The 109,467-nt window shown below is 69.9% G+C and carries 124 protein-coding genes (2 of these 124 only partly in view); 42 read left to right on the top strand and 82 right to left on the bottom strand.

The features are described from left to right. A protein-coding gene (locus ACIBHY_RS17340) for an FAD-dependent monooxygenase (protein ID WP_397307165.1) crosses the window boundary here: on the top strand, positions 1-1,387 show its 3' portion. Its footprint begins 146 nt before the window's first position; only the last 1,387 of its 1,533 coding nucleotides appear in the window; its start codon lies off the left edge, out of view; it ends in the stop codon at positions 1,385-1,387. 13 nt (positions 1,388-1,400) lie between these two features. Next, the gene (locus ACIBHY_RS17335) at positions 1,401-2,786 is read left to right on the top strand and encodes a trehalose-6-phosphate synthase (protein WP_397242362.1); all 1,386 of its coding nucleotides are present in this window, start codon (positions 1,401-1,403) and stop codon (positions 2,784-2,786) included. Here ACIBHY_RS17335 and ACIBHY_RS17330 read toward each other — a convergent pair. Further along, entirely contained in the window at positions 2,767-3,045 is a 279-nt protein-coding gene (locus ACIBHY_RS17330; RefSeq protein WP_379609721.1) for a DUF4235 domain-containing protein, read from the bottom strand. The two genes, ACIBHY_RS17335 and ACIBHY_RS17330, sit on opposite strands and share 20 nt — an antisense overlap. A 79-nt stretch (positions 3,046-3,124) precedes the next feature. On the opposite strand from ACIBHY_RS17330, the gene valS reads away from it, so the two are divergent. Then, positions 3,125-5,623: a valine--tRNA ligase gene (valS, locus tag ACIBHY_RS17325; protein WP_397307164.1), complete on the top strand. Its 2,499-nt coding sequence runs from the start codon at positions 3,125-3,127 to the stop codon at positions 5,621-5,623. On the opposite strand, the gene ACIBHY_RS17320 is transcribed toward valS, so the two are convergent. Beyond that, on the bottom strand, positions 5,620-7,758 hold the full coding sequence (locus ACIBHY_RS17320; RefSeq protein ID WP_397242366.1) for a DUF6351 family protein: 2,139 nt from the start codon (positions 7,756-7,758) through the stop codon (positions 5,620-5,622). The genes valS and ACIBHY_RS17320 overlap by 4 nt on opposite strands. Before the next feature lie 86 nt (positions 7,759-7,844). Here ACIBHY_RS17320 and ACIBHY_RS17315 point away from each other — a divergent pair, with 86 nt between their 5' ends. The 6 genes from ACIBHY_RS17315 to ACIBHY_RS17290 are packed head-to-tail and all read left to right on the top strand — an operon-like array spanning position 7,845 to position 11,846. Continuing rightward, positions 7,845-9,044, top strand: coding sequence for an AI-2E family transporter (locus ACIBHY_RS17315; protein ID WP_397242368.1), 1,200 nt, complete (start codon positions 7,845-7,847; stop codon positions 9,042-9,044). Between the two features lie 11 nt (positions 9,045-9,055). Continuing rightward, positions 9,056-9,610: a PaaI family thioesterase gene (locus tag ACIBHY_RS17310; protein ID WP_397100609.1), complete on the top strand. Its 555-nt coding sequence runs from the start codon at positions 9,056-9,058 to the stop codon at positions 9,608-9,610. Between the two features lie 20 nt (positions 9,611-9,630). Beyond that, complete coding sequence (gene dut / locus ACIBHY_RS17305) at positions 9,631-10,110, top strand: dUTP diphosphatase (protein ID WP_397101315.1); 480 nt, start codon at positions 9,631-9,633, stop codon at positions 10,108-10,110. 12 nt (positions 10,111-10,122) lie between these two features. Then, positions 10,123-10,761, top strand: coding sequence for a DUF3710 domain-containing protein (locus ACIBHY_RS17300; RefSeq protein ID WP_397242372.1), 639 nt, complete (start codon positions 10,123-10,125; stop codon positions 10,759-10,761). A gap of 28 nt (positions 10,762-10,789) precedes the next feature. After that, positions 10,790-11,179 (top strand): OB-fold nucleic acid binding domain-containing protein, encoded by a 390-nt coding sequence (locus tag ACIBHY_RS17295; protein ID WP_184971835.1) that lies wholly within the window; start codon positions 10,790-10,792, stop codon positions 11,177-11,179. A 4-nt stretch (positions 11,180-11,183) separates the two neighbouring features. After that, positions 11,184-11,846 carry a DUF3159 domain-containing protein gene (locus ACIBHY_RS17290; protein WP_397307163.1) on the top strand — a complete coding sequence of 221 codons (663 nt, stop codon included), beginning with the start codon at positions 11,184-11,186 and terminating at the stop codon, positions 11,844-11,846. Positions 11,847-12,234: 388 nt separating this feature from the next. Here the strand turns inward: ACIBHY_RS17290 and ACIBHY_RS17285 are convergent, their stop codons facing one another. Together ACIBHY_RS17285 and ACIBHY_RS17280 are read right to left on the bottom strand one after the other, a co-directional pair. Next, a complete protein-coding gene (locus ACIBHY_RS17285) occupies positions 12,235-12,894 on the bottom strand; it encodes a TrkA family potassium uptake protein (protein WP_184971832.1) in 660 nt (219 codons plus the stop codon). Beyond that, complete coding sequence (locus ACIBHY_RS17280; RefSeq protein ID WP_397307162.1) at positions 12,894-13,559, bottom strand: potassium channel family protein; 666 nt, start codon at positions 13,557-13,559, stop codon at positions 12,894-12,896. The genes ACIBHY_RS17285 and ACIBHY_RS17280 overlap by 1 nt, the downstream gene beginning before the upstream one ends. A gap of 102 nt (positions 13,560-13,661) precedes the next feature. Between ACIBHY_RS17280 and ACIBHY_RS17275 the strand changes: the two genes are divergently transcribed. Next, positions 13,662-15,704, top strand: a complete 2,043-nt coding sequence (locus tag ACIBHY_RS17275) for an APC family permease (RefSeq protein WP_397307161.1) — start codon at positions 13,662-13,664, stop codon at positions 15,702-15,704. Here the strand turns inward: ACIBHY_RS17275 and ACIBHY_RS17270 are convergent. Next, positions 15,682-17,328, bottom strand: a complete 1,647-nt coding sequence (locus tag ACIBHY_RS17270; protein ID WP_397307160.1) for an alpha/beta hydrolase — start codon at positions 17,326-17,328, stop codon at positions 15,682-15,684. The genes ACIBHY_RS17275 and ACIBHY_RS17270 overlap by 23 nt on opposite strands. 88 nt (positions 17,329-17,416) lie before the next feature. Between ACIBHY_RS17270 and ACIBHY_RS17265 the strand changes: the two genes are divergently transcribed. Further along, a complete protein-coding gene (locus ACIBHY_RS17265) occupies positions 17,417-18,646 on the top strand; it encodes a class I SAM-dependent RNA methyltransferase (protein ID WP_397243775.1) in 1,230 nt (409 codons plus the stop codon). Positions 18,647-18,798: 152 nt separating this feature from the next. Here ACIBHY_RS17265 and ACIBHY_RS17260 read toward each other — a convergent pair whose 3' ends face one another. Next, the gene (locus ACIBHY_RS17260) at positions 18,799-19,038 is read right to left on the bottom strand and encodes a GntR family transcriptional regulator (protein WP_397100597.1); all 240 of its coding nucleotides are present in this window, start codon (positions 19,036-19,038) and stop codon (positions 18,799-18,801) included. A 271-nt stretch (positions 19,039-19,309) separates the two neighbouring features. Between ACIBHY_RS17260 and ACIBHY_RS17255 the strand changes: the two genes are divergently transcribed. The 3 genes from ACIBHY_RS17255 (at position 19,310) to ACIBHY_RS17245 (ending at position 22,829) form a co-directional block, all read left to right on the top strand. After that, a complete protein-coding gene (locus tag ACIBHY_RS17255; protein ID WP_397307159.1) occupies positions 19,310-20,404 on the top strand; it encodes a hypothetical protein in 1,095 nt (364 codons plus the stop codon). Further along, complete coding sequence (locus ACIBHY_RS17250; RefSeq protein WP_397307158.1) at positions 20,401-22,458, top strand: hypothetical protein; 2,058 nt, start codon at positions 20,401-20,403, stop codon at positions 22,456-22,458. Before ACIBHY_RS17255 ends, ACIBHY_RS17250 begins: the two co-directional genes overlap by 4 nt. A 167-nt stretch (positions 22,459-22,625) precedes the next feature. Further along, positions 22,626-22,829: a hypothetical protein gene (locus ACIBHY_RS17245; protein WP_397307157.1), complete on the top strand. Its 204-nt coding sequence runs from the start codon at positions 22,626-22,628 to the stop codon at positions 22,827-22,829. Between the two features lie 180 nt (positions 22,830-23,009). Here the strand turns inward: ACIBHY_RS17245 and ACIBHY_RS17240 are convergent, their stop codons facing one another. From ACIBHY_RS17240 to ACIBHY_RS17210, 7 genes are all read right to left on the bottom strand, one after another. After that, a complete protein-coding gene (locus ACIBHY_RS17240; protein WP_397307156.1) occupies positions 23,010-23,327 on the bottom strand; it encodes a hypothetical protein in 318 nt (105 codons plus the stop codon). Between the two features lie 14 nt (positions 23,328-23,341). Beyond that, positions 23,342-23,593 (bottom strand): hypothetical protein, encoded by a 252-nt coding sequence (locus ACIBHY_RS17235; protein WP_397307155.1) that lies wholly within the window; start codon positions 23,591-23,593, stop codon positions 23,342-23,344. Then, positions 23,590-23,751, bottom strand: a complete 162-nt coding sequence (locus tag ACIBHY_RS17230; RefSeq protein WP_397307154.1) for a hypothetical protein — start codon at positions 23,749-23,751, stop codon at positions 23,590-23,592. The genes ACIBHY_RS17235 and ACIBHY_RS17230 overlap by 4 nt, the downstream gene beginning before the upstream one ends. A gap of 56 nt (positions 23,752-23,807) precedes the next feature. After that, a complete protein-coding gene (locus ACIBHY_RS17225) occupies positions 23,808-24,647 on the bottom strand; it encodes a helix-turn-helix domain-containing protein (RefSeq protein WP_397307153.1) in 840 nt (279 codons plus the stop codon). Between the two features lie 14 nt (positions 24,648-24,661). Then, positions 24,662-25,195 (bottom strand): DUF6879 family protein, encoded by a 534-nt coding sequence (locus tag ACIBHY_RS17220; RefSeq protein ID WP_397307152.1) that lies wholly within the window; start codon positions 25,193-25,195, stop codon positions 24,662-24,664. Then, complete coding sequence (locus tag ACIBHY_RS17215) at positions 25,192-25,398, bottom strand: hypothetical protein (protein ID WP_397307151.1); 207 nt, start codon at positions 25,396-25,398, stop codon at positions 25,192-25,194. The genes ACIBHY_RS17220 and ACIBHY_RS17215 overlap by 4 nt, the downstream gene beginning before the upstream one ends. 102 nt (positions 25,399-25,500) lie before the next feature. Continuing rightward, a complete protein-coding gene (locus ACIBHY_RS17210; RefSeq protein WP_397307150.1) occupies positions 25,501-25,710 on the bottom strand; it encodes a hypothetical protein in 210 nt (69 codons plus the stop codon). A 143-nt stretch (positions 25,711-25,853) separates the two neighbouring features. Between ACIBHY_RS17210 and ACIBHY_RS17205 the strand changes: the two genes are divergently transcribed. Beyond that, positions 25,854-26,537, top strand: a complete 684-nt coding sequence (locus ACIBHY_RS17205) for a DUF4352 domain-containing protein (RefSeq protein ID WP_397307149.1) — start codon at positions 25,854-25,856, stop codon at positions 26,535-26,537. Beyond that, the gene (locus ACIBHY_RS17200; RefSeq protein WP_397307148.1) at positions 26,534-26,968 is read left to right on the top strand and encodes a hypothetical protein; all 435 of its coding nucleotides are present in this window, start codon (positions 26,534-26,536) and stop codon (positions 26,966-26,968) included. Before ACIBHY_RS17205 ends, ACIBHY_RS17200 begins: the two co-directional genes overlap by 4 nt. Before the next feature lie 74 nt (positions 26,969-27,042). On the opposite strand, the gene ACIBHY_RS17195 is transcribed toward ACIBHY_RS17200, so the two are convergent. The 25 genes from ACIBHY_RS17195 to ACIBHY_RS17075 form a co-directional block, all read right to left on the bottom strand. After that, a complete protein-coding gene (locus ACIBHY_RS17195) occupies positions 27,043-27,321 on the bottom strand; it encodes a hypothetical protein (protein WP_397307147.1) in 279 nt (92 codons plus the stop codon). Between the two features lie 68 nt (positions 27,322-27,389). Then, entirely contained in the window at positions 27,390-27,770 is a 381-nt protein-coding gene (locus ACIBHY_RS17190; RefSeq protein WP_397307146.1) for a hypothetical protein, read from the bottom strand. Further along, positions 27,767-28,495 carry an N-acetylmuramoyl-L-alanine amidase gene (locus ACIBHY_RS17185; RefSeq protein WP_397307145.1) on the bottom strand — a complete coding sequence of 243 codons (729 nt, stop codon included), beginning with the start codon at positions 28,493-28,495 and terminating at the stop codon, positions 27,767-27,769. The genes ACIBHY_RS17190 and ACIBHY_RS17185 overlap by 4 nt, the downstream gene beginning before the upstream one ends. A 2-nt stretch (positions 28,496-28,497) precedes the next feature. After that, positions 28,498-28,767: a hypothetical protein gene (locus ACIBHY_RS17180; RefSeq protein ID WP_397307144.1), complete on the bottom strand. Its 270-nt coding sequence runs from the start codon at positions 28,765-28,767 to the stop codon at positions 28,498-28,500. 11 nt (positions 28,768-28,778) lie between these two features. After that, the gene (locus tag ACIBHY_RS17175; RefSeq protein ID WP_397307143.1) at positions 28,779-29,054 is read right to left on the bottom strand and encodes a hypothetical protein; all 276 of its coding nucleotides are present in this window, start codon (positions 29,052-29,054) and stop codon (positions 28,779-28,781) included. 1 nt (position 29,055) lies between these two features. Beyond that, positions 29,056-30,876, bottom strand: a complete 1,821-nt coding sequence (locus tag ACIBHY_RS17170; RefSeq protein WP_397307142.1) for a hypothetical protein — start codon at positions 30,874-30,876, stop codon at positions 29,056-29,058. 11 nt (positions 30,877-30,887) lie between these two features. Further along, positions 30,888-32,744: a hypothetical protein gene (locus ACIBHY_RS17165; RefSeq protein WP_397307141.1), complete on the bottom strand. Its 1,857-nt coding sequence runs from the start codon at positions 32,742-32,744 to the stop codon at positions 30,888-30,890. 57 nt (positions 32,745-32,801) lie between these two features. Beyond that, positions 32,802-33,242: a hypothetical protein gene (locus tag ACIBHY_RS17160; protein ID WP_397307140.1), complete on the bottom strand. Its 441-nt coding sequence runs from the start codon at positions 33,240-33,242 to the stop codon at positions 32,802-32,804. Between the two features lies 1 nt (position 33,243). Continuing rightward, entirely contained in the window at positions 33,244-33,786 is a 543-nt protein-coding gene (locus tag ACIBHY_RS17155; RefSeq protein WP_397307139.1) for a hypothetical protein, read from the bottom strand. Further along, the gene (locus ACIBHY_RS17150) at positions 33,783-34,043 is read right to left on the bottom strand and encodes a hypothetical protein (RefSeq protein ID WP_397307138.1); all 261 of its coding nucleotides are present in this window, start codon (positions 34,041-34,043) and stop codon (positions 33,783-33,785) included. Before ACIBHY_RS17150 ends, ACIBHY_RS17155 begins: the two co-directional genes overlap by 4 nt. 13 nt (positions 34,044-34,056) lie before the next feature. Next, entirely contained in the window at positions 34,057-36,921 is a 2,865-nt protein-coding gene (locus tag ACIBHY_RS17145; protein WP_397307137.1) for a hypothetical protein, read from the bottom strand. 156 nt (positions 36,922-37,077) lie between these two features. Further along, positions 37,078-37,605 (bottom strand): hypothetical protein, encoded by a 528-nt coding sequence (locus tag ACIBHY_RS17140; RefSeq protein WP_397307136.1) that lies wholly within the window; start codon positions 37,603-37,605, stop codon positions 37,078-37,080. A 2-nt stretch (positions 37,606-37,607) separates the two neighbouring features. Next, positions 37,608-38,069: a phage tail tube protein gene (locus tag ACIBHY_RS17135; RefSeq protein WP_397307135.1), complete on the bottom strand. Its 462-nt coding sequence runs from the start codon at positions 38,067-38,069 to the stop codon at positions 37,608-37,610. After that, complete coding sequence (locus ACIBHY_RS17130; RefSeq protein WP_397307134.1) at positions 38,066-38,473, bottom strand: minor capsid protein; 408 nt, start codon at positions 38,471-38,473, stop codon at positions 38,066-38,068. The genes ACIBHY_RS17135 and ACIBHY_RS17130 overlap by 4 nt, the downstream gene beginning before the upstream one ends. Then, positions 38,470-38,817: a hypothetical protein gene (locus ACIBHY_RS17125; RefSeq protein WP_397307133.1), complete on the bottom strand. Its 348-nt coding sequence runs from the start codon at positions 38,815-38,817 to the stop codon at positions 38,470-38,472. Before ACIBHY_RS17125 ends, ACIBHY_RS17130 begins: the two co-directional genes overlap by 4 nt. Then, positions 38,814-39,128, bottom strand: coding sequence for a hypothetical protein (locus ACIBHY_RS17120; protein ID WP_397307132.1), 315 nt, complete (start codon positions 39,126-39,128; stop codon positions 38,814-38,816). Before ACIBHY_RS17120 ends, ACIBHY_RS17125 begins: the two co-directional genes overlap by 4 nt. Next, entirely contained in the window at positions 39,128-39,499 is a 372-nt protein-coding gene (locus tag ACIBHY_RS17115) for a hypothetical protein (protein ID WP_397307131.1), read from the bottom strand. Before ACIBHY_RS17115 ends, ACIBHY_RS17120 begins: the two co-directional genes overlap by 1 nt. A gap of 99 nt (positions 39,500-39,598) precedes the next feature. Further along, positions 39,599-39,952, bottom strand: a complete 354-nt coding sequence (locus tag ACIBHY_RS17110; RefSeq protein ID WP_397100535.1) for a hypothetical protein — start codon at positions 39,950-39,952, stop codon at positions 39,599-39,601. Positions 39,953-39,964: 12 nt separating this feature from the next. Beyond that, positions 39,965-40,549 carry a hypothetical protein gene (locus tag ACIBHY_RS17105; protein ID WP_397307130.1) on the bottom strand — a complete coding sequence of 195 codons (585 nt, stop codon included), beginning with the start codon at positions 40,547-40,549 and terminating at the stop codon, positions 39,965-39,967. Next, positions 40,546-40,917, bottom strand: a complete 372-nt coding sequence (locus ACIBHY_RS17100; protein WP_397307129.1) for a hypothetical protein — start codon at positions 40,915-40,917, stop codon at positions 40,546-40,548. Before ACIBHY_RS17100 ends, ACIBHY_RS17105 begins: the two co-directional genes overlap by 4 nt. Positions 40,918-40,926: 9 nt before the next feature. Beyond that, a complete protein-coding gene (locus ACIBHY_RS17095; RefSeq protein WP_397307128.1) occupies positions 40,927-41,949 on the bottom strand; it encodes a major capsid protein in 1,023 nt (340 codons plus the stop codon). A 21-nt stretch (positions 41,950-41,970) separates the two neighbouring features. Beyond that, positions 41,971-42,516 (bottom strand): hypothetical protein, encoded by a 546-nt coding sequence (locus ACIBHY_RS17090; protein WP_397307127.1) that lies wholly within the window; start codon positions 42,514-42,516, stop codon positions 41,971-41,973. 82 nt (positions 42,517-42,598) lie between these two features. Next, positions 42,599-43,711 carry a phage minor capsid protein gene (locus tag ACIBHY_RS17085; protein WP_397307126.1) on the bottom strand — a complete coding sequence of 371 codons (1,113 nt, stop codon included), beginning with the start codon at positions 43,709-43,711 and terminating at the stop codon, positions 42,599-42,601. A gap of 20 nt (positions 43,712-43,731) precedes the next feature. Next, positions 43,732-43,887, bottom strand: a complete 156-nt coding sequence (locus ACIBHY_RS17080) for a hypothetical protein (protein WP_397307125.1) — start codon at positions 43,885-43,887, stop codon at positions 43,732-43,734. 7 nt (positions 43,888-43,894) lie between these two features. Next, positions 43,895-45,439, bottom strand: a complete 1,545-nt coding sequence (locus ACIBHY_RS17075) for a hypothetical protein (RefSeq protein WP_397307124.1) — start codon at positions 45,437-45,439, stop codon at positions 43,895-43,897. 90 nt (positions 45,440-45,529) lie between these two features. Here ACIBHY_RS17075 and ACIBHY_RS17070 point away from each other — a divergent pair, with 90 nt between their 5' ends. Beyond that, a complete protein-coding gene (locus tag ACIBHY_RS17070; RefSeq protein ID WP_397307123.1) occupies positions 45,530-45,871 on the top strand; it encodes a PadR family transcriptional regulator in 342 nt (113 codons plus the stop codon). A 365-nt stretch (positions 45,872-46,236) separates the two neighbouring features. After that, positions 46,237-46,563 (top strand): hypothetical protein, encoded by a 327-nt coding sequence (locus ACIBHY_RS17065; RefSeq protein WP_397307122.1) that lies wholly within the window; start codon positions 46,237-46,239, stop codon positions 46,561-46,563. A 14-nt stretch (positions 46,564-46,577) separates the two neighbouring features. Here the strand turns inward: ACIBHY_RS17065 and ACIBHY_RS17060 are convergent, their stop codons facing one another. The 24 genes from ACIBHY_RS17060 to ACIBHY_RS16945 all read right to left on the bottom strand — a co-directional run bounded on the left by ACIBHY_RS17060 (position 46,578) and on the right by ACIBHY_RS16945 (position 61,318). Beyond that, positions 46,578-47,837, bottom strand: a complete 1,260-nt coding sequence (locus ACIBHY_RS17060; RefSeq protein WP_397307121.1) for a PBSX family phage terminase large subunit — start codon at positions 47,835-47,837, stop codon at positions 46,578-46,580. Further along, a complete protein-coding gene (locus ACIBHY_RS17055) occupies positions 47,834-48,349 on the bottom strand; it encodes a helix-turn-helix domain-containing protein (RefSeq protein ID WP_397307120.1) in 516 nt (171 codons plus the stop codon). Before ACIBHY_RS17055 ends, ACIBHY_RS17060 begins: the two co-directional genes overlap by 4 nt. A 113-nt stretch (positions 48,350-48,462) precedes the next feature. Next, on the bottom strand, positions 48,463-48,891 hold the full coding sequence (locus tag ACIBHY_RS17050; protein ID WP_397307119.1) for a hypothetical protein: 429 nt from the start codon (positions 48,889-48,891) through the stop codon (positions 48,463-48,465). A 2-nt stretch (positions 48,892-48,893) separates the two neighbouring features. Then, positions 48,894-49,397, bottom strand: coding sequence for a hypothetical protein (locus ACIBHY_RS17045; protein WP_397307118.1), 504 nt, complete (start codon positions 49,395-49,397; stop codon positions 48,894-48,896). 18 nt (positions 49,398-49,415) lie between these two features. Further along, positions 49,416-50,132, bottom strand: coding sequence for a hypothetical protein (locus tag ACIBHY_RS17040; RefSeq protein WP_397307117.1), 717 nt, complete (start codon positions 50,130-50,132; stop codon positions 49,416-49,418). 20 nt (positions 50,133-50,152) lie between these two features. After that, positions 50,153-50,554, bottom strand: a complete 402-nt coding sequence (locus ACIBHY_RS17035; RefSeq protein ID WP_397307116.1) for a DUF6248 family natural product biosynthesis protein — start codon at positions 50,552-50,554, stop codon at positions 50,153-50,155. A 155-nt stretch (positions 50,555-50,709) separates the two neighbouring features. Next, positions 50,710-50,934, bottom strand: coding sequence for a helix-turn-helix transcriptional regulator (locus tag ACIBHY_RS17030; protein WP_397307115.1), 225 nt, complete (start codon positions 50,932-50,934; stop codon positions 50,710-50,712). A gap of 758 nt (positions 50,935-51,692) precedes the next feature. Then, entirely contained in the window at positions 51,693-53,093 is a 1,401-nt protein-coding gene (locus ACIBHY_RS17025; RefSeq protein ID WP_397307114.1) for an AAA family ATPase, read from the bottom strand. 515 nt (positions 53,094-53,608) lie between these two features. Beyond that, on the bottom strand, positions 53,609-54,457 hold the full coding sequence (locus tag ACIBHY_RS17020; RefSeq protein WP_397307113.1) for a DUF2303 family protein: 849 nt from the start codon (positions 54,455-54,457) through the stop codon (positions 53,609-53,611). Further along, positions 54,454-54,825, bottom strand: coding sequence for a hypothetical protein (locus ACIBHY_RS17015; protein ID WP_397307112.1), 372 nt, complete (start codon positions 54,823-54,825; stop codon positions 54,454-54,456). The genes ACIBHY_RS17020 and ACIBHY_RS17015 overlap by 4 nt, the downstream gene beginning before the upstream one ends. After that, a complete protein-coding gene (locus tag ACIBHY_RS17010) occupies positions 54,822-55,241 on the bottom strand; it encodes a WhiB family transcriptional regulator (protein WP_397307111.1) in 420 nt (139 codons plus the stop codon). The genes ACIBHY_RS17015 and ACIBHY_RS17010 overlap by 4 nt, the downstream gene beginning before the upstream one ends. After that, complete coding sequence (locus ACIBHY_RS17005; protein WP_397307110.1) at positions 55,238-55,567, bottom strand: hypothetical protein; 330 nt, start codon at positions 55,565-55,567, stop codon at positions 55,238-55,240. The genes ACIBHY_RS17010 and ACIBHY_RS17005 overlap by 4 nt, the downstream gene beginning before the upstream one ends. Continuing rightward, on the bottom strand, positions 55,567-56,070 hold the full coding sequence (locus tag ACIBHY_RS17000) for an HNH endonuclease signature motif containing protein (RefSeq protein WP_397307109.1): 504 nt from the start codon (positions 56,068-56,070) through the stop codon (positions 55,567-55,569). The genes ACIBHY_RS17005 and ACIBHY_RS17000 overlap by 1 nt, the downstream gene beginning before the upstream one ends. Then, positions 56,052-56,564, bottom strand: a complete 513-nt coding sequence (locus ACIBHY_RS16995; RefSeq protein WP_397307108.1) for a hypothetical protein — start codon at positions 56,562-56,564, stop codon at positions 56,052-56,054. Before ACIBHY_RS16995 ends, ACIBHY_RS17000 begins: the two co-directional genes overlap by 19 nt. After that, positions 56,564-56,695, bottom strand: a complete 132-nt coding sequence (locus ACIBHY_RS16990) for a hypothetical protein (RefSeq protein ID WP_397307107.1) — start codon at positions 56,693-56,695, stop codon at positions 56,564-56,566. Before ACIBHY_RS16990 ends, ACIBHY_RS16995 begins: the two co-directional genes overlap by 1 nt. Beyond that, complete coding sequence (locus ACIBHY_RS16985; RefSeq protein WP_397307106.1) at positions 56,692-57,084, bottom strand: hypothetical protein; 393 nt, start codon at positions 57,082-57,084, stop codon at positions 56,692-56,694. Before ACIBHY_RS16985 ends, ACIBHY_RS16990 begins: the two co-directional genes overlap by 4 nt. After that, entirely contained in the window at positions 57,081-58,226 is a 1,146-nt protein-coding gene (locus tag ACIBHY_RS16980; protein WP_397307105.1) for a hypothetical protein, read from the bottom strand. Before ACIBHY_RS16980 ends, ACIBHY_RS16985 begins: the two co-directional genes overlap by 4 nt. Beyond that, on the bottom strand, positions 58,223-59,113 hold the full coding sequence (locus ACIBHY_RS16975; protein ID WP_397307104.1) for a PD-(D/E)XK nuclease-like domain-containing protein: 891 nt from the start codon (positions 59,111-59,113) through the stop codon (positions 58,223-58,225). Before ACIBHY_RS16975 ends, ACIBHY_RS16980 begins: the two co-directional genes overlap by 4 nt. Continuing rightward, positions 59,110-59,313, bottom strand: coding sequence for a hypothetical protein (locus tag ACIBHY_RS16970; protein WP_397307103.1), 204 nt, complete (start codon positions 59,311-59,313; stop codon positions 59,110-59,112). Before ACIBHY_RS16970 ends, ACIBHY_RS16975 begins: the two co-directional genes overlap by 4 nt. Then, positions 59,310-59,978: a helix-turn-helix domain-containing protein gene (locus tag ACIBHY_RS16965; RefSeq protein WP_397307102.1), complete on the bottom strand. Its 669-nt coding sequence runs from the start codon at positions 59,976-59,978 to the stop codon at positions 59,310-59,312. The genes ACIBHY_RS16970 and ACIBHY_RS16965 overlap by 4 nt, the downstream gene beginning before the upstream one ends. Further along, positions 59,975-60,118, bottom strand: coding sequence for a hypothetical protein (locus tag ACIBHY_RS16960; protein WP_397307101.1), 144 nt, complete (start codon positions 60,116-60,118; stop codon positions 59,975-59,977). The genes ACIBHY_RS16965 and ACIBHY_RS16960 overlap by 4 nt, the downstream gene beginning before the upstream one ends. Next, on the bottom strand, positions 60,115-60,324 hold the full coding sequence (locus ACIBHY_RS16955; RefSeq protein WP_397307100.1) for a hypothetical protein: 210 nt from the start codon (positions 60,322-60,324) through the stop codon (positions 60,115-60,117). Before ACIBHY_RS16955 ends, ACIBHY_RS16960 begins: the two co-directional genes overlap by 4 nt. An 8-nt stretch (positions 60,325-60,332) precedes the next feature. After that, positions 60,333-60,854, bottom strand: a complete 522-nt coding sequence (locus ACIBHY_RS16950) for a hypothetical protein (RefSeq protein WP_397307098.1) — start codon at positions 60,852-60,854, stop codon at positions 60,333-60,335. Positions 60,855-60,931: 77 nt separating this feature from the next. Further along, positions 60,932-61,318: a helix-turn-helix transcriptional regulator gene (locus ACIBHY_RS16945; protein ID WP_397307097.1), complete on the bottom strand. Its 387-nt coding sequence runs from the start codon at positions 61,316-61,318 to the stop codon at positions 60,932-60,934. Positions 61,319-61,615: 297 nt separating this feature from the next. On the opposite strand from ACIBHY_RS16945, the gene ACIBHY_RS16940 reads away from it, so the two are divergent. The 4 genes from ACIBHY_RS16940 to ACIBHY_RS16925 all read left to right on the top strand — a co-directional run bounded on the left by ACIBHY_RS16940 (position 61,616) and on the right by ACIBHY_RS16925 (position 64,067). After that, positions 61,616-62,071 carry a hypothetical protein gene (locus tag ACIBHY_RS16940; RefSeq protein WP_397097653.1) on the top strand — a complete coding sequence of 152 codons (456 nt, stop codon included), beginning with the start codon at positions 61,616-61,618 and terminating at the stop codon, positions 62,069-62,071. Positions 62,072-62,200: 129 nt separating this feature from the next. After that, a complete protein-coding gene (locus ACIBHY_RS16935) occupies positions 62,201-62,599 on the top strand; it encodes a hypothetical protein (RefSeq protein ID WP_397307096.1) in 399 nt (132 codons plus the stop codon). Between the two features lie 14 nt (positions 62,600-62,613). Further along, complete coding sequence (locus ACIBHY_RS16930; RefSeq protein WP_397097651.1) at positions 62,614-62,892, top strand: hypothetical protein; 279 nt, start codon at positions 62,614-62,616, stop codon at positions 62,890-62,892. Further along, positions 62,892-64,067: a tyrosine-type recombinase/integrase gene (locus tag ACIBHY_RS16925; RefSeq protein WP_397307095.1), complete on the top strand. Its 1,176-nt coding sequence runs from the start codon at positions 62,892-62,894 to the stop codon at positions 64,065-64,067. Before ACIBHY_RS16930 ends, ACIBHY_RS16925 begins: the two co-directional genes overlap by 1 nt. Positions 64,068-64,333: 266 nt before the next feature. On the opposite strand, the gene ACIBHY_RS16920 is transcribed toward ACIBHY_RS16925, so the two are convergent. The 4 genes from ACIBHY_RS16920 to ACIBHY_RS16905 are packed head-to-tail and all read right to left on the bottom strand — an operon-like array spanning position 64,334 to position 68,140. After that, positions 64,334-64,933, bottom strand: coding sequence for a response regulator transcription factor (locus ACIBHY_RS16920; RefSeq protein WP_397242382.1), 600 nt, complete (start codon positions 64,931-64,933; stop codon positions 64,334-64,336). Continuing rightward, positions 64,930-66,003: a sensor histidine kinase gene (locus ACIBHY_RS16915; protein ID WP_397242384.1), complete on the bottom strand. Its 1,074-nt coding sequence runs from the start codon at positions 66,001-66,003 to the stop codon at positions 64,930-64,932. Before ACIBHY_RS16915 ends, ACIBHY_RS16920 begins: the two co-directional genes overlap by 4 nt. Next, positions 66,000-67,118 (bottom strand): sensor histidine kinase, encoded by a 1,119-nt coding sequence (locus ACIBHY_RS16910; RefSeq protein WP_397307094.1) that lies wholly within the window; start codon positions 67,116-67,118, stop codon positions 66,000-66,002. Before ACIBHY_RS16910 ends, ACIBHY_RS16915 begins: the two co-directional genes overlap by 4 nt. A 50-nt stretch (positions 67,119-67,168) precedes the next feature. Then, a complete protein-coding gene (locus ACIBHY_RS16905; RefSeq protein ID WP_397307093.1) occupies positions 67,169-68,140 on the bottom strand; it encodes a hypothetical protein in 972 nt (323 codons plus the stop codon). Between the two features lie 144 nt (positions 68,141-68,284). Here ACIBHY_RS16905 and ACIBHY_RS16900 point away from each other — a divergent pair, with 144 nt between their 5' ends. From ACIBHY_RS16900 to ACIBHY_RS16870, 7 genes are all read left to right on the top strand, one after another. Beyond that, complete coding sequence (locus tag ACIBHY_RS16900; RefSeq protein WP_397242390.1) at positions 68,285-69,199, top strand: LLM class F420-dependent oxidoreductase; 915 nt, start codon at positions 68,285-68,287, stop codon at positions 69,197-69,199. A gap of 62 nt (positions 69,200-69,261) precedes the next feature. Continuing rightward, positions 69,262-70,758 carry a 3' terminal RNA ribose 2'-O-methyltransferase Hen1 gene (locus ACIBHY_RS16895; RefSeq protein ID WP_397242392.1) on the top strand — a complete coding sequence of 499 codons (1,497 nt, stop codon included), beginning with the start codon at positions 69,262-69,264 and terminating at the stop codon, positions 70,756-70,758. After that, on the top strand, positions 70,751-73,222 hold the full coding sequence (locus tag ACIBHY_RS16890; protein ID WP_397307092.1) for a polynucleotide kinase-phosphatase: 2,472 nt from the start codon (positions 70,751-70,753) through the stop codon (positions 73,220-73,222). The genes ACIBHY_RS16895 and ACIBHY_RS16890 overlap by 8 nt, the downstream gene beginning before the upstream one ends. Before the next feature lie 97 nt (positions 73,223-73,319). After that, positions 73,320-74,873 (top strand): carboxylesterase/lipase family protein, encoded by a 1,554-nt coding sequence (locus tag ACIBHY_RS16885; protein WP_397307091.1) that lies wholly within the window; start codon positions 73,320-73,322, stop codon positions 74,871-74,873. Further along, entirely contained in the window at positions 74,873-75,538 is a 666-nt protein-coding gene (locus ACIBHY_RS16880; RefSeq protein WP_397242398.1) for a response regulator, read from the top strand. The genes ACIBHY_RS16885 and ACIBHY_RS16880 overlap by 1 nt, the downstream gene beginning before the upstream one ends. Continuing rightward, positions 75,535-76,674: a sensor histidine kinase gene (locus tag ACIBHY_RS16875; protein ID WP_397242400.1), complete on the top strand. Its 1,140-nt coding sequence runs from the start codon at positions 75,535-75,537 to the stop codon at positions 76,672-76,674. The genes ACIBHY_RS16880 and ACIBHY_RS16875 overlap by 4 nt, the downstream gene beginning before the upstream one ends. Positions 76,675-76,706: 32 nt before the next feature. Further along, positions 76,707-77,159 carry a GNAT family N-acetyltransferase gene (locus tag ACIBHY_RS16870; protein ID WP_397242402.1) on the top strand — a complete coding sequence of 151 codons (453 nt, stop codon included), beginning with the start codon at positions 76,707-76,709 and terminating at the stop codon, positions 77,157-77,159. A gap of 156 nt (positions 77,160-77,315) precedes the next feature. Here the strand turns inward: ACIBHY_RS16870 and ACIBHY_RS16865 are convergent, their stop codons facing one another. After that, entirely contained in the window at positions 77,316-78,542 is a 1,227-nt protein-coding gene (locus tag ACIBHY_RS16865) for an MFS transporter (protein ID WP_397307090.1), read from the bottom strand. 184 nt (positions 78,543-78,726) lie between these two features. Between ACIBHY_RS16865 and ACIBHY_RS16860 the strand changes: the two genes are divergently transcribed. Together ACIBHY_RS16860 and mug are read left to right on the top strand one after the other, a co-directional pair. Then, a complete protein-coding gene (locus ACIBHY_RS16860; RefSeq protein WP_397242406.1) occupies positions 78,727-80,127 on the top strand; it encodes a sugar porter family MFS transporter in 1,401 nt (466 codons plus the stop codon). A gap of 10 nt (positions 80,128-80,137) precedes the next feature. Continuing rightward, positions 80,138-80,662 (top strand): G/U mismatch-specific DNA glycosylase, encoded by a 525-nt coding sequence (gene mug, locus ACIBHY_RS16855; protein ID WP_397242408.1) that lies wholly within the window; start codon positions 80,138-80,140, stop codon positions 80,660-80,662. Here the strand turns inward: mug and ACIBHY_RS16850 are convergent. The 3 genes from ACIBHY_RS16850 to ACIBHY_RS16840 all read right to left on the bottom strand — a co-directional run bounded on the left by ACIBHY_RS16850 (position 80,654) and on the right by ACIBHY_RS16840 (position 82,498). Then, positions 80,654-81,178, bottom strand: a complete 525-nt coding sequence (locus ACIBHY_RS16850; RefSeq protein WP_397242410.1) for a DUF1707 domain-containing protein — start codon at positions 81,176-81,178, stop codon at positions 80,654-80,656. The genes mug and ACIBHY_RS16850 overlap by 9 nt on opposite strands. Positions 81,179-81,183: 5 nt before the next feature. Further along, positions 81,184-81,918 (bottom strand): PadR family transcriptional regulator, encoded by a 735-nt coding sequence (locus tag ACIBHY_RS16845; protein WP_397242412.1) that lies wholly within the window; start codon positions 81,916-81,918, stop codon positions 81,184-81,186. A 67-nt stretch (positions 81,919-81,985) separates the two neighbouring features. Continuing rightward, the gene (locus ACIBHY_RS16840; RefSeq protein WP_397242414.1) at positions 81,986-82,498 is read right to left on the bottom strand and encodes a CGNR zinc finger domain-containing protein; all 513 of its coding nucleotides are present in this window, start codon (positions 82,496-82,498) and stop codon (positions 81,986-81,988) included. 61 nt (positions 82,499-82,559) lie between these two features. Here ACIBHY_RS16840 and ACIBHY_RS16835 point away from each other — a divergent pair, with 61 nt between their 5' ends. Further along, positions 82,560-83,813: an MFS transporter gene (locus ACIBHY_RS16835; protein ID WP_397307089.1), complete on the top strand. Its 1,254-nt coding sequence runs from the start codon at positions 82,560-82,562 to the stop codon at positions 83,811-83,813. Positions 83,814-83,907: 94 nt separating this feature from the next. On the opposite strand, the gene ACIBHY_RS16830 is transcribed toward ACIBHY_RS16835, so the two are convergent. Beyond that, a complete protein-coding gene (locus tag ACIBHY_RS16830) occupies positions 83,908-85,845 on the bottom strand; it encodes a ricin-type beta-trefoil lectin domain protein (RefSeq protein ID WP_397307088.1) in 1,938 nt (645 codons plus the stop codon). 197 nt (positions 85,846-86,042) lie between these two features. Here ACIBHY_RS16830 and ACIBHY_RS16825 point away from each other — a divergent pair, with 197 nt between their 5' ends. Both ACIBHY_RS16825 and acnA read left to right on the top strand, forming a co-directional pair. After that, a complete protein-coding gene (locus ACIBHY_RS16825) occupies positions 86,043-86,771 on the top strand; it encodes a metal-dependent hydrolase (protein ID WP_397307087.1) in 729 nt (242 codons plus the stop codon). Positions 86,772-86,925: 154 nt separating this feature from the next. After that, entirely contained in the window at positions 86,926-89,640 is a 2,715-nt protein-coding gene (gene acnA / locus ACIBHY_RS16820) for an aconitate hydratase AcnA (RefSeq protein ID WP_397307086.1), read from the top strand. A gap of 57 nt (positions 89,641-89,697) precedes the next feature. On the opposite strand, the gene ACIBHY_RS16815 is transcribed toward acnA, so the two are convergent. After that, a complete protein-coding gene (locus tag ACIBHY_RS16815) occupies positions 89,698-90,405 on the bottom strand; it encodes a neutral zinc metallopeptidase (protein ID WP_397242424.1) in 708 nt (235 codons plus the stop codon). A gap of 84 nt (positions 90,406-90,489) precedes the next feature. On the opposite strand from ACIBHY_RS16815, the gene ACIBHY_RS16810 reads away from it, so the two are divergent. Beyond that, positions 90,490-91,215: a sulfite exporter TauE/SafE family protein gene (locus ACIBHY_RS16810; protein WP_397307085.1), complete on the top strand. Its 726-nt coding sequence runs from the start codon at positions 90,490-90,492 to the stop codon at positions 91,213-91,215. Between the two features lie 4 nt (positions 91,216-91,219). Here ACIBHY_RS16810 and ACIBHY_RS16805 read toward each other — a convergent pair whose 3' ends face one another. Together ACIBHY_RS16805 and ACIBHY_RS16800 are read right to left on the bottom strand one after the other, a co-directional pair. Then, positions 91,220-92,332: a DUF5685 family protein gene (locus ACIBHY_RS16805; protein ID WP_397307084.1), complete on the bottom strand. Its 1,113-nt coding sequence runs from the start codon at positions 92,330-92,332 to the stop codon at positions 91,220-91,222. Between the two features lie 64 nt (positions 92,333-92,396). Next, positions 92,397-92,807: a nuclear transport factor 2 family protein gene (locus tag ACIBHY_RS16800; protein ID WP_397242430.1), complete on the bottom strand. Its 411-nt coding sequence runs from the start codon at positions 92,805-92,807 to the stop codon at positions 92,397-92,399. A gap of 147 nt (positions 92,808-92,954) precedes the next feature. Here ACIBHY_RS16800 and ACIBHY_RS16795 point away from each other — a divergent pair, with 147 nt between their 5' ends. From ACIBHY_RS16795 to ACIBHY_RS16775, 5 genes are all read left to right on the top strand, one after another. Then, complete coding sequence (locus ACIBHY_RS16795) at positions 92,955-94,055, top strand: sugar ABC transporter substrate-binding protein (protein ID WP_397242432.1); 1,101 nt, start codon at positions 92,955-92,957, stop codon at positions 94,053-94,055. Positions 94,056-94,145: 90 nt separating this feature from the next. Next, positions 94,146-94,901, top strand: a complete 756-nt coding sequence (locus ACIBHY_RS16790; RefSeq protein ID WP_397242434.1) for an ATP-binding cassette domain-containing protein — start codon at positions 94,146-94,148, stop codon at positions 94,899-94,901. Next, a complete protein-coding gene (locus ACIBHY_RS16785) occupies positions 94,898-96,157 on the top strand; it encodes a sugar ABC transporter permease (RefSeq protein ID WP_397307083.1) in 1,260 nt (419 codons plus the stop codon). The genes ACIBHY_RS16790 and ACIBHY_RS16785 overlap by 4 nt, the downstream gene beginning before the upstream one ends. Then, positions 96,157-97,365 (top strand): ROK family protein, encoded by a 1,209-nt coding sequence (locus ACIBHY_RS16780; RefSeq protein ID WP_397307082.1) that lies wholly within the window; start codon positions 96,157-96,159, stop codon positions 97,363-97,365. The genes ACIBHY_RS16785 and ACIBHY_RS16780 overlap by 1 nt, the downstream gene beginning before the upstream one ends. A gap of 158 nt (positions 97,366-97,523) precedes the next feature. After that, positions 97,524-98,651 (top strand): serine hydrolase domain-containing protein, encoded by a 1,128-nt coding sequence (locus ACIBHY_RS16775; protein WP_397242438.1) that lies wholly within the window; start codon positions 97,524-97,526, stop codon positions 98,649-98,651. 4 nt (positions 98,652-98,655) lie between these two features. Here the strand turns inward: ACIBHY_RS16775 and ACIBHY_RS16770 are convergent, their stop codons facing one another. The 4 genes from ACIBHY_RS16770 to ACIBHY_RS16755 all read right to left on the bottom strand — a co-directional run bounded on the left by ACIBHY_RS16770 (position 98,656) and on the right by ACIBHY_RS16755 (position 101,984). Then, entirely contained in the window at positions 98,656-99,444 is a 789-nt protein-coding gene (locus ACIBHY_RS16770; RefSeq protein ID WP_397307081.1) for a neutral zinc metallopeptidase, read from the bottom strand. A gap of 41 nt (positions 99,445-99,485) precedes the next feature. Next, positions 99,486-100,223 carry a neutral zinc metallopeptidase gene (locus ACIBHY_RS16765; RefSeq protein WP_397242442.1) on the bottom strand — a complete coding sequence of 246 codons (738 nt, stop codon included), beginning with the start codon at positions 100,221-100,223 and terminating at the stop codon, positions 99,486-99,488. A 68-nt stretch (positions 100,224-100,291) separates the two neighbouring features. Beyond that, positions 100,292-101,059 carry a neutral zinc metallopeptidase gene (locus ACIBHY_RS16760; protein ID WP_397242444.1) on the bottom strand — a complete coding sequence of 256 codons (768 nt, stop codon included), beginning with the start codon at positions 101,057-101,059 and terminating at the stop codon, positions 100,292-100,294. 103 nt (positions 101,060-101,162) lie between these two features. Next, positions 101,163-101,984, bottom strand: a complete 822-nt coding sequence (locus ACIBHY_RS16755; RefSeq protein WP_397242446.1) for a neutral zinc metallopeptidase — start codon at positions 101,982-101,984, stop codon at positions 101,163-101,165. 138 nt (positions 101,985-102,122) lie between these two features. On the opposite strand from ACIBHY_RS16755, the gene dxs reads away from it, so the two are divergent. Together dxs and ACIBHY_RS16745 are read left to right on the top strand one after the other, a co-directional pair. Beyond that, positions 102,123-104,021 carry a 1-deoxy-D-xylulose-5-phosphate synthase gene (gene dxs / locus ACIBHY_RS16750; RefSeq protein ID WP_397242448.1) on the top strand — a complete coding sequence of 633 codons (1,899 nt, stop codon included), beginning with the start codon at positions 102,123-102,125 and terminating at the stop codon, positions 104,019-104,021. Between the two features lie 131 nt (positions 104,022-104,152). Further along, the gene (locus ACIBHY_RS16745; RefSeq protein WP_397242450.1) at positions 104,153-105,628 is read left to right on the top strand and encodes an amino acid permease; all 1,476 of its coding nucleotides are present in this window, start codon (positions 104,153-104,155) and stop codon (positions 105,626-105,628) included. Positions 105,629-105,669: 41 nt separating this feature from the next. Here the strand turns inward: ACIBHY_RS16745 and ACIBHY_RS16740 are convergent, their stop codons facing one another. From ACIBHY_RS16740 to ACIBHY_RS16725, 4 genes are all read right to left on the bottom strand, one after another. Next, a complete protein-coding gene (locus ACIBHY_RS16740) occupies positions 105,670-106,044 on the bottom strand; it encodes an SSI family serine proteinase inhibitor (protein WP_397242452.1) in 375 nt (124 codons plus the stop codon). 97 nt (positions 106,045-106,141) lie between these two features. After that, positions 106,142-108,214 (bottom strand): 3-hydroxyacyl-CoA dehydrogenase NAD-binding domain-containing protein, encoded by a 2,073-nt coding sequence (locus ACIBHY_RS16735; protein ID WP_397307080.1) that lies wholly within the window; start codon positions 108,212-108,214, stop codon positions 106,142-106,144. Further along, positions 108,211-109,368 (bottom strand): thiolase family protein, encoded by a 1,158-nt coding sequence (locus tag ACIBHY_RS16730; protein WP_397243777.1) that lies wholly within the window; start codon positions 109,366-109,368, stop codon positions 108,211-108,213. Before ACIBHY_RS16730 ends, ACIBHY_RS16735 begins: the two co-directional genes overlap by 4 nt. Before the next feature lie 60 nt (positions 109,369-109,428). Then, positions 109,429-109,467, bottom strand: the 3' portion of a protein-coding gene (locus ACIBHY_RS16725; protein ID WP_397307079.1) for a hypothetical protein. It continues 825 nt past the right edge of the window; only the last 39 of its 864 coding nucleotides appear in the window; the start codon falls outside the window, past its right edge; it ends in the stop codon at positions 109,429-109,431.

Genomic DNA, 109,467 nt, shown 5'->3' with positions numbered 1-109,467 from the left:
GCGCGACGTGCTCGACCTCTGGTCGTGGCTGGGCGTGCCGCAGGTGGCCGAGGAGGGCCTGACGTGGACCACCGCGCGCACCTACTACCGCGACCGCGAGCTGTTCTCGTGGAGCTTCGGCGCGCAGGGCCCGCTGCCGCCGTTCGTCAACATCTCGCAGGCCCGCACGGAGGAACTGCTCGACGCGGCCATCGCCGCCGAGCCGCTCATCGAGGTGCGCTGGGACCACGAGGTGACCGGCCTGGAGCAGGACGGCGAGGGGGTGACGGTCCGCTGCGGCGATCGGGTGACGCGCGCGCCCTACGTGCTGGCCTGCGCGGGCGCCCGCGCCCACGGGGTACGGCAGGCGCTCGGCGTCACCTTCGACGGGCACTCCTTCGACGACCGGTTCCTCATCTGCGACATCCGGGCCGACCTGCCGGGCTGGGAGCAGGAGCGCCGCTTCTACTTCGACCCGGAGTGGAACCCCGGCCGCCAGGTCCTCATCCACCCGTGTCCCGGCTCGACGTATCGGATCGACTGGCAGGTCCCGCCCGGCTACCTCGCAACATCAGATGATATTTCGCGAAAAATCAGGCAAATCATCGGCGACCGGCCGTATGAGCTCGTCTGGCAGTCGGTCTACCGCTTCCACTCCCGGATCGCCTCCCGGATGCGCGTGGGACGGGTCCTGCTGGCCGGGGACTGCGCCCACCTCGTGGCCCCCTTCGGCGCCCGCGGGCTCAACTCCGGCGTGCCCGACGCCGAGAACGCCGCCTGGAAGCTGGCCGCCGTCCTGCGTGGCTGGGCCCCGGAGGAACTGCTGGAGACCTACCACGACGAACGGCACGCCGCCGCCCGGGAGAACCTGGAGGTCACCACGGCCACCATGCGCTTCCTGGTGCCCACGGACGAGGCCGGGCGGGCGCACCGGCGCGACGTGCTGGAGCGGGGCGCGATCGAGGAGGTCGACTCCGGGCGCTTCGCCGAGCCGTACTGGTACGTCGACTCCCCGCTCACCACGCCGGGCCGTCCCTTCGCCGGGCGCCCGCCCAAGGGACAGAGCCCGGCTCCGGCGCCCGGGGTGATCCTTCCGGACTGTCCCGTGCCGGGGGGACGGCTGCGCGAGATGTGCAGGAGCGGTTTCCTGCTACTCCTGGGTGAAATGTGCGATTCGGGTTTGTTTGCCCAGATCCCGGGGAAGGTGACTACGGCGCCGCTCGCCGTTCGCGAGCTCGCGGAGATCGATGGGACCGGAGCCCTGGCCGAGACTCTCGGTGCGGCGCCGGATGAGGTATGGCTCGTCAGGCCCGACGCCCACATCGCCGCGATGATCCCCCATGCGGGGACCGAAGAGGTGGCGGCCGCCGTGAGCCGTGCCTTGCGGCTTGCGTACAGTGAGTCGTAGGAGGGAATCCTTGGTGACCAGCCGTAGCTCGTTCCTGATCGTGGCGAACCGCCTGCCGGTGGACCGCACGGTAGGGCCTGACGGAACGGCATCGTGGCGTCGAAGCCCTGGAGGACTGGTCACCGCCATCGCCCCGGTCATGCAGCGCCGCAAAGGCGCCTGGCTCGGCTGGCACGGCGCCGCCGACGAGCTCCTGGAGCCGTTCGAGAACGACGGCATGGACCTCATCCCGGTCCCGCTGACCTCGGAAGAGGTCGAGCTCTACTACGAGGGCTTCTCCAACTCGACGCTCTGGCCGCTCTACCACGACGTGGTCGCGCCGCCGGTGTTCGAACGCGAGATGTGGGAGTCCTACCGCACCGTCAACGAGCGCTTCGCACAGGCCGCCGCCGAGGTCGCCGATCAGGGCGCGGTGGTGTGGGTGCAGGACTACCAGCTGCAGCTCGTTCCCGCCATGCTCCGCAAGATGCGGCCGGACCTGCGCATCGGGTTCTTCCTGCACATCCCGTTCCCGCCCGTCGAGCTGTTCTGGCGGCTGCCGTGGCGGCGCGAGCTGGTCGAAGGGCTGCTCGGGGCGGACCTGGTCGGCTTCCAGCTGCCCGGCGGGGCGGCCAACTTCCGGATGCTGTGCCGGCGGCTGCTCGGCCTGCCGTACAAGAGCAACGAGATCTTCCTGGAGGACCGGGTCGTCACCACCCAGGCCTTCCCGATCTCCGTCGACTTCTCCGAGCTGGACACGCTCGTGCGCGAGCCGCACATCATGCACCGGGCCAAGGAGATCCGGGTCGAGCTCGGCGACCCCGAGCACGTGCTGCTCGGCGTCGACCGGCTCGACTACACCAAGGGCATCGGGCAGCGGCTCGAAGCCTTCGGGGAACTGCTGCGCGATGAGAGCCTGGCTCCGGGCGAGGCGGTGTTCGTGCAGATCGCGACGCCCAGCAGGGAGCGGGTCGAGGAGTACCGGCGGCTGCGCGACGACATCGAGCTGCAGGTCGGCCGGATCAACGGCGAGTACTCGGTGCTGGGGGCCCAGCCGGTCCAGTACTTCCACCAGTCCTATGACCGGGAGGAGCTGGCGGCGCTCTACCTGGCCGCCGACATCATGGTCGTGACGCCGCTGCGCGACGGGATGAACCTCGTGGCCAAGGAGTACGTCTCCTGCCACCACGATCTGCAGGGCGCGCTGGTGCTGAGCGAGTTCGCCGGGGCCGCCGCCGAGCTGCGCTCGGCGTACCTGGTCAATCCGTACGACGTGGAGGGACTCAAACGGGAGATGATGGCCGCCATGAACGCCTCGCCGCACGAGCTGGCCCGGCGCATGCGCACGATGCGGCGCCGGGTGGCCACCTACGACGTCGACCGCTGGGCCAGCGAGTTTCTCACGGCTTTGGAGTCTTGAGCGCCTTCCAGGCGTCGTAGCGCTTCTTCGCGGTCTTGTTGACCACGATCTGCGCCACCGACATGCCGACGCCCATCACGACCGCGTAGCCGATGGCCTCACCCATGCTGACCTCGGGGGACTCCGAGTCGATCGGGGGCTCCTTGCCCGTCGCCTTGACCCAGACGATCCCGAGCAGCTTCCTGGCCGCCCACGCCGTCACCAGACCCACCAGACCGCCGATCACCCGCCACGCGACATCCGGCTTGTCGTCCGCCATCCTGATCACTCCTTCGCCTATGTAACGAACACTAGTCTCTAGCTTCTGCGAGCCGTGCGAAGCCGTACCATAAGGAGGCATGACTCAACAGCGACTACGCCATGCCGCCATGCCGGAGAAACCGACTCTCGACGGCCTGGAGCAGGTATGGGTAGCCCGCTGGGAGGACGAAGGCGTCTACCGCTTCGACCGTACCCGTGAGCGGCCCGAGATCTTCTCGATCGACACCCCGCCGCCCACCGTCTCCGGCTCGCTGCACGTCGGCCACGTCTTCTCCTACACCCACACCGACATCATGGCCCGCTACAAGCGGATGGCGGGCTACGAGGTCTTCTACCCGATCGGCTGGGACGACAACGGCCTGCCCACCGAGCGCCGGGTGCAGAACGTCTACGGCGTGCGCGGCGACGCCTCCCTGCCCTACGACCCGGAGTTCGCTCCACCGGACAAGCCGGGCAAGCGGGAGATCCCCATCTCGCGGCGCAACTTCGTCGAGCTGTGCCACCAGCTGACCGCCGTCGACGAGCGGGCCTTCGAGGAGGTCTGGCGGCGCGTCGGCCTGTCGGTCGACTGGTCGCTGCTCTACACCACGATCGGCGACGACTCCCGCGCGGTGTCGCAGCGCGCCTTCCTGCGCAACCTCGCGCGCGGCGAGGCCTACCTCGCCGAGGCGCCGACGCTCTGGGACGTCACCTTCCGCACCGCCGTCGCGCAGGCGGAGCTGGAGGACCGCGAGTGGCCGGGCGCCTTCCACCGGATCTCCTTCTACGGCGACCAGGGGCCGGTCTTCATCGAGACCACCCGGCCCGAGCTCATCCCCGCCTGCGTGGCGCTGGTGGCCCATCCCGACGACGAGCGCTACAAGCCGCTGTTCGGCACGAGCGTGCTCACGCCGCTGTTCGGCGTCGAGGTGCCGATCCTGGCCCACCGCCTGGCCGAGATGGACAAGGGCTCCGGCATCGCGATGATCTGCACCTTCGGCGACGTCACCGACGTCACCTGGTGGCGCGAGCTGGGGCTGGCCACGCGTTCGGTCATCGGCTGGGACGGGCGCCTGCTGCCCGAGCCGCCGGAGGGCGTGGACGGCGAGCCGTACAAGGAACTGGCCGGCAAGACCGTCCACAGCGCCCGCGAGCGGATCGTGGAGATGCTGCGCGAGTCCGGCGACCTCGACGGCGAGCCCAAGGCCGTCCAGCGCACGGTGAAGTTCTACGAGCGCGGCGACAAGCCGCTGGAGATCGTCACCACCCGCCAGTGGTACATCCGCAACGGCGGGCGCGACCAGGCGCTGCGCGAGCGGCTGCTGGAGCGCGGGCGGGAGCTGAAGTGGCATCCGCCGCACATGCGGGTGCGCTACGACAACTGGGTCGAAGGGCTCAACGGCGACTGGCTCATCTCCAGGCAGCGCTTCTTCGGTGTGCCCTTCCCCGTCTGGTACAAGCTCGACGGCTCGGGCAACCGGCTGCACGACGAGCCGATCCTGCCGCCGGAGGAGATGCTGCCGGTCGACCCGTCCTCCGACGTGCCCCCCGGCTACAGCGAGGACCAGCGCGGCGTGCCCGGCGGCTTCGCCGGCGACACCGACGTCATGGACACCTGGGCCACGTCCTCGCTGACGCCGCAGATCGCCGGCCGCTGGAAGACCGACGACGACCTCTTCCGCCGGGTCTTCCCCATGGACCTGCGCTCACAGTCGCACGAGATCATCCGCACCTGGCTGTTCGCCTCGGTGACCCGCTCGCACCTGGAGTTCGGCAGCCTGCCGTGGAGCGACGCGGCGGTGTCGGGCTGGATCCTCGACCCCGACCGCAAGAAGATGTCCAAGTCCAAGGGGAACGTCGTCACCCCGATGGCGCTGCTGGAGCAGTACGGCTCCGACGCCGTGCGCTACTGGGCCGCCAACGGCCGCTACGGAGTGGACACCGCCTTCGACCCCGGCCAGCTCAAGGTCGGACGCAGGCTGGCCATCAAGATCCTCAACGCCTCCAAGTTCGTGCTCGGCTTCGGCGACGTCGGCGGCGAGGTGACCCAGGCGCTCGACCTGTCCATGCTGGCCGCGCTGGACGAGGCCGTCGGCGAGGCGGGCCGGGCCTTCGAGTCCTACGACCACACCAGGGCCCTCGAGGTCGCCGAGCGGTTCTTCTGGTCGTTCTGCGACGACTATCTGGAGCTCGTCAAGGCGCGGGCGTACGAGGGGGACGCCTCGGCGATCGTGGCGCTGCGGCGGGCGCTGGAGACGCAGCTGCGGCTGTTCGCGCCGTTCCTGCCCTTCGTCACCGAAGAGGTCTGGTCGTGGTGGCGCGAGGGCTCGGTCCACCGCGCCGCGTGGCCGCAGGCCGCCCCGGGCGCGGGCGACCCCGCCGTGCTGACCGTGGCCTCGGAGATCCTGCGCCGGGTGCGCAAGGCCAAGTCCGAGGCCAAGCAGTCGATGCGGGCCGAGGTGTCCAGGCTGACCGTCACCGGCCCCGAGGTGGCGCTGGTACGGCTGGCCCAGGACGACCTCTGCGGCGCGGGCAACGTCGAGGAGTTCGTCCTGGAACCGGGAGAGTCGCTCACCGTCGAGGTGGAGCTCGGCTAGTAGTCGCACACCCCCGCCGGGAAGACCGCGTCCAGCCGGGCGCGCTCGGCGGGGTCCGGCTGCCACGTGCCGTACAGGCCGCGGGCGATCGCCTTGGCGACCGGCTGCAGCCGGCACTTGAAGACCCCGCCCTCGATCGGGCCGCCCGCCACGATCCGGCTCGTCGAGTACAGCGGGAACGCCTTCGTGCAGGCGCCCGGCTCGCGGCGGTCGAGGATGCCGTTCCACACGCCGCGACCGGCCGCGATCTGCGTGCCGTCGGTGGCGAAGCAGCGGTCCACCGCCAGCGGCGGCTTGTTGCCCGGCACCCCGCGCCACGGGCGCTCGCGGATGTTGGCCATCCACGCGTCGATGACCTCGAGCGCCTGCGGCGTCTGGTCGAAGCGCGGCCCGTCCGGCCGGGCGTCGGTGAACCAGATCACCTGGTTGCCGGCGTCGCCGTCATGGTCGAGCATCCGCTGCCGCGAGGCGAACGACTGGTGGCTGTTGTGCATGTCGAGCTGGTCTTCCAGGTAGTGGCGCCAGTCGATGACCGGGATGTCGATGTCGCCCCTGAAGACCAGGCCGCTGCGCTCGACGTTGCGGATCGCGACCGGATCGCCGGTCCTGCGGCCGGGGGCGATGTTGCGGGCGCTCCACGGGTCCCAGTCGGCCGGGCAGGCGGCCGGGACGAACGGGCAGCCCTCCTGGACCATGTCGCGCGACTCCTTCCACGAGCCCGCCTTCTCGTTGACGTCCAGGAACTCCTCGGGGGTGATGACGCCGTCGCGCAGGGCCTTCAGGCCGTACTGCACGCCGACGTTGTCCCAGGGGGAGCGGGCGTAGCCGTCGGGGCCGACGCCGTAGACGTTCCTGAGGTCTTCCCAGTGGGTCCAGTGGACGGTGTCTTTGACGCCCGGCGGGTCCATCTTGGCCCACTCGGGGTCGTTGTCGTCGGTCCACTTCGGGTTCATGGCCAGCGGGGTCAGTCCGCGCCAGCCGATCACGCACTCGCTGGCGCCCGGCTGCCTCGTGTACGGATTGGCGACGGTGTCGCTGGCGTTCAGGCCGATCAGGGCGGTCCTGGAGTTCCAGTTCGCCCAGCGCGGGGAGGCGTCCATGTAGCGTTCGAGCAGCTCGCAGTCGCCGATGTGGATGGTCTGGGTGACCATGTCGGGATAGGAGTACTGGGGGATGGCGGCGTCGATGATCCGGTCGCCGTGGTTCTGGGCGTAGACGTACTGCTGGATGGCGCCGCCAGAACCGCCCACGCCCACGGTGTAGAGCGGCCTGCCGTACAGCTCGATGAAGCGCTCCTTGACCATCAGCGCGGTCTCGCCGCCGACGATCAGGTTGTAGTGGGTCGAGGTACGCGTGCCGGAGGAGTGCAGGATCGCGTAGCCCAGGCCCAGGCCGTGCGGGTCGAGGGCGCTGCCGCCGAGCGTGCCCTGGTCGCGGCCGATCGCGACGCCGCCGTCGAAGCGGTACATGGCCCGCTGGTTCCAGCCGCCCTCCACGACCGCGATCGAGTAGAGGAAGCGGTTGATGACGCCGCGCTCGCGCTTGACCACGAAGTCGACGGTGCGGCCGTCGAGCAGCTTCGTCGTGGACATGTCGGCCGGGCGCCCGGCGGGCATCGGCTTCCACTGGCCGCCGGTCGAGCGGTAGATCCGGTCGGTGACCGACGGGGCGAAGCAGTCCTTGCTCCAGCCGCCCTCGACCCGGTAGCCCTGCCGGGCCTGGTTGTCGGCCACGGGCGGGCCGAGGCCGGTGCGCTCGGTCTTGCAGACGAACGGGTACTGCTGCGGGCCCGAGAAGATCGGTCCCGAGATCGGGTGGTTGCGCAGCCGCAGCACGTCCCGGTACGGCCGCGCCGTCGCGGTGACCAGGTTCTCGCCCGAGCGCAGGCCGGTCACCAGACCGGTCGCGGTTCTGCCGCCCGGGTCGGGGGCGAAGGCCGGGGTCACGTCCTCGCCGTTGCGCAGCACTTTCAGCCGCGGGGCGAGGCGCACCCTCAGCAGGGCGTCGCCGCCGCTCACCTGGTCAGCGCGGCTGGAGAGCACCTCCAGCGCGAGGCCGCCGTTCGCGTGGGCGGGTAAGGCGGTGATACCGGACAGCGCCATGAGGAGCGCCACTAAGATCGGGACAGCCTTCATGCGTCGAACGTGACATGGGCCGCTGACCTTGCACAGGCCCGAATATGTGCGCGCATCTGTCGGTGGGACGTGCCAGTCTTGAACACGTGTTCTCCGACCGACTGACGAAACTCGTGCCGCCCTTCCTGGCCCGGATGGCGGCGTGGAGTGCCTGCCTGATCCTCGTCGGCGTGGTCGTCTACGTCTTCGCGCAGGTCATCGCCCGGCTGAGCTTCGTGGCGCTGCCGGTGGCGATCGCGCTGCTGCTGGCCGCTCTGCTCTATCCGCTGACGCGCTTCTTCCGTAAGGGCGGGCTGCGCCCGATCTACGCCACCTGGCTGACGATGCTGGTGGCGCTGGCCATCCTGGGCGGCACCGGATGGCTGGTGGGCACGCGGGCCAGCGAGGAGTTCCCGCAGCTCGCCAAGCAGATCACCGCGACGATCAACAACGTGCGCGACTGGATGCTGGTGGGGCCGCTGCACCTCAGTGAAGCCGAGCTCAGCAAGTGGACCGGGCAGATCACGAGCTGGATCACCCAGCAGCAGGCGGCGCTGACCAGCACCGCGCTGGCCGCCGGTCAGGTCTTCGTGGAGATCCTGGCCTCGATCGTGCTGCTGCTGTTCGTCACCTTCTTCCTGCTCAAGGACGGCGACCGGATCTGGGGCTGGTTCCTGAAGGGGTTCGGCAGCATGGCGCCGCGGGTCGACAGGGCCGGCACCGCCGCGTGGGTCACGATCTCCCACTACGTCCAGGGCACGGTCGCGGTCGCCGCGGTGCACGGCGTGATCATGGGCATCGTGCTGGCCGGGCTGGGGGTGCCGCTCTGGGCGGCGCTGGCCGTACTGATCTTCCTGGCCAGCTTCATCCCCATCGTCGGCATCTTCTTCGCCGGCACCGTGGCCACGCTGGTCACGCTCGGGTCGGTCGAGCCGTGGAAGGCGCTGGTCTTCCTCATCGTGCTCATCGTCGAGCAGCAGCTGGAGAACCACGTGCTGCAGCCCTTGATCGTCGGGCGGGCGCTCAACTTCCACCCGCTGGCGATCATCCTGGTGCTGGCGGTCGGCGGCATCATGGGCGGCATCGCGGGCGCCGTGGTGGCGGTCCCTGTGGCCGCCGTCATCTACCGGGCGCTGCCCGAGCTGCGCCACGATCCGCCGCAGGAGCTCCCGCCCGCGGAGCCGTCCACACCACAGGCACCCGCGAAGCCCGCGCCCCAGGGGCCCGGTGAGTCCGCGCCCGCGAAGCCCGGTGCGCCCGCGCCGGAAGCGGCCGCCGAGGACGTGGCGGTCTCCGGCAAGGAGTAACCTCGTCACCCGTGACACGTTCCTCCCTGACCACGCCTCCCGAGGGCGCGGACCAGCCGAAGGCGCACCTCAACGCGCCCCCGCCGGGTTCGGCGCTCGGCTCCCACTACAGCCGGTGCTTCGGCTGCGGCGCCGACCACCCGACCGGCCTCCACCTCGCCGCCCGCACGCCCGACGGGGCCACGGTCGAGGCGGAGTTCACCGTCGGCACGGCCCACCAGGGAGCGCCGGGGCTGGCGCACGGCGGCGTGCTCGCCGCGGCGATGGACGAAGTCATCGGAATGTCCATCTGGCTGTTCCACAAGCCGTATGTCACGGCCCGCCTGGAGACCGACTACCTCCTCCCGGTTCCCGTGGGCACGACACTCCACCTGCGTGCCTGGTGCACCGGTATGGCGGGGCGGAAGGCGTACCTTGAGGCTGAGGGGCGCGTCGGCGCCCCCGACGGCCCGGTCGCCGTCCGCGCCGCGGCGCTGTTCGTAGAAGTGAACATGGAGCACTTCGCGCAGCACGGCGACGCCGAGGCCATGGCGGCCGAACATCACGAGTACGAGGTGAACCCGTGAGCGGGAGTGAGTCCGACGCAGTGGGCGGAGCGGACGGGAGGCGTGCGAGCCTCGCGCGCCCGACGGACACAGAGGTCCTGATCCAGCGGCTCGACCGCGAGCTGCCGCCGCCGTCCTATGCCCATCCGGGCGACGCCGGCGCCGACCTCTACGCCGCCGAGGACGTCGAACTGCTGCCCGGCGAGCGCGCGATGGTCGGCACCGGCCTGGCGATCGCGCTGCCCGACGGCTACGCCGCGTTCGTGCACCCACGGTCGGGCCTGGCCGCCAAGCACGGCGTGACCCTCGTCAACGCCCCCGGCACCGTCGATGCCGGATACCGTGGCGAGATCAAGGTGACGCTGATCAACACCGACACCAAGAACGCCTTCCGCCTGCGCCGCGGCGACCGGGTCGCCCAGCTGGTCATCCAGCGTGTGGAGCGCGCCGCCTTCGCCGAGGTCGAGCGCCTGCCCGGATCGGCACGCGGCAACGGCGGCTTTGGTTCTACCGGACGTTAAGGAGTGAGGAACGTGTTCCGACGCAAGCGTCGCGAGCAGGAGCCGGCCGCCGAGGAATCGGCGGCACGCGAGCCTGGACGCGAGTCGGGTCCCTGGGACGCCGACGAGACGCACCCGGAGTCAGACCGGATCGACCTGGGCGGCCTGCGGGTCCCGCACCACCCGGCGTTCGACATCCGCCTGGCCGCGATGGGCGACCAGCACGTCAGCGTGATCGCCCTCTACGAGGAGAGCACGCTGCAGGTCCAGGCGATGGCCGCGCCCAAGTCCTCCGGCCTGTGGGACGAGGTACGCACCAAGATCACCAGCACCGCGAGCGGCCTGTCCGTGAGCGAGGGCCCGCTGGGTCCCGAGCTGAGGGGCGAGGTCGAGTCCGACGGCGAACGCCGCCAGATCCGCTACCTCGGCGTCGACGGCCCGCGCTGGCTCCTGCTGGCCATCATCAGCGGCCGCGCCGCCCTCGACGAGAAGGTCGCGGAGGAGTTTCTCGACTTCGTCAGGGACATCGTCGTGGTGCGCGGCAGCGACCCGATGGCCAGGGAAGAGGCGATCCCGCTGCGCCGTCCCAACGAGAACACCCCCGAGCAGGACGCGTCCGACCCCGGGCTCAACCCCTTCCAGCGAGGACCCGAAATCAGTGAGATTCGCTGACGCCTCTCATCACATAAGCTGAGTCATCATGACGAGTACGGCAGAGCCCCACAAACGCGGGGGATTGCGCGGCTTCTTCAGCCGGCTTGCCTCCCCGCAGTCCGAGATCGAAGCTCAGGAGCTGCGGGAGGACGCCGACCAGGCCGGCGCCACTCCCATCGTCAGGTGCGGCGGCCGACGCCGCTTCTGCGTAGCCGGTACGCTACGTACCGTGACGCTGCGTCCCCGGGGTGGGGCGCCCGCGCTGGAGGCCGAGCTCTACGACGGGTCCGACGTGATCGACCTCGTCTGGCTCGGCCGCCGCAGGATCGCGGGCATCGAACCCGGTCGCATCGTCAAGGCCGAGGGCCTGGTCAGCATGCAGGACGGGCGCAAGGTGATGTTCAATCCACGATACGAACTGCGTCCAGGGAGCTGATCAGGTGAGCGCCGAGGCCGAGGAAGTCGCCCACGACACCGTCGAGGCGGCGGTGCGCGCCCAGCTCAGCAAGGCACTGGGCGGCGTGCGTGGCATGATCGAGGCCGCGGTGCCCACGATCGCCTTCACCGTCACGTGGATCACCACGGAGCAGCTGAAGACCTCGCTCATCGTCAGCATCGCGCTGGCGGTGCTGCTGCTCCTGGCGCGCCTCGTGCAGCGCTCCACGCCGCAGTTCGTGATCAACAGCCTCATCGGCATCGCCATCGGCGCCTTCTTCGCCAGCCGATCGGGTGACGCGAAGGCGTACTTCCTGCCCGGAATCCTCTGGAACGCCGGCTACTCGGTGGCGATGCTCATCTCGATCATCACCCGCTGGCCGGTCGTGGGCTTCCTCATCGGCTCGGTCACCGGCGACCCGACGGCGTGGCACAAGGACCCGGGGATCGTGCGGTTGTGCACGCGGCTGACGTGGCTGCTGATGCTGCCGTGCGTGGTGCGGGTGGCGGTGCAGCTGCCGGTCTACCTGTACGGAGGCGACGAGGCGGTGGCGGCGCTGGGCATCACGAAGATCCTGATGGGCTGGCCGCTCCAAGTCGCCGCCCTCGGCGCCATGCTCTGGCTCCTGGGCCGCGGCCGCACGCCCATCAAGCCGTCGGTGGCGTGATTCTCTTCTTCTGATGGCTGCGTGCGGCCAGGGGGTTATGTTTCGGTTCTTTCCGGCCCTTTTTCCGTTACGGCCGGCTGCAGCCACCCCCACCCGCCGCACAGGGCCGGGCCCCGTCCAGGGGAACGGCCGTCCAGCGTGCATGGTCGGCCGCCGCCACGACCGCGCCGCCGGCCGTCTGACGCTGCCTTCGGCTACCCCACGTGCCTTTCAGCGGTAGCCGGGTTCGGGGCGGGCGTTATGGTGGCCCGCCCCGAACGCTGGACGGCCGTGTCCCTGGACAGAGGCCGGCCACGTGCGGCGGGTGGGGGTGGCTGCGGCCGGCCGTGACGGATGGGGCTCGTGGAGAGGGCCTGCCGTGACGGATGGGGCTGCTTGGAGCGGAGAGTCAGTGAGAGGACAGGAGATGCGCCAGGTCCTGCTCGACTTCCTGGCTGGCGACGAAGAGGAGCTCGTCGCCGGCCTCCAGCGGGTCGTCGGCGGTGGGGACGAGGACGCGGCCCTCGCGGAGGATGGCGACCAGGGCCGAGTCCGTGGGCCAGGGGACCGAGCCGGCGCGCTGGCCCACCACGGGGGCGTCGTCGGCCAGCGTGAGCTCCACCAGGTTCGCCTGGCCCTGGCGGAACGTCATCAACCTCACCAGATCGCCCACGCTCACCGCCTCTTCCACCAGCGCGGACAGCAGGCGCGGCGTGGAGACGGCGACGTCCACGCCCCAGGATTCGTTGAACAGCCACTCGTTCGACGGGTGGTTGATGCGGGCCACGACGCGCGGCACGCCGTACTCCGTCTTGGCCAGCAGCGAGACCACGAGGTTGACCTTGTCGTCTCCGGAGGAGGCGACGACGACGTGGCAGTTGTTGAGCCCGGCCTCGTCGAGGGAGGAGATCTCGCAGGCGTCGGCGAGCAGCCATTCGGCGCGTGGCACCGTGTCGATCTTGATGGCCTTGGGGTCGATGTCGATGAGCAGGACCTCGTGGCCGTTCTCCAGGAGTTCGGCGGCGATGGAGCGGCCGACGGCTCCGGCGCCGGCGATGGCGACGCGCATCAGTGGTCCTGTTCCGGCGCCGCGGCGAGCACCTTGTTGATCCGGTCCATGTCGTTTTCTGCGGCGATGACGTGCAGGATGTCGCCTTCCTGGACCATGGTCTCGCGCTTGACGACCAGGGCCTCGCCCATGCGGTTGACGAACGCGATCCGGGCCCCCGCCTGCTCTTCGAGGTCGATGACGCGGGTGCCGACCCAGGCGGCGTTCACCGTGACCTCGGCCAGGATGACGGTGCCGGTGGGGTCGCGCCAGAGGGGTTCCGCGCCCTCGGGCAGGACGCGGCGCAGGATCTGGTCGGCGGTCCAGCGCACGGTGGCGACCGTGGGGATGCCGAGCCGCTGGTAGATCTCGGCCCGGCGGGAGTCGTAGATGCGGGCGACGACGTTGTCGACGCCGAACGTCTCGCGGGCGACACGGGCGGAGATGATGTTGGAGTTGTCGCCGCTGGAGACCGCCACGTACGCGGCGGCCGACTCGATGCCGGCCTCGATGAGGACGTCGCGGTCGAAGCCGACGCCGGTGACGCGGCGGCCGCGGAATCCGGCGCGCAGGCGGCGGAACGCCTGCGGGTCCCGGTCGATGATCGCGACCGAGTGGCCGTTGTCCTCAAGGATGTGGGCGATGGTCGATCCCACCCGGCCACAACCCATGATCACTATGTGCATACTCTCCGCCGTCCGCGGTTTGGCAGGTCTCGTGTATCAGTATGGCCTGATAAGGGAGCGCCGTAACTGCCGGGCGGGAGGAGAGGGCTAGCATCGGTTTACGTGGCGAAGGTAACGGATCTCCTGAAACGCGTCCTGGTCGGCCGGGCGCTGCGCAGCGGTCAGCTGCATGAACAGCTGCTTCCCAAACGCATCGCACTCCCCGTGTTCGCGAGTGACGCCCTGTCCTCGGTGGCCTACGCGCCACAGGAGATTCTGGTCATCCTTTCGCTGGCGGGTGTGTCGTTCTACCACTTCAGCCCCTGGGTGGCCATCGCCGTCATCATCGTGATGCTCACGGTGGTCGCCTCGTACCGGCAGAACGTCCACGCCTACCCCAGCGGCGGCGGCGACTACGAGGTCGCCACCACGAACCTCGGCAAGAACGCCGGCCTGACCGTGGCCAGCGCGCTCATGGTGGACTACGTGCTGACGGTGGCCGTCTCGGTCGCCAACGGCGTCGACTACGTGGGCGCGACGGTGCCGTTCGTGGCCGAGCACAAGCCCACGGTCGCCATCGTCATCGTCATTCTGCTCACGGTCGTCAACCTGCGCGGCATCAGGGAGTCGGGCGCCGCCTTCGCCATCCCGACCTACGCGTTCATGGCCGCGGTCATCGGCATGATCTTCTGGGGCGGCATCCGGCTCCTGGTCCTCGACGACGACCTCAAGGCGCCCACCGCCGACTACGGGATCGTGGCCGAGCAGACGAACCTGACCTCCTTCGCCGCCGCCTTCCTGATCCTGCGTGCCTTCTCCTCCGGCTGCGCCGCCCTGACGGGCGTCGAGGCCATCAGCAACGGCGTGCCCGCCTTCCGCAAGCCCAAGAGCAAGAACGCCGCCACCACGCTGCTCATGATGGGCCTGGTCGCGATCACGATGTTCGGCGGCATCATCGCGCTCGGCCTGGTCTCCGGCGTGAAGGTGTCGGAGCACCCGGCGCTGGACATCCTCATCGACGGCAAGCCGGCCGGCGAGAGCTACTACCAGCAGCCGATCATCTCCCAGGTGGCCGACGCCGTCTTCGGCGGCGGCTCGCTGCTGTTCGTGGTGATCTCGGCGGTGACCGCGCTGATCCTGTTCCTGGCGGCCAACACCGCCTTCAACGGCTTCCCGGTGCTCGGCTCGATCCTGGCCCAGGACCGCTACCTGCCGCGCCAGCTGCACACCCGCGGCGACCGGCTGGCCTTCTCCAACGGCATCGTCATCCTGGCGCTGGGCGCCTGCCTGCTGCTGTGGGGGTTCCAGGCCGACGTGAGCCGCCTGCTCAACCTGTACATCGTGGGCGTCTTCGTCTCGTTCACGCTCAGCCAGACCGGCATGGTCATCCACTGGACGCGCCACCTGAAGACCGAGACCGATCCCCGGGTACGCCACCAGATGCACCGCTCGCGGACGATCAACTTCTTCGGCGGCATCATGACCGGCCTGGTGCTGATCGTGGTGCTGCTGACGAAGTTCCTGGTCGGCGCGTGGATCGTGTGCATCGCGATGCCGATCCTGTTCCTGATGATGAAGGCGATCCGCCGCCACTACGACAACGTCGCCGCAGAGCTGGAGATCACCGAGGAGTACGACCCGTCGATGCTCCCGGCCCGCAACCACGCGATCGTGCTCGTCTCCAAGGTGCACAAGCCGACCATGCGCGCCCTGGCCTACGCCCGCGCCACCCGCCCGTCCACGCTGGAGGCCATCACCGTCGGCGTCGAGGGCGACGAGGCCCGCCGCCTGCAGGAGGAGTGGGAACGGTGGGGCATCCCGGTCCCGCTGAAGATGCTCGACTCGCCCTACCGGGAGATCACGCAGCCGGTCCTCGACTACGTCAAGACGCTGCGCCGCCGCTCGCCCCGCGACGTCATCACCGTCTTCATCCCCGAGTACGTCGTCGGCCACTGGTGGGAGCACCTGCTCCACAACCAGAGCGCGCTGCGGCTCAAGGCGCGCCTGCTGTTCAAGCCGGGCGTGATGGTGACCAGCGTCCCGTGGCAGCTGCACTCCTCCGACCGGCTCAAGGGCCGTCCCGAGCCGTTCGCGCCGGGTTCCGTGCGCCGTCCCTGGCACCAGGTCATCAAGGACGAGCAGCTCACGGGGAAGAACGAGCGCTGACCAGCGCGTGGAGGCGGGCGGTGTCGGCGGCGCTCCAGCCGTCCGGCGCGGCGATGGCCGCCCAGCCTTCCACCACGTTCGCGCCGTAGACGTGGCCGTGCCCTGCCGGGACGTTCAGCGCGACCGACATGTCTCCCAGCACCTGCCAGAACGTCACCAGCGGGAACCAGTTCATCCGCGGGTTGACGTCCGGCCCGCGCGGCGCGGTCAGCCACTCCGGCTTGGCGTAGATGAGGTCGGTCGACCACCACACGACCGGGTCGGAGGCGTTCTGCAGATACACCACGCGCGGCCGTTCCCACGGCCCCGGCGGCCAGGACAGGTCATCCGGGTACTGCCCGAAGCGCACCGTCCTGCCCCGCTCGAACACCGGCCGCCACACCGGGCTGTCCGGCTCGCGCCCCGCGGTCACCGCCCGCCAGATCGGGTTGGCGTCCGGCGGCCCCACGAACAACGCCCCGTCGGCCCTGCCCACCAGGTCCGGCAGGTCGCGGAAGGCGCCTTCGAGCTCGAAGCTGCCCAGGCTCTCCCCTGACAGGACCAGCAGCGGCCGTTCGCCCGGCGGCAGCCGTTCCCACCGGGCGCGCACCGCGTCGAACAGCGCCGCGCCCGCCCGCGCCGCCTTGCCGCGGTCCACCAGGAACGACACCCAGCTCGGCAGGTAGGAGTACTGCAGGGCGACCATCGCGCTGTCGCCGTTGTACATGTACTCCAGGCTGTCGGCGATCTGCTCGTCCACCCACCCCGTGCCCGTCGTCCCCAGCACCGCGAGCACAGGGCGCGCGAACGCGCCCGTCCTTTCCAGCTCCCGTACGGCCAGCGCCGCCTGGGCCGCCGGTGTGGGAGCCGCCTGCAGGCCCACGTAGACCCGGATCGGCTCGGCCGGCCGCTTGCCGGAGAAGGCGCGCAGCCGGGGCGTCGCGATCGCGCTCCCGGTGAAGTTGCGGCCCTCGCGCCCCAGGGAGTCCCAGCCCAGCAGCGAACCCGCGCCGCCGGACACCTTCGCGGAACCCGGCCGCCGCACCCCGGGATCGGTGGTGCCGTTCGCGACCGACGAGGCGTCGTTGACCGCGTTGACGAACCCCGAGAACAGCACGTCGTTGGCCAGAACCCCGACGACGGCGGTCACGATGACGATTCCGGTGGCCTGGGCGATGGGCACCGGGACGAAGCGGTCCAGCCAGGTGATCAGTTTGCGGCCGCCGAGCCGTACCGACCGGGCCAGGAGCAGGAAGAGCGCGAACAGCGCGACGCTCAGCGCCAGGATCGCCGGAGGGAACCAGGTGATCTGCCTGGTCATCCCCATGAGCGCGCGCAGGTCGTCCTGCCAGCCGAGGCTGTACCACAGCGTCACGCCCGCCAGCAGGGCGCACACCGCGATCAGCACCCGCCAGGCCAGCACCCGCCCCCGCTCGGGCAGCCGGTAGCCGATCAGCGCCCGCCCCGCCGCGCCCGCGCTCGCGCCCACGGCGTAGCCGATGATGCCGGTGACCCCGCCCATCGCGCCCTGCATGACCCACGGCCTGGGCAGCAGCGTCGGGGTGAGCGAGGCGCAGAAGAACAGCGTGGCGGCCAGCGTGCCCCCGAACCCGAGCCGCCGCCGTACCACCCGCCCCTCGTACATGGCTACATAGCGTAGTTAAGGCGGTGCTCGGTGGAGTCGGCCGGGTGAGGGCCTAGGCTGTATTGCTGTGGAACAGGCAACTCTCGAGCTGACGGTAGGCCCGGTCGCGCATGGCGGCTGGTGCGTGGCACGCCATGAGGGGCGGGTGGTGTTCGTACGCCACGCACTGCCCGGAGAGCGAGTCCGTGCCCGGGTCACCGAGGAGACGACCCGGTTCCTTCGGGCCGACGCCGTCGAGGTCCTCCAGGCCTCGCCTGACCGGGTCGTGCCGCCGTGCCCGTACGCCGGTCCCGGCCGGTGCGGCGGGTGCGACTGGCAGCACGTCACGCTGGAGGCGCAGCGGGCCATGAAGGCCGACGTGGTCGCCGAGCAACTGCGCCGCCTGGCCGGGATCGAGCGCGAGATCGTGGTGGAGGAGGTTCCCGGGGCGAAGGACGGGCTCGGGTGGCGTACCCGCGTCCAGTTCGCCGCCACGCCCGGCGGCGAACTCGGCTTCCGCCACCACCGCTCCCACGACATCGAGGTCGTCGACGCCTGCCTCATCGCCCACCCCGAGGTGGAGGCGGTGGGCGCCGAGGCGCACAACTGGAAGGGCGCCGCCGGGGTGGAGGTCATCGCGTCGTCGAGCGGCGAACGCAACGTCGTCATCGCCCCCCGCCCGCGCCGCACCGTCGCCGTCCCCGACCTGGAGGCGCCCGCCTCCATCCTCGTCAACCAGGGCAAAGGCCGCAGCGACGCCCGCCACGGCTCCGGCAACCTCCACGAGCGGGCGGACGACCGCGAGTTCCGGGTGACGGGCAGCGGCTTCTGGCAGGTACACCCCGGCGCCGCCGAAACCCTCCTGGACGCCGTCCTCACGTACGGCCAGCCCGAGCCCGGCGAATGGGCGCTCGACCTTTACTGCGGAGTGGGCCTGTTCGCCGCCGCGCTGGCCGAGCGGGTGGGCGACGAGGGCGCCGTCTTCGGCCTCGAATCGGAGGCCGCAGCCGTCCGCGACGCCCGCGCCAACCTGCGCGACCTCCCCCAGGCCAGGGTGGAGAGGGGCCGGGTGGAGGAAGCCCTGGACCGCTTCCAGATCGAACGCGCCGACCTGGTGGTCGTCGACCCGCCCCGCTCGGGTTTGGGCCGCGAGGTGGTGGACCGCATCGCCTCGCTGGAGGCCGCCAGGATCGTCTACGTCTCCTGCGATCCGGCGACCCTGGCCCGCGACCTGGCCTGGCTGGACGAACGCGGCTACCCCCTCACCGACCTCCGCGCGTTCGACGCCTTCCCGATGACCCACCACGTGGAGTGCGTGGCCCTCCTGGTCAAGGCTTAGAAACGGGCTCCGACCAGCGGCGGGACAACAGAACATGTCTCTGGAGGTCTCCCGGTGTCTCCCGATATCTCAAGATCATGACGCATGAGCGACGCACGATCATGAAACGCCCCGTTGCCCTAACTGGTGACGGGGCGTAGTCAGCGGCAAGATCAGTCGTCGTCCGGCTCGGGACCGACGAAGCTCCCGAGATTCGGCCTGGTGTACACCAGCCGCCGCTCGCGCAGGCCGGCCATCGCCTTCCGCGCGGTCACCTTGGCGACCGCGAACTCTTCGATAAGGGCCCGCTCGGTGATCAGATAGCCACGACCGTACTCGCCGGTGTCGATCCGCTTCGCGATCACCCGCACGATTTGCTCCCAGCGCGGGAGATCAGCCCGCCAATCGATCATGAACCGCAGCGTAGGGGCACGCCCGACCGCATCCGTACGCAAGAGTACGCACGCGGGGGGATAGGTACCTATAGACCGGGGTGACCTGCGTCATCTACCGTGGAAGACCCCTGGTCGCCGCCTGCGATTAGCCCTCGCCGCGGCGACCAGGGCTCCAGCTCGACAACTCCATAACGAAGAAGGCCCCCACCTGGCGCCAACCAGGTGGGGGTTCTTCCAGCTCAGACGCCAACTAGACCTTGGAGTCCGAACCATGGCACACGATATTGCCATGCCCCCAGCGGCACCAGCCCCGAGCCTCTACGACAAGCGGGCCGAGCGCACTTACGCCGCCGGCCTCGCCGCACAACAGCAGGCCGCCGCAGAAGCCGTCCGCGCCGACGCCGCCATCCGGCTCCGCAGGGCAGAGCGCCAGCAGATGCACGAGGACGCCGTCGAGCGAGAGCGAATCCGGCTTGCCCGTGCTCAGCGGTGGAGGGCCCGCCGCCGCGCAGCCGCCCAGACCGTGCGCGGCTCCGCGGTACGGTTCGCCCCCGCCTTCGCGGGTGGCATCGCGATGGGCGCCCCCATCCTGCTCGCCTGGTCGGGCCAGCTCGCGTTCGGCGCCGAGGTGATGCTGCTCGGCCCGCTCGCCATCATGGTGCCCATCGCCCTGGAGGGTGCGGTCTGGTACGTCGCCCTCCTCGAACACCGCGCCGGCCGGGCCGGGCTGCCCACCGGTATCTACCGCGCGTGGGCCTGGATCCTCGCCGCGGTCGCCGCCAGCATGAACTTCTGGCACGGCGCCACCAGCGCGGGCGGCGCGCAGCGCGGCGCGGTGCTCGCCCTCGCGTCCCTGCTCGGCGTCGGCCTCTGGCAGCTCACCATCTGCCTACGCGCTGGCCGTCAGCGGCGTCGCACCCTCGCCCAGGCGCGCACCTCGTGGGCCCGCCGGATCCGCTACCCGCGCATCTCCTGGACGGCCTGGTCCATCCGGACCGCGCTCGGCCCCGACTGCACGCCTGAGGCGGCGTGGGCGGCGGCGTGGGAGCGCTGGCACCCGGCGGCCGTCGCACCGGAGCGGCCGGTTACGGTCGTGCGGCGCGCATGGACGTACACCGCGGGAGCGGACCGTACAGAACCCGCGGTGGCGCCCGTACGCCGGGCGTACGTCTTCCGCACGGTCCCCGTACCCGCTGGCCAGGGACCCGCCGAACGCGAGCCATTCGTCCGTACGCTGACGGACGAGATCCTGGCCGCGGCCGACCGTGGGGAGAAGTGGGGGCCCGACTACGACGCCCTCATCGCGCGCGCCCGCCGGTCGAAGAGCTGGGTAGAGAAGCGCGTACGGGAAGCCCGTACAGCCGTCTTCCCCGCAGCGTCGTGACCGCGGAACCCTCGGCCGACGTGGTGGACCTTCGCGAGTACGACGCGGAGGTCGTCACCGAGCCCAACGAGATCGTCACCGACCAGCCCGTCGACCTCCCCGACGACGAGGACGAGGATGAGCCCGCCAGCGTCTACGCCACCATCACCGGACGCAGCTTGGACCGGCGCCGGCCGATCCTGCCCGTGTGGGTCCGCTCGCGCCGCGACTTCGAGGCCGCGGCACGCTGGTGGGCCGGGCGTATCGCCTACACCAGCGCCTACCACGCCGTCCGCTCCCCGAAGTACGCGGCCAAGACGCTGTGGTGGGCGCCGCGCGGTCTCTGGCTCGCCGTCCGCGGCTCCTGGCGGTGGGTCTCGGACGCTGAGCAGAAGCCGCTGCGCAAGGAGATGCTCGCGCAGAAGAACGTGGAGGACTACCTCAAGTTAGAGAAGGTCCGCGCCGAGCACGTCCGTGCTCGGCTGCCCGTGACCCTGGGCGGCGCGGCGGCGGTCATCGGCGCGGGCGCCGCCGCGGTGCTCGCGCTGCCGTCGCCCTGGCTCCAGCTTCTCGGGGGCGGGACCACGGCCGCGCTTGGCCTGATCGGCAGACCGGCTGATCGGCCGATCGTCGGCCCGGCCGTAGTCACCTCGCGGTTCCGGCGGTTGACCGCCGTGATGGTGCGGGACGCGCTGTGCTCGATCGGCATCTCCGGACTCAAGGACCCAACGGCGATCACGTTCCCGGTCGAGATTCACCGCGACGGCCCCGGCCAGCTCGCCCGCGTCAACCTCCCGAGGGGGGTGGAGGCGGTCAAGGTGTGCGAGGCACGCCGCGCCCTCTCCAGCGCGCTGCGGCTGCCCCAGGACCAGGTATGGCCCAGCGTCGGCCCCGACCACGAGGGCCAACTGGACCTGTGGGTGGGCTACCTGCCCGCCTCGAAGATGCGTCAGCCGAAGTGGTCGTTGACCGCCGACAACGCGCGCACCAGCGTGTTCGGGCCCGCGGACTTCGGCTCGGACCAGCGGCAGCGGCCGGTCGCCACCGAACTGTTCCAGCGGAACTGGCTGATCGGCGGCGTCCCCGGCAGCGGCAAGAGCTACTTCGCCCGCGCCCTGGCGCTCGCCGCCGCGCTCGATCCCACCGTCGAGTTCAAGATTGCCGAGTTCAAGGGCACCGCGGACTTCGGAGACTTCGACGAGCACGGCCTCTGCTCGGAGTACTACTGCGGTGTCGACGACGAAGCGCTCGACGGCGGCGCCCGGATCATCGCCTGGGGGCTGGCCGAGGCCGAGCGGCGCGGCAAGCGCATCCGCAAGTTCCGCGCTCAGGGCCTGGCCCCCGAGGGCAAGGTCACATCGGAGCTGGCTGCCGCCGGCGTCGGCCTGCACCCCGTGGTGATCCTCATCGACGAGGCGCACGAGCTGCTCGTCAACCCCGAGGTCGCCGCCGCGGCGGAACGGCTCATCAAGCGCGGCCGGGCGCTCGGTCTGATCGTGATCCTGGCGACGCAGATCCCCGACAAGAAGTCGGTGCCGCCGAACATCACCAGGTGCGTCACCATGCGGGCCTGCCTGGCCGTGCAGGACCACATCGCCAACGACATGATCCTCGGCACCGGCGCCTACCGGGCCGGCATCTCCGCCACGTCCTACCGGCCGGGCCTGGACGCCGGGTGGGCGATGGTGACCGGGCTGGCCGCGCCCACTGCGGTCCGCTCCCAGTTCCCCACCCAGCAGGAAGCTGCGAAGATCCTCGCCCGCGCCGCGTACCTGCGCGGCGGTCAGATTATCGGCAGCGACGGCGCCGAAGCCCTCCGCCTCGATGTGCTCGTCGACGTCGTGCGGGTGTGGCCGGCCGGGCGTCCCGGAGTGCAGTGGCAGCGCCTGGCCGAACTTCTCGCCGTACAGCTCCCGGAGCTGTACGAGGGGGTCACCGCGGAGTCCATCTCGGCGCTGTTGCGCGGCCTCGACGTCCCGTCCGAGGACATCAAGGTCGACGGCAAGGTGCTGAAGGGCTGCAAGCTCGCCGAGATTGAGGCGCTGCTGGACAGACGGGAGATCACCCGTGGGTAGCGGCGTCCGCTCACCCTCGACGCCCTCTCACCGGGCCTCCAGGCGGGTTCCGGCATGCCGCCGCTACCCGCGACCTTCCACTATTTGCGCACGTCAGCTAGGTAGCGCCGCTGGTAGCGGCACCGCTACCTCCCGATCATGCCGCTACCCCTGAACGGAGCATCCCTGTGGAGATCCTGATGATCCTCGCGCTCATCGCCGCGGCGTTCGTCGTGGTGGCCGTGAGCAGCGCACGCCACCCGCTGACCAAGTGCCGCCGCTGCCACGGCCGAGGCATACTGCGCTCGTTCCTGCTGCCGTGGCGGTACCGGCCGTGCCCGAGCTGTAGCCGGTCCGGCGAAATCCGCGCCCGCTTCGGCGGCATGCGCTGAGAGTGGGCCCCGTCTCCTGTGGCCCTCCTGAGCGGAGGGGAGACGGGGCCCTGTGCCCCACACCCGCATGGCCCTCCAGCCAGCGGTGTGAGGCGACCCGGCCGCACGGCGAGTACGTGGGAAGCCGGGGGTTGATCACCCGCCCCGTGCGGCTGGTGGCCAGCGCAGGGGGCGGGCTGTCTAGGGGGTGTCGTCGTAGCGCAGTACGGCCAGCACGGTCACGTCGATGTCGTCTATCTGGGCCGTGGCGGCTATGCGCGTCAGCCCGGGTTCGAGAGCGCAGGGGTTGAGCTGGTCGAGCCCCAGCATCTCGGCTGCTGCGACCGCCACCTGCTGGGCGTCGGCGCCGGGAAGGAATGCCTCGACCCGGCCGACGAGCCGTCCAGGGCCGACTTCCCACAGCACGCGCGGGGACAGATCGGGGTGCTCGGTGAAGAGCTTTCCGAGGAGGCGGTAGGCGTTGTCCCGCCAGGTCGCGCGGTCGGCGTCAGTGATCAAGGGGAGCATGCTGGTCACATCTCCCCCCAGGCGGGCGTGTGCTCGCGCACGCCGCCCCGGCACAGCCTTTGCTGCTGCGTGTCCAGCAGGCGTATCCCGTACCCGTCCCGGTAGGTGTCGAGGAAGGCCTGGCATACGGTGCAGAAGTTGCGCTTCGGCCCGCGGTAGCCGTTAGGCCGGATCTCCAGCTCGTACAACTCCATCAGGTACTGCCGGCGGTTGAAGGCCGTGTCGCCGGTCAGCTTCTCGGGCCAGAAGTTCGTCATGCCGCCCGCCTCCACAGGTAGGCCAGCCGCAGGATCGCTGCCTTGATGTGCGCCTGCTCTTCGTTGACAGCGGTCGCCTGGTCGCCGGAGGTCTTGTGCTGGAGGTGGATGACGCCATCGGCGTCCTGGACGTGGCAGTTGGGGATGCGGAGGGCCATGTCTCCGAATGTCCAACGCAGCAGGTCACACGCTCAACGAGGTTTCTCGAAGTTTCTTAAAGATCTTCACTGGCCTTGGCGATCATCTCCTCCGCCCGGCGACCGTAACCGGCCAACCGGACCAGCCCCTTGAAGTGCCGCTCGTACAGCGCGATCTCGTGCGGCTGTGTCAGGCTGATCCCCGCCGTCACCGTCTCCGTCATCACCACCCGCGCATCGAAGATCCAATAGCCAGCGTGCGGGCCCAACTCGTAATCGGCCTCCCGAGGCACCACGCCGACCCTCAGTCGCGGCAGAGCGGCCATCTCGGCCAGCAGGTGACCCAACTGCTCACGCATCACCCCAGCGCCCCCCACACGCGTATACAGGGCCTGCTCGGCGAGCACCACGTGGAAGTGCCGAGTCCCCATGCGCAGGATCGACTGCCGACCGATGCGAGCCGCGACCGCGGCATCCAGGTCGTCAGCCGGCACCTCGTAGAACGCCATCGACCGGGCCATGATGGCGCGGGCATACGCCCGGGTCTGGACGAACCCCGGGATGTGGAACGGCTCCCAGATCCGCCACCGCGTCGTCGACAGGTCCTCAGTACTCAAGGCCCGCTGCACCCGGCGCTGGCCAGCACGCATCTGGCGGCGCCACTCCACATACTGCTGCTCGATCGCCCGCGCGGTCGCGATCAACTCCGGGATCTGATCCTCGGCGCCGCAGATCCGGCACCAGACGCGAATGTCCTCCGCGCTCGGCGCCTGCCACCCGCCCTCCAACTTCGACACCCGTGGAGGACGCCATCCGGCCCGCGTGGCCAGCTCCCGCCCGGTGAGCTCCGCATCGCGGCGGATCTCACGTAGCCGGGAGCCGAGGGCCTCGCGGGCCGGGTCAGTGGGCGCGGGCACGAGCGCAGCAGGGGTCAGACAGGCTGCATGTACTCGGAGCGCACATACTCGGCGTGCGGGATGGCCCGGTCCCAGACGAGATCACGTGCGACACGGTAGCGGCTGATCAGGCCGGGATCCGTCTCGGACGCGAACGCACCCTTGCGTCCGTCACCGGGGAACACGCTGAGGACGAGCTGGTCGTCGTCGAACAGCCAGCAGTCCTCGACCGGGAAGTCCACGTCCACGGCGAGGTGGCGCGGTAGATAGCGGATATCCTCGCCCGCCGCGACGTTGTCGCCGGCGATCGCCAGCAACCAGCGGGTGTAGGTGGAGTGCGGTACGGTCACCACGCGCACGCGCTGGATGACGCATCCGGCGTCCGTCCGCTCGCGCAGGAAGCCCTGCCACGGTCGGCGCCACGCGTGATCGTCGTACTCGCCCGCCTGCCACTTCCGCAGCGGTTCCGCCTCGGAGTCGACGTGGTAGGCGTCCTTGAGCTCCAGGTGGAAGGCGCGTACGCCTGGCTGGAAGTGCTCGCGGAAGGCGTCGCCGCTGATCAGGTTCACCCGTCGCCCTTCGGCAGGTGGTTCATGAGCACTGTCGGGACCCTGAGCACGAGCTCGCCGGCAGGGACGGTGCCGATCGCGGCCAGGCTGTCCGAGTCGGTGACCTCCCAGCCCTGGAGGACGTACTCGTCGCGCTCGTCGTCGAGCCACAGGGTCGGCGAGTTGCCGCCGTCCGTTTCCTTGCCGAGGAAGTGCAGGGCCATCAGATCTCCCTTGAGAGTTTCTCGGAGTTTCCCGACTAGCGGATCGTCTCCGGATGCATCCTGGTCGTCAAGGAGAGAAGAGTGTGGCCGCGGCCGTCCGCACTACGCGTCCGGGTGCCCGCTCAGGCGCTGGACGAGGGTGCGGGCGCGGGCCACCTCCGCGGCCAGGGCATCGAGGGCGCGTTCGGCCTCAGCGAGGTCGGGTGCGAGGGCGTCGCCCTTGGCGATCCAGATCTGTTCGTTGATGGCCTCGGCCGCGTGCCTCACGGGGTGGAGCACGGAGACGAGGGCGACGCGGTCGAGCTCGTTCATGCAGGTCACCCTACACCGCGACTCGAAACTCTGTTCGGGTGAATGTCCACATCTGGCCATGCCGGTCACGTATACAACGCCAACCACATACGTGTCTGGAGCGTCCCAACGCTCACCCCTCGCGCGTCCTCAGGAGGCTCACCATGTCCCAGCCGTACGGGCAGCAGCCCACCCACGCCAGCCCGCAACAGGGGTACCCGCCACACAACGGATACGGCGGCCCGCCACCCCCACCGCGCCGCAAGAAGAGCAGCGCCCCTATCGTGCTGATCGTCCTCGCCGTGGTCGCCCTCGTCCTGTTCGGCGGCTGCGCCGTGCTCGTCGCCGCAGTCGGCGGCAGCGATCAGAAGCCGACGATCGCCAGCCAGGAGAACGCCGGCGCCGGTGAGCAGGCGAGTGCGAAGCCGCCGAAGAAGGAGAAGCCGAAGCCTGAGACCGCGGGCATCGGCGACGTGGTGAAGGACGGCAAGTTCTCGTTCAAGGTCACCCGACTGGAAAGGCGCGGCCAGGTCGGCGGCGAGTTCTTGAACAAGGACGCGCAGGGAGTGTTCCTGCTCGTGCACGTCACGGTGAAGAACGTCAGCGACGAGGCCCAGGCCTTCAGCGGTTCTGCGCAGAAGCTCTTCGACGGCAAGGGCGCGGAGTATGAGGCCAGCTCGGAGGCAGCCATCTACCTCCAGGACTCCAAGTCCCTGTACGAGAAGATCAACCCCGGCAACTCGGTGAAGGGCGTGGTGCTCTTCGACATTCCGAAGACCGTCAAGCCCGCGTCGATCGAGCTGCACGACTCGATGTTCTCCGGTGGGATCAAGGTGAGGCTGTCATGACAAACATCTGGTACGAGCGCGATCTCCCAGTACTTCAGGCGATCGTGTTGCTCAAGGACGAGAGCCCAGGGCAGCCGATCTCCCGTGAGCGCGTCGTCGAAGCAACCGCGATGGATCCTGACACGGTACGGCGCGCGCTCTACTCGCTGATGGACGAGCCCTACCTGGAGACAGACGGCTCGCTCAACGACAATCATGAGTACGTCAAGAAGGTGCTGGGCAACGGAAAGCGTGCGGCCGAGTTCTGGCCCACACCTGACAACGTCGCCGAACTACTCCGTGACGCGCTCCTGCAGGCGGCGGACCGGGAGCCAGACGAAGAGAAGCGGGGCAAGCTACGAGCCCTAGGCGCCTGGCTCGGCGAGGGAGGCCGTGACACGGTGAGCGGCGCCTTCGGCAGCATGCTCGGAACCTTGCTCGGCGGCGGATAGGCATCCCCAATGTTGAAGAAAGCCCCCGCCCCTTCCCGAAGGAAGGAGCGGGGGCGATCGCGTTTCTGGGGACGTCAGGGGCGTTCGACCCAGCCCTGGACAACGAGCTGCCGGCCGCGGTCGTCGCGCGGGTCGGCGACCGGGGTCACCTTGCGCTGCGACGTGAACCAGGCCCAGGCGAACAGGGCCGCGTCGAAGAGCTGCTCGACGCCGGTCTCGGTGAGTTCCCACTCGGGCGGGATCCAGCCGAGTGCGATGCCGAGTCGGGCGAGACCCATGAGGACCAGGGCGAGCGCGCCGCGCACGAGCAGCGGGTAGCGGACGGCGAATGGGGCCTTGGGGGCAGGATGCATGGCCTTCTCCTCCTTGGAGACGACGAAGCCCCGGCCAGCAGGCTCGGGGCAAGGGCGACCGAGAACGGTCAGGAGGTGGGGGTTGGCGACGGCGACGGCGTGACCTTGACGCAGTTGAACCGCGGTGTGCCGGCCGCGTTCGCCCCGTTGGGCTTGCAGGTGGCGGTGGTGCCGTCAAAGGTCAGCTCGAACCCTTTCAGCGGCTTCACCAGCGCGTCCACGCCGGACCTGGAGTAGAAGGTCACCTTCCTCTCCGTGGACTTGCACGAGCCGGACACCGACTTCGTGAGCGCGTTCCGCTCCAGAACCCTGAGGTATCCGGTGGCCTTGGAGATGCAGCCGCCGTACGACTTGGCGGGCTCGGTCCAGGCCGTCGCGGCGACCGCGCCGGCGCCTCCGCCGGCGAGCACCAGCGCGCTGGCGGCGAGGATGGCGAGGGTCTTCTTCACGGGTGCTCCTTGGGTAGGGCAGCCCAGCACGCGGCGGTCCAGTGCAGGCCGGTGCCGAGCTTGTGACGGGACTTGAACTGCTCGACGAGGGCCATCAGGTCCGGGTCCTCGGCCGTGTAGAGCTGGCTGGTCTGGTCGGCGGCGCCCAGGGCGCGCCGGATGGTGACGACGTGCTCGGAGCTATCGCCGGGGCGCAGCTCGGGCAGCTTGGCCGGTGGCCGGGCGGCGAGCAGGTGGGCGACGTCGGTGCGGAAGGCGTTCATGTTGATCGAGTGGGGGTCGGGCTTGCCGCGGTTGACCTCGCGATGCGCCCGTACGCGCGAGGCCGGGAGTTCGTACTCGCGGCAGAGTTCGGCGCACAGCGCCTTGTAGGCGTCCAGTTGGCGCTCGGGCCAGGGTTCGCGGCCGTTGTTCTCCGCCTCGATCCCGAGGCTGCTGGAGTTGTCGTGGTGCGGCGAGGTAGAAGGGGCGTTGTGCCAGCAGCGGCCCGCGGCCACGACGAAGATGGTGCCGTCCCGTCGGAGCCAGAACTGCGACAGCGGCCCGTCCAGGCCCGGCCGGCCGTCACGGACCACGTGCAGATCGTCGCGTCCGGCGGTGTGGTGGCAGACGATCCCCTCCACGCTCGGCTGCGGCCCGTGGCCGCGGCTCTTCCAGCCGGGGCACTCGACGACGGGGTAGCCGGTACGGCGGGCGACGGTGGCGAGCCGGGTGAGCCACGGCATGGTCAGCCTCCTCGGGTGAGGGCGATGAGGGTGAGCACGAGCGAGGCGAGCGCAATGAGGGCGGCCAGCGAGGGGAGTGGCCAGCGCCCGCGCTCCAGCACTCGGATGCGGCCCTCGTGGTCGTTCATGTCCTTGGCGAGCTCGCCGTGGGCCTGGGCGACCTGCTCGACCTTGCCGTCGATCTTGTCGAGCTTGCGGTCGGTCTGCAGGAGCTGGTCGTAGATCTCCCGCGCTCCGATCTGGACGGGGCCGAGGGGGTCGGGCTGCGTCACGAGGGCTCCGTTCAGGTGTCGATGATGTTGCCGCCGCGCAGGCTGATCAGCAGTTCCTTCAGGTCAAAGAAGAGGGCGGCGATGCCGGTGGACTGTGCCTGCGCGTAGGCCTGCGTGTAGGTGGCGGGTGCGTCACTCAGATCGAAGTCCGTCTGCGACACCGCGGCGCCCCTCGGGAAGTCGATGGTCAGGCCGGGCCGCACCCGCTGGGCGGCTTCCAGCTTCTGCAGGCGCCGCTCCATGTCGCGCAGGATGCGTTCCAGGTCGGCCCCGTACTGGTCAGTCACGTCACGGCACCTCCACACTCTCAAGGGTCAAGGTGACCTCTTCGCGGCCGCGGCCCTTGCCGGTGGGCCGCACTTCGATGCCGATGATGCGCTCGGAGATGTCCAACCCGGCGCCGCCGTCTTCGCGCTCATGCCACACGTCCGTGATGAGGAGGCGGGCGTAGTCGCCGAGCGAGTTCATGGTGAGGGTCGATTTGCGGGAGGGCAGGACGGTGACGGTGCGCACCCAGAGGGCTCCGCCCGCGACGGTGGCGTAGTAGGTGGCGAGTGTGTCGAGCTCGTCTTGGTCGAGTGACTGGGTGGGGTGGTCGACGAGGTGGTCGATCCGCGCCCAGCCGGCCGCCCGGTGCGGGGTGGTGACCAGCTCGGACATGAGCGGCACCGCGGTCTCTTGGGCCTCCACCTGCGGTGTGCCGCCGCGGACCTGCCAGTCCGTACCGCCGCGCAACGCGTCCATGTCGAGGCCGTAGGAGTCGATGTCACCACCGTGCGGCGACGTGGAGAACACGTGCTGGATGCTGGTGCTGATCTTGGGCGCTCCCCACACCCACGTCGAAACGACGTCGCCGGACTCGTCGACGGTCTCGGCCAGGAAGTACTCGAAGCCGTTCCCGGTACGGCTGAACTCCTGCACCACCCGGCCGTACGACGTGGCGTCGGCCGCTTTAATCAGCAGCGGCCGAACCTCGCCGGTGCCGCCAGTCTGGAAGACGATGCCGAGATCCCCGCCGAGCTTGGTGAGCCCGTGAGCCAGCACAAACCTTGCGTTGTCGATCTGCTCGTCATCGGAGCCGTCGAGCGTCTCGGTGACGCGCAACGAGAACCAGACCGCGTCCAAGGTGCTGGCGCGCAGCTCGATCGCGATCTTCCCGTCAGTGCCGCGTGAGAGGCGGGCGCCGGTCAGCCAGTACCGGCCGCGCAGCTCGCCGTCCCGCCACACGCGGATCTGGACCCGGCCGGGGCCGGTCGTCAGATCGCTCTTGAGTTTGGGGATGATCCGCCGTAGGGCGGCGGCCACCCTCGTGTTCGGGATGGGGAGCGAGCAGGAGAAGCGGCCGGGTTCGCGGATGCGCTTGGAGTAGACGGGGTCGCGCGGGTAGATGTCGTCGATGTATTCGCCGGTGAGCAGGTCGTGGGCGGTGTAGCGGTAGAGGGCCCGGCCCTTGACCGCGTAAGCGGGCACCGGCGGCGGCTCCGGGGTGTAGTCGCCCGGGGCGACGATGAGCGTCCACGCCTCCCACGCGGCGACGACCGCCAATCCGGGGTCGATGTGGCGGACCGGCAGGGCGGCGCTGGAGAGCGACGTGCGCGCGCCCAGGAACACCGAGGTGCTCGCCCCGTCGTGGGCCTGCGCCTCGACCGTCATGCCCTCGTCGGCGAACGTGATGGGCACGATCGGGTTGCCGCCCACGCAGTAGCGCACCTCGACGCCCGCAGCCACCCCCGGCGAGGCGGCCGGGCACGGGACCCCGGCCTCGGGGGCAAGGCCTCCGGAGTCGACGACGGCCAGGATGCCGGACAGGGTGGCGCCGCGCAGGTGCAGCAGCCCGACGAGGCCACGGTCACCGTCCCCCAGCTCGACGCTGTAGCTGCTCGGGTTGTCCGGGCCGGCGACGGATCCGTAGAGGCGGGTGCCCTCGAACTCGGCCTGCTGCGTCCACGGGGCGCCGCCGGTGATGTCGATGTCGGCCAGGTCGCCGTTGGTGGTGACGAAGGCGTACAGGGTGTCGCCGGCCATCACCCCGCTGGGGGCGTCGACGAGATCGAACGGCCCCGTGATGGGGGTGACGGTCGCGGCGCGCGGCGTGGCGGTTCCCGGCACGATCCACCCCCTCAGCTGATGGCGTGGCGCCAGAAAGTCTCCATACCGGCGCTGCCGCCGGTGTCCGCCGTGTAGAGCAGCTCGTTGGCGCCGGGGTCGAAGACGAAGTCCTGGATGGACGTGCTGCCGTCGACGAGGTCGTTGAGATGGTTCACGTCGCCGATCGAGGCAGTGCCCTCTTTCACGTCGATCACCAGGGTTTGGCCGGAGCCGATGACGGTGTCGAAGGCGATCACCCGGTCGTTGGTCAGGTTCTCGACCTGGACGCCGGTGGCTGGGCCGGGGAAGCGCAGCTCTCCTGGTGTCGCGTCGTTGCCGTCGTTGAGGATGCTGGTCTGCACGTCCTTGGCGATGGTGAGCGAGGAGCGGACCGGGTCATACCGGCGGGGGTCGCTCGCGGTCCATTGGAGGCCGCCGTGCATCAGGCCGAGCCGTGCTCGGCGGTCGATCGGGCCGGGCTTGCGGTCGGAGAGGAAGGCGCGGACGAGCCGGGGTTGGATGTCGTCGAAGTCCCAGATGACCAGCCAGCCCTCGTCTGAGGTTTGGGCCGGCCCGGTGGCCATGATCAGATCGTGCACGACCTGGCCGATCTGGTCGCGCGGGGCCTTGATCAGCATGCCCCAGTTGATGACGCGCTCCCCGCTGTACGGCTGGCCCGGGTAGGAGCCCGAGGAGTCGGGCCGGTCCACGTTGCCGGAGATGAACGGTGCGCTGTCGATCCAGCCTTCGAGCCGCTGCCAGGAGTACGGGGTGAGCGACCCGAGGAGGGTCCCGTTCCATTCGATCTGGCCAGGCCTCGTGATCGCGTCACCTGGCAGGACCGGCACGGTCGCCATGATCGCGGGTACGGCGGCGGCCACCGCGACCGGGGACAAGGTGACGTGCGCGTCCGCCTGGATGGTCGGCGCGTACAACTGGAGGACGGCGGCGATGGTGGCCAGGGTCGCGTCCGAGCTTGCCGCCAGCTGCGGTGCCGGAACGTCTGCGGCCGCGGCGATGGTGGTGGGTTCGACGACCTCGGTGTTCTCGGTCGTGACGCTGGGGTCGGGCACGCCGACCGTGGCGGGGACGGTGTCCGGGTGCAGGTTCGACCCGGCCGACACGGCGGCGGCGGGCACCGTCGTGGTGACCGCCGTGGTGGCTGGCACCGGGGAGGCGGACACCGTGGCGACAACGCCCGGCACCGTGGCGGCGGTCGCGACCGTGGTGGTTTCGATGCTGGCGTCTGTGGATGCGGGTTTGATCTCCAGTGCCGCCCACGTCCAGTCGGCATCGTCGGTCCCGGTCGCGTCCGCACTGAACGACACCGCCGAGCCGCTGGTGGGGGTGTTGGCGGACTTGCGGATCGCGATGCCGAAAAAGTCGCCGAACGCGTGGGTGGCGGTGAACGGGAAACCGGTGTCGCCGCCGGCCACGGTCACCGCGCCGAGGCTGTTGTCCTCGACGGCGACGAAGAACCCGCGCGAGTTCGCGGCCGAGCTGGTGTAGCCGGTGACGTTGAGCGTGTTCGTCGTGGAGGCGTTGTTGCCGGTGTTGCCGATCGGGCTCGCATGCTGACCGGTGACGGCATCGACCTTGATGGCGCCCGCCACGACGCCGAACGACTCGGTGATGGTCAGGGTGACGGTCATCGCGCCGGAGCCGGTGACCGGCGCTGTCCAGATCTCCACCCACGGCCCGTCGGCGCTCCGCTGGACACGCCGGGTCCAGGTGAGGCCGCCGCCGGACACGGCGGGAGCGTTCCCCGACAGGGCGGCCACCATCGCCACCAGCAACCCGCCGGCCGGGCGGGTGAAACTCGCGGTGGTCACCGTGGTGTTGCTGTCGTCGGCCACCGCCGGTGACGCGCCGTCGATCGCGATCGCCACGTGTACCCACCTCCTCGTCTACGGGTGAGTGGGCAAGTGGGCGGGTGGGCGCGCTGGCTACGGCGGGGTGAGGTCGAAGGTGACGAGTCCGTTGGAGTGCGGCGTGACGAGGAGTGTTCCGTCGGCCGTGTTGTAGGCGGTGACGAGGTCGACGCCGAACATGAGTGGGTCGCCGCTGACCGCATCCGCGTAGTGGTCGATGAACCTGACGCCACTGAGGGTGCTGCCGGTCCACTGGTAGGCGTTCGAGCTGAACTTGCTGACTCCGGCGCCGGGACGGGTGAACGCGGTGCCGGTGAAGACCACACCGCCCGGCGTATAGCCGGTGCCGCTGATCTCGTTGGTTGTGCCGTAGGCGGTGTTGGCGTTGAAGTCGGCCGCCCCGGCGCGGGTGGCGTTGTAGAGCGCCGCCTTGTGATCCTCGGCATCCCAGACGAGTCCGAGCGCGGTCGCGTCGAGGATGTCCTCGAACGTCGGCAGGTACACACCGGATGCCATGTCAGCCGTCCTTCCTGGCAGTGGCGCGGGCGCGCGACGTCACGGTGATGCTGGGCACGGTCACGTCCGCGCTGTCCGGCGGGAGATCCGGCGGGACCGGATCACCGACCACGACCCCGCCGAGCGCCTCCAGCTCGCGCCGGAGCGGTACGGCGAGCGCAGTCAGCTCGTCGAGCTCGGCGTGCGCGGCGGCGAGCGTGAGCTCGACCTCGGCGCGGGCCTGCGGATCCTCCTGAGCGTCGTTCTTGCCGGTCTTGACCAACATCGGCGCGGCGAGGATCTCCTCCAGGCGCGGAATCGTGCGGGTCTGGAGTTTGTCGATCTCGGCCTCGCGCCGCAGCCACGTCCGCGTCTCCTCCAGCCGCGTGGCGGCCTCCACCTTGGCCTGCTTCGCCTCCCGGATGGCGTCCGGGTCGCCGCTCTCAACGGCCGACCAGTACGCCTCCTTCGCCTGGTAGAGGGCTTCCTCGATGGGCTCCAGCGCGTCTTCCAGGGCGCGGACCGCCTGGCGCTGCCGTTGCCCGTGGCGCACGATGCGCTTCATCTGTACTCCTTGCTGATCGTGACGCCCGTCCACGGGTTGATGCTGAGGTGGGGCAGGACGACGCGCGCGTCCTGCCCCGTCCAGCGCATGCGCACGTGGTTGCCGTGCTGATCCTTAATGACCTTGATCCAGTGGCCGGTGACGATGTCCCGGTACTCCCGCACCACCGGCCGAATCTGGTGCGACCAGCCGCGCGGCCGGGCCGCCACGGACCGGAGCCGCCGTAGGTCGGATTCGGTGTATCCCTGCACGCTCATGCTGACCTCCGAGTCAGACCAGGCCGGACGCGAGCACGTTGAAGCCCACGTTCCGGCCGATCTTGTCGATATCCGGCTCCTCGCGGACCACGCTGTTGGACATGTCGACGTTCACCGTCACCCCGGACGCGGGCGGCGGACCCTGCGGTACTCCGTCCAGCCCGGTCGAGGCCGACCCGCCGACCCGGCCGCCCGCCGTCGCGACGGACGCGTCCACGGGCCCGCCAGGCTGCATACCGGCCACCATCCGGCCGAGCGAACCCGCGGCCTGGTTGGCGATCTGGTTGGCGACGCCGGTGATGGCGGTGAGCGCCATGGGTCCGCCGGTGGTGATGCCGAGGGCGAGGCCGGCCATGGTGTCGAGGCCGACGTCGGCCATCACCTGACTGGGACTCTTGATCTTGAGCTCGCGCTTGATCGCCGACACGAGAGCTTTTACGATCTTCGTCATCTGCGCGTCGAGCTTCGCCAGGCTGTCCTCAAGGCCCTTCAGATAGCCCTGACCTGCCTTTTTGCCCACGTCGTACAGCGCGTCCGCGCCGCTCTTCCCGAGCTGCTTCGACATGTTGTCGATCTGCTTCTGGGCCTTGTTGATCGCCTTGATCTCGCTGCCGTCAGCCCCGACCAGCATCTCCGCGAGGCTCCCGCCGCCCTCGACACCCGCGTCGATGATCTGCTTCAACGTGGTCTTGTTCAGACCCCGCTCGGCCAGGCGCTTGATGTCATTGGCGAAGTCCTTGATCTGCTGGGCCCTCGATTTCAACGCGCCCGAGAAGTCGCCGCTGTTGAGCTCCTCCTCCGACAGGCCCGTGATGCTGGCCCACTCCTTCGCATCGCCAGCGACCTGCTTGGCGTACTCCTTCGCCTCCGCCAGCCGCTTCACCAACGCCTCGCGCTGATCGGCCAGCTTGGCCAGCGAGTCGTTCCCCTTGGTCACGAACGCGAGCAGGTGGTCCTTTGTCTCCGGCATCGACGCGAAGGCGGCCTTGATCTGATCGACCATCCGCTTGACGGTGTCGACGGCCCGGCCTTCTTCCGAGGTCAGGCCCTGAATCAAGCCCTCTACAGTCCAGCGGCCGATCTCTGCGAAGACCCGGCTCGGGGAGCTGATGCCGAGGAGGTTCTTGGCCCCGTCGACGGCGGACTTGACCACGCCCTTGGCCGCATCCACAGCCTGTGACGCCGTCGCCTTGATGCCGTTGACCAGGCCATTGATGAGATCACGGCCCGCTTGGACGAGCAGAGCGCCCATGTTGCCGAGTCCGGCCTTGATCTGGCCGGGGATCGACTTGACGTAGGTGATCGCAAGCTTGACCGCGTCGGAGATGGTCTTGGTGACCTTGGACCAGCTGAGGTTGGTGATGCCGGTGACGTACTCCCAGGCGGCCAGCATCTGATTGCCAATGGACTTGACTGCACCGACGAGGATGGATTCGACGATCTTCCAGAGGCCGTCCCAGATCTTCTCCAGGCCTTTGGCCATGCGGTCCCAGTCGCCGGTGAAGAGGCCGATGGCGGCTTCGAGGATGCCGCCGATGGTCTGCCAGAGGCCGTTCCAGATGCCGAGGAAGGTGTCGACGAGGTTGGCGAGCTGGTCGAGGATGTCGTCGCCGAACTCGTCCCACAGCAGGGAGATGAGTTCGATGGCGGAGGAGATCGCGTCGGAGGCGGTCTTCCACCCGGATTCGAGGGACGCGCCCCATTCCGAGATCTTGGACTGGTTGTCGCCGATCCACTGCTGGACGGTGGCGAAGACGTCGCCGAAGAACGCCTTGACCTGGGCGACGATCTCGCCCACGCGGGCGGCCCACGCGCCCAGGGTGGTGCCGGAGTCGTTCCATGCGGCCTTGAATTCCTCGATCTTGACGAGTCCCCAGGCGATGAAGTTGAAGAAGCCGTTGACCGCTCCGCCCAGCGTGGTGAGGAAGAACTCGGCGACGGGCATGCCCTTCTCGACGATGCCGGGCAGCTTGTCGATCAGGTTGTCGATGACGTCGATGGCGACATCGAAGGCCTTCGTGATCAGGGGTGCGCTCTTGCGGAAGACCTCGGCGAGCATGTCGCCGAGCGGGAGGATCTTGCCCTGGAGCCGCTCCAGCCCGTCGAGGATCGGGCCGCGCAGCGGGGCGGCGGCCTTCTGGAAGACCTCCAGCGCCGACTTTCCCAGGTCAGTGAGCTCCTTCTTGACCTCCTTGTTGGCGGCCAGGAAAGCGCCCAACCCCACCACGCCGAGGGCGAGCGCGCCACCGATCGCGGCCACGGCCGCCGCTGTGGCCAGCGCCGCCACCCCAAGCCCGACGACTGCGACGGTGGCGAACTTGGAGACGCCGAGCACGCCGGCGACTCCTGCCTGGGCGACGTCGAGGGCGCCCCCCAGGGCGTTCGTGATGCGGGAGCCGTTGCGCTCGGCCCCGTCGCCAAGCCCGTCGAACAAGGTGGTGCCCTGGGAGACGAACCGTCCTCGCGCGTCACGCAGGCGGCCGTCAGCGCCGCGCACGAACGCCTCGGCCGCCCGTTCCCCAGCAACGCCCGCGACGTCCTCGGCCACGACCAGCGCGTCGCCGAGCTCATCCGTGAGCGCCATGCCCGTTCGCCGGCCGCCCTTGCGCGCAGCCTTCTCGGTGTCCTTGAGGGCATCCTCGACGCCGTCGACGAGCTGGGCGAGATCAGCCAGGGCCTCGTCCGGGTCCATGCCGTCGCCGATAGAGTCGGCCACCCGGGCGAACGCTGATGCGACCCGGGACTCTATCGAGCCGCTGGTGGAGCTGACCGCGGTGTCGAGCCGGTGGAACCTTCGCTCGACGCTGTCGACGCCGCGGTGGAACGGCTTGTCCTCCAGGTCGATGTAGCCGACAAGCTCGCCCACGGTCATGCTCACGAGAGGTCACCGCCTCTCGCGTTCACAGGGTGCTGAGGTAGGAGTTGGCCTGTTCGCCGCGAAGCTCCAGCGGCTCGTTGGCGGTGACGAGCCGATAGATGGAGTCCTTGGACAGGCCGACGACGAGGGCGGCGAACTCGCGGCGGGTGAGTTGGCCTATTTGCCTCTTCGTGAGCTGGTACTCGCGCCGGAAGTCGGCTTCGATGAGCGTCCAGTACTTCCTGATCCGCCAGTCCTCGGGGTCGAGCTCTTCGCTTTTCCCGACTGCTGTTTGTCCCGCACCATCTCGTACGCCTCGCGGAAGCTGAGTTCGCGGCCCTTGCCGTTGGCCATGCCCCACGCGAGCACGACCTCGAACTCGCGGCCGCTCATGCCAGCGGCGATCCAGGCGTCGAGCACGTCGACGCCGAAGAGATCGGCGAGGAGCTCCTTGAACGCGTCTTCGGACCCGGAGTCCTTGAGTTGGTCGGTCTTGCGCTCGAACAGCAGAGGCAAGTCGTGAGGGACGCGCACGGTGACGCCGCGAATGACTTGGGTCGGCGGGCCCTTGCGCTCATCAGCTTCCTGCCGCTGGACCTCGGCCCAGAAGTCGTCCCACCCCTGAGTCTCGGCGGCGTCAGCGACGGCTTGATCGATGGCGTCGTGCAGGTCGGCGTTGGGGTCGATCGGCTCGGAGTTCGACATGGTCAGGCCACCGCCGCGATGGTGGAGCGACCGCACTTGGTGATCGTGGCCGCCCACGCGCTCTTGTCGTTGGTGGCGCCGCCGGTCTCGCCCAGGCTGACGGTGCATCGCCAGATGACCCAGGTCTGGCTGAGCGGATGCCGGAACCGGACTCGTCCCTGGGAGGAGGCGTAGCCGACCTTGTCTTCGCCGGCCATCTCCTCGACGCGGGCCCGGCCAGGCTGGAGGGCGCCGGTGGCGTCGTCTTTGAGTTCCTGGCCGGCGAGTGCCATGGAGGCGCCGCGCTGCATGATGTCCTGCTCGTAGGCGCCCTCGCTGTCGTAGTCCGTGGTATCGGCCGTCTCTTCGTTCTCGGCTCGGTTGACGGTCACGTTGGCGAGGTTTTCGACGCGCAGCCAGGTGTCGGGGGTGGCGGACTCGACCTGGTAGATGATGTCCCGCGAGTCGATCTTCACGAACGTCATGGGTTCTCCCTGTGTGATGCTGTCCGCGACACCTCGACGCGGAAATTGGCCGTGTACTCGTCGCGTTTGTTGGCGTCCTGGCCGATGTAGACCGGCCCGCCGGACAGGCCGACGGCGAGGGACAGGTAGGTGCCGCCAGCGAGGCGGATCTTGGCGAGGCCGTTGAGCGCGTTGTAGATCGTCTCGGCGTCGCGTTCGGCCACGCGCGGGTCGGAGGCCGGGCCGCGGCAGCGGAACTGGACTCTGACCTCGTCGTAGTTGTCGGCCAGCCTGCTCTCGGCGCCGCCGTACCGGGCCAGGACCACGCAACGATCCGGGGTCGCGGGCATCTTCGGCGAGAAGGCAGGCCCGATGTCGAGGTCGAGTTGGCCGAGCAGCGCGAGCAGTTCCTCCAGGAGGGTCACCGGAGTGCCCGCCGGATCTGGGCGGCGATCAGCTCCCACATGGTGCCCGCCTCGTCGTTGAGCGGCTGCTCCAGGTACTTGGCCTGCCGGCCCGGGTCATGTCGCCAGGTCAGCTCTTCGTGCTGGCGGACGGCGTACACGGTGTCGTAGGAGACGGCGGCGCGGAGCGCGCTGTCGTCGACGCTGGTGACCGCGCTGTTGATGAGGGTGGACTCCTCGATCGGCGCGACCGCCGTCGACCGCTCCAGCAGGTGGTTGACGGCCTTGTGCAGGCCGCGCACCGCGCCCGCACGCTGGCGTGCGCGGATCTGGGCCGTGTTGAGCTTGAGTCGGGCGCGCGTCATTGGAGGGCCACCTCCAGATGATCTGGCGTCGGGAGACCGGCACCGTCCCGGCGGAGTGCGGCGAGAACCTGCGCCTGGCGGCCGTTGACGGTGACGCGGGAGCCGACCGGGCACGTCGTCAACAGCGGCATGTAGATGACGGTGCGGGCCACGATCTCCTCGCCGGTGTTGTCGAGGATCTTCTGGAGCTTGTCGTCCACGAAGCACTTCACCGTGATCGCGTCGCCGTACTCGGGGCCGAACGGGCCTTCGCCCTCGTGCGGCTCGATGGTGACGGTGTGCCTGAGCAGCCAGGCAGGTATAGCGGCCATCAGTCTGTCCACGGGCCGAGGCCGCCGACCAGGCCAGCCTGTTGCAGGATCTTCCAGGCTTGTGGTGCGAGGCGGGCGGCGGCCGAGCCTCCACCACCCACCCCGGCCTGTGAGCCGCGCCCCCGCCGCGCCAACCGGAGGGAGCCGAGCTGCACGTCATCCCACCGGCCTGCCACGCCGGTGCCCGATTCGCCCTCCTCCACCCACGCGGCCACCTGCTCGCACGTCGCCTCCATGAGCGCGGTCACGTGCGCGGCCTCGGTCGGCGCCCCGTCCTCGTCGACGTCGTAGACCGCGCTGAGGAGCGCCTGGTCGACCTCGCGGCTGGCGCGGGTAAGCAGCAGCTCGGCGTTGTCCGGGGCGACAGCCATGTACGTAGGGACGAGGTCTGCGATGGTCGCGTACGCCATGGCACCTCCCAGGTGGTCGCGGGCGGGACGCAGCACCCTCAGCACGGCCCGCCCGCGGGCTCAGGCGTCGAAAACCGCCACGGTCACGTTGGTCGGGGTCGTCCCGGCGTAGTTGACCCACACCGACCCGTCCGGCTGCCGATACGACGCGTCGAACGGGCCGTACGGCCGCCACTTGCCCGCGGCGACCGCGTTCCCCGGCAGGTCGGCAACGGCCAGCGAGGACGGCCCCACGACGCTCGGGTTGACGAACGTGGGAGTCAGCGCGGCGTCGTCGCCGTTGAGGACCACGAAGATCCGGTGCGGCGCCCACTGGAAGCTGTTGCCGTCGGTCAGCTCGGCGGCGGTGTCGACGGCCTCGGGGTCGATGCCGGCCTCGGTGAGCTTGGTGGCGGTGAGTGCAGTTCGTGCCATGTCGCCGTCCTCCTAGCTCACGATCGCGATCGGGCACTTGGCGACGCCGGTCTGGGTGCCGGTCGTGGCCGGGGCCACGTCGCCGGTCGCCGAACCGAACGTGAAGCCCATGGCTTTGCCGCCGACGGCTGCCGAGGCGGTGACGATCGGTGCGGAGCCGATCAGGGTCTGGACGGTGGACGCCGTGGTCGAGGTGGCGACGATGTACCAGCCGTCCTTCTTGATCGTCACCGGGGCGGTGAGGGCCAGCTTGCGGGCGGTGTTGGCCGCCCACGCCGCGGCGCCCTGGGCGGCCGACTGCGCCAGCAGGGCGCCGTCGGGGTCGTAGAGGGCGTGCCATCCGGCGGTGCCGGTGGCCAGCGCGGTGTTCCCGGCGACGAACGCGATGTTGGTGACGACGTCGCCCTTGCGCAGCCAGACGCGGGTACCGATGGCCACGCCGGTCGCGGTCGCGGCCAAGTCGCTGGTGCACGCCCAGGCGGGGATGTTGGAGCGCACGAACGCGCTCTGATCCTGCCCGGGGAGGGCGTTGTACGGCAGGTCGAGTGCGGCGGCGTCCGCCAGCACACCCTCGTAGTAGCGGCTGAGCGTGGTCACTTCTGCTCGCCCTCCTTCTTGGTGTCGTCGGGGTTGGCCGGGGACACAGGCGGGGCCGGCGGCTCCTTCGGCGGGGCGGGCGGCTTGCCGGAGGAGGTGCGCCTCTTCGGCTTCTCCTCCGGCTCGGGCAGGGGCTGGCCGGACGCGTCGGTCTCGACCACCCGGTAGCCCTTGGAGGCGTTGCGGTTCGCGAACAGCACGGCCGAGCGGCCCACCTGCACGGTGTTCTCGTCGGCGGCGCAGAAGCCGTCCTTGTCGCGGGTGTCGTCGAAGCTGACGCGGGCGACACCGTCAGCGAAGGACACGCCGCCGACCCGGCCGGTGAAGTCCGGCCGGGGAGCGTGGATCTCGAAGAATCGGATGCTCACGGTGGTCTCCTACTTGACCTTGATGTTGCGGATGACGCCGCAGCTCCGGGCGTGCTTGAGCACGAGGGTGGCCGGGCCCATCTCCAGCTCGCCGGTCTTGACCGCGCCGCTGGTGGTCCAGTCCGGGTCCCACGTCTTCATGAGCGGCTTGCCGGCCACGCTGGCACCGTGCAGGGCGTTCATGCCGAACCTGACCGCGTACAGGTCGGTGAGGTTGGTGATGTTGCCGCCGCCTCCGCCGCCGTCCGGGTCCCGGGTCTCGACCGGGATAACGTACGTGGTGTCGCCGGTCATGTCGTCGTTGGTGGTGCCCAGGTCCACCAGGGCGGCGTTGCCGTACCGCTCGACGGTGCGGCCGAGGGCGTCCTGGGTGATGGAGTACTGGCCGGCGCGCTTGGCGATGGCGCGGACGCGGGCGATCATCAGCCGGTTTCCGAGCAGCGCGTCAGGTTCGTCGTTGAGCAGCGACAGGAACAGGTCCAGCTCGTTGGAGACGGTGATCGCCTTGTCGACGGTGTTGACCGTGGCCTCGGACCAGTCGGCGTAGTAGGTGCCGCCGGCGTTGGGAATGTACTCGGTCACCGAGCCGGTGAGGGCAACGTCGAGGCCGTCGAACCCCAAGACGTTGCTGGCGTGGTCGCCCTGGATGAGCTGGGTGGCGAACGTGGTCCGGACGCCGCGGATCAGCTCCGAGGTCTGAAACGCCATCTCGTCGGTGAGCTGCGGGCCCAGGTGAGCGAGCGCCCGGTCCAGGTTGTACGCCCCGCCGAACGGATAGAGGCTGGACGTGATCTGGGTGCGCTTCGCCTCGGACGGGGTGTACTCGGTGTTGTAGGCACGGAACTGACCGCCGCGCGTCTGGGTCAGGCGGGCGTAGGTGTAGGTGAGGCTGCCACCGCCCGTGCCCGGGGTCGCCGTGTCGTCGAACGTGATCTGGTCGAGGAGCCAGCTTCCGCGCCGGGTCTCGTCGATCACTGCGTAATCGACGTCCGACGCGGCGTTGCGCATGGCGTCCGCGAGGGTGATGGCCATCTCTCACTTCCTGTCTGGTGGTTAGGTCTGCTGGCGGGCATACGCCTCGCGGATGGACTTCGGGCGCTCCTTCTGGCCGGCGCTTCCGTTGCCGCCGCCGAAGTCACCGCCCGATGTGCCGGGAGCCTTCGGAGCCAGCTTGGCCAGCCGGTCGACGGCCTTCTTGATCGCGGCCTCGTCCACGTCGCCGACGTCGGTGACGAACTTCGTGGTGTCGATGAGGTCGGCGGCGTCGCCGAGCTTGAGCCCGGCCTCGGCCAGCGCAGCCCGGAACGCGGTCGCCGCGAGCTTGGCGCCGAACGCCTTGGACGCCTCCGTCGCGCCTTCGGCCTTGGCCGCGGCGACGGCCTTCTCCTGGTCACTCATGGCTGCGGCCTTGAGCTTCTCCAGCTCCTCAGCCGCCTTGGAGTTGGCCTTGGCCTGCTTCTCCAGGGTCTTACGCTGCTCGCGTTCGGCAGCGAGCGCCGACTTCAGCCCGGCCAGGTCGTCGCCCTGCTGGGACGTCCCGCCGCCAGCTGTCGTGTCGTCCTGGGTGGTGTCGTCGGTCGTGGTGTCGTCGTCAGCCATGCGGCTGCTCTCCTTCAGGTGGGCGCCGGGACCTCACGTCCTGGTGCTCGGTGCCGCCGTGGCGTCACGCCAGGGCGGAGCTTCAGCGGGCGCGGCCGATCTGCTCGCGGTAGCGGAGCCGCTTGAGGCCGTGCTCGTCGATGTGGGCGCGCAGCGCGGTCTGCCACTCGCGGACCTTCGCGTCAGCGCGGCGCTTGGCGAGCGGGTCGAGGGCGCCCGCGGAGCGGCGTTTCCAGCGGCGGATGTGGCGCTCGATGGCGCGCTGGCGCTGCTTTGCCTCGTAGCCGTGCGGGTCGTGGACCGCGTTGTCCACCCGCGTGACGCCGGGCAGGTAGAGGCTCGTGGAGTGCGTGCAGTTCGGGTGGAAGAGCCCGGCCGCGCGCGCGACCGCGATGGGGACGACGTTCACCGCGATGATGCGGTCGTCCACAATCTCGTCCTCGCGCAGCACCCGGCCAGCACGGCCGGAGAGGGACAGGACGCGGCGCTCCCAGGGCCGGCATAGCTCGCACTCGCGCGGGCTGTCGGACACGATGACGAGGTCCTCACCGGCGTCGGTCAGCCGGTCGAAGTGGCCTTGTCGCATCGCCTGGTGGGTGCCGGTGCGCACGGCCATCTCCGTGTAGGAGGCGAGCTCCCAGCGGCGGCCCGCGGTGTCAGTGAACCCTGTGATCCCCTTGTCGAGGAAGCCCTCCCAGGCGTGCTGGGCGGCCTGCCGCCGGGTCTGCACGCCGAGTAGCACGTCCGGGAGCGCGGCGCGGGCGATCACCTCACGGTAGACGTCGAGGCTCCAGCGGAGGATCTGGGTGTGCGTGCTGCGCAGGGTGAGCGCCAGCTCTCGCGCCAGCCGTACCAGCGCGCCCAAGCCGGGCAGCGCCTCCAGCGCGCTGGCCAGGTCCGGCAGCGGAGCCTCGGCCTGCAGCTGCAGTTCTCGGAGGGCTTGCTGGCCGCCGCGTTGTGCCGCGAGGGCGATGGCCTGCCGTACCGCGTTGTCGGAGTCCTGGCCGAGCTTGGCGAGGATGACCTCGATCCGCCTGCGCAGTGTGGTCAGCTCGCGCAGCTTGGCCTGGGCCCAGTCCGGTGAGTCGATCCCCGCGCGCAGGCTGACGGCGATGTCACGGGCCAGCCTGCGCTCGACCCCGGTGTACAGGTCGAGCAGGGTGGCGACTAGGTCGTCCACCGTGGGGGCGGCCATGATGACCACCCCCTACCAGGTCACATACGGCCGTCAGGGGTCTCGTACGGCTCGTCGAAATCCATTTCGGTGAACAGCCCGGCCTTGATCGCGCTGTCCAGATCGTCAACACTGATCGCGAGATCCTCGTTGAGGGCCTTCACAGTGCCGCCGAACCAGACCAGAGGCGTATCCATGCCTCCATCATCTCTCAGCCTGGGGCGGCCCGTCCTGCCCTTCTTCGCCGGGTTCGACTCCGGGCGGCTTGCCGAACGCGTTGCCGAGGTCGGCGAGCGGATCCGGCCGCTGGTCGGCGATCTTCTGGACTTCGACCTGCACCTGCTCTTCGTCCCAGTCCTGATGCGCCATCCGCACGAGAGTCTCGTCGGAGGCGGCATCAGCGCGCCGCAGTAGCTCGACGGTCTGGGCGAGCTGCAGCATGTCCGGCGAGACGGAGTCGGCGAGCACGATGGTCGGGCGTTCCGGGGTAACGCTGAGGTCGGGGAAGAGGGCGGCGGTGAGCTCCAGCAGCATCTCCAGGCCGTCACCCAGAGCCGGGAGGGTGTAGAGGCCCTTCTTCGCCCTGGTCGTCAGGCTCCTGCGCTCCTTGGCGGACACCTCGGTAGCGGTGATGGCCACGCCGTCGTCGCCGAGCCCGAAGCTCTGGCCGGAGTATCCGGTGGCGCGCAGGATCGCCGCCAGCTGCTCGGCCTGCGTCTCCCGGTGCTCCTCGAACCGGATCGCGAACTGCTGCGGCGAGATTTCCAGGCGTTCGCTGTTGACGAGCGGGTTCACCGCTTCGTACAGCTCGCGATCGAGGTCGAAGTAGGAGCCCTTCCCTCGACCGGCGTTCTCCAGGTACGACGAGGGCACGATCAGCCGGGCCTTCGCGAGGCGGATGTCTCGCATCCAGCTGGTCCAGGTTTCATCGAGGGCGTCCATGAGGCCGAGCACCGGGCCGTCGAAGTCGCTGCGGCCGAGGTTGGCGCCGGCCGGGTAGTTCCGCCACGTCCGGTTGGGCCTCATGTTGGGGATGTAGACGGCGGTGCACCGGTCGATGCCGGTGGTGACGACGGGCTTGAGCTTCTCCGTCTCGGGGTGGGCGGTGAGTGGCATCTGGTCGCCCAGCTGGCCGGGTGCACCCTTCCACAGGGCGTGCTGGATGCCGCCCGGCTGGTGGTGCTCCAGGTGCCACCAGCAGGTGGTGTCGTCGGACTCCAAGATCCGCCAGAACGTGCACGCGTGCAGCCGGCCGAACCGCCACTCCGGTACGGCCGCGTCCGCGTGCACCGCAGACAGCCACGGGGCCGGCGCGACATCCGGGTTCCAGACTGCGCGCAGGTAGTAGCCGCCGAGCGCCGCCCCCACCTCGGCACCTTCCAGCAGGGTGGCCTGGAGCTGGGGGAGCATGTCGTCGAGGTGGGCCTGGGTGGCGTCGTTCTCGCAGGTGATCGTCGGGGGCTCGCTGAAAAGCAAGTCGGCGGACATGGTGGCGATGTCGCTGGCCACCGGGACGTGCAGCTTCGTCAGCCGTTCACCCTGCGGGGTGGGTGCGCCCCAGAACATGCGGGCCATCGCGCCAACGATCCCGCCGCGGTACTGCGAAGGCCGGTTGGCCGGCTGCTGGCCCTGGTAGAGGGCGGCCAGTTCCTCGGGCACGCCCCTGTACCAGGTGTCGAGGACGCTGTAGTGGCTGTAGATGGGCTGGAGGTGTCGGGGCGGCCAGGTGCCGCCGCTCGGCAGCGGCATCAGGTGTCCTTTCACAAAACGAACGTGGAACTATCTCTGGACGCGTATCGTTCTCGATATAGGTCCCTTAGTGCATCGAGGTGAGAATCCATGAGCGATCCGCCACCCGCATCACGAATCCGCATGACGACGCCGACCCGCTTGGTTCTCGATCTCCTGGTCGCTGCAGATCCCGCCGACCCGCCATGGGGATACAGGATCTGCGAGCGGACCGACCTTGGCCCTGGCACGGTCTATCCGATTCTCGAACGCCTCGAAAACGCTGGCTGGATCACCGGGGAGTGGGAAGCGGCCACCCCGACCGATCGGCCGCGGCGACGTGTCTACACGCTGTCCAGCGTCGGCCGCCATGGTTACGCTGAAGCCCAAGCTGCCCGTAAGAGCCGCAGCTGGCTGCCTGCCGGTTTTCGCCGGGCAGGAGGCACGGCATGAAGCGGAGCGAAGGAGCGATCTACGTCAAGGGCCACTACAGGAGGCGACCCGGAGGCGGGCGCACCTGGGTCAGGCCGTACACAGCTCGTCTTCGTGAGGGCGGTACTGGCACTACCGCAGCCGCCGGAGCTTCCGGGGTCGCCCTTCTCCTCGGTGCCCTAGCAATCAGGCTGCCTGATTGGACAGATGCTGAAGGAACGGCTGCTGCTCTCCTCCTGGTCACCCTCAGTGCTGGCTCGTTCGTAGTCGCCCTTCTGCGGATGATTCTCAAAAGGCGGCGCACGGTGTCGCCTTCTCAACGACTGGTCGATCTGGCCATGCTCATTGGAGGCGGCAAACGGCACTGGAGGCGGAACGAATGGGCTGTGGACCTCGCCGAGAGCCCCGCTTCTGTGTGGCTAGGCGCAGAGCTCGTAAGAGCCGCGATCGTCATGCGCCTGTCCGACGTGGGCTCGTGGGCTCGTCGTCAGCTCTGCAAACTGCTGATCAGCGAATTTCGTACATGGGGTGTACTCGTTCCGATCTTGGTTCTGGCCTTCTCTGACGTCATCAAGTCAGAGGGGTGGGGCGTGGCAGTCTTCACGATTCCGACCGTTGTGGTCATCTACGAGGGCGTCGCCTGGCTGCGGAAGCGATGGGGCGTGCACGTTCGGCATAGCGATCGCTCTGACCGCTCCGACGAGGACGCGTGAGACCAGCTGGCCAGCTACGCAGCAAGGAGCACGGGCTCTCGTAGCTGGTAGCGCCAGATCGCCCGCGTGGTGTGGGTGCCATACCGGATCATGTCGAGGCCGTGGTCTGCGACCTTGACGGGTTCATCGAGGCCCTTCTCGGCTTTGTCCTCGTCCCAGCTGTAGCCGGGAAACTCGTTGATGATCTCCGGACACGACGCCGCGATCTTCAAGCGGTCCGTGGCCAGCAGGCTCGCGACGGTCATGATGCCCGGCAGAACCTCGTTGTCGCCGAGCGTGGATGTGAGCCCGTCCTCGTGAAGCTGCGCCCGGAAGCTGGCCGCGCTCGGGTCGATGACGGTGTACGGCGGTCGGCCGCCCGTCCGATCGAGGAAGTCGCGGAACCGCGCGCTGTACTCGACGTCCGTGAGCTGCCGATACTCGCGCTTGGAGTCGTAGCGCCATTCGTGCGTGAGGTACAGCCGCTGATCGGCGCCCAGGCCCAGGCGCCCGGCATGGAACGGGTTCGTCGTCCCGTAGTCGGCCGCCGCGCTGATCCACCGGGTGATGGGCGGCACCTCGCGCACCACGTGCACGGCCGGGTCCCACATGTCGTAGATCGCGCCCGCCGCCAAGCACCATTCGCCCTCGATGAACCGGCGCCGCCACAGGCCGACGTACTGGGCCATCAGCAGGTCGATGTACGACTGCTCCAGGCTCGGGTTGTCGCGGAGGGTGAAGTGCCAGCTCCTCACGCCGACTGCGGCGCCGCGGAGAAGGAAGTCGGTGCGAAGCCAGTGCGCCGGCCCGTCCGGGTTCGTCGTCGCCAAGAGCTTCGCGCCGGGCGCCCGCAGGCGGGACAGCAGCATCATCCAGAAGCCCTGAGGCACCAAGGTGGCCTCGTCCACGTACGCGAGCGCGATCGTCGCACCCCGGATCCTGCCCTCAGCCTTCGCATCGGAGGCGCCGACGAGGTGGACGGTGCGGCCGAGGATGACTGCGGTCGTCGAGCCCTTGGTGTGGTGGATCTGCCCAGCGACGAAGCCGAACAGCACCGACGCCTGGAGGGGATCGATGATGTTCCGCTCGATCGTCTGCAGGGTGCGGCCGATGATGACGATGAGCCCATGGTCGGGGGCGCGGATGACCGCGATCAGGAACGCCAGGAGCGAGGCGATGGTCTTGCCCGAGGAGACCGCGCCGGCCCAGAGGGCGATCTGGGGCGTGGCCAGCGCGCCCACGACGCTGCGCAGCTGCTTGGGGGAGAGGACGCGGCCGAGCGCGTCGAGGTTCACGCCTCGTCGTCCGGCGGCAGGTTCGCCGCGGCGACTTCCAGCGCCTCGGCGATGGAGCTGAGCATCGAGCGCGCCTCGCTGGCTCCGCTGTTGGCGTCGTAGTCGGTGAGGCGCAGGGCCTTCTCGACGGCCACACCGACGGTGGACATGATGTCGCGCTTGTCGCGGAACGGCGGCTCGTCGACGGGGTGCTCGTTGTACACGTTGTCCCGGCCGCCGAACGAGTGGATGGTGCAGGGTTCCCAGAGCTGGGCGCGGAGGCGTGCGGCGTCGGCGAGGAGGTCGGAGGCGAGCTGGGCGCGGGTGGCGGCGTTGTCGGCGGCGCGGGCGGCGGTGGCTTCGCGGGTGCGGGCTCGGTCGAAGCTCAAGCCCATGGCTTTGGCGTGTGTGGAGACGGTCCAGCGGTTGCGGCCGATCTGTCTCGCGATCTCGTTGCAGCCGAGGCCCTGGGCGTGGAGGTCGCGGATCTGGTCGCGTTCTTGGTCGGTGACGGGGCGCTGGTCGGAGGGCATCGGTCACCCCCTGGAGTGCGAAAGCCCCGCGCGGTGGCGGGGCTTGTCAGGTCTTCGGGCATGCGGAAGACGCCTCGATCATGGGTTATCCACAGGGGAGGTGTCAAGCCAGGTCAGGCGCGGTCTTCCAGCCGACTCGTGATTGCGGCCAAGATTTCCGTCTCGATCTGCTTCTTGAAGTAGTCGGGCCTGGTCTGCCGCAACTCGCTCCGGTTGGGGGAGGTTGCTTCCACCGAGGCGTATGCATCGGGAGTGGTGTCGAGGTTGAAGGCAGCTCGCGTGATCGGAATCAGGTCCTTGCTGAGCATGGCAGCGCGGGCCTTCATGCGCGCATCTCGGGTAACCACGTTGCTGTCCTGCGTGTTCAGCTGGGAGAGATCCGCGAGGACGCCGAGCTCGAAGTCGATCCGCCGTTCACGGATCAGCGCCTTCTCGTTCTTGTTGCTGTTGATGGTGGACTGGACGATCGCGCCAGCGGCCAGGAGCGCGGCGACTGCAGTACCAGCGGCGTTGACGTACTCAAGCCAGTCGGGAACGCTCACGACTACTTGGCCTCCCACTGCGCGATGTCAGCGCCATCCGCCTTGACCCACGCACTCCAGATGATGTTTCCGTTGGCGAGCTCGACACCTAGCCGAATCTCCTTGGATGCTGCGGGCGATGCCGGAACCTCGAGCTTCTGTCCATGACCTACAACCCACGTCTCCTGTGCTATGCCGTCCAGGGTGTGGTTCAACTCCGGTCCCTGCGTCATAGCGACCTGCACAGTGTCGCTACCTCGTTCCTGTGCGTGGAAGTGCACGAGCTGAACCTTGCCCATTCGATGATTGCTGACGGCAATTTCGGCATATGTGCGGCGGTAGATGTGGGTGCCGTCGACAGGTATGTCAGTCAGGTGAGCAGTGACTTTGACCGTCACCTTGTAGCCTCCGCGCCTGTACGCTGCCCTCGCAAGCAGCATGCTTAGTCCGGCGATGACAAGCCCGCCGACTGCGATCCATCGAGCCAGCCAGTCAACCTGTGGCGCAGCAGTGAAGAGTAAGCTCACGAGTACATTCTGCTCCCATTAGTCACTCTGTGCTGTCTGTTGCACAGAATGCCTGGCCAGCTGCTGCCAGTCGGCGAGGGGCCAGCACGGCTGCCCACCCCACCACGTCCCCACGTCCCGCAGCGGAGGCTCGCACACGCCCATGCACACGATCGCGACCTGCTGGCCGGGCAGTTCGACGACGCGCCATGTCCAGGCGCCGCCGGCCGGGTGCTCGGTGTCGACGCCGTGGCACCAGGGGCAGATGACGCGGACGGTCTGGCCGGTGTAGAGCATCGCGAGGCAGCGGGCGACGGCCTCGTACATGCGGGTCAGCGTGGGTTCGGCGAGGGCTGCCCACGGGCCGGGCTCACCGTTGTAGTCGTGGTGCTCGGCCAGGAGGGCTGCGCGGATGGCGTACAGGTACGGGCGGGCGTCGAGCTGGCCGAGTGCGGGCGGGGCCGGCGGCGGGCACACGGACCATTCGGTGAGCTCGGCTGCGAGGTCGTCGGCGCGTACGAGGACGTCGAGGGCGGCCTGGAGGACGCTGACGTCGACGGGGGCGGGGGATTCGCCGAAGGACAGGTTGGAGCGCTCAAATCGTTCCTGGCGGGCGATCGCGTCGCGCTCGGCGCGCACCTCGGGGGACACCTCGCTCTGCTGCCAGGGGCGTGGTGTGGCCATGGGGAGGCGGGCGTCGAGGAGGTCGGGCCAGTAGGCGATGAGCCAGTCGAGGGTCTCGACGACGTTGGTCACGGGGCAGCTCCGGGCGGTGGTCAGGCGGTGAGGTCGAAGAGCGGGACGAGCTCATACGTCGTGGGCATGCGCTTGGGGGCGGTGGGCCGGCCGCAGGCGCAAGGGCATGACCAGCGGCAGATGCGGTCCGCGAGCCACACCTGGGCGACTGGTGTCGGCCGCGGTGGGCCGTCGATGGTGACGTGCTGGTACGGCTGGGCGAAGCATGCGGGGTGGACGCCGGTCCGGTCGGCGATCATCCCCTCGCGCGATTGGCGGGGGCCGCGGGCGCATCGGTCGTGCTGGTTGCGGGTGCAGGAGTGGCAGTCGTGGCGTTGGCATGCGCATCGGGTGTAGTGGCCGGGCCAGGTGGTGGTTTCGACGTGGCGCATGCGCGGTGTCCAGGCGTGTTCGCGGACCCAGGCGGCCTCGTCAGGGGTCACGACGCGATCCGGACGCGGGTCTTGAGGCAGATGCCGCAGCGTTGGGTGAGGACGCGGCCGACGGCCTCGACCGTGGTCCAGCGGTGGCGAATGTGGATCATGGCTGCTCCAGGTGGCGTCAAAGTCCGCGGAGATGGCGGATGACCAACTGCCCGTCAGCCATGGCTGATCACGCTGGCCTTGACGTACGCCTCGTAGGCGGCGACGGGGACGCGGATGGATCGGCCGACGCGGATGCTGCCGGGGAACGCGCCCTCTTCGACGTAGCGGTAGATGGTCATCGGGGCGACGCGCAGTTGTGCGGCGATCTCGGCGACGGTGAGGTACTTGTCTTCGCGCGCGGGCTCGTCAGCCAACGTTGTGGCGTTGGTGCTGGTCATGGGTTTTGGGGCTCCTTGATGTTGAGGATGTAGGGGCGTCCGCAGGGTGCGGTTCGGTGTGGGTGGTCGGTGGGGGCGTGCCAGTGGGTGCGGGTGCAGTGGGGGCATGCGTGTACGTGGAGTTGCATGTAGCCGGTGTTGGGGCTGATGACGATGACGGCGTCGACACGCGCCAGGGTGATGCAGATGTCGGCCTTGTACGGCTGGGTCATGTGGGGGCAGGTGGTGGCGCAGGACGGGGCGCAGTAGCCGAGGCCGTCGGGTTGTCCGCAGGTGAGGCATCGGGGTTCGCAGTCGCCTGTGATGAGGCGTCGTGGGGGTCTGCGGTGGCGGGTTTGTGGGGTGGGGCGGGGGCTGTCCCCACTCCCGTCCCCTCTATCGAGGGGAGGGGACGGGGACAGAGTGGGGGACTTCTGCCCGGACCTTGATCGTCCCCTTGTCCCCGCGCTGTCCCCGTTGTTGTTGTGGGGTTTGACCTGGGGGTTCTTCTTGATCGTCCCCGGCTGTCCCCGCTGTCCCAAGTCGTCGATACCGGGTAGGGGTAGGAGTAGTTCCTGATCTACATTGGAAGGGGTGCGGGGCTTTGACCTGCGCGTTGATGCGGATTTCATGATCGTCCCCTTTCTGTCCCCTGATCTTGGACGGCGTTGAAGACGCCTCTGAGCTGGGCGGTATAGGTGAGAGGTGGGGGTATGCGGCTGGTTTCGTGTCCCCGAAATTTCATGATCGTCCCCAAAATCGGGGACGATCTTGAAGGGTCATGTGATGCCCGCCTTCCGTGCCGCGAGGGCCTGCGCGAGCGTCTCGTTGCGCACCTTGATGCCGCCCTGGGCGAGCTCTGCCCGTGCCTCCTCGCGAGGGGCGTCGAGCGGCACCTGGAGGCTGTCGAGGTACTCGACGATCTGGGCCACCTTCGGCGGGAGCCCATTCGCCGCGGCGCACAGCTCATGCCGGAGCGGGTCCGCGCGGCGCCGCAGCTCGATCAGCGGCACGCCGTGGTTGGCCCGGGACATCTCGCGCTTCAGGTACAGCTGGGTCTCGGTGGTCTTCACCAGGAGCCAGACGGCGTCGACGTCGGCGCCCTTCGCGCTGGAGCCTCGCTGGCCTTTCTCCAGGTCCTTTCCGGAGTGGTCGAGGCGGATGACGGAGATGCCCATGCCCTTGAGGGGGGCGAGGGCGTGCCGGTAGAGGTTGGCGAAGGTGTCGGCGTCGTTCTCGCTGCCCTCGATGACGCGGGAGACGGTGTCGATGATGACGAGGGCGGGCTGGTGGGCCTTGGCCATGGCGAGCAGGTGCTGTCCGCCGGTGGAGGAGTCGAGGACGGGCAGCGACGGGAACGAGAAGTAGACGAGGTTGGCCTGGAGGAGGGCGAGGTCGTCGGGGCCGTAGCCGAGGTTGGTGAGGCGCTCCACGATGTCGGCCTGGCTGTTCTCGATGTCGATGTAGACGACGCGCATGGGTTCGCGCGCGGCCTGGCCGAGGACGGGCCGGCCGGTGGCGAGGGCGGCGGCGATCTCCAGGGTGAACAGGGACTTGCCGGCTTTGGGCGGGCTGTAGATGGCGATGGAGCGGCCCTGCTCGATGAGGGGCTCGACGAGCCAGGGCACGTCGTCGGGTTGGGCGGAGAACGCGTGTGTCCAGTCGATGGGGGTGTAGAGGCCGGCGAGGGCGTTGGCGGCGTTGGTGCTGGCGCCTGCGATGTCGCCGAGGGCCTTGGCCAGTTCGTCTTGGGCGGCGGTGAGGGCGTCGTGGACGTCGTCTCCGGCGTTGTGGACCCATTGGATGCCGCGGGTGAGGGCGTGGAGGGCGCGGCGGGTGGTGGCGTATCTGGCGACGATTCCGGCGTGCCAGGCGGGGTCTCCGGCGAGGGGTGCGGCGGCCATGAGGTCGTGGAGGTAGACGAGGCCGTTGTCGATGCGGGGGAGGGTGCCGTCGCGTTGGAGTTTGTCGCCGACGATGACTGGGTCGGTGGGGGCGTCTTGGTCGTAGAGGTTGAGGATGGTCTGGTAGATGAGCTGGTGGGCGGGGCGGTAGAACGCTGTGGGGTCGGGGAGTGCGGCTCGGATGTGCTTGACGATGTAGGGCACGGTCATGCAGGTGCCGAGGACGGCTTGCTCTGCGGCGAGGTCCCAGAGCTTGGTGTCCTGCTCGGTGGTCAACCGTGTCTCCTGGTAGTTCTTGTGCCGGGGGTGGTAGGTAATTCGTCCATATTCCGTAGGCTCTGGTGACCTGCGGTGATGGCTGGCTGGGCGGCTTGCGAGTGAGGCAAATCGCGCTGGCTGAGGCGCATTGGCGCAGGTCGCGGCGATGTAATGGAATATGGACGAATGGCGTCAAGCCGGATGTCTGAGGCGGCGTTCACGCTCCTTCTGGGCTGCGACGGTGGCCTTGGCTGCGGCCTGCTGCTCTGGTGATGCGCGTTTCTTGCCTGCGGCGATGTGGCGGGCGTCGGTGACCCAGCTGTCGGCGAGCGAGGGGTACGGGTTGTGGGGCGTGTACGAGGGGCATTCGCCGCAGTAGCAGCGCTTGGGTGCGCAGTGTCCGCCGGTGGGTTCGGGTCGGCCTGCGAGGGCTGCGGGGGTGTGTGCGGGGCAGCGTGGGCCGGGGAGGTAGGGGCGTGTGGGGGTGGCGCCGCAGTGGGTGGCTGCGGCGCCGTTCCAGTGGGTGCAGGGGGTCATCCGGCGGCCGGGGTGCCGCGCATGATGACGACGCCCAACTCCTCCTGGAGATGGGTCACGACCTGCTTGACGGCGTCGCGGCGGACGTTGTCGGCGTTGTCGAGCAGGTATCCCATCTGCAGGGCGCCGCCCTGGATGCGGTAGCGGAACCGCGCGGTGACCACGTACGGCTCGCTGTCGTCGAACGGGGTGAGCCCGAGCTCCAGCTGGCCGGGAACCTCGATCTGGCCCTTGGCGCCGGCGCCGGCGTCGGTTTCCTCGGTAAAGACGAGCCGCTTGTTTCCGTTGGCCAGCACGGTCGCGCTGTTGAAGGTGACGCGGGTCTGGGTCTGGAAGTGCTGGACGAGCTCCAGCATGTCGGCGGCGGTGGGCTTGCGGATGTCGGCGCGGTTGTCGTCGATGAAGTCGGCGAAGTCGGCCTGGCGGATCAGTTTGCGGTCATGGTAGGTCCAGCGCTTCCAGGCGTCGGTCTCGGCGAGGGTGAGGATGAGCTGGTGGTCGCCCCAGCGGGCGGTGTTGTCCTCGTCGAGGAGTTCGACGTTGGGGGTGGCCTCGTGGGCGTTGAGTACGGCGGTGATGCGTCCGTGGTCGATGTCGACGTACACCTCGGAGCCCGGGTCGGCGTGCTTCTTGTAGTAGTGGATGAAACTCGCGGCGTCTCCGACGGCCACGCGGCCGGTCTTGCGGCGCGGCTGGGGCAGGTGCTTGTCGGATAGGTCGATGACCTCGACGCGGTCGCCGAGCTTGTAGCCGTAGATGTGGCCGGGGATGAGTCCGTCGGGGGCGGTGGTGTTCTCCAGCGCCTCGATGAGGGCGTCGTTTTCGGTGCGCGTGGTGGTGGTCACTGGGCGAGGTCCTTCGGCTGGTTGGTGGGGAGGTCGACGCGGCGCAGGCCGGGCAGGGCGATCTGTCGGGGGTCGTCGCGCAGCAGGTTTCCGGAGTCGTCGGCGAAGAAGATGGCGGCCTTGGGGGCCGGGCGGGGGGCCTTGAGGGTGACGTCGCCGCTCACCGCCAACGCGTCCTCGTTGCCCTTCATGGGCTCGACGACGATCTTCAGGGTGAGCTCGCCCTTCTTCCCGATGTCGCGGACGGCGGCCACGAGGTCCTGCATCAGGGCGGCGGCCTGGTCGGCGACTTCGCCTGCGCGGATCTCCTGGAGGATGGCGGCGAACGGCCTGGTCTGGCCGGGATCGTTGTCGGGGTGGTCGGTCACTGGGTTCCTTCCGAGGTGATGGTGGTGGCGCGGTCGGCCTCGGCCGACCGGCGCTTGTGGTAGTCGCAGGCGCGGCAGGTGGGGCGCCGCTGTTCGCGCCCTGACGCCCAGGGCGCGAACGCGTACAGCGGCTTGATCTCCGAGCAGGTGATGCACTCGCGGAAGGTCGCGGAGCTGCTGCTCAACCGGCCACGCTGCTGGATGGTCAGTCCGGCGACGATGCCGCCGGGGTCGCAGTGCCACGGCAGGTCGAGAACCCAGTCGCGGCATTCGTCGAGGACAGGGCAGGCGCGGCAGAGCTTCTTGGCCGCGTCGTCGCCGCCCTCCGACAGGCCGTACATGAGGTCGGGCTGGCCGATACACGCGCCGGTGCCGTCCCAGGTGGGCAGGTACAGGTAGTCGAGGAGGACGGTCATGCCGCCGCCTCGTCCGTCTGCGTCTCCAGGCGGCTGGCGGTGGCGTACCGCTGGACCGACCGCTCGCTCACCCCCAGCTCCCACGCGACCCTGGCCAGGGAAAGGGGCGGCCGGATGGCGGCGAGCTCCTGGTAACGGGCCACCATCTTTCGGCCGTGTGAGCCGAGGGGACGCCACGGCTCGGCGCGCTCGAAGAGGCGCGGGAACCGGGTCAGCGTGCCCGCGCACCGGCGCCGCTCGTAGCAGGTGCGGATGAGTCCTCGGCTGTGGTGGAGGCCGGCGGTTCCGCAGCATGCGCAGGTGATGGGCCTGGTGGGGATGGACATCAGCCGATCACCACCTGGGGCCATGCCACCTTGAGCATGGCGTCACGCTGCGCTTTCCGGCCTTGCCGGTATGCGCTGTTGGCCTGACGGCATGGCCCGCACCGGCACTTCCGCTTCACATACGCGGTCAGCGTGCCGTGAACGGTCGGACCAGGCTGTAGACGGCGGACCTGGTCAGGGCGGGGCAGCTTGCCCCGTCCCTTCGCGTCGCGGTCGGCGTTGTTCTCCTGGACAGTGCCCAGGAAGAGGTGCCCGGTGTTGATGCAGGGCGGGTTGTCGCACTGGTGCAGGACGCACAGCCCATCAGGAATCGGGCCCACTTCGAGCATCCACGCGACCCGGTGAGCGAGCTGCATCCGCCCCTTGAACCAGATCTGCCGGTGCCCACTGCGGGTGGCTGCGCGACCGGGGTAGAAGATGCAGTCGCCAACGACCTTGGCGCGGCCGAACAACCGCTTGCGGGCCGCCTCGTTGTAATGCTTGGTCAGGGTGTCGTCGGCCACTGGACCTTCTCCATCGCGGCGAGGTGGAGAGCAGGGAGCTGCTCGATCGGGTGGCCGAGGTGACGCATCCCCATGGACCGCAGGAAGTGCGCGTCGACCTGGTTGTCGTCGCGCAGGTCCAGCCCGGCCCGCTTGAGGAGCTCGACACGCATGTCGGGCTTCGTCGCGTTGCCCTTGCCGGTCGCGTACCGCTTGAGGCTGGAGGGCGAGACGACCGCGTAGGGCACGTCGTGAGCCGCGAGTCGGCAGACGACGCGCCACCAGAGCCCGGCGGCCTCGTGGTGTCCGGCGCCGAGCGCCCGCGAGTAGGCGGGCCCCTCGATGACGACCAGGTCGGCGGCCTGGACAGTGCCATCGCCGAAGATGTCGGCGGAGATCCAGAACAGCCGCTCGCAACCGCGCAGGTCGCCCGCCTTGATGGTGCGCGTTCCGGTGCTGTCGGCGACGCCGGTGGCGGTGAGGGAGAGGTCGAGGCCGACCACGAAGTGGGTCATCACACCTCCAGCACGGAGGAGGAGGGGGCGGCCGGGGCCGCGCTGACCGTCACGATCAGCGCGAGCACCGCGGCGGCCAGCAAGCCGAGGAGAACCCCGGCCAGCAGGGCGACGACAACGAGGCGGGTCACGAGCGCCCCCACTGATCCAGCGAGACGCGGGCGTCCGAGACCGCGGCGTTGAGATCGCCCAACGTCCGGGCGGCGGCGGCGCGCCGGAGGAGGTCGCGGTAGGTGTCGCGCTCCTGCTCCAGCGCCTCGGCCGCCGCGGCGTGCACGCAGTCCTTCGGGCCGTCGCATGGCGCCCGCTCGGCGGCGGGGAGACCCTGCTCGGCGTCCAGCACGTCGACGGCGACGGTGGCCGCAGCGATGAGGTCGCGGCCCCACTCGGCCTCGAACACGACGAGTTCCTCGCCGGGGCCGAGGTTGATCGGTACGGCGGGGCCGGATTCGCCGCGGATGAGGTCGCCGGCGGCCGGGCGGCCGAGCGCGGTTACGGTGGTGCGCCTGAGGTGCGTCATGCCGGGACCTCCTGGCGCTGCGCGGTCACAGCGGTGAGGGCGGCGTCCCAGGCGGAGGTCTGGCCCTGGCAGTCGTTGAGAAGCTCGGCGATGTCGGCCAGTTCCTGGTCGGATAGGTCTGCCGGGACACTGATCGTCCGCCCGAGCAGGGTGGTCAGGTCACGCAGCCGGTCCGGTCCGGACAGGTGAGTGTCGAGGCCGTCGAACTCGGCGCCGATCCGCTTCTCCAGTTCGGCGCGCCGCTGGCTGCTCTCGATCCGCTGCTGCCGCAGATGTACGACCGCCCGGTCGACCTCGTCGGCGGTGAGGTGCTTCGTCGTGCCCTCGATCGGTCGGCCGAGGAACGCGGTCAGCCATGCGAACCGCGCCTGGTCGTTGAGAGTGGTGGAGCCCTTGCCGGTGTGGGCGGTGATTCCGCACTCGGTCATGAGGATGCTGAGCCCGCGGAGCTGCGCCGTGCTTGCCGCTGTCGGCGCGGCCGGGGCCGCCTGAGCTTCGTCGCTCCCGGACGCGGGCTGGCCGCGCCGGAGAACGTCGTTCGCAGTTGCCCGGCCGCTAACCGTGGCCTCCACGCTGTACGCCTGCGCCTCGGTGCCCAGCTCTTCGGCCGCGTACGGCATGGCGTGCAGCACGTCGGAGGCGATCAGCCGACAGATCTCGCCGGTGGCGCGGGCCACGAGCATCGTGCGCGGCTGCTTGGTCCACTGGTCCTTGGTCAGGCCGAGCCTTGCGGCCCGCTCGATGGTCCATTCGACCTGCTGCCACTCGGCTTCGCCCTTGCGTTGGCCGCGAATGATGCACACGGTGTCGGTCGATTCGACGACCTGCACCTTGTGGCCGCGCGATTGGACGAGGCCGCGCATGGCGTGCGCGCGGAGGCCAGGCGTGCCATGGATGATGTCGATGGACCGGAGTGCGGCCATCGGCTGCATGCCCAGTTCCTGCCCGGCGAGGATGGCGGCGGTGATCTCGGCGGGCTTCCCGCGCATCGTGGTCGGAACGAAGCTGCTGCGCGCCAGCGCCTCGGCGATCTGCTCGGCCTGTCGCGCTTCCATGGCCCACTGCATGAGCGGGCTCGGCTGGGGCTGGGCCATGGCCACCTCGCGGCCCTGGTGCTCGTTGGGGATGGCGAGTTCGGTCACAGGATGTCCTCGGTGATGACGTCGGAAGCGGACCACGCGTCGGTGGTCCAGCGGGGCAGGATGATGGGGGCGATCTCGTCGCTGCTGTAACCGGGCCAGCTGCCGGTGGCGGAGCAGTTGGCGTAGAGGTCGAGGGCGCGGCAGTTGCGGTCGCGCCCGGCGACCACGTCATCGGGGTCGAGCGCGACGACGTTGATCAGGTACGGAGCGCTCTTCTCCTGGAAGACGAAGACGAACAGCGGGTCGTCGTCGAGACCGGCCGCCGTGACGGCGTCGCGGTACCAGGGGTCTTGCATGAAGTAGCCGTAGTTGGCGATCGTCTTGGCGACCGCATGCCCCGAGGCGTCGGTGGTGGTCTTGTAGTCGGCGATGACGAGGCGCCCGCCACTGGGGTGCGGGAGCCAGTCGAGGCGGGCCCGTCGCCACACGCCGGTGTCGGGGTCCTGCCAGATGAAGGTCTTCTCCGGCTGGCCGGCGGCGGGGTCGAACAGGGCCGCGGCGAGAGGATGCTTTTGGATGGCGGCTGCCATGCCGTGCACCTGGTCCCAGTCGGCGGGCTTGAGCGGGATTGCGCCGCGCTCACGCACCTTGGCGACCCTTTCCTTGATCTCCTTGGTGCGCCACTCGTCGGCGTCGATGCGCACGAGCTCCGGCCCGGCATCGAGGACGAGTTTGTGGGCAGCCGAGCCGATCTCGAAGGGCTTCTTGGGACCGGGCGGATTGTCCTGCTGCCACCGGAACTTTGCCGGGCCACCGGGCTGCAGCAGAGCACGTGCCCCGGAGGAGGACAGCGATCCGCCGGGGACGGGGTCGCTGTGGTAAGCGTCCTCGGGGATGTCGTAAATGCCGGGCTGGCTGATCACCTGCTCGGTCGTGGTGGTGCTCACGCGGGCCTGCTTTCTGGGACCGTGAGCCCGCACGCGTCGCGGGTGCCCTGCGGCCGGTTGTAGGGGTGGGCCCCCGCCGTGTGGGCGGGGGCCGTGATGTCGTCGTCGCGGAGGAGGGCGATCCAGTCGTCGGCGTCGTTGTCGATGGCCGCGTGCAGGTCTTCGCGGCGGGCGCGGCGACGCGCCAACAGGCCGGTCACCGGTCGCCGCCGACGTAGCGGTAGCGGCGGGCCGGGGCGACGCTGGGAGCGACTCCCCGATCGCGGACGCCCGGCACCAACTCGGCCAGCCCCTCGGCGATCAGGTCGCGCATGACGGCGTGCACCGAGTACGTGTGGTCCTTGCCCAGGCTGAGCTTGCGCTGGAGGTCGTACGCGCTGAGCTCAACGCCGGGCCGCTGCTGGAGGCAGGCCAGGATGCGCGGCTTCAGCTCTGCGGAGCGCTGACCCCACCAGGAACCGATCCCGGAGTGCTTCCTGTAAATGCGCTGGTAGCGCTGGACGGTGCCCAGACTGACGCCCATCCGCTGGGCGATCGCCTCCGGCTTCAGCCCCTGCTCGCGCAGTTCGAGGTACGCCTCGTAGCGGGCCTGCGCCTTGGCCAGCCACCGCTGCCGCGCGGCTTCCATGGCCTGGCTTCGGGCGGGCGGCGCGTAGTCGCGCTTCGCGTCGCGGAGCTGGACGTCCCAGCGCCGGGCCTGCTCGTACGACACGCCCATGCGCTTGGCGCCCTCGGCGATGGTGGCGCCGCCCTGCCTCAGCCGGCCGAACTGCTCTCGGCGGTCCGCGGCCTGCCGGGCGTACGCGGCTCGGGCTCTCGCGGCGCCGCGTTGCCGTGCCCGCGTGGCGTCGGTCACGGCGGTCACCGAGGACCACCTCCCCCGGCCCGGATCTCGCGCATGGCCTCAGCACCGGCGCGCAACTGCTCGTCGGTAGCACCGAGAAGAGCGGCGATGGCGAGCGTCACCACGTCCAGTGGGTGCTCGAACTCGTTGAGGTCGCTCATCGGCCACCGCCGATGCAGCCGCCGGAGATGAGCGTCAGCTCCATCCCCACCTCGACCACCGTCCGCTGCGCCCGCTCCCGGCCCGCCGCGTCCCGGTAGAGCACCGCGACGTGGCCGGAGTCGGCCCGGCGCGCGTAGTCGACGCGGACGGGGTCACCGCCGTTCCACTCCGGCGCGGACACGAGCTGGCCCTGGTGCAGGTCCACGGCCACCATCACGCACCAGCCGAAGCGGTCTCGCGCACCTGCTCGTCCTGGGCGCGGACGATGCAGTAGACGCTGACCGGGACGCCCGCGAACGTGCTCGACGCGCGCACCGTGGTGCAGCCGCCGTCCGTCCGCTCCGTGCACTCCGCCATCAGCAGAGCGGCGAACTCGGCGACGGTCTCGCGCTTGATCGCGTGGCCGGACAGCTCACTGGGGGCGTGCGCGGACAGGACCCAGTCGATCTGGGGCGGGCTGGTGCGGATGAGGGTGGCCAGCGCGCCGGCGGCGCGCTGGCGGGCGAGCCGGTCGAGCAACTCGTCGGAGACCGGGCTCCACACGCCGTCGGCGCCCTCGACGACGAGCACGGAGTCGGGGAAGGTCCGCTGCAGCCCGCGGAGCATGTCGCGGGCGGCGTCCTGGTCGGTGGTCGGCTCGGTGCTGCTGATCTGGTCGCCGTCTCGCCAGATGTGGACGGCGTAGCTGATGTTCATGGGGTCGAGCTGCTGCACGGTCTGGGGGATGATGTTCATGAGACTCGTGTCCCTTCGTAGGTGGGGATGGCGGGTCTGCGAGGTCCGGCCGTAGGGCGGCTGGGCCTCGCCGCATGTCAGGACTGACCGGCGCGCTTCTTGATCCACGCCTCGACCGAGGCGACGGAAACGCGCGACTTGGGCTTCTTGGAGCCCTTACGGGCGACGTCAACAACGGTCAGTTCGCCGTCGGCGACGAGTCGGTAAGCGTGGGCCCGCGAGACCTTCATCGCCTTGCCGGCCTCGGGGATGGTGAGCAACACCTCACCCTCACCTCCGTTGGAAGAATTTGCGGACATTGGATGTGAAAAAAGGGTCCCGACCTCGCATCCCAACGCGGCGGCGATCCGCTCGGCCGTTGCCGCGCTGCACGTCTGTCGGCGGCCGGATGTCAGGTGCTGGATCGCCTGCTTGGACAGGCCTGCTGCGGATGCGAGGGTGACCGTGTCGTGGCGGCCTGCCATGAGCTCACGCAGGAGTGCGCGGCTTCGGAGGGCCAAACCGGGACGCCCAGACACGTGGGGAGACCTCCTGAGACGTTGGAAGAATTTTCCAACACTCTAACCACACCCAGAGACTCGTGTCCACCACATGGACAGTTGGACCCCCATGTAGCCGGGAGGATCTGGTTTGATAGCGGGATCTTGTTGTCTGTCATGTCTCGGGATACAACGGGCGAAACGGCCCCCTGTAAGAATCATCCAACAGTCATGACTCATAACAGGGGTTGCAGTTAGGCGAGGGCTACCACGAGAGGCGTCATGATGCCGCCGCGAGACATCAATGGCACCACCAGCGAGTACCCGTTCACGACGTACATCCAGCAGTACCTGGAGCGTACAGATCTGAGCGCAAGAGCGCTGGCCAGGCAATCGGCAGACCCCGAGACCGGCCAAAAGCTCAACCACACCTACGTGTCTGCTCTTGCAGCGAACGACGTTCCCAAGGCGCCAGAGCTGTGGCGTTTGCGGTCGCTAGCAGCAGCGATGTCGAAGACCGGCGAGGCATTGAGTGAAGGCGAGTACCGCCGGCGCTACGAGGAGCTCAAGCGACTGGCCGCCGCCCAATGGCTCGACCTCGGTGAGGTCCTCCAGGTGCAGACCGGGAGTGGCAGCTGGGTCACGGTCAATGTGCCGCCGGGCCTGTCCGAGGCGGGCCGGCAGGACGTGATCAGGTGGGCCGAGAGCATGGCGAAGAATTTGGATCAAGCAGACTGACCATTTGGGTCCTGACCGGAAGGTGACTGTACGCTTACTTGTCGTAAGAATCTTCAACCATTCCGTTGTCCCAGGCGTCACACTGTCGTTCCAAAGCTCAAATGCCCGGAAAGACTCGGTGATGCTCACATGGCCGGAACGGTCCGCTATCGCCTCCTCCCGTCCCACCAGCTCCCGTACGGCCCGATCTGCATCCGCCGCAACGCGGTAGGCAACATCACCGTCGCCGTCGACGAGACCCAGATGGACCCCATCCTGGGCCCCACCATCGCACGCCTCAGCGACGGCATCCTCGACGTCGGCAGCGTCACGCCGCTATCCCAGGTACGGGTGCACCGGGATCACGCAATGGCCGCTGACGAGCTCGTCCTCGTCTCCATCGAAGCCGCCACCGTCGAGGTGTTCCTCCCCTCCGGCTTAGTCAAGCCGGCCGTCACCGACCAGCTCGGCGTCCACGGCACGCTCGCGCTCCGCGAGCTCATGCGCATGTCCCCGATCATCGGCCAGGGCCCCCGCCCGGCCGCGTAGCCAGGGAGGTATCCATGCACCTACGCAAGACACGATCCGGCCGCTGGCAGGCCAACGTCCGCCTGCCCGACGGGAGCCGCCGCTCCGCGACGTTCGACCGCCGGGCCGACGCGGACGGCTGGGCCCGTCGCGCAGAGGCTGCAACCCAGGTTCTGGCCGCCACGAACCACCTCACGCTCACCTGGGCGGTTGACGGGCTCAACATCCACATCCCCGATGACCTCATCACCATGGACCGCGCACTCGTCCTAGAACGCCTGCTCAAGGAGGTCTTCGCCGGGGCGGAGGGCTGATGGCGTCCTTCCGGAAGTTGCCATCGGGACTGTGGCAGGCCGTAGTACGCCTGCCGTCGGGCAAGCGGATCACGAAGACCAGCAAGCTCAAGAGCATCGTCAAGACCTGGGCCACCGAGCAAGAGGACAAGATCGCAAAAGGGCGGCGGATCAACCCGAACGCTGGCCGGATCACGGTGGGCCAGTGGTACGCGAAGTGGTGGCCGGCCCGCGTCGTCGAGGATGAGACGCGCCGGGGTGATTCCGGCCAGTTCACCAACCACATCCTGCCGTACTGGGAAGAGTGGCCTACGGGCGAGATCGGCCGCATCGACGTGCAGACCTGGGTCCGGACGATGGAGCGGCAAGGAATCGGGCGCCACGCGATTCGCCGCTCTTACAACCTGTTCTCCACGCTGCTCGGAGACGCGGTGCTCGAGGACCTGCTCCAGATCAGCCCGTGCCAGAAGATCGATCTTCCAGCTACGCCGCCGAAGGCACCTGCGTGGTTCACTCGCGGCCAGGTCGATCAGATCGTGTGGCGCCTCCCGTCCGGGCACGCGGCGATGGTCGAGCTCATGTGCTACAGCGGCCTCCGGTGGGGTGAGGCCGCGGCCGTGGCTGGTGCTGACCGAGACAACGAGACGGGCAACCCGATCGACTGGCTTCGTGGGCGCATCCTCGTCCGGGGATCTCTGACGCAGAAAGGCGTGTGGAAGGAGTATCCGAAGAACAGCTCATCGCGGCGTGAGGTGCCGGTGCCGCGCCATGTGCTCGATCTCCTGGCACCGCTCTTCGAGGGCCGGGCGACGGATGCGTGGGCGTTCGTGGCTCGCCGGCGCTCCCCGAAGACGGGGGAGTTGCCGACGCTGTCGGGGGCGAACTTCCGTGTGGTCTGGTATCAGGGGATCGACGCCGCGAACGAGGCGATTGAGAAGCAGAACGAGGAACTGCCGAAGGCCAAGCGGATGGGTCTGGTGCCTCGGCTTGACGTGCATGACTGCCGTCACACGGCGGCGAGCTGGCTGGTGCAACAGGGCGTTCCTCTCTATGACGTGAAGGCGCTCCTGGGCCACTCCTCGATCCAGACCACGCAACGCTATGCACACCTGGCGCCGGATGCGCACGACGCGGTGGAGGACGCATGGTCGAAGATCATCGCGCATCAGCAGCGCACAGCGGCCTCTGGCATGTGATCACAGGCCGTTGACCTGCTTCAACGCCGATTCGACGCCTTCCCGATGACCCACCACGTGGAGTGCGTGGCCCTGCTGGTCAAGGCCTAGAAAGGGCCCTGACCAGCAGCGGCGCTACCGAATCTCGGGGTGTCTCCTGATGTCTCAAGATCATGAAACGTCCCGTCCCCTTAACCGGTGACGGGGCGTAGTCAGCGACAAGAACACCGCCCCGGAGGCGACGGGCGTTACGCGGGGGTGCCGGTGCCACCGCGCGAACGCCGTGGCTACAGCCAGCCCATGCGCTGGGCGGTGCGGATGGCCTCCAGGCGGTTCTGGGCGTTGAGTTTGGTCATGGCGCTGGACAGGTAGTTGCGGACGGTGCCTTCTGTCAGGTGGAGTTCGGTGGCGATGCGGGAGATGGGGGCGCCGTCGCCGGCCAGGCGCAGGGCGTCGCGTTCGCGTTCGGTCAGCGGGCTGTCGCCGGCGGCCATCGCGGCGGCGGCGAGTTCGGCGTCCAGGTAGCGGCCGCCGGCCATCACCTTGCGGATGGCCATCGCCAGCTCTTCGGCGGAGGCGTCCTTGCCCAGGAAGCCGCTGACCCCGGCGGCCATCGCGCGGCGCAGGTAGCCGGGGCGGCCCAGGCTGGTCAGGATGACGATCTTGCACTGGGCGCTGATCTGCTCGGCGGCGGTCAGGCCGTCCATGCCGGGCATCTCGATGTCGAGGACGGCCACGTCGGGGTTGTGGGCCCGGACCGCGGGGACCACCTCGTCGCCGCGGCCGACCTGGGCGACGACCTCGATGCCGTCCTCAAGGTCGAGCAGGGCGGCCAGGGCGCCGCGGATGAGGTGCTCGTCGTCGGCGAGCAGGACGCGCGTGGTCATACCGCGGCCCGCAGCAGGTAGACGCCGTCGGCGGCGCCGGCGCTCAGCGTGCCGCCCGCCGCGCTCAACCGCTGGGACAGGCCGCGCAGCCCGCCGGGCTCGCCGGCGTCCGGCGAGATCCCGTCGTTGGACATCTCCAGCACCCCATTCTTGATCGTGATCGTGCACCGCTGGGCGGTGCTGTGCTTGAGGATGTTGGTGGCACCCTCGCGAACCACCGCGGCCAGCAGTGTGCGGGCCTCGGCGGGCAGGTCGCCGGTGTCGTCGGTGTCGATCGCGCAGTGCACGTCCGCCGCCTCCAGCACGGCGCGCACGCTCGCGAGCACCTCGCCGAGGTCGAGCGCCCGATAGTTCTGTACGGCGGTGCGAACCTCCCGCAACGACCGCCTGGCCAGATCCCGCACCTCGAACATCTCCGCCGCCGCCCGTTCCGGGTCGACGCCCAGCGTGGCCTCGGCCCGCCCGGCCCCGGCGGCGATGTCGACGAGGCTCTGCCCGAGCAGGTCGTTGAGGTCGCGGGCGAAGCGCAGCCGTTCCTCCGACACGGCCAGCGCCGCCTTGGCCTCCTGGCCTTCGTAGGCTTCCTGGGCGCTCCGCCAGATCCGTACGTTGGCCAGGGTGCCGCCGGTGACGATCAGCGTCAGGACCATCATGATGACGACGAACGGGAGGCCGCCGATGATGGCCACGTACACGAGGGTCAGCGCGGTGACGACGGAGGCCGTGATCCAGAAGGCGCGCCTGCTCAGGAACGGCGACACGATCCCGAGCCATACCGGCACCAGCCAGACCATGGAGAAGGCGGCGAAGGCGAGCGTGATGACGGCGGCGACCGCCAGCAGGAGGGTCGGCCGCCGGCCGCCGCGGGTCGCGATGCGCAGCGGCCGGGTGGACAGCGCGAAGAAGACCAGGAGCAGCGCGAAGGCCCCGACGAGCACGGGTTTGGGCGCCCAGTTCTCCTGCCAGGCGATGGAGAGCTGCAGGAGGCTGAGGAAGACGGTCAGGTTGATGAAGTCGTTGGAGTACAGGAACAGCCACCGGACCCTGTCGAGCTTGCTGGCCCGCATCATGCCGGGACCGCCGCACGCAGGAGGAACTCGCCCGAGTCCGAGTCCGTGACCGAGGCGGAGAAGGTGCCGCCGGCGGCGGTCAGCCGTTCCGACAGGCCGCGCAGGCCGCTGCCGGTCGAGCGCTGGGGTCCCTTCACGCCGTTGTTGCGCATCTCCAGCACGCCCCGGTCGATGGTGATGGCACAGCGCGTCGCCGTACTGTGCTTGAGGATGTTGGTGGCGCCTTCGCGCACCGCCCACGCCAGCAGCGCGCGGGCGGCGGGCGACAGGTCGTTGGTGCTGGCCTCGACCGTGCAGCGGGCGCCGGCGGCCTCCAGCGTGGCGCGTACGGTGGCCAGCTCCAGTGACAGGTCGAGCGAGCGGTAGCCCTCGACGGCGGCCTGGACCTCGGCCAGCGCGCCGCCGGCCAGCTCGCGGACCTGGGACATCTCGCCGGCGGCGCGGGCGGTGTCCTTGGCCGACAGCTTCGCCGCCAGCTCGCTCTTGATGCTGATCACCGACAGGCTGTGGCCGAGCAGGTCGTGCAGGTCGCGGGCGAAGCGCAGCCGTTCCTCGGCGACGGCCAGGCGGGACTTGGCCTCCTGGCTCTCGTGCGCGTCCCTGATCGTGCGCCAGAGCCACACCCACAGCCACATGGCCAGCGGCGTGATCACCAGGGTGACGCCTTCACCCACCAGAGCCACGAACAGGCCCATCTCGGAGACGTAGACGGCGAGGGGGACGGTGATGGCGGCCAGGACCACGCCGAAGGCGACGCTCACCCGCCACCGGACGTTGATCGCCAGGCCGGCCAGCCACAGACCGGCGACGATCTCCCAGGTGCTGGTGCCGAGGCCGGGCGGGATGAGCATGATCGAGACCAGCATGGCCAGACCGGAGACGGCCAGCAGGACGGTGGGCCTGGGCTTGTCGTCGTAGGCGGCGCGCAGGACGAACGGAAACATGGCGAACTGCGCCAGCAGGAGCACCCCGACGAGGAACGCGCGCTGCGGGGAGAGCGTGCCGATGGCGGCGAGGCTGAACAGCATGATGGTGAACGCGACCGCGATGAACGCGACCATGCCGTCCATCCAGTAGAGCAGCACTTTTCTGGCCAGCTCCGGCCGGGCCGCCATCAAATGCTCCTCCTCCGACAAATACCCCCTGACGCGGAGAATCCTATAGTTCACGCACGGGTGCGCCAGAGAATACGCGACACGGACTGGGACGGGGCGGCGCCGCGCAGCGACAGCCAGGCCAGCTCGTAGCGGGCGGCGAACGTCGTCAGCTTGCGCGCGTCGATCTCGCCGAGGTCGCCGGGGCTGACGAGCACCGAGGTGAGCGCGAGGCTCCGCCACGCCTGGGCGGGGTCGGCGATGCCCAGCGCCCGCGCGATCTGCCCATGAGCCGCCCGTACGGCTTCCGCCACCCGCCGCATCCGGCCCTCGGGCGCGTCGCCGGGCTCGATGGCGGCCAGCAGGTTCACCGTGGAGATCCGGGCGCCGGCGTCGTGGGTGAGCTTGAGCAGCGCGGCGTCGCGTTCCGACAGCCCGCCGGGCCCCAGCGGGACGGTGAAGGTGAGGTGCAGCGGCCGCTCCTGTTGCAGTGCGCGCAGCGCCCTGGCCCGGCGCAGCACCACGTCGGCGTTGGCACTGTCGCGGATCTCGAAGTCGGCGAAGCGGGCGTCGAACGCGCTCACGACCCGGCGGTAGGCGGCGGTCAGCGAGGTGGTGCCGTCGCAGGCGTCGGCCAGTTCCCTGCCCACGGGGCCGCCGAAGGACAGGCCCGCGTCGGCGCCGCCGGCGCGCAGCCTGCCGATGCGGTTGGCGACGGGGTTGCTGCCGGGGTCGAGCTTGCCGCCCCACCTGGGGACGCAGCCGTCGCCACCGGAGACCACGTGGCCGAGCGCGTACCAGCGCACGCCGGTGCGGCGGCTGTGGTCGGGCAGGTTGAACTCGGGCGTGCGGGCGGTGTCGACGAACGCCAGGAACGCGCTGGGTCCCTCGGCGGCTAAAGGCCGCGGGGTGGCGGTGACCATCGTCGTCGTCGGCGGCGGGGGCTTGGCGGGGGCGGCCACCGGGGTCTCGGGGGTGGCCTGGGCCGGGAGCAGCCAGACGGCCACGCCGGTGGCGGCGGCCAGAGCCAGGGCCGCCGCCATCACGATGGATCGCGGGGGAGTGCCCGGCTCTCTTGTGCACCGGCTGTTCGGCATAAGCGACCCTTCGTGTCTGGGCGGCTACCGAAAGTGAAACTAGCAAGGGTACACGGGGGCGCGGGGCCGTTCTCCGGATTTAATGGGCCTATGAAGTTGAGGATCTTCACCGAACCGCAGGAAGGCGCCTCCTACGACGAGCTGCTGGCCGTCGCGCGGGCCACCGAGCGGCTGGGGTTCGACGCGTTCTTCCGTTCCGACCACTATCAGCGCATCGGCCAGGGCGACCCGGGCAGCGGCTCGACCGACGCCTGGATCACCCTGGCGGGTCTGGCCAGGGAGACCTCCCGCATCCGGCTCGGCACCCTGGTCTCGCCCGCGACCTTCCGCCTGCCGGGCCCGCTGGCGATCAGCGTCGCCCAGGTCGACCAGATGAGCGGCGGCCGGGTCGAGCTCGGCTTCGGCACCGGCTGGTACGAGAACGAGCACACCTCCTACGGCATCCCGTTCCCGCCGGTCGGGGAGCGTTTCGACCGGTTCGAGGAGCAGTTGCGGATCGTCACCGGCCTGTGGAACGCCGAGGGCCCCTACTCCTTCGACGGCGCCCACTACCAGCTCAAGGACTCGCCCGCGCTGCCCAAGCCGGCGCAGCGTCCGCACCCGCCGATCATCATCGGCGGCTTCGGAGCCAAGCGCACGCCCCGGCTCGCGGCGGCGTACGCCGACGAGTTCAACGTGCCGTTCCGCACCGTGGACGAGAGCGGCACCCACTTCGACACGGTACGGCGGGCCGCCGACGCGGCCGGTCGCACGGTGCGCATGTCGGTGGCCCAGACCGTCTGCGTGGCCGCCGACCAGGCCGGGCTGGAGCGCCGGGCCGCGGCGATCGGCTCCGACCTGGCCCAGCTGCGCGCCAACGGCCTGGCCGGGACGCCGGCGGAGGTGCTGGGCAAGCTGGAGCAGTTCTCCAAGGTGGGCGCCGAGCGCGTGTACCTGCAGGTCATGGACCTGTCCGACCTCGACCACCTGGAGCTGATCGCCGCGGAGATCCTGCCCCACGTGTAAAGCCGCCGGCGGGCGGCGATTTCGATTGGCGCCGCCCGTACCGGATAAGTCAGACTTCCGGAGTGCTACTGACGATCTCGACCACCGCCGAGCCGGCCACTGACCTGGGCTTCCTGCTGCACAAGCATCCCGACCGGGTGCAGGAGTTCCGTCAATCGACGGGAACGGCGACGGTCTTCTATCCAGAAGCGGACGAGCGACGGTGCACCGTGGCCCTGCTGCTGGAAGTGGATCCGGTGGCGCTGGTCAGGTCGAGTGGCAAGAGCTCGCCCGACTTCAGCCTGTCGCAGTACGTCAACGACCGGCCGTACGCCGCCTCGTCGCTGATGGCGGTGGCGCTGGCGGACGTGTTCAGGACGGCGCGGGCCGGGCGGTGCAAGGCGCGGCCCGACCTGCCGGGGACGCCGCTGCCGCTGGAGATCGCGCTGGTCTGCAGGGGCGGGGCGGATCTGGCTCGCGGCGTGTTCGAGCCGCTCGGGTGGGCGGTGGAGGCGCGGGCCGTACCGCTGGACGAGGGGTTTCCCGAGTGGGGCGACTCGCGGTACGTGCGGTTGACGCTGCGCGGGACGCTGCGGCTGGCCGACGCGCTCAACCAGCTGTACGTGCTGCTGCCGGTGCTCGACGACGCCAAGCACTACTGGGTCGCGCCCGACGAGGTGGACAAGCTGCTGCGGGCCGGTGAGGGGTGGCTGCGCGAGCATCCGCTGCGCGGTGTGATCGCCCGCCGGTACCTGGGGCGGCGCTGGACGCTGGCCCGTTCGGCGCTGGCCCGGCTGGCCGAGCTCGGCGACGAGACCGAGGAGCAGCTGGAGCCCGCGGTGTCGGAGGAGGCCGCGCCGGACGAGACCGCCGCGGACGAGGCGGTGGCGGCCGAGACCGAAGAGGCCCTGGCCGAGACACAGGAGACGCAAGAGACACAGGAGACGCGGGAGACCACGCAGGAATCGGGGAAGGCGAAGGCGCGGCCGCTCAACGTGCTGCGCCGTGAGGCGGTTCTGGCGACCCTGGAGGAGCTGGGCGCCACCAGCGTGATCGACCTCGGCTGCGGCCAGGGCGAGCTGGTCGGCGCGCTGCTGGCCAGGCCGCGGTTCGCCCGCGTCGCCGGCACGGACGTCTCGCCGCTGGCGCTGGCCATCGCCGCCCGCAAGCTGCGCCTGGAGCGCATGTCCGACAGCAAGCGGGCCAGGCTCACCCTGTTCCAGGGCGCGCTGACCTACACCGACAAGCGCTTCGCCGGCTACGACGCCGCGGTGCTCATGGAGGTCGTCGAGCACGTCGACCCGCCCAGGCTCGCCGCGCTGGAGCGGGTGGTGTTCGGCTCGGCCAAGCCGCAGCATGTGCTCGTGACCACGCCGAACGTCGAGTACAACGTGCGCTACGAGTTCCTGGACGGGCTGCGCCACCGCGACCACCGCTTCGAGTGGACGCGCGCGGAGTTCGCCGCCTGGTGCGCGAGCGTGTGCGAGCGGTTCGGCTACACCGTCGGCCTCAGGCCGGTCGGCGAGGAGGATCCCGAGCTGGGGCCCTCGACTCAGATGGGGGTATTCACTCGTGGTTAGCGTTCCCGAACTGTCCCTCGTGGTGCTGGTGGGGGTCTCGGGCAGCGGGAAGTCGACGTTCGCCGCCAAGCACTTCAAGCGGACGCAGATCATCTCCTCCGACTTCTGCCGCGGCCTGGTCTCCGACGACGAGAACGACCAGAGTTCCACCCCCGCCGCCTTCGACCTGCTCCACCACATCGTGGGCGTGCGGCTCAGCCGCGGCCTGTTCACCGTCGTCGACGCCACCAATGTGCAGTACCAGGCCCGCAAGAGCCTCATCGAGCTGGCCAGGCGGCATGACGTGCTGGCCGACGCCGTCGTCCTCGACGTACCCGAGGACGTGGCGATCGCGCGCAACGAGACGCGGCCCGACCGCGACTTCGGCCCCGGCGTCGTCATCCGGCAGCGCAAGGATCTGCGCCGCTCCCTCGGCAAGATCAACAAGGACGGCTTCAGGAAGGTCCACGTGCTGCGCGGCCTCGACGAGATCGAGAACGCGCAGGTCACCTACGAGAAGGCGTGGAGCGACCTGCGGCACCTTCACGGGCCGTTCGACATCATCGGCGACGTGCACGGCTGCCGCGCGGAGCTGGAGCGGCTGCTGGCCGAGCTCGGCTGGCGGGGCGCGCACCACCCGGAGGGCCGCACCGCGGTCTTCGTCGGCGACCTGGTCGACCGCGGCCCCGACACGCCCGGTGTGCTGCGCATCGTCATGGACATGGTCGAGGCGGGCACCGCCATCTGCGTCGCGGGCAACCACGAGCAGAAGCTCGTCCGCGCGATGAACGGCCGCAAGGTCCGCGTCGCGCACGGCCTGCAGGAGTCGCTCGACCAGCTCGCCGCGAGCGACCCGGCCTTCGTCGAGCGGGCGCGGACGTTCATGGACGGCCTGCTCAGCCACTACGTCCTCGACGACGGCAAGCTCGTCGTGGCGCACGCCGGCCTCAAGGAGGCCTACCACATGCGCGCCTCCGGCCGCGTGCGCGCGTTCGCGCTCTACGGCGACACCACGGGCGAGACCGACGAGTACGGCCTGCCCGTGCGCTACCCGTGGGCCGAGGAGTACCGGGGCCGGGCCATGGTCGTCTACGGCCACACCCCGACCGTGAAGCCGGAGTGGGTCAACAACACGATCTGCCTCGACACCGGCGTGGTGTTCGGCGGCGAGCTGACCGCGCTGCGCTACCCCTCGCGCGAGCTCGTCTCCGTGCCCGCCGAGCAGGTCTGGTACGCCTCGGTCAAGCCGCTCGGCGGCTACACCCGCGACCCCGGCCAGCTCGACATCAACGACGTCCAGGGCACCCGCTACGTCGAGACCCGCTTCGGCCCGCGGGTCAAGGTGTTCGACACCAACGCCGCCGCGGCGCTGGAGGTCATGAGCCGCTTCGCGGTGGACCCGCGCTGGCTGGTCTACCTGCCGCCGACCATGGCGCCGCCGGAGACCTCCCAGCTCGACGGCTACCTGGAGCACCCGGCGCAGGCGTTCGAGGAGTTCGCCGCCGCCGGGGTCACCGAGGTGGTGTGCGAGGAGAAGCACATGGGCTCGCGGGCGGTGGCCGTACTGGCGCGGACGCCCGAGGCCGCGGCGGCGCGCTTCGGCGTGACGGACGGCGGCGCGGGCGAGATCTTCACGCGCACCGGGCGGCGCTTCTTCGACGACACCGCGCCGCTGGTGGAGCGGCTGCGCGCGGCCGTGGCGCCGCTGTGGGACGAGCTCGGCGCCGACTGGGTGGTGCTCGACTGCGAGCTGCTGCCGTGGTCGGCGAAGGCGGGCGAGCTGATCAAGTCGCAGTACGCCTCCGTCGGCGCGGCGGCGCGCACGGCGCTGCCCATGGCCACCTCGGTCCTGGAGACGGCGGCCGGGCGCGGCCTGGATGTGAGCGGTCTGCTGGACCGCACCCGGCGCCGCCGGGACAACGCTGCCCGCTTCCGCGAGGCCTACGCGCGCTACTGCTGGCCCGTGGACGGCCTGGAGGGGGTACGGCTGGCGCCGTTCCAGATCCTGGCCTGCGGAGACGGGCGGAGCGGCCGCAACACCGCGATGGAGCCGCACGCGTGGCACCTGTCGGCGCTGGGCCGCCTGGACTCCGAGCTGATCACGCCGACCAGGCACGTGTTCGTGTCGCTGGACTCGGACGACTCGCGCGCGGCGGCGACGGCCTGGTGGGAGTCGCTGACGGCGGCCGGGGGCGAGGGCATGGTGGTCAAGCCCGCCGTGTACACGCCCGGCCGGGTGCAGCCCGGCGTCAAGGTGCGCGGGCGGGAGTACCTGCGCATCATCTACGGCCCCGACTACACCGAGGCGCTGGAGGTGCTGCGCCGGCGCTCCCTCGGCAAGAAGCGGTCGCTGGCCCTGCGCGAGCACGCGCTGGGCCTGGAGGCGCTGTCGCGGCTGGCCGACGGCGAGGCGATGTGGCGCGTGCACGAGCCCGTCTTCGCCGTGCTGGCGATGGAGACCGAGCCCGTGGACCCGCGCCTCTGACAACTTCCGGTCGCCCGGTCGCAACTTCCGCGGGTGCCGGGGGCCGTGGCGCCGATCGTACGGTGGCGGTCCCACCGGCGTTCGGAAGGAAGTCGTCATGAGAGCGTCCCTGCTCGCGGGGCTCTGCCTGCTCCTCGTCTCGGGGGCCGCGCACGCCGCGGCCCCCGAGACCACCGTGGTCGAACTGGACTCGGGCCGGATCCGCGGCCAGACCGAGGCCGCGGTCACCACCTTCAGCGGCATCCGGTACGCGCGTGCGCCCGTCGGCCCGCTGCGCTGGAAGGAACCCGTCAGGGCCGAGCCGTGGGCGGGCGTGGCCGACGCCACCAAGCCGGGCGAGCAGTGCACGCAGACCGAGGCCGGCAAGCGGGTCGGCGCCGAGGACTGCCTGTTCGTCAACGTCACCGTCCCGGCCAAGCGCACGGGCAAGCGGCTGCCGGTGATGGTGTGGCTCCACGGGGGCGGCTACACCACCGGCTCAGGCGCGGCCTACGACGCCCGCCGCCTGGCCGCCAAGGGCGGCGTCATGGTGGTGACGGTCAACTACCGGCTCGGCGCGTTCGGCTACCTCGGCCTGCCCGGCCTGGCCGGATCCGGCACCTTCGGCCTGGCCGACCAGCTGGAGGCGCTGCGCTGGACCAAGCGCAACGCCGCGGCCTTCGGCGGCGACGCGGGCAACGTGACGCTGTTCGGGGAGTCGGCCGGCGGGATGAGCACCTGCGCCCTGCTCACCTCCCCGGCCGCGCGCGGGCTGGCCGACCGGGCGATCATCCAGTCCGGCTCCTGCATGCTGGAGTGGGTCAGCGGCACGTACCTGCCGATCCCCGGCATGCCGTCCTTCACGCCCTATACCTCGCTGAAGGCCAACCACGCCACCGGTCTGGAGGCGGCGAAGAAGCTGGGCTGCCCGGCGGGCCGGGAGCTGGAGTGCCTGCGCGCCAAGCCCGCCGCCGCGCTGATGCCGGTCAACGAGAGCTTCTCCAGCAGTCTCGCGTACGGCACGCCGCTGCTGCCCCGCGAACCCGCCGAGGCGCTGCGCCAGGGCAGGTTCATGAAGATCCCGGTGTTGTCCGGCGGCACCAAGGACGAGGGCAACGGCTTCGTCTCCGGCGCCGCCCAGGCCGGATTCCCGGTGACGGCGGAGAACTACCCGCGGCTCATGAAGGGCGCCTTCGGCACGCACGCCGAGGCCGCGATGAGGAAGTACCCGCTGTCGGCCTACCGGAGCCCGGCCCTGGCCTGGGCCACCGTGGCCAGTGACCGGGCCTGGGCCTGCCCGACGCTCTGGGCGGACCGGGAGATGGCCGAGCACACCCGGGTCTACGCCTACGAGTTCGCCGACGAGAAGGCGCCCAACATCGGGCGGGTGCCGGCCGGCTTCCCGCCGGGCGCGCAGCATGCCAGTGAGCTGCCGTACCTGTTCGACCTGGGCGGGCAGCCCTGGGACGACCTCACCGCCGGGCAGTGGCGCCTGGCCGACCGGATGATCGACGCCTGGACCTCCTTCGCCCGCACCGGCCGGCCGCACGGCTGGCCCGCCTTCACCGGCGGGCGCGCCGTCAGTCTCAAACCGGCCGAGCAGGGCGGCATCGGCCCCGTCGACCTGGACCGGGCGCACCAGTGCGGGTTCTGGAGCGGGACACTGGGGTGATGACAGACTCGGCAGGCATGATCAGGGTGCTGCTCGTCGACGACGACCCGATGGTCCGCGGCCACCTGCGGACCATCCTCGGCTCCAGCCCGGAGATCGAGGTCGTGGGGGAGGCGCGCGACGGGGCGGAGGCGGTCGAGGAGGTCCTGCGGGGGCGGCCCGACGTGGTGCTCATGGACCTGCGGATGCCCGGCGTCGACGGCGTCACGGCCACCCGGGAGATCGCCGCCCTGGCCGACCCGCCCACCGTGATCGCGCTGACCACCTTCGACTCCGACACCCACGTGCGCGCCGCGTTGGCCGCCGGGGCGAGCGGATACCTGGTCAAGACCACGCCCGCCGAGGACCTGCTCAACCTCATCAGAGTCGCGGCCGACGGGCACGTGGTCATGTCGCCGATCGCCGCGCAACGGCTGGTGAACCGGTCCGCGCGCGGCGAGAGCGCCCGCGCCAGGATCGAGGAACTGGCCGAGCGCGACCGCGAGGTGCTCGTCTGCCTGGGCGAAGGGCTCACGAACCCGGAGATCGCGCAACGGCTGTTCCTGTCGGAGACGACCGTGAAGAGCTACGTCTCGCGGCTGCTGACCAAGCTCGGCCTCACCCACCGCACCCAGGCCGCGGTGCTGGCCCACCGGGCGGGGCTGCTGCCGGGTGACCCGCCGTGACCAGGCCCGACCTCACCGCCGGCGACCGCCGCGCCGTGGTGCGGGCCTCGTGGGGCGCGGCCGTCCTGTGCGCGACCGCGCAGGTCTTCCTGTTCGCGGGCGGCGGTCAGGTCGCGGAGCTGGTCGTGAACCTCCTGGTCGACGTCTGTCTTCTCGGCGTGGTACGGCTCCCGCGTACCGTCGGCACGCTCACCCTGGCCGCCACGGCGGCGCTGGCCCTGAACGCGGGCACCACGCAGGCGTTCGCTCCGCTGGCGGCGCCGCTCGTGGTGTCGTTCCTGGTGTACGTGCTGCCGTGGCGCCAGGCGTTCGCGTTCGCCGCCGCGCTGGCCCTGCTGGCGATCCCGATCTGGGCGCCGACCTGGACCGCGCTGTACTTCGCGCTGTCGGCCACGGCGCTGCCCGCACTCGTGGCGCTCTGGCTCAAGACCCGCTACGAGCTGATCGGCTCGCTGCGGCGGCGGGCCGAGCTCGCCGACGCGGAACGCCGTCTGCTGGCCGAACGCGCCGAGGTCGCCGAGCGGCGGAGACTGGCCGCCGAGATGCACGACATCGTCACCCACCACGTCACCGAGATCGTCCTGAACGCCGAGGCGCTACGCGTCACCGCCCGCGAGGAGTCGGCCCGCACCGCGGCCGACCAGATCCGCCGGGCCGGGGCGCGCACGCTCGACGAACTGCGCGAGCTGATGCAGGTGGTCGCCGGTGACGAACTGCCGGGCAAGAGCGTGGGCGGCCGGCCGCCCGACCGCGACACCGGGGGAGACCTGGCGGAGCTGGCCTCGGGGGAGGGGATCACTCTTGAGGTCTCGGGTGACGCTTCGGCGGTGCCCGCCGTGGTGGCGCGGGCGGCGTACCGGGTGGTTCAGGAGTCGCTGACCAACGCTCGCAAGCACGCGCCCGGCGCGCCGGTGACGGTCTCGCTCTCCTACTTCGGCGACCGGGTGGAGGTCGAGGTCCGCAATCAGGCGTCCCGCTCCACCCCCGCGCCCGAGCTGGCCGCGGCCGGTTCCGGGATGGGGCTCATCGGGCTGCGCCGCAGGGTGTCGCTGCTGGGCGGGGTGTTCGCGGCCGAGGACGACGGGCAGGGCGGGTTCGCGGTCACCGCCACGATCCCGGCCGACCAGCGTCCCTGAATTGTCGGTGGCGGGTGCCAGACTCCTCCGGCATGAGCGTAGATGTGCGGCTGCGCGCCGTGGAGCAGGCCGACCTCGAGGTGTTCTTCGAGCAGGAGCACGACGAGGAGGCCAGCGCGCGGGCCAACTTCCCCTCCCGCCCGCGCGAGCGGTTCATGAACCACTGGCGGGCCAACATCCTCGGCGACCCCGGCGTCCTGGTCAGGACCGTCACCGTGGACGGCGTGACGGCGGGCAACATCGTGTCCTGGACGGATGAGACCCGCCGCTTCGTCGGCTACTGGCTGGGCCGCGAACACTGGGGCAAGGGCGTCGGCACCCGGGCGCTGACCCTCTACCTCCACGAGGAGAAGACCCGCCCGCTGCACGCCGACCCGCACAAGGGCAACACCGGTTCGGTGCGGCTGCTGGAGAAGCTCGGCTTCCGGCACGCGGGCACCGTCGTCCACGACGGCGAGGAACACTTCATGCTCATCCTGGGCTGATCATCTCGGTTTCCGTGGTGTTGTGCGTTCCCCGTTCCATCTGCTCCCGCGCCGGACACGGTCTGCCGTAGGCACGATGGTGTCCTTCAACCGGCCGACCACACAACTGGGCAACGGGGCGGGCCCAGGAGGGCGGCCCGACCGGAGGAAGGACCGTCAGGGGTGGGCGGGGAGGGGTGCGCGGGTGCGCTGGGCGTAGCGGACGGCGGGGCCGAGGGCCAGGCCGGCGGTCAGGAACAGGCCGCCCAGGACGAGCCAGCCCGCCGTCCCCCAGCCGATCAGCAGCGTGGTCATGAGCACCGGTCCCAGCATGCGGGCGATCTGCGGGCCCATGCCGAAGAAGCCCTGGTACTGGCCCTGCTTGTCGGCCGGGGCCAGGCCGAAGCCGAGTTCCCAGGCGGCGGCGCCCTGCATCATCTCGCCGAACACCTGGACGAGGGCGGCGGCCACCAGCACCGCCACCGCCGCCCACGGGCCGATGTGGGCGCCGGACACCGCGTACACGAGGCAGGCGGCCAGGAAGACCCAGCCGGACCGGCCGCCCACCCTGGCGGCGCCGGGCAGGTCGGTGACCCGGCGGGCCACCCGTACCTGGAAGATCACGACCGAGAGCATGTTGACCACGAGCAGCGCGGCGGCGACGGGTTTGGGGGCGTCGGTGCGTTCGACGATCCAGAGCGGCAGGCCGAGGCTGAGCAGCGGCATGTTCAGGTACATGATCGCGTTGAGGAAGGTGATCAGCGCGTACGGGCGGTCGCGCAGCACGGCCAGGCGCGGCGCGCGGGTCCCGGCCGGGGCGGCGGGGACGGGCGGCACCTCGGGCAGGCGGAGCAGCATGAGCGCGGCCAGCAGGAAGGCGACGGCGTCCAGGGCGAAGACGGCCAGGTAGGCGGGCGCGGTGTCGAAGGAGAGTGCCAGCCCGCCGATGCCGGCGCCCACCGCGAGCCCGGCGTTCAGCGTCGACTGCAGGTGGGCGCGGACGGCGGTGCGCTCCTCCGGGGGCACCAGCCCGGCCAGCAGCGCCTGCCTGGCGGAGGTCAGTCCGCCCTGGCAGCAGGCGTACAGGCAGGCCACGAGGATGAACAGCGGGTAGGCGCGGACGACCAGGAAGGCGCTGAGGGCCAGCGCGGTCGCCACCGCGAGCACGACGGCGGTACGCCGCGGCCCCCACCGGTCGGCCACGTGTCCCAGCGGTACCCCGGCCAGCATGCCGCACGCCCACGCCACGGTCAGCGCCACGCCGACCTGGGCGGCCGGCAGCCCGACGACCCGGGTGAAGAACAGCGCGGAGGAGGCGTAGAAGGCGCCGTCGCCGAGGGAGTTGGTGAGCTGTGCCAGCGCGAGGGTGCGGGCAGGCCCGGGAGGCGGGACGATCCGTGACATGCAGGTACATTAATCGCCAGACTTAGCCCGATATAAGCGCCACTTTCCCTCTTTCTCGTTGGGCCAAATCCGGCCGTGGAAGGTGATCTCCGTGTTGCTCCGCCCCTTGGGAGTCGTGCCGCGGCTCCCTCTCTTTGCCTAAGTAGAGCCGTTTATTGATCAATCTCCGGGTACGTCCGGAAACATGGCCACACCGCAGTCGCAGCAGGAGAACCTGGGGCACGTCGTCTTCATCACGGCCGCGGCCGCCATCGGCGGCTTCCTGTTCGGCTACGACAGCTCCGTCATCAACGGCGCCGTCACCGGCATCCAGAAGCACTTCCAGGTCGGCTCGGTCGAGACCGGCTTCGTGGTGGCGATCGCGCTGCTCGGCTCCGCCATCGGCGCGTGGGTCGGCGGCGGGCTGGCCGACCGGTGGGGCAGGACCCGCACCATGCAGGTCGCCGCGGTGCTGTTCGCGATCAGCTCGATCGGCCAGATGCTGCCGTTCGCGATCTGGGACCTGGCGTTCTGGCGGGTGCTGGCCGGCGTGGCGATCGGCATGGCCTCGGTGCTCGGGCCGACGTACATCGCGGAGGTGGCGCCGCCCGCCTACCGGGGGCGGCTCGGGTCGTTCCAGCAGCTGGCGATCGTGCTCGGCATCGCGGTGTCGCAGCTGGTCAACTACCTGCTGGCGCGCGTGGCCGGCGGCGACGTGAACAACCCGCTGTGGGGCCTGCAGGCGTGGCAGTGGATGCTGGGCGCGTGTGTGGTGCCGGCGCTGCTGTACCTGTTGTTCGCCTCCACCATCCCCGAGTCGCCGCGCTACCTGATCGCGGCCGGGCGTTCGACGGTGGCGCGGAAGGTGCTGGCCGAGGTCGAGGGCCCGGACATCGACCTGGACGCCCGCGTGGCCGAGATCCAGCACTCGCTGAAGACCGAGGCCCGCCCGACGATGAAGGACCTGCGCGGCCGGGCGCTCGGCCTGCTGCCGATCGTCTGGATCGGCATCATCCTGTCGGTGTTCCAGCAGTTCGTCGGCATCAACGTGATCTTCTACTACTCGTCGGTGCTCTGGCAGTCGGTCGGCATCGACCAGAGCAACTCGCTGCTCATCAGCTTCTCCAGCTCGGTCATCAACATCATCGGCACGTTCATCGCCATCTCGCTGGTCGACCGGATCGGCCGACGGCCGCTGCTGCTGATCGGCTCGGCGGGTATGGCGATCTCGCTGGGCACGGCGGCGTGGGCGTTCAGCGCGGCCCAGACGGTCAACGGCGTGGTCACGCTGCCGAACCCGCAGGGCACGATCGCGCTGGTCGCCGCCAACGTGTTCGTGCTGTTCTTCGCCCTGTCCTGGGGCGTGGTGGTCTGGGTGCTGCTGGGGGAGATGTTCCCGAACCGGATCCGCGCCGCCGCCCTCGGCGTCGCCGCCGCGGCCCAGTGGATCGCGAACTGGCTGATCACGGTCTCGTTCCCGGCGCTGTCGGAGTGGAACCTGCCGTTCACCTACACGATGTACGCCGCCTTCGCCGTCCTGTCCTTCCTCTTCGTCACCAAGTGGGTCAAGGAGACCAAGGGCCGCAAGCTCGAAGACATGGGCTAATCTCGCCGCTGTGATCGACGACGTGCTCGGCCCCCATCTCGACGTGCTCTTCTGCGGCATCAACCCCGGGCTCATGTCGGAGGCCACCGGGCATCACTTCGCCCGGCCGGGCAACCGGTTCTGGCCCGCGCTGCACCTGTCGGGGTTCACGCCGCGCCTGCTGGCGCCGGCCGAGCAGCACCTGCTGCCGTCCTATGGGCTGGGGATCACCAACATCGTGCCCCGGGCGAGCGCCAAGGCCGCCGAGCTGTCGCGGGCCGAGCTCGCGCAGGGGGGTGTACGGCTGGCGGCGCTGCTGAGCGAGCACCGGCCCAGAACGCTGGCCGTGCTCGGGGTGTCGGCTTTTCGCACGGCCTTCGCCGTACCCAAGGCGACGATCGGGGCGCAGGAGCGGAAGATCGCGGACACGCCCGTGTGGGTGCTGCCCAACCCGAGCGGGCTGAACGCGCACTGGACCCTCGACGCGATCGCGGCCGAGCTGCGCAGGTTGAGACAGTCGCTGGCGCCGGGCGGTGAGCCCGGCGCGTCAGCGTAGGGACCGGCGGATGGCCGCGCGGCGGATGGAGCTGAAGATCATCGCGCCGATCGCGAAGAGCAGCACGAACTTCAGTGCCCCGAAGCCGCCCACGATCATCGCGACGATCCCGAACACCACCAGGAACGGCACGATCGGCCCCGGTCCGTGATGGTGGCGGGTGCGGCCCTGGTGCCGCATCTTGTGGCGCATGTCATGCCACTGCCGGTGCGCGTCGTGCATCTGGTGACGCGCCTCGCGCATCTGATGACGATGGGCACGCATCATTTCCTGGTAGGCGTGCCGGTCGTCCCAGGCACCCTCCTTGACCGGAGGGGGTGGCGCGTAGCCGTGCTCCGAGGAGGGGAGGTCGGCGGTGATCGCGGTCAGGTCGCGTGCGGTGCGGGCGGCCAGCGTGCGGTCGAGTCGCTCGTCGAGCTCCTCATGGTTCAGGCGGCCCTGCGCGAAGTGCTCGCGCAGGGAGGCCATCGTCCGCTCACGCTCGGCATCGCCGATCCGGAGGTCGTGCGCGTCCACTCAGGTCACTCCTCGCCAGGGTCGCCGTCTGCCAGGATCTGGTAGAGCTTGCGGCGCGTCTCCGTGAGCACCTTGCGGGCCTCGCGGATCTGCGCCTCACTGCCAGTCTGCAATACCTGCATCATGGCGAAGGCGGATTGGCGGGCAATATCCCACAAATCTGCGGTGTTGTCGTCAATGTCGGGGCGCATCTCGTCCCACGGGGCGCGTACCTCGTCGGCGTGCTCCTCGATGTAGGCGGTTCCCGCCTCGGTGAGGCGGAAGGTCTTGCGGCCCTCGCTCTCGTCGGCGACGACCAGGCCCTCGTCCGTGAGCTGCTGGAGCGCCGGGTAGACGGCGCCGGGGCTGGGCTTCCAGCCGCCCTCGCTGCGCTCGGCGATCTCCTGGATGATCTGGTAGCCGTTGCGGGGCTCCTCGGCCAGAAGGGCGAGGATGGCGGAACGGACGTCGCCGCGCTTGGCCTTGCGGGGCCGGCCGCCCCAGCCTCCCCAGCCGCCGCGGCCCCCGCTGAAGGGACCGCCCTGGCCCCAGGGGCCGCCGGGACCGAAGCCGAACGGGCCGGGACCGCCGCGCCTGCCGCGGCCTCGGTGCTCGTGCGGACCGCCGCCGCCCCGATGGCGGTGGTGGTGCTCGGCGCTCTGCTCGAAGGCCTCGGAGAGGTTCCTGATCGCCTCACGGGCGGCGCGCTTGAACTCGTGCGCGTGGGGCCAAGGGCCACCTGACGCTTGTGCGGAAGACATGTCTTGCTCCTATCGTCGAATGCTGTCGATGCTTCAAAGATATATCGACAACCGGTCGATGACAAGCCTACGTCGTCCGCTGCCGTTCCGCGTGCGCGCGCACCTTCGCCCGGTTTCCGCACACCCGCATCGAGCACCATCTCCGGGTACGGCTGCGCGTCCCGTCCCAGAAGACCCAGGCGCAGGCGTGGTTCGGGCACCTCTTCAGCCGCTGCCATTCGCCGGTCGCGGCGGTGTTCGCCCAGGCGGCGGCGATGGCCGCCAGCGGTCCCTCCGCCCGCAGCGGCGCCTCGGCGCTGAGGCTCACCGTCACGGGCAGGTAGTCGAGGACCTCCTCGGCCTTGGCGATGGCCCGCTCGTCCGGCTCCTCGCCGTTGTTGGCGAGCAGCCGTTCCCTGAGCCCCGCCCGCAGCAGCCTGGCCTGCTGGAAGGCGCGCTCGTCCACGCGGCCGGGCAGGCCGTGGGCGGTCAGCCAGCTCCGCAGTCCGCCGGGCTCGGACAGCAGATCGGTGCCCTCTTCGACGTCGATCGTGTTCGCGAACGCCTCGATGAGAAGGGTCGCGGGAGACGGTTCCATCATGCCTTCCATCTAAACACTTAGGTGGTTAAGATCTAACCTTCTAATACGATAGGTGGTTGATATGAGAAACGAAGGCGCCCTGGTCGGGTTCACCGCGGTCACGAACCTGGCCGACGGCATCGGCCGGATCGCCCTGCCGATGGCCGCGGTGGGGCTGACCTCCTCACCGGCACTGATCACCGGCGTGGGCGTGACGCTGACACTGCCGTGGCTGCTGGTCTCGCTGCACGCGGGCGTCCTCGCCGACCGCGGCGACCGGCGGCGGCTGGCCGTCGTGGCCAACCTGGTCCGGCTCGGCGCCGTCGCGGTCCTGCTCGCCGCGGCGATGGCCGATTGGCTGTCCATCCCCCTCCTGTACGCGACCGGTCTCACGCTGGGCGTCGCCGAGGTGGTCGCCAGCGCGGCGATCGGCGCCCTGGTGCCCGCGGCCGTACCGGCCAAGAGGCTGACCCGCGCCAACGCCTGGATCGCCGGGGCCGAGACGCTGATGAACGAGTTCGCCGGTCCCGCGGTCGGCGGCCTGCTGGTCGGGATCGGCCTGTCGGTGGCACTCGGCTCGGCGGGAATCGGCTTCGCGCTGGGCGCCGTCCTGCTCGCGCTGCTCGTCGGCCGCTTCCGGGCCGCGGCGGCACCCGTGTCCGGCCCGACGTCGGTCCGCGGCGAGATCCGCGAAGGGCTCGCCTTCCTGTGGAACCACCGGCTCCTGCGCACGCTCAACCTGGCCGTCACCGTGCTCGGCGCGAGCTGGGCGGCCTGGCTGGCGCTGCTGCCGATCTACGCGATCCAGGAGCTCCGGCTCGACGCGGCCGGATACGGCCTGCTCATCAGCGCCATCGGCCTCGGCGGCCTGGCCGGGGCGCTGACGGTCGCGCTGATCAACCGGCTGCTGGGCGTGCGCTGGGCGTTGTTCGCCGACCTGGTCGGGACGTTCCTCATGGTGCTCGTCCCGGCCGTGCTGCCCGTGGCGTGGGCGGTCGGCGCCACGGCCTTCGTCGGCGGCATGGGCGGCACGCTGTGGACGGTCAACTCCCGGACGATCGCGCAGCGCATCGTGCCGGACCGGCTGCTCGGCCGCTACACCTCCGCCGGGCGCATGCTGGGCTACGGGGCGATGCCGGTCGCCTCTCTCGTGGCCGGGCTCGTCGCCCAGTTCGCCGGGGTCAGGGTGGCCTTCGCGTTGTTCGCCGCGCTCGCTCTGGTGATCGTGGTGCCCTTCTTCCGGGCGGTCACCCCGGCCGCGCTGGCCGAGAGTGAGACAGATCACGAAAAAGTTGCGGAATCCGGGAACAGCACGGGAAAGACGGCCGTTATCTAGAGCAGACGAGGTCGTTCCGCGTCGGCAGGGCTGGGGGGTGCTGTCGCCGCTGGAAACGACCTCGTCTGCGTTTTCCGTAAGTTTCTGTGGGTTTTCAGTAGATGTCGACGGTCATGAACTTCCACGGGTCGGGCCGGCGGCTCTCACCCGGGGTCCAGGTTCCCGCCCTTTGCAAGGTCACCGGCGTGTTGTCGGCCGAGCCCGCCGCGCCGATCAGCCATGACGGGTCCTTGCGGGAGGCATAGCCGCCGCCGGACAGGTTCCAGCGCATCGAGGCCGAGTACTGGCCGATCGCCGCGGAGCAGTTCGCCACCTGCACCGGCTGCCCCTGGGCCATCGTGCCGCCCTCGACGTCGGCGCACAGGCCGGGGTCGGCCAGGTTGTGCAGCTGCCCGGAGACCGTGTTGAACCCCCAGAACTGGTCGGCCCTGCCGTCGCAGGAGTAGAGCAGCAGGTTCGCGCCGCCGGCCGGCTTGGTCCCCGGCACGTCCAGGCACTTGCCCGACAGCTTCAGCTGCTGGTAGACGACCGCGGTCTTGGCCTCCCAGGTGAACACCTGGCGCTGGTCGCCGCCGTCGCACGGAGCCAGGACCATGCCGTCGCCGAGGGCGCGGGCCGTACCCGGGAAGGTGGCGCACAGCGACGGCGCCCCCGCGGCGTGCAGGCGCGCGCCGTCGAAGGTCCAGCGCTGTGCCGGGCTCGCGTTGCAGTTCCACACCTGTACGGCGGTGCCGGCCACCAGGTTGCCGCCGTTGATGTCGGCGCACCGGTCCTGCGACAGCTGGGAGTGGACGGCCTGGGTGGACGGGTCGTACCAGAACGCCTGGTTCCTGGTGGCCTCGCACGGCCAGGTGAGCAGCTTGCGGCCGTTACGCGAGGAATTGCCCTCCACGTCCACACAGGTGCCGGTCGCCGCGTGCCTGAGCTGCTTGAACTCCGGCAGCCCCGCGTACAGCCGCGGGCTCAGCGAGCCGGCCGGGTTCATGCACGTGGCCGCGTTGGTGCCGGCGTTGTAGAACTGGGTCAGGCAGGCGCCGAACGCCGCGTGCCCGGAGGTGTTCGGGTGGAACGACTGCCGGACCGCGTTGGGGTTGAAGAAGTCGCCGTTGACCGCGTGCAGGCCGGTCACCCAGGTGGTGTCCTGGCAGGGTTCGGTGCCGTGGAAGAGGCGGCTGGCGTCCAGGTAGCGCGCGCCGGCCTGCTGGGCGGCGGCGCGGATGCCCTGCTCGAAGATCGGGACCGCCTTGTTGCGGGCGAAGGCCAGGTCGGACAGGTAACCGAGGCAGCCGCCGTTGTACCAGCCGGGGAAGTTCGGGTTGTCCTCGACGTCGGGGCTGGCCGGGCCCGGGTAGGACATGGCGACGAGCTGGTAGTCGCCGGGGGCGTACCCCGCCTCGGCCATGATCTGCTTGACGTCGGTCAGCGCCTTGGCCACGCGCGGGACGATGAAGTCGACGCGCTGCTGCCAGGTCGGGTCCTGGCTGGGCCAGCAGTTGCCCTGGAAGAGGACCCGGCGCGTGACGCAGTCGGTCATCGTGGGGCCGAACTCGGGCCCGCCGTCGTCGTTGGCGCCGGCGACCACGGTGATCATCTTGATCCGGGTGTTGCGGGCCTTGATCGACAGGTTCTCGCCCTGGTTGAGCTCCTCGTACTGGTGGGTGCCGCCGATGGTGATGTCGTTGGTCGCGCCGCCGGAGCAGGACAGGTTGTAGGTGACGTCGGCGGGGATCCGCGTGACGTGCACGGCCGCCTTGGTCGAGCGGTGGCACCAGTTGTCGGGGCCGTCGGTGCCGGGCTCGTAGAGGGAGCGGTCGACGGCGCCCTCGCCGGAGATCTCGCTGTCGCCGAGCGCGGCGAGGGAGGTCTTGCGCTGGGGCAGCGGGCGGATGGCGTCGTCGCCGTAGAGCTTGACCGCCTCGGCCTTGCGGATGGTCTCCAGGTGAGGCGGGAGGGGGTTGGCGGTGCTTGCCTGGGCTTGGGCCGGTGTGACGAGCACGGTCAGTGCCGCCAGCAGGGCCAGGGGTAAGCGCATTGGGGGGTACCTCCGGTAGTCATGAGTGATACTCACAAGTAACCTCAAGATTCCGGAAATGTGAACAGGGCTCATGTGAATGGGTCCGCGATCGCGGGAAGCCCGGGTGGGTGGCGGGCGGCGGTCGTGCCAGTGGCCTTGGGGATACCTCCGCCAGGGCGGGATTTTGCATTACAGTAACTCTTTGTGATCTTCGCATGATGGGGCATTCGCACGCGATGACCGGAGCGATCGCGTGGCTGGGACTGGCGCCGGCGTTCGCGGCGCTGCCGTTGCTGAACGAGTCGAGCCGGTTCATCGAGACCGGGATCATGGCCAGCGCGCTGACGCCCTCCGAGCTCATCGCCGGGGCGCTGGTGTGCGCGGGGGCGGCGATGCTGCCCGACCTCGACCACCCGAGCGCGACCATCGCCCAGACGTTCGGGCCGGTGACGTGGGCGTTGTCGAAGGTGGTCGCGTGGATCAGCGGCGGGCACCGGGGGATGACGCACTCGCTGGCGTTCGCGGTGGCGGTGGGGTTCGGGGCGCACTGGCTGGCGAACACGTACCCGGTCGGGCGCGACATCATGGTCGTCCTGCTGATCGGCCTGGCCCTGCGTGCCATCGGCATCGGCATCCCCGGCAACAAGACCGGCTCCGCCATGGTGAACATCGGCCTGACCGCGGGGCTGTTCGTCGTGTTCATGTCGCTCGGGGTGGGTTACGCGTGGCTGGGGCTGGCGGTGGGGATCGGGTGCTTCATCCATGTCGTGGGTGACTGCATGACCGAGAGAGGGTGCCCGGTGCTGTGGCCACTGGCGGCGCGGTGGGTGCTGCCGTGGAAGATCGGGATCAAGACGGGCAAGAAGTTCGAGCAGAAGATCCTGGCCCCGGTGCTGTCGGTGGCGATCGTCGGGCTGTTGTTCTGGCGGCTCGCGCCCCTGTGAGGGCGGTTTAACTTGATGTCGAGATACTTTAGGGATATCTTGATGTCGAGATATCCGCTGCAACCTGCGGGTTAGGGTTACCTAACGTCTTGTCCGGTCCCCGGGTGCGGCAGGATTTGACTGAGTATTTGGTCCACCGAGGAGGCGATTCACCGTGTCCGCGAACAGCTTCGGCAGCCGTGACACGCTACGCGTCGGCGACGCGTCGTATGAGATTTTCCGGCTGGACGCCGTCGAGGGCTCGGCGCGCCTGCCGTACAGCCTGAAGATCCTGCTGGAGAACCTCCTCCGCACCGAGGACGGCGCCAACATCACCGCCGACCACATCCGCGCCCTGGGCGGATGGGACCCGAAGGCGGCGCCGAGCGTCGAGATCCAGTTCACGCCGGCCCGCGTGATCATGCAGGACTTCACCGGCGTGCCCTGCGTCGTCGACCTGGCCACGATGCGCGAGGCCGTACGCGAGCTCGGCGGGGACGCGACGAAGATCAACCCGCTGGCCCCGGCCGAGATGGTCATCGACCACTCCGTCATCGTCGACTTCTTCGGCCACCCCGACGCCTTCCAGCGCAACGTCGAGCGCGAGTACGAGCGCAACCGCGAGCGCTACCAGTTCCTGCGCTGGGGCCAGACGGCCTTCGACGAGTTCAAGGTCGTCCCGCCCGGCACCGGCATCGTGCACCAGGTCAACATCGAGCACCTGGCCCGCGTGGTGATGACGCGCGACGGCAAGGCCTACCCCGACACCTGCGTGGGCACCGACTCCCACACCACGATGGAGAACGGCATCGGCGTCCTCGGCTGGGGCGTCGGCGGCATCGAGGCCGAGGCCGCGATGCTCGGCCAGCCGATCTCCATGCTGATCCCGCGCGTCGTGGGTTTCAAGCTCGGCGGCAAGCTCCCCGCCGGCGCCACCGCGACCGACCTGGTGCTGACGATCACCGAGATCCTGCGCAAGCACGGCGTGGTCGGCAAGTTCGTCGAGTTCTACGGCGAAGGCGTCTCCTCCGTGCCGCTGGCCGACCGGGCCACGATCGGCAACATGAGCCCCGAGTTCGGCTCCACCTGCGCCATATTCCCGATCGACGGCCAGACCACCAACTACCTGCGCCTCACCGGCCGCTCCGAGGAGCAGATCGCGCTCGTCGAGGCCTACGCCAAGGCCCAGGGCCTCTGGCTCGACCCGGACGGCGCCGAGCCCGAGTTCTCCGAGTACATCGAGCTCGACCTGGCCACGGTCGTCCCGTCGATCGCCGGGCCGAAGCGCCCGCAGGACCGCATCGCCCTGTCGGCCGCCAAGGACACCTGGCGCCACGACGTCGCCAACTTCGTCGCCGACGACGAGGCGGGCAAGGAGAGCTTCCCGGCCTCCGACCCGCCCGCGCAGAGCGCGAACGGCCGGCCGCACAAGCCGTGCCCGGTGACGCTGGCCGACGGCACCACGTTCGAGATCGACCACGGCATCGTCACCATCGCCGCGATCACCAGCTGCACCAACACCTCCAACCCTTACGTGATGCTGGGCGCCGCGCTGCTGGCCCGCAACGCGGTCGACAAGGGCCTGAACCGCAAGCCGTGGGTCAAGACCTCGCTGGCTCCCGGCTCGCAGGTCGTCACCGGGTACTTCGAGCGGTCGGGGCTGCAGCCGTACCTCGACAAGATCGGTTTCAACCTGGTCGGCTACGGCTGCACCACCTGCATCGGCAACTCGGGCCCGCTGATCCCCGAGATCTCCCAGGCGGTCCAGGACAACGACCTGGCCGTCACCGCGGTGCTGTCCGGCAACCGCAACTTCGAGGGCCGCATCAACCCCGACGTGAAGATGAACTACCTGGCCTCGCCGCCGCTGGTGGTCGCCTACGCGCTCGCGGGCACGATGGACATCGACCTCGACACCGAGCCGCTCGGCGTCGGCAACGACGGTGAGCCGGTCTTCCTCAAGGACATCTGGCCCTCGCCCGAGGAGATCTCGGACGTCGTCAACTCCTCGATCGGCCGCGAGATGTTCGAGCGCGACTACGCCGACGTCTTCAAGGGCGACGACACGTGGCGCTCGCTGCCGATCCCCACCGGCAACACCTTCGAGTGGGACCCGGACTCCACCTACGTCCGCAAGGCCCCCTACTTCGAGGGCATGCCGGTCAAGCCGGAGCCGGTCACCGACATCTCCGGCGCCCGCGTGCTGGTCAAGGTGGGCGACTCGGTCACCACCGACCACATCTCGCCCGCCGGCGCGATCAAGGTCGGCACCCCGGCCGCGCAGTATCTCGACGAGCACGGCGTCGCGGTCAAGGACTTCAACTCCTACGGCTCGCGCCGCGGCAACCACGAGGTCATGATCCGCGGCACGTTCGCCAACATCCGCCTGCGCAACCAGATCGCCCCCGGCACCGAGGGCGGCTACACCCGCGACTTCACCCAGGCCGGCGCGCCGGTGTCGTTCATCTACGACGCCTCCGTCAACTACGCCGCCAACGGCACGCCGCTGGTCGTCCTCGCGGGCAAGGAGTACGGCTCCGGCTCCTCGCGTGACTGGGCCGCCAAGGGCACCGCGCTGCTCGGCGTCCGCGCCGTCATCGCCGAGTCCTACGAGCGCATCCACCGCTCGAACCTGATCGGCATGGGCGTCCTGCCGCTGCAGTACCCGGAGGGCGCCTCGGCCGCGTCCCTGGGGCTCACCGGCGAGGAGACCTTCGAGATCACCGGCGTCGTGGCGCTCAACGACGGCGGCATCCCGCGGACCGTGCACGTGAAGGCCGGCGACGTCGAGTTCGACGCGGTCGTCCGCATCGACACCCCCGGCGAGGCCGACTACTACCGTCACGGCGGCATCATGCAGTACGTGCTCCGCTCGCTGCTGGCCAAGTAGCCGGCACGAGGGGCCCCGCCGCCGTCCGCTCGCGGCGGGGCCTTCTCACGGGGTACGTCACGCCACCCGCGACCGTGCCGCCGACCAGGTGTCGCAGGAGGCGGGTCGGGCGCCGGTGAAGCCGCGCTTCAGCCAGTAGACGCGGTTGGCGCCGCTGCCGTGGGTGCGGTAGAGGTCGTCGCCGCTGGCCCGTACCACTTCGACCAGGGCCGCCCAGTCCTTCGTGTCCCGGGGCAGCGACCGCCACACCCCGGCCAGGAACACCCCGGCCAGGCAGTCGGCCTGCAACTCGTAGCGGCGCCCGCGTTCGGCGGTGGCCTTCCCGCGCTCGTAGGCGGCCCGGACGCCGGTCAGGCTCTGCAGGTGATGTCCGTACTCGTGGGCCGCGATCTTGAGCGGCAGCAGATCGGTCCGCCCCTCGATCCAGTCGCCGGTCAGCGGGAACACCAGCGTGCGCGGCCCCGGGCAGTAGAAGGCGGCAGTTCCTTCTGGCCAGTCGAACCCGCAGATCCGATCCTGCGGCGCGTCGAAATAGCGCACCTTGGGTTTGCTGAACGGCATCCGCGCCCGAGCAAAATGCCCACCCCACGCCTTATCAAGACATTTCACCATCGCGACTAGATACTCCCTGGGCCGCGCCACCCCGCCGGAGATCAGCTCGGGCTCCTCGCACGACTGGACGGCGAGCCTGCCGGTGCCCGCCCACGGATCGGCGGCCGGGGCGGTGGTGAGGGTCAGCACGGACAGCACGGCAACGGTCTGCATGAGGGGCACAAACACGGATCATAGGGCTCAGTGGTGACCAGGGCGGTGGGATGGGATGGATGGGACGGTGGTTGACTCTCCGGCATGAGCGATCTTGCCCTGGTCCTGACAATTGGTAGTTTGGCGGTTTTCATCGGGGCAATTGTCCAGGGAGGCGTCGGGTTCGGGCTGGGGCTGATCGCCGCGCCCGTGCTCACGATCCTGGACCCCGGCGTCATGCCCGGTGCGATCCAGGTGGTCAACTTCACGTTGCCCTTGTTCACGCTGGCCGCCGAGTGGCGCAGGGTGGACTGGCGGGGGCTGGGGTTCGCGGTGCTCGGCCGGTTGCCCGGCACGGTCATCGGAGGATTCGTCGTCGTCTACGTGTCGGCCCACACACTCGGCGTGCTCGTCGGCGTGATGGTGCTCATCGCGGTGGGGCTGACGGCGCGGGCGCTGAGCGTGCCGCGCAACGGCGCCACACTCGCCGCCGCCGGGTTCGTCTCCGGCGTCACCGGTACGGCCACAGGCATCGGCGGCCCGCCCATCGGCCTGGTGTACCAGAGCGCCAAGGGGCCGCAGATCCGGGCGACACTGGCCATGTTCTTCGCCCTGAGCGCCGCCCAGTCGCTGGCCGTCCTGGCGTTCGTGGACCGCTTGCCCGGCAAGGCGCTGGCCACGGGGGCGGCGCTGCTCGTACCCATGATCGCTGGATTTCTCGTGTCAGGGCCGCTGCGGCGCTACCTCGACGGCGGGAAGGTGCGTGCGGCGATTCTGATCGTGGCGGCCGTCTCCGCGCTGGTGCTCATCGGCCAGAGCGTGATGCGGTGACGGCTCAGGCCGAGCAGCAGTCGCAGCCGGAACAGCAGTCGCAGTCCGAGCAACAGTCGCAGTTCGTGCAGCAGTCGGGCAGATGGCAGCAGACGTCCCCGCAGTTGGCGCAACTGGAGCACCGCGAGTCCTCCTCCTCCCACGGAGGCTGGTAGAGCCCGCAGGTGCAGCAGGAGAAGGCGGCACAGGCCAGCGAGATCAGCCCGCCGGGATCCGGCTTGCGGGGATGCGGCTCGGGGGGCGAGTGCGCCGGCGGCTCGGATGGCGAGGTGCCCTCGGCGAAGGTGCGGGTGATCGCCCGGGACGTCTCATGGACCAGGAGCGCCTTGGCCAGCCGGGGCCGGGGCAGCTCCAGCCCGTCCACGGCCGCCCGCAGATCGGCCTGCGCGCGCTCACAGTGGGAACGGGCGTCCGCGAGAGCGGTACCGGTGGCCGGCAGCGGGTTGTAGGCCCCCCGCTCGCGATCCTCGGCCAGATCCTCCACGGCGTCCAGGAGGTGGGCCAGCCGCCCGAAGGCCCGCCCGGCGTGTTCGAGCGGCTCGCGGTTGCCGGGCCGCCCCGCCAGCACCGCCGTGTGCGCGAAGGCGGCGGCCACCGCGTCCTCGGTGGGCGCCGTGAGCGTGGCGAGCGTACGGCCGCCGGACCGCTCCAGCTCCACCTGGGCGAGGGCCGCCCCGGTCAGCGGGGCGGGGTCGAAGGACAGGGCGGCCGCCGTCGAGGCTCCCGCGCGGGACCAGCGCCCGGCCAGCCGCCCGGCCGTCGCGGCGACGAGCCGGCGCCGGTAGGGCCCGTCGCCGTCGGCGATGTGGTCGCGCAGCTTGGCCCCCGCCAGGATGAGCGAGACGGACGCGGCCAGCCGGGCCCCTTCCGACTCCACGACCCCGGCCGTCCTGAACCCCCGCAGAGCACACGGCCCAGCGGTGCGCCGCGGGGTGGGCGCGTCCGTCTGCGCCTCGGCCAGCACGGACACCAGCAGCGCGTCATAGTTGGTCGCCAGCCGCGCCGCCTGCCCATGCTCGTCCCGCAGGGCCAGGCACAGGCCGCACAGATGCCCCAGCCAGTCCTTGAACATCCCCCCGCACATGCCGTGCCGACATGGCCGGACAATCCCGAACATACGCCCCCTCAACCGGTACGGCGGAGCTCACCGTAGCACCGGTGACCTAGGACAGGGGAGGGCCTCAGTGCATGGTCCGCCAGGTCTGCTCCTCCACCAGTTCCCGGCTCCGCCACCCGGCGGCCGTCCTGGTCATCCGGTGGTGGTACCAGCCGCCGCCCTGCAGGATCCCGGCCGGCTTGGCCAGCTCCCGGCCGGGCGCCAGCGTGTCGGTGAACGAGGCCGAGACCTCCGCCGCGTCCCCGCGCACCGCGACCCGGGTGGCGCCGATCAGGTGGAGCCGGCCTGGCCAGTGCGGCAGCACCTCGGCGAGCCAGGCCTTGACCTCGGGAAACGGCCCCTTGATTCCTCCGGCGGAGGTGTAGTCGAGCACGGCGTCGGGCGTGAACACCTCGTCGAGCAGGTCCCAGGCGCCGCTGTCCAGCGCGTAGGCGTAGGTGGCCAGGCGGTCGCCGATGGCCCAGTGATCGTCCATGGGCCCAGACAACGCGACAGCTCCTACACGAGCAAGACCCACGTTTCACGATTGTTATGCGGAACAACAAACTCCGGCCTCGGAGCCCCTTCCCAAGAGGTCCCTGGCGGAATACGTTGCCGCAAACAACATTCAGGGAGGTCTGCCATGCGCAAGGGGATCCTGGGCGCCGCCGCGCTCATCCTGGGTCTGGCCGCCTGCGGGGGCGAGAGCGGCACGACCACCGGCACCACCGCGACGACGGGAGCCGCCACCGCCAAGCCCGGCAAGGTCGGTGTCATCCTGCCCGACAGCAAGTCCTCGGCCCGCTGGGAGACGGCGGACCGCAAGTTCCTGGGAGAGGCCTTCACGGCGGCCGGGGTCGCCTTCGACATCCAGAACGCCCAGAACGACAAGTCCGCGTTCCAGACCATCGCCGACCAGATGATCACCAACGGCGCGACCGTGCTGATGATCGTCAACCTCGACAGCGGCACCGGCAAGACCGTCATCGACAAGGCCAAGGCGCAGGGCGTGCCCACGATCGACTACGACCGGCTCACGCTCGGCGGCAACGCCGCCTACTACGTCAGCTTCGACAACACCAAGGTCGGCACCCTTCAGGGCGAGGGCCTGAGCAAGTGCCTGGCCGAGAAGAAGGCAGGCAAGCCCATCGTCGCCTACCTGAACGGCTCGCCCACCGACAACAACGCGACACTGTTCAAGGAGGGTTACGACGGCGTCCTGAAGCCCAAGTTCGACGCCGGAGAGTACGTGAAGGGCCCCGAGGAGTCGGTCCCAGAGTGGGACAACACCAAGGCCGGCACGCTGTTCGAGCAGATGCTCACCAGCCAGCCGAAGATCGCCGGCGTGCTGGCGGCCAACGACGGGCTCGGCAACGCCGCCATCACCGTGCTGAAGAAGAACAACCTCAACGGGAAGGTCCCGGTCACCGGCCAGGACGCCACCGTCCAGGGCCTGCAGAACATCCTGGCCGGCGACCAGTGCATGACCGTCTACAAGGCCGTCAAGAAGGAGGCCGACGCGGCGGCCAAGCTCGCGGTCGCGCTGGCCAAGGGCGAGAAGCCGACGGCGAGCGGCACCGTCAAGGACTCCCAGACCGGCGCGGACGTCCCCGCCGAACTCCTCGACCCCCAGCCCATCACCTTCGACACCGTCAAGGACGTCGTGGCCGACGGCTACGTGACCAAGGACGAACTCTGCACCGGCGACTTCGCCGCCAAGTGCACAGAAGCCGGAATCAGCTAACCCAACCCCCTCTAGATCCCGAAATTTCGGCTTAAGGTACGGCAAGCGGCCCACAAGGCGGCCTGCCGTACCCTCCTCCGAGGGAGCCCCATGACGACCCCACTTCTCGAAGTACGCGGCCTCGACAAGAGCTTCGGCCCCGTCCAAGTGCTCCACGACGTCGCCTTCTCCGCCCACGCCGGCGAGGTCACCGCTCTGGTCGGCGACAACGGCGCCGGCAAGTCGACGCTCGTGAAGTGCGTGGGCGGCATCCACCCCGTCGACGCCGGCCGGATCCTCTTCGACGGCGACGACGTCCAGGTGAGCACCCCGCGCGACGCCGGAGCGCTCGGCATCGAGATCGTCTACCAGGACCTCGCGCTCTGCGACAACCTCGACATCGTCCAGAACATGTTCCTCGGCCGCGAGCGCCGCAGCGGCCTGGTCCTGGACGAGGCGACGATGGAGGAGATGGCCGAGCGCACGCTGTCCGGCCTGTCGGTACGCACGGTCAAATCCATCCGGCAACAGGTCGCCAGCCTGTCCGGCGGCCAGCGGCAGACCGTCGCCATCGCCAAGGCGGTGCTCTGGAACTCCCGGGTGGTCATCCTCGACGAGCCCACCGCCGCACTCGGCGTCGCCCAGACCGCCCAGGTGCTGGAACTGGTGCGCAGGCTGGCCGACCAGGGCCTGGCCGTGGTGCTCATCTCGCACAACATGAACGACGTGTTCGCCGTCTCCGACCGGATCGCGGCGCTCTACCTCGGCAGGATGGCGGCCCAGGTCCGCACCGCCGACGTGACGCACGCGCAGGTCGTCGAACTGATCACCTCCGGTCGCAGCGGAGAACTGGGGATCGCGCCATGAGCAAGCTTGTGCAGGACAAAGAGGCCATCATCACGGCGGTGCAGGCGCCGTCGATCGGGCACAGCGCCCGTGCCTACGGGGAGCGGGTCCGCGGCGGCGACATGGGCGCGCTGCCCGCCGTCATCGGCCTGGTCGTGCTCTGCACGGTCTTCGCGATCGCCCGGCCCTCGTTCTTGACCGCCATCAACTTCGCCAACCTGTTCACCCAGGGCGCCGCGGTGACCGTCATCGCCATGGGCCTGGTCTTCGTCCTGCTGCTGGGCGAGATCGACCTGTCGGCCGGCTTCGCCAGCGGCGTCTGCGCGGCGGTGCTCGCCGTCACGCTCACCGACCTCGGGCAACCCTGGTACGTGGCCGTGATCGCGGCCATCCTCACCGGCTCGGCGATCGGGGTGGTCCTGGGCTCGCTGGTGGCCAAGGTCGGCATCCCGTCCTTCGTGGTCACGCTGGCGGCCTTCCTCGCCTTCCAGGGCGTGGTGCTGATCATGCTGGACGAGGGCACCAACATCTCCATCGCCGACCCGGTCATCGTCGCCATCGCGACCAAGAACATGACGCCCGCGCTCGGCTGGGCGCTCTACGCCGCCGGAGTGGTGATCTACGCGGCGCTCCAGCTCACCCGGGCCCGCCGGCGGGCCGCGCGCGGGCTGGTGGCCGACCCGTTCTCGCTGATCGCCGCGCGGGTGGGCAGCCTGGCGGTCATCGCCGGGCTCGCCGTCTACGTCCTGAACCTGGAACGCAGCCGCAACCCGCTGACGATCTCGCTCACCGGCGTGCCCATCGTCGTGCCGGTCATCCTGGCGCTGCTGGTCCTGTGGACGTTCGTGCTGCGCCGTATGCCCTTCGGACGGCATGTCTACGCGGTCGGCGGGAACGCGGAGGCGGCCCGCAGGGCCGGCATCGACGTCGACCGCATCAAGATCGGCGCGTTCGTGATCTGCTCGTCGATGGCCGCGGTCGGCGGGATCATCGCCGCCTCCCGCGCCAACTCCGTCGACCCGAACACCGGAGGCAGCACGGTCCTGCTGTATGCCGTCGGAGCTGCGGTGATCGGCGGGACGAGCCTGTTCGGCGGCAAGGGCAGGGTCCTCGACGCCGTGCTGGGCGGCGCCGTGGTGGCGGTCATCGAAAACGGCATGGGCCTGATGCAGTACGGTTCCAGCGTGAAATACCTGGTCACCGGATCTGTCCTCTTGCTGGCCGCGGGCGTCGACGCGCTGGCGCGCAGGCGGGCGGCCGCAGCGGGTCTGAGGTGATGCGGGCGGGGCCATCCCAGGAGGACATCAGGCGGCACAATCTCGGCACGCTGCTGCGCCATGTCCATCTGGGCGGGCCGATCTCCCGTGCCGAGCTGACCTCGCGCATGGGCCTGAACCGCAGCACCATCATGGCGCTCACCTCCGACCTGACCGCGGCGGGCCTGGTGCGCGAGGAACTGCCGCGCGAGACCGGCCGCGCCGGCCGGCCGTCGCTGGTGGTGCGCCCCGAGTCGGCGCGCGTCTACGTCTTCGCCTTCGACGTGGGTCCCGATCGGCTGGCCGTCGCGCGCGTCGGGCTGGGCGGGGTGATACTCGACCGAAGGGAGTCGGTACGGCGGCGCGGCCCGTTCGACCTGACGGAGCTGACCGGGGACCTGGCCGCCGCGGCCCGGCAGATGCGGCGCAAGGCCCGCCACGACGCCGTCTGCGTCGGGGCGGGCGCCGCCGTGTCCGGCGGCGTGCGCAGAAGCGACGGCGTGATCAGGTTCGGCCCGAACCTGCACGCCGACGAGGCGCCCTTCGGCGAGGCACTGGGCAGGCGGCTGGCCTTCGGGCTGCCGGTGAGCGTGGGCAACGACGCGAACCTGGCCGCGCTCGCCGAGCACAGCCGCGGCGTGGGCGTGGGCGTGCGCGACCTGGTCTACCTGCACGGGGACGTCGGCGTCGGCGGCGGGATCATCGCCGGCGGCCACCTGCTCGGCGGCCACGACGGCTACGGCGGTGAGATCGGCCACATGGTGATCAACCCGGGCGGCGGGCAGTGCGCCTGCGGCTCACGAGGCTGCCTGGAGGCGGAGGTGGGGGAGCGCGCCCTGCTGGAGGCCGCGGGCAGGAGCCCGGAGGAGGGCCACCAGGGCCGCGACGCGGTACGCAACGTCGTCGACGCCGCCGACCGGGGGGACATCGTCGCCCAGGAGGCGCTGCGCCAGGTCGGCGACTGGCTGGGGCTGGGCGTGGCGAACCTGGTCAATCTGTTCAACCCGGAGATGGTGATCTTCGGCGGCATGCTGCGCGAGGTCTACCTCGGCTCGGCCGCCCAGGTGCGCAGCCGGCTGGCGGTCAGCGCCCTGGCGCCCCAGCGGGAGGAGCTGCGCCTGCGGACCTCCGCGCTGGCCGACGACGCGACCCTCGTGGGCGCCGCGGAACTGGCCTTCGCCCATGTACTGGCCGACCCGCTGGAAGTCCTGGCCCGCGCGGGCGGCTGAGCGCATCCAAAGTTGCCCGGACCCCGGGCGGATCGTCCCGGCGGCCGAGGGCAGGACCGGGCGTACGGCCGATCACAAGGCATGATCCTGTTTCTAGTGTCGGATGCATCAGCGTTCGACACGGAGAAGAGTTCATGCGCCACGCATATCGAGCAGTCTTGTTCACCGCCGTCACCGCGGCCGTCATGTCCGTCGCGCTGCCCGCCGGGGCCGGCGCGACCGCCCGCCCCGGGTACGGCCGGGCCGACCTGCAACGCGACGTCAACGCCATCAAGGACGTGGGCACGATCGGCGTCCAGGCGAGGGTCACCGACGGAGGCCGGAACCTGGTGGCCACGGCGGGCACGGCCGTCCACGGCACGCGGCGCCCGGTCCCGGCCAACGGCTACAGCAGGATCGCCAGCACCACCAAGACGTTCGTGGCCACCGTGGCGCTGCAACTGGTCGCCGAGGGCAAGATGTCGCTCGACGACACCGTGGAGAAGCTCCTGCCCGGCGTCGTCCAGGGCAACGGCAACGACGGAAACACGATCACGCTTCGCATGCTGCTCCAGCACACCAGCGGCCTGTACGACGCCTACCCGGGCTACGCCTCGCTCGAAGAGATCCTGGAGCACCGTTACGAGCGCTTCACCGAGCTGGAGATCGTGGAGAGGGCGGTCAAGCACAAGCCGGAGTTCCGGCCGGGCGCCGAGTGGCGCTACAACAACACGGGCTACCTGCTCATCAGCCTGATCATCGAGAAGGCGACGGGCCGGCCGTGGCACAAGGAGGTGGCGGCCCGGGTGAGCGGGCCGCTGGGGCTGCGCCGTACCTTGTGGTCGGGCGCGTCGAACGAGGTGCCCAAGCCGCACGCCAGGGGCTACCTCCTCATGCCGCCGGCCAAGCCCGTGGACCTCACCTCGAAGTTCGACGGCGACGCGGCGGGCGGACTGATCTCGACCACCGCCGACACCGGCCGGTTCCTCCGCGCGCTGCTGGGCGGCAGGCTGCTGCCGGCGGAGCAGCTCGCGCAGATGAAGAAGACCGTGCGCGCGCCCGCCCACGAGGCCGGGTGGCCGGGGGCGCGCTACGGCCTCGGGCTCAGCTCGCGCCCGCTGTCCTGCGGCGGCGTGTACTGGCACCACGGCGGCGACGACTACGGCTACAAGACGCGCACCGGCGTGAGCGCCGACGGCCGGCGCAGCGTGGTGGTCTTCATGTCCACGCAGATCGGCGACGAGCGGTCGCTGAAGCAGGAGAAGGCGTCGGGCGACCTGATCGACCGCGCGCTGTGCGCGTCCTGACGTCCTAGGCGACCCGTGAGGCGGGGGCGGTCCAGGTGTTGCAGGCCGACGGGGCGGCGGCGGTGAAGCCCTTGTCGAGCCAGTAGCGCTGGTTCCCGCCCTTGCCGTGGTCCTTGATCTTCGTGGTCTCGTCGCCGGAGCTCTTGACGATGTCCAGCAGGTAGTCCCAGTCGTCCTCGGTCCGGTCCAGCGACTCCCACACGCTGCCCATGAAGACTCCGGCCAGGCACTCGGCCTGGAGCTCGAACCGGCGCGTCTGCTCCAGTTCCTCCTTCTTGCTCCGGTACGGCTCGTAGAGGTAGGCGTGGTGCAGGCCGGCGATGTTCTGGAGGTGGTGCCCGTACTCGTGCGCGACCACGTCCATGAGGAACAGGTCCGAGGGGTCCTCCAGCATCTTGTCGTCAAGGCTGATGGCGAAGCGCCGCGTCTTGACGCAGTAGCTGCCCGCCTGGTCGGCCCACTTCTCGCCGCAGAAGCGGGCGCCCTTCTTGGTGACGAACGTCAGCGACGGCTGCCCGAACTCCAGCCCCCCGCCGGTGAAATGCGCGCGCCACGCCTTGTTGAGGCAGGTGTGGACGGTGCGGACGTAGGCCTTGGCCTGCGCGACGCTCCCCGCCGCGACCGGCTTCTCCACGCAGGCGCCCGGCGCGAGCGCGCCGGTCCGGTACATCTTGTTCTGGGTGAGGACGGCACTCTTGATCGGGTACGCGGACGCGGCCGCGGTGCCCGTCGCGCCGGCCAGGACTACCCCGGCCAGAAGGACCGACACCACGGCATAAAGGGGGAACCTCATGGAGAAAGTGTGATACGTCCTGCTTAACAATCAATTGCCATTCAGAGAACGCGTGACTTTCCCGCCTTCCACGTGTTGCAGTACTGCGCCGAACGACCGCCGTAACCGCGGTTCTGCCAATAGGCGAGATTGGCCGGCCGGCCGTGGGTCTTGCTCTCCCCGGCCCTGCTGACCGACTCCATCCACTGGTCCCAGGTGATGCCGGGATCGATGGAATCGAGGGTGGAGCTGTAGAAGGCGCCGGCGAAGCACTCGGCCTGCATCTCCAGGCGGTGGCTGAGGATCGTGCGCGCGCTGCCCGACGAGCGCCAGTACATGGCGTTCTGCGCGGTCAGGATGCCGGTGAGGTGCTGGACGTGGTGTCCCCACTCGTGGGCGACCGAGTGCGCGATGTTCATCTTGAACGGGTCGGTCAGGTCACGCTTCATGATCCGGATGGCGACCGTGCGCTGCTGCGGGCAGTACTGCGCGCCGTTGCTGGTGATCTTCCCGCAGACCGATCGGCTGCCCGTCGTCACCTGGACCTTCGGCGGCGTGTACCGCAGCCCCGCGGCCTTGAACCTGGCCGTCCAGAAGCGGTCGGCGCACCGGGCCATCCCGGTGTGGAAGGCTCGGAGCGAGGCGGCGCTTCCCCGGCGGATCTCCGGAATGGCGCACGAGAGCGCCGACGTGGTGCCGGAGCGATAGATCTTGTTCTGGGTCAGTACGGCGGGCGGTACGGCGGCCGCCGGTTCTGCCGAGGCGCTGGCCGTACCGGAAATGGTCAGACCCGCGATCATGCACACAGATGCCGCAATAAGGGGAAGTCGCACGATCGCGGATCCTAGACCAGTTCGGGGCGCTCCGGTTAGGAGACCCGGGATTTCGGCGCCGCCCAGGTGTTGCACGCGCTGGGGGACTCGGCGTCGAAGCCGCGCTTGAGCCACCAGGCGATGTTCTTGGCCTTGCCGTGGGAACGGAAGTCGTAGCCGTTCTCGGCGACCTTCACGATGTAGCGGAAGTCGAACTCGCGCCGGCCCAGCGAGTGCCAGACCGAGCCGATGAACGCGCCCGACAGGCACTCGGCCTGCAGCTCCACCCGGCGGCTCTCGTCGTACACGCGGGCCTTGCTCTTGCCCTTGAGGTTGTCGACGACCCTCAGCATGCCGGTGAGCTGCTGGATGTGGTGACCGTACTCGTGGGCCAGGACCTCCATCAGGAACAGCTCGAACGGCTCGGCCAGGATCGCCTCGTCGAGCAGGAAGGTGATCTTCTTGTTCTTCGGGCAGTAGATGGCCTGGGCGCCCGCCGGGAACTTCCCGCACGAGGTCCGCGCGCCCGGCTTGGCGATGACCTCGAAGCCCGGCTTGGCGAACGGGATGTTCTTCTTGGCCAGCTGCCTGCTCCAGGACTCGTTCAGGCAGTCCATGAGGAACTCGAGGTAGACGCGGGCGTCGTCCAGGTCTCCGCTCTGGACCGGCTGCTCGTCACATTCCTTGAGCTCCAGCGCACCTGTCTTGTAGACCGGGTTCTTGGTCAGCACCGGTGAGTAGGTGGGGGGAGCGGCGTGGGCCACACCGGTGAACAGCACGCTCGCCAGGGCGCCGGAAATGAGCGCCAAAATGGGGGTACGCATGAGAAGGCACCTTATTTGGCGCATATGCCGTTGGTAAAGCACATTGCGGCCCGTGCCGCGAGGGGCACGGGCCGCAATGTCACGATATTTCGGGCCTAGCAGGCTAGGCGACGTAGCGGGCGGAGACCTTCCACGTGTTGCACGCGCCCACCTGGCCGGAGTTGAAGCCCCGGTTCATCCAGGCGGCCTGCGAGGAGCCCTTGCCGTGGTCGTTCTGGGCCCAGGCCTTGTGGCCGTTCTTGCGGAACCAGTCGACCGTCCGGTCCCACTCGCCCTGGTCGACGGGCAGGGAGTCGGCCACGGTGTTCATGAAGACCGCGGAGAAGCACTCGGCCTGAAGCTCCGAGCGGCGCGACAGCTGCAGCTGCATCGACTTGCCCGAGCTGTTGCGGGCCGCCCAGTAGTAGTTCCAGATGCCGGAGATCTGCTGGACGTGGTGACCGTACTCGTGCGCCATCAGGCGGGTGATGCCCAGGGCGTACGGGTTGCGGAGCTGCGTCTTGGTGATCAGCATGTACATCGTGCGGTCGCCCGAGCAGTAGAGGCCGTCGGCCCCCGCGCTCCACGGGCCACAGGCGGTGCGGACCTTCTTGGTGATGATCCGCAGGCGCGGCTTGCTGAACGACAGGCCCGCCTTGCGGAACTGGCTGCTCCAGGAGGCGTTCAGGCAGTTGGTGACGCGCTGCAGGAAGCGCTTGTAGGCGGCGGTGCTGCCGCGGGGCAGGCTGCCGGGAGAACAGTTGGAGTCGGCGAGCCGGCCGGTTCGGTAGAGCGGGTTCGCCGTCGCGGCTGCTTTGCCACGGGGCGGCGCTGCCTGCTGCAGCTGCGCCCCCTGGTTGGCGGGCTGCGCTTCGGCGGTCGCCGTACCCACGCCCGCCAGAGCAAGCACCAGCCCAGCGGCCACGAGTGACGAGAGTTTCCTCATGGGGAGAGTGTTCATAGTGAGGGAAAGACTAGGTCAAGATCGGACAAATGTGGGCTGATTTGACTCGATGCAGTCAGCGCCGGGGGCACGAACTAGACTCGTGCGCAGTGGCGAGCACGAGCAGGAGGGGCTGATTCCGTGAGCGGGCTGCTGAGCTCAATCAAGGGTCCGGAGGACGTCAGAAGGCTCGGAGCGGCGCAGTTGCCGAGGCTCGCGGGGGAGATCCGCGACACGCTCGTCGACTCGTGCGCGCGCTTCGGCGGACACCTGGGGCCCAACCTCGGTGTCGTGGAACTCACGATCGCTTTGCACCGGGTCTTCGACTCCCCGCGCGACCCGATCATCTGGGACACCGGCCACCAGGCGTACGTCCACAAACTCCTCACCGGCCGCCTCGCCGGCTTCGACGCGCTCAAGCAGGAGGGCGGCCTGTCCGGCTACCCGAGCCAGGCCGAGTCCGAGCACGACTTCGTCGAGAACTCCCACGCCTCCACCGCGCTGTCCTACGCCGATGGGCTCGGCAAGGCGTTCAAGCTGCGCGGCGATCGCGAGCGCAGGGTCGTGGCGATCATCGGCGACGGCGCCCTGACCGGCGGCATGGCCTGGGAGGCGCTCAACAACATCGCCGCGATCAAGGACCTCCCCGTCGTCATCGTGGTCAACGACAACGGCCGCTCCTACTCGCCGACCATCGGCGGGCTGGCCTCCCATCTGTCCTCGCTGCGCGTCAACCGCCGCTACGAGGACATGCTGGAGTTCGTCAAGGACAAGATCGGGAACGTTCCCGTCCTCTACGACGCCCTCCACGGGATCAAGAAGGGCGTCAAGGACGTCATCGCCCCGCAGGTGATGTTCGAGGACCTCGGCCTGAAGTACCTGGGCCCCATCGACGGCCACGACGAGCAGGCCATGGAGGCCGCGCTGCGCAAGGCGCGCGACTTCGGCGGCCCGGTCATCGTCCACGCCCTCACCCAGAAGGGCCGCGGCTACTCCCCGGCGGAGAACCACGACGAGGACCAGATGCACGGTCCCGGCGCCTTCGACAAGTCGACCGGGCGGGAGAAGCCGAAGCCCCGCATCTGGACCGACGTGTTCAGCGAGGAGATGGTCAAGCTCGGCCGCGAGCGCTCCGACATCGTCGGCATCACCGCCGCCATGCTCCACCCGGTGGGCCTGGCCGCCTTCGCCGAGGCCTACCCCGAGCGCATCTACGACGTCGGCATCGCCGAGCAGCACGCCCTGACCAGCGCCGCCGGCCTGGCGCTCGGCGGGATGCACCCGGTGTTCGCCGTGTACGCCACCTTCCTCAACCGCGGCTTCGACCAGCTGCTGATGGACGTCGCCCTGCACAAGCTGCCGGTCACCCTGGTGCTCGACCGCGCGGGCGTCACCGGCGACGACGGGGCCAGCCACAACGGCATGTGGGACCTGTCCATCATGCAGGTCGTCCCCGGACTGCGGATCGCCGTGCCGCGCGACGGGGAGCGCATCGTCGAACTGCTGCGCGAGGCCGTCGCCACCACGGACGGCCCGACCGTGCTGCGCTACCCGAAGGGCGCGCTGGCCGAGACGATCGAGCCGGTCGGCAAGCTGGGCGAGATGGACCTGCTGCGGGTGGCCGACTCGGGCGAGCCCGACGTGCTGCTGGTCGGCGTGGGCCCGATGGCGCACATCTGCATGGACGCGGCCAAGCTGCTCGACGCCCAGGGCATCACCGCCACGGTCGTCGACCCGCGCTGGGTCAAGCCGCTCGACGAGGCCCTGGTGGTGGCGGCGGGGGCCCACAAACTGGTGGCCGTGGTCGAGGACAACGGCAAGGTCGGCGGCGTGGGCGACGCGGTCTCGCGGCTGCTGCGCGAGGCCGACGTGGACGTGCCCGTCCGCTCCTACGGCATCCCGCAGCGCTTCCTCGACCACGCCAAGCGCGCCAAGATCCTCGGCCAGATCGGGCTGACCGGACAAGACCTCGCCCGCGAGATCACCGAGGCGATCGCCAAGCGCGGCGCCCCGATCGAAAGCCCGACCGCCCGCAACTGACCCCGAGCGCCGCCGTGCTCACCTCGCACGGCGGCATGTTGTCCGGAAAGTACCTGGTCGCCGGGGGATCGGGGCCGTTCGTGATGCGCGAGAGAAGGCATGACAGCGGGGTAAACGGGCACTGACTGATCGTGGATATCTTTCGCACCAAGAGCGTCGAGCAGTCGATCCAGGACACGGAGGCGCCGGAGCACCGGCTGAGAAAGCGCCTGACCGCCGTCGACCTCACGGTCTTCGGCATCGGCGTGATCGTCGGCACCGGCATCTTCGTGCTCACGGGTCAGGTGGCCAAGCAGACCGCGGGACCCGCGGTGGCCCTGTCCTTCATCGTGGCCGCCGTCGTGTGCGGGCTGGCCGCGCTCTGCTACGCCGAGTTCGCCTCCACGCTGCCCGTGGCGGGTTCTGCGTACACCTTCTCCTTCGCCACGCTGGGCGAGTTCCCCGCCTGGGTGATCGGCTGGGACCTGATGCTGGAGATGGCGCTGGCCGCGGCCGTGGTGGCGGTCGGCTGGTCGGGCTACTTCGCCTCACTGCTGCAGTCGATCGGGCTCACGCTGCCGGACTGGATGGCGGGCGACAGTCCGGTGGTCAACGTGCCGGCGATGGTGATCGTGCTGATCCTGACCGCGATCCTGGTGGCCGGCATCAAGCTGTCCTCGCGGGTCAACCTGATCATCGTGATCATCAAGGTGGCGGTGATCCTGCTGGTCATCGTGGCGGGGCTGTTCTTCGTCAACGCGGCCAACTACACGCCGTTCATCCCCGACCCGATCTCCACACCGGCCGTCGAGGGACTGAAGGCGCCGCTCATCCAGGTGCTGTTCGGCATCACCCCGGTGGCCTTCGGCGTGATCGGCATCTTCTCGGCCGCCGCGATCGTGTTCTTCGCGTTCATCGGCTTCGACATCGTGGCGACGGCCGCGGAGGAGACCATCCAGCCGCAGCGCGACCTGCCGCGCGGCATCATCGGCTCGCTGGTCGTCTGCACGGTGCTGTACGTGGTGGTCTCGCTGGTCGTGGTCGGCATGCAGCCCTACAGCGAACTCAGCACGCGGGCGCCGCTCGCCGACGCGTTCACCGCCGTGGGCCAGAACTGGGCCGCCGCGCTGATCAGCATCGGCGCCATCGCCGGCCTCACCACCGTGGTGATGATCCTCATGCTGGGGCAGAGCCGGGTGCTGTTCGCGATGTGCCGTGACGGCCTGCTGCCGCGCGGCCTGGCGAAGGTCCATCCGAAGTACGGCACGCCCGCCCGCCTCACGATCATCATCGGCGTGGTGACGGCCCTGCTGGCCGGGTTCATCTCCCTCGGCGCGCTGGCCGAACTGGTGAACATCGGCACGCTCTTCGCGTTCGTCGTCGTCTCGATCGGCGTGATCATCCTGCGCAGGACCCGCCCGGACCTGCACCGCGCCTTCCGCACGCCGTTCGTCCCGCTGCTGCCGATCCTGTCGGTGCTGGCCTGCCTCTACCTGATGCTCAACCTTCCGGTGGAGACGTGGCTGCGCTTCCTCATCTGGATGGTGATCGGCGCCGCCCTCTATTTCCTGTACGGCTACCGCCACAGCCGCGCCCAGCGCCTGCCCACCGGGATCAAGCCCCACTGACCGGCCCGGGGCCGTGCTCGCGTGGCACGGCCCCGGCTCACTCACCAGGTGTAGACGGCCCGTCCCGCGGCCTTCATCAGGCAGCCGTTGCCGAACGTACGGGTGAAGGCGACCTTCTTGCCCCGCCACGTGCCCGCGACCTTGACCTTGTGCGGCAGGTACTCCTTGGTGCAGATGGCCCGGTCGTTCTTGAGCTTGGCCGGATCGCCCTTGACCGAGCGCAGCAGCCGGCAGGCCGCCCGCGGCGACGGATGGTTCCCGCCGTCCCGGTCGCAGGTCAGCCGGACGGCCTTGGTGGTGTCCCCCGCGGTGACGCTGATCTTCAACGTCGCGCGGGGCCGTTGCGAGGCGGCTGCCGGGGCGGCGTTCCCCAAGACCACGGCACCGGCCAGCACGACGAGCGCGAGCGTCTTCACATGTGTTCCCTTCCTCGGACGGGCAAGGTCACACACGCTACTTCTTCCGGGGTGGAAGGGCCCCGTGACACGAGGCCCTTCCGTCTCCTACGGCCTCCTACGGCACGGAGGCGACGCCGGGCTCCAGGAAGCGGGGCTGGGAGACGCCCGCCCTGTCCAGGTACGGCGTGACGCCACCCAGATGGAACGGCCAGCCCGCGCCCAGGATCATGCACAGGTCGATGTCCTGGGCGGCGGCCACCACGCCCTCCTCCAGCATGAGCCGGATCTCCTCGGACAGGGCCAGGAGGACGCGCCGCCGTACCTCCTGTGCGGTGGACGGACGGGTGCCGCCCGCGAACAGCGCCACGGCCTCGGGGTCGAGCGAGAAGTCGGGCGCGTAGACGCCCGGCTTGCCCGAGGCCACGAGCTTGGCCATGTTGCCGCTGACGCCGAACCGCCCGGGGAAGGCGGCGTGCAGCGTCTCCGACACGTGGTGGCCGACGGCGGGACCGACGAGCTGCAGCAGCGCGAACGGCGACATCGGCAGGCCCAGGTCGTCCAGGGAGTGCTCGGCGACCTCCAGCGGCGTCCCCTCGTCCACGGCCGCGATGACCTCGCCCATGAAGCGGGTCAGCAGCCGGTTGACCACGAACGCGGGCGCGTCCTTGACCAGCACCGACGACTTGCGCAGTGACCTGCCGACCGCGAAGGCGGTGGCCAGGGTCGCGTCCGAGGTGCCGGCGCCGCGGATGATCTCCAGGAGCGGCATGACCGCGACCGGGTTGAAGAAGTGGAAGCCGACCAGCCGCTCGGGGTGCCGGAGCTCGGCGCCCATCTCGCTCAGCGACAGCGAGGAGGTGTTGGTGGCCAGCACGCACTCGGCGGAGACGTGTGCCTCGACCTCGGCGAACACCTTCTTCTTGACCGCCATGTCCTCGAAGACGGCCTCGATGACGAAGTCGGCGTCGGCGAAGGCGTCCTTGGTGAGGGAGCCGGTGACCAGGGCCTTGAGCCGGTTGGCCTGGTCGCCGGAGATCCGGCCCTTCGACAGGAGCTTGCCGATCTCGGCGTGGACGTAGCCGACGCCCTTGTCGAGCCTGGCCTGGTCGAGGTCGGTCAGCACGACCGGCACCTCCAGGCGGCGGGCGAACAGCAGCGCCATCTGCGAGGCCATCAGCCCGGCGCCGACGACGCCGACCTTGGTGACCTTGCGGGCCAGCGACGTGTCCGGCGCGCCGGCGGGCTTCTTGGCCCGGCGCTGGACGAGGTCGAAGGCGTAGAGGCCGGCGCGCAGCTCGTCGCCCATGAGGAGGTCGGCCAGGGCCTCGTCCTCGGCGGCGAAGCCCTCGTCGCGGGTGGCGGTGCGGGCCAGGGCGACCAGGTCGAGGGCCCGGTAGGGGGCGGGGGAGGCGCCGCGCAGCTTCATGTCGACGAGGAAGCAGGCGTCGTTGACGGCCTTCTCCCAGTCGGCATCCGGATATGTCGCGCGTTCGATGGAAATTTCGCCCTTGAGGACCTTGGAGGCCCAGCGGAGCGACTCCTCCAGGAAGTCGGCGGGCTCGAACATCGCGTCGCCCACCCCGAGCTCGAACGCGTCGCGACCCTTGAGCATGCGGTTCTGCGACAGCGGGTTCTCGATGATGAGCTTGAGCGCCGCGGCCGGGCCGATCAGGCGGGGCAGCAGCTGCGTGCCGCCCCAGCCGGGCACCAGGCCGAGGAAACACTCCGGCAGGGCCAGCGCGGGCACCCCGGAGGAAAGGGTCCGGTACGTGCAATGGAGCGCGATCTCCAGGCCGCCGCCCATGGCCGCGCCGTTCACGAACGCGAACGACGGCACGGGCAGCTCGCCGAGCCGCCGGAACACCTCGTGCCCCAGCCGGCCGATCTCCAGGGCCTCCTCGCGCGCGCGGACCAGCGCCGCGCCCTTGAGGTCCGCGCCGACACCGAAGATGAACGGCTTGCCGGTCACACCCACCGCGGCCAGATCGGTACGCGCCGCGATCCCGTCCAGCGCCGCGCCGAGCGACGTCAGCCCGCCGGGCCCGAACGTGTTCGGCTTGGTGTGGTCGAACCCGTTGTCCAGGGTGATCAGCGCCATGGTCCCGGCGCCGCCGGGCAGCTCGACGTCGCGTACCAGCGCCTTGGTGACGACCTCGTCCTTGAACAGCTCCGTCACGTTCACGCTCATGCGAGGTTCTCCCAGATCACGGTGCCGCCCATGCCCATGCCGACGCACATGGTGGTGATGCCGTAGCGGACGTCGGGCCGCTCGGCGAACTGGCGGGCGAGCTGCGTCATCAGCCGCACGCCCGAGGAGGCCAGCGGGTGGCCGTAGGCGATGGCGCCGCCGTAGGGGTTGACCTTGTCCTCGTCGATCCCGAAGTGGTCGAGGAAGGCCAGCACCTGCACGGCGAAGGCCTCGTTGATCTCGAACAGCCCGATGTCGGAGATGTTCAGACCGGCCAGGCGCAGCGCGCGCTCGGTCGACGGGATCGGGCCCACGCCCATCACCTCGGGGTCCACGCCCGCGAAGGCGTAGGAGACCAGGCGCATCTTCGCGTCCAGGCCGAGCTCCTCGGCGACGTCCGCGGCGGCCACGACGCAGCCGGTCGCGCCGTCGTTGATGCCCGAGGAGTTGCCCGCCGTGACCCGGCCGTGCGAGCGGAAGGGCGTCTTCAGCGCCGCGAGCGCCTCGACGGTCGTGCCGGGCCGCGGAGCCTCGTCCTGTACGGCCAGCCCCCAGCCCTTCTCCGCCGTCCGGATCGCGGTCGGCACCAGGTCCGGCTGGATCTTGCCGTCGGCGTAGGCCTTGGCCGCCTTCTCCTGCGACAGCGCCGCGTACGCGTCGGCCCGCTCCTTGGAGATCTCCGGGTAGCGGTCGTGGAGGTTCTCGGCGGTCATGCCCATGACCAGGGCACTGCCGTCCACGAGCTTCTCCGACAGGAAGCGGGGGTTGGGGTCGACGCCCTCGCCCATCGGGTGGCGGCCCATGTGCTCGACGCCGCCGGCGATGGCCACGTCGTAGGCACCGAACGCGATGCCGCCCGCGACCGAGGTCACCGCGGTCATCGCGCCCGCGCACATGCGGTCGATGGCGTAGCCCGGCACGCTCTTGGGCAGCCCGGCCAGCACGGCGGCGGAACGCCCGATGGTCAGGCCCTGGTCGCCGATCTGGGTGGTGGCCGCGATCGCGACCTCGTCCACCCGCTCGGGCGGAAGATTGGGGTTACGGCGGATCAGCTCGCGGATGACGCGGACGACCATGTCGTCCGCGCGGGTCTCCGCGTACAGTCCCTTCGGCCCTGACCTGCCGAAAGGCGTGCGCACGCCGTCGACGAACACGACGTCACGAGAGGAAGGCACGGATTCGCTCCTCGTTGCTGGACAGCTTCCGAGCCTATGCTACTCGCCAGTAACTACTCCGCAGACGAGGGCGGCGAG

The organism is Nonomuraea sp. NPDC050547 (assembly GCF_044457345.1).
Taxonomy (GTDB): Bacteria; Actinomycetota; Actinomycetes; order Streptosporangiales; family Streptosporangiaceae; genus Nonomuraea.
The sequence above is the reverse complement of the archived record's forward strand: the minus strand, read 5'-3'. Positions and strand labels throughout refer to the sequence as shown.

What these genes read in the sequence shown, in the direction of transcription:
- ACIBHY_RS17330 (WP_379609721.1), bottom strand. Translation starts at nt 3,045, where the DNA reads ATGGCGGACGACAAGCCGGATGTCGCGTGGCGGGTGATCGGCGGTCTG.
- valS (WP_397307164.1), top strand. Translation starts at nt 3,125, where the DNA reads ATGACTCAACAGCGACTACGCCATGCCGCCATGCCGGAGAAACCGACT.
- ACIBHY_RS17320 (WP_397242366.1), bottom strand. Translation starts at nt 7,758, where the DNA reads ATGAAGGCTGTCCCGATCTTAGTGGCGCTCCTCATGGCGCTGTCCGGT.
- ACIBHY_RS17295 (WP_184971835.1), top strand. Translation starts at nt 10,790, where the DNA reads ATGACGAGTACGGCAGAGCCCCACAAACGCGGGGGATTGCGCGGCTTC.
- ACIBHY_RS17285 (WP_184971832.1), bottom strand. Translation starts at nt 12,894, where the DNA reads ATGCGCGTCGCCATCGCCGGCGCCGGAGCCGTCGGCCGCTCCATCGCC.
- ACIBHY_RS17280 (WP_397307162.1), bottom strand. Translation starts at nt 13,559, where the DNA reads ATGCACATAGTGATCATGGGTTGTGGCCGGGTGGGATCGACCATCGCC.
- ACIBHY_RS17270 (WP_397307160.1), bottom strand. Translation starts at nt 17,328, where the DNA reads ATGTACGAGGGGCGGGTGGTACGGCGGCGGCTCGGGTTCGGGGGCACG.
- ACIBHY_RS17260 (WP_397100597.1), bottom strand. Translation starts at nt 19,038, where the DNA reads ATGATCGATTGGCGGGCTGATCTCCCGCGCTGGGAGCAAATCGTGCGG.
- ACIBHY_RS17255 (WP_397307159.1), top strand. Translation starts at nt 19,310, where the DNA reads ATGCCCCCAGCGGCACCAGCCCCGAGCCTCTACGACAAGCGGGCCGAG.
- ACIBHY_RS17235 (WP_397307155.1), bottom strand. Translation starts at nt 23,593, where the DNA reads ATGACGAACTTCTGGCCCGAGAAGCTGACCGGCGACACGGCCTTCAAC.
- ACIBHY_RS17230 (WP_397307154.1), bottom strand. Translation starts at nt 23,751, where the DNA reads ATGGCCCTCCGCATCCCCAACTGCCACGTCCAGGACGCCGATGGCGTC.
- ACIBHY_RS17215 (WP_397307151.1), bottom strand. Translation starts at nt 25,398, where the DNA reads ATGGCCCTGCACTTCCTCGGCAAGGAAACGGACGGCGGCAACTCGCCG.
- ACIBHY_RS17210 (WP_397307150.1), bottom strand. Translation starts at nt 25,710, where the DNA reads ATGAACGAGCTCGACCGCGTCGCCCTCGTCTCCGTGCTCCACCCCGTG.
- ACIBHY_RS17205 (WP_397307149.1), top strand. Translation starts at nt 25,854, where the DNA reads ATGTCCCAGCCGTACGGGCAGCAGCCCACCCACGCCAGCCCGCAACAG.
- ACIBHY_RS17200 (WP_397307148.1), top strand. Translation starts at nt 26,534, where the DNA reads ATGACAAACATCTGGTACGAGCGCGATCTCCCAGTACTTCAGGCGATC.
- ACIBHY_RS17195 (WP_397307147.1), bottom strand. Translation starts at nt 27,321, where the DNA reads ATGCATCCTGCCCCCAAGGCCCCATTCGCCGTCCGCTACCCGCTGCTC.
- ACIBHY_RS17185 (WP_397307145.1), bottom strand. Translation starts at nt 28,495, where the DNA reads ATGCCGTGGCTCACCCGGCTCGCCACCGTCGCCCGCCGTACCGGCTAC.
- ACIBHY_RS17160 (WP_397307140.1), bottom strand. Translation starts at nt 33,242, where the DNA reads ATGGCATCCGGTGTGTACCTGCCGACGTTCGAGGACATCCTCGACGCG.
- ACIBHY_RS17155 (WP_397307139.1), bottom strand. Translation starts at nt 33,786, where the DNA reads ATGAAGCGCATCGTGCGCCACGGGCAACGGCAGCGCCAGGCGGTCCGC.
- ACIBHY_RS17150 (WP_397307138.1), bottom strand. Translation starts at nt 34,043, where the DNA reads ATGAGCGTGCAGGGATACACCGAATCCGACCTACGGCGGCTCCGGTCC.
- ACIBHY_RS17140 (WP_397307136.1), bottom strand. Translation starts at nt 37,605, where the DNA reads ATGTCGAACTCCGAGCCGATCGACCCCAACGCCGACCTGCACGACGCC.
- ACIBHY_RS17135 (WP_397307135.1), bottom strand. Translation starts at nt 38,069, where the DNA reads ATGACGTTCGTGAAGATCGACTCGCGGGACATCATCTACCAGGTCGAG.
- ACIBHY_RS17125 (WP_397307133.1), bottom strand. Translation starts at nt 38,817, where the DNA reads ATGACGCGCGCCCGACTCAAGCTCAACACGGCCCAGATCCGCGCACGC.
- ACIBHY_RS17120 (WP_397307132.1), bottom strand. Translation starts at nt 39,128, where the DNA reads ATGGCCGCTATACCTGCCTGGCTGCTCAGGCACACCGTCACCATCGAG.
- ACIBHY_RS17115 (WP_397307131.1), bottom strand. Translation starts at nt 39,499, where the DNA reads ATGGCTGTCGCCCCGGACAACGCCGAGCTGCTGCTTACCCGCGCCAGC.
- ACIBHY_RS17110 (WP_397100535.1), bottom strand. Translation starts at nt 39,952, where the DNA reads ATGGCACGAACTGCACTCACCGCCACCAAGCTCACCGAGGCCGGCATC.
- ACIBHY_RS17095 (WP_397307128.1), bottom strand. Translation starts at nt 41,949, where the DNA reads ATGGCCATCACCCTCGCGGACGCCATGCGCAACGCCGCGTCGGACGTC.
- ACIBHY_RS17090 (WP_397307127.1), bottom strand. Translation starts at nt 42,516, where the DNA reads ATGGCTGACGACGACACCACGACCGACGACACCACCCAGGACGACACG.
- ACIBHY_RS17085 (WP_397307126.1), bottom strand. Translation starts at nt 43,711, where the DNA reads ATGGCCGCCCCCACGGTGGACGACCTAGTCGCCACCCTGCTCGACCTG.
- ACIBHY_RS17080 (WP_397307125.1), bottom strand. Translation starts at nt 43,887, where the DNA reads ATGGATACGCCTCTGGTCTGGTTCGGCGGCACTGTGAAGGCCCTCAAC.
- ACIBHY_RS17075 (WP_397307124.1), bottom strand. Translation starts at nt 45,439, where the DNA reads ATGCCGCTGCCGAGCGGCGGCACCTGGCCGCCCCGACACCTCCAGCCC.
- ACIBHY_RS17070 (WP_397307123.1), top strand. Translation starts at nt 45,530, where the DNA reads ATGAGCGATCCGCCACCCGCATCACGAATCCGCATGACGACGCCGACC.
- ACIBHY_RS17055 (WP_397307120.1), bottom strand. Translation starts at nt 48,349, where the DNA reads ATGCCCTCCGACCAGCGCCCCGTCACCGACCAAGAACGCGACCAGATC.
- ACIBHY_RS17030 (WP_397307115.1), bottom strand. Translation starts at nt 50,934, where the DNA reads ATGACCAGCACCAACGCCACAACGTTGGCTGACGAGCCCGCGCGCGAA.
- ACIBHY_RS17010 (WP_397307111.1), bottom strand. Translation starts at nt 55,241, where the DNA reads ATGACCGTCCTCCTCGACTACCTGTACCTGCCCACCTGGGACGGCACC.
- ACIBHY_RS17005 (WP_397307110.1), bottom strand. Translation starts at nt 55,567, where the DNA reads ATGTCCATCCCCACCAGGCCCATCACCTGCGCATGCTGCGGAACCGCC.
- ACIBHY_RS16995 (WP_397307108.1), bottom strand. Translation starts at nt 56,564, where the DNA reads ATGACCCACTTCGTGGTCGGCCTCGACCTCTCCCTCACCGCCACCGGC.
- ACIBHY_RS16985 (WP_397307106.1), bottom strand. Translation starts at nt 57,084, where the DNA reads ATGACGCACCTCAGGCGCACCACCGTAACCGCGCTCGGCCGCCCGGCC.
- ACIBHY_RS16960 (WP_397307101.1), bottom strand. Translation starts at nt 60,118, where the DNA reads ATGAGCGACCTCAACGAGTTCGAGCACCCACTGGACGTGGTGACGCTC.
- ACIBHY_RS16950 (WP_397307098.1), bottom strand. Translation starts at nt 60,854, where the DNA reads ATGAACATCATCCCCCAGACCGTGCAGCAGCTCGACCCCATGAACATC.
- ACIBHY_RS16945 (WP_397307097.1), bottom strand. Translation starts at nt 61,318, where the DNA reads ATGGCAGGCCGCCACGACACGGTCACCCTCGCATCCGCAGCAGGCCTG.
- ACIBHY_RS16940 (WP_397097653.1), top strand. Translation starts at nt 61,616, where the DNA reads ATGATGCCGCCGCGAGACATCAATGGCACCACCAGCGAGTACCCGTTC.
- ACIBHY_RS16935 (WP_397307096.1), top strand. Translation starts at nt 62,201, where the DNA reads ATGGCCGGAACGGTCCGCTATCGCCTCCTCCCGTCCCACCAGCTCCCG.
- ACIBHY_RS16930 (WP_397097651.1), top strand. Translation starts at nt 62,614, where the DNA reads ATGCACCTACGCAAGACACGATCCGGCCGCTGGCAGGCCAACGTCCGC.
- ACIBHY_RS16925 (WP_397307095.1), top strand. Translation starts at nt 62,892, where the DNA reads ATGGCGTCCTTCCGGAAGTTGCCATCGGGACTGTGGCAGGCCGTAGTA.
- ACIBHY_RS16920 (WP_397242382.1), bottom strand. Translation starts at nt 64,933, where the DNA reads ATGACCACGCGCGTCCTGCTCGCCGACGACGAGCACCTCATCCGCGGC.
- ACIBHY_RS16915 (WP_397242384.1), bottom strand. Translation starts at nt 66,003, where the DNA reads ATGATGCGGGCCAGCAAGCTCGACAGGGTCCGGTGGCTGTTCCTGTAC.
- ACIBHY_RS16910 (WP_397307094.1), bottom strand. Translation starts at nt 67,118, where the DNA reads ATGGCGGCCCGGCCGGAGCTGGCCAGAAAAGTGCTGCTCTACTGGATG.
- ACIBHY_RS16905 (WP_397307093.1), bottom strand. Translation starts at nt 68,140, where the DNA reads ATGGCGGCGGCCCTGGCTCTGGCCGCCGCCACCGGCGTGGCCGTCTGG.
- ACIBHY_RS16900 (WP_397242390.1), top strand. Translation starts at nt 68,285, where the DNA reads ATGAAGTTGAGGATCTTCACCGAACCGCAGGAAGGCGCCTCCTACGAC.
- ACIBHY_RS16885 (WP_397307091.1), top strand. Translation starts at nt 73,320, where the DNA reads ATGAGAGCGTCCCTGCTCGCGGGGCTCTGCCTGCTCCTCGTCTCGGGG.
- ACIBHY_RS16880 (WP_397242398.1), top strand. Translation starts at nt 74,873, where the DNA reads ATGACAGACTCGGCAGGCATGATCAGGGTGCTGCTCGTCGACGACGAC.
- ACIBHY_RS16870 (WP_397242402.1), top strand. Translation starts at nt 76,707, where the DNA reads ATGAGCGTAGATGTGCGGCTGCGCGCCGTGGAGCAGGCCGACCTCGAG.
- ACIBHY_RS16865 (WP_397307090.1), bottom strand. Translation starts at nt 78,542, where the DNA reads ATGTCACGGATCGTCCCGCCTCCCGGGCCTGCCCGCACCCTCGCGCTG.
- ACIBHY_RS16860 (WP_397242406.1), top strand. Translation starts at nt 78,727, where the DNA reads ATGGCCACACCGCAGTCGCAGCAGGAGAACCTGGGGCACGTCGTCTTC.
- ACIBHY_RS16845 (WP_397242412.1), bottom strand. Translation starts at nt 81,918, where the DNA reads ATGTCTTCCGCACAAGCGTCAGGTGGCCCTTGGCCCCACGCGCACGAG.
- ACIBHY_RS16840 (WP_397242414.1), bottom strand. Translation starts at nt 82,498, where the DNA reads ATGATGGAACCGTCTCCCGCGACCCTTCTCATCGAGGCGTTCGCGAAC.
- ACIBHY_RS16835 (WP_397307089.1), top strand. Translation starts at nt 82,560, where the DNA reads ATGAGAAACGAAGGCGCCCTGGTCGGGTTCACCGCGGTCACGAACCTG.
- ACIBHY_RS16830 (WP_397307088.1), bottom strand. Translation starts at nt 85,845, where the DNA reads ATGCGCTTACCCCTGGCCCTGCTGGCGGCACTGACCGTGCTCGTCACA.
- ACIBHY_RS16825 (WP_397307087.1), top strand. Translation starts at nt 86,043, where the DNA reads ATGATGGGGCATTCGCACGCGATGACCGGAGCGATCGCGTGGCTGGGA.
- ACIBHY_RS16815 (WP_397242424.1), bottom strand. Translation starts at nt 90,405, where the DNA reads ATGCAGACCGTTGCCGTGCTGTCCGTGCTGACCCTCACCACCGCCCCG.
- ACIBHY_RS16810 (WP_397307085.1), top strand. Translation starts at nt 90,490, where the DNA reads ATGAGCGATCTTGCCCTGGTCCTGACAATTGGTAGTTTGGCGGTTTTC.
- ACIBHY_RS16805 (WP_397307084.1), bottom strand. Translation starts at nt 92,332, where the DNA reads ATGTTCGGGATTGTCCGGCCATGTCGGCACGGCATGTGCGGGGGGATG.
- ACIBHY_RS16800 (WP_397242430.1), bottom strand. Translation starts at nt 92,807, where the DNA reads ATGGACGATCACTGGGCCATCGGCGACCGCCTGGCCACCTACGCCTAC.
- ACIBHY_RS16795 (WP_397242432.1), top strand. Translation starts at nt 92,955, where the DNA reads ATGCGCAAGGGGATCCTGGGCGCCGCCGCGCTCATCCTGGGTCTGGCC.
- ACIBHY_RS16790 (WP_397242434.1), top strand. Translation starts at nt 94,146, where the DNA reads ATGACGACCCCACTTCTCGAAGTACGCGGCCTCGACAAGAGCTTCGGC.
- ACIBHY_RS16785 (WP_397307083.1), top strand. Translation starts at nt 94,898, where the DNA reads ATGAGCAAGCTTGTGCAGGACAAAGAGGCCATCATCACGGCGGTGCAG.
- ACIBHY_RS16780 (WP_397307082.1), top strand. Translation starts at nt 96,157, where the DNA reads ATGCGGGCGGGGCCATCCCAGGAGGACATCAGGCGGCACAATCTCGGC.
- ACIBHY_RS16770 (WP_397307081.1), bottom strand. Translation starts at nt 99,444, where the DNA reads ATGAGGTTCCCCCTTTATGCCGTGGTGTCGGTCCTTCTGGCCGGGGTA.
- ACIBHY_RS16765 (WP_397242442.1), bottom strand. Translation starts at nt 100,223, where the DNA reads ATGATCGCGGGTCTGACCATTTCCGGTACGGCCAGCGCCTCGGCAGAA.
- ACIBHY_RS16760 (WP_397242444.1), bottom strand. Translation starts at nt 101,059, where the DNA reads ATGCGTACCCCCATTTTGGCGCTCATTTCCGGCGCCCTGGCGAGCGTG.
- ACIBHY_RS16755 (WP_397242446.1), bottom strand. Translation starts at nt 101,984, where the DNA reads ATGAGGAAACTCTCGTCACTCGTGGCCGCTGGGCTGGTGCTTGCTCTG.
- ACIBHY_RS16735 (WP_397307080.1), bottom strand. Translation starts at nt 108,214, where the DNA reads ATGAGCGTGAACGTGACGGAGCTGTTCAAGGACGAGGTCGTCACCAAG.